Raw genomic sequence first — 115343 nt, 5'->3', positions numbered from 1 at the left:
CTTAGGAGCAAATTTGTTTCTCTTTAATAATATAATCGAAAATAGGAAAAAATTCAATAGAAAAATAAAATTAAGAAAAAAGTATTGACAGAAATAAAAAAGCTACTCATAATCTAAAATATAAACAGAAACAAATATGTTTCTGAAATGGAAAGGAGGAAAGTACGATGGAGAAATTATTTCTTACTTCAAATGAAGTTGCCGATTTACTAAATATATCGCAGCAACAAGCCTATAAAATCATACGAGATATGAATAAGCAGCTTGCTGAAAACGGCTTTCTTGTCCTTAGGGGAAGAATCAATAAGAAATATTTTATGGAACAAATCTACAAGGCGAAGGAGGGAGACTAATGCCTGCATATAAGGACGAAAAAAGCGGGAAATGGTTCGCATCATTCTATTACAAGGATTGGGACGGACAGAGCAGAAAAAAGCTGAAAAGGGGTTTTGAAACGAAGAAAGAGGCAATTACTTATGAGAGGAATTTTACAGTCAAGATGTCCGGTTCACTCAATATGCTATTTGTAGACTATTTTGAACTCTATAAGGCTGATGTCATAGGAACAATAAGGTTAAATACTTGGATGACTAAAGAACATATGATAAGAACAAAGATTTTACCGTTTTTTAGCGGTATGAAAATGAGTGAAATTAAGCCTGTTGTAGTAAAGAAGTGGCATAATGTACTCTTAAACATTGAAAATGCGGAAGGAGAAGCCTATAAGCCAACCTATCTTAAATCCATTCACGCACAGCTTAGTTGTATGTTCAACCATGCAGTCAAGTATTATGGATTAAGGAAAAATCCGTGCAAAGTAACAGGGCGAATAGGAAAGCAAAGAAGCGATGAGGAAGTGGAATTTTGGACAAAAGAGGAATACCTACAGTTTATAGAAGCTGTTAAGGATAAGGATATTTCATTTTATGCTTTTGAAATTCTATATTGGACAGGTATTCGATTAGGTGAACTTAGAGCATTAACAAAAGCTGATTTTGACTTTGATAAAAAGACAATGAGGATAAGTAAATCAGCACAGAGAATTAACGGAGAAGAAGTTATTACCGATCCGAAAACACCGAAAAGCAAAAGAACAATTATGCTTCCGGATTTTTTAATAAGAGAACTTAAAGACTATTTCTTGAAGATTGAATATTTTTCGGAAGATGAACAAATCTTTCCAAAATGCAAAACATATTTCAACAAGGAAATGGAGAGAGGAATTAAAAAGTCGAAAGTCAGGAAAATCAAGCTTCATGCACTGAGGCACAGCCATATATCGCTGCTTATAGAAATGGGGTTTACACCTGTTGATATTGCAGCACGAACAGGACATGAGAGCATAAATGTGTTGATGGATTACAGTCATATGTTTCCAAATAAACAGTTGGATATGGCGAATAGGTTGGATAAGGAGGGAGAATACAGTGAAAGCACCGAAATTTCCAAGCTATGATGAAGCGGTTAATCGCAAGTCAAAAAAAGGCAAGACGCTGATGACGAAGGAGGAATGGGAAAAGCTTGAGGAAGAAAGAAAGCAAAAAGATAAAGATAAGCATGTAAAGTCTGATAAAAACCGAAAGCGACGGACAACAATAGTTTTCAGAACTACCGAAAAGGATCGAGAAATCATATTCAGTAAAATTGCACTATCAGGGTTAAACAGACAAGACTATATGACAGATGCAATATTGAATGCACCGATAAAGGTTGTTGCAACAAGGAATGTGATCGATCAATGTAAAAAGGAGCTGAAAAACATTTTAGCGGAGCTTCGGAGGATAAACGGTTATGAGAATATGGCTGAAAAGGACAAATATGTACTTGTGATGATTAGTCAAATTATTGAAGCGGCACTAAAAAAAAGCCTTTAGCCAAAAGACCAAAGGCAAGATGAAAGTACAACTTGGTATTTCATCCCTGACAAGATTATTTTATCAGGTTGTACTTCCGTTCTCAATAAAAATTATAGGAGGTTACCATGATAAACAAGGAGAACTATCTACAAAATATTCCACTTGAATTAAGGCAATATAAGCAATGGCTGTGGTTTAAGAGAATTGTAAGAGTAGACAAGTGGGGAAAAGAAAAAATTTCTAAAATACCCATCAGCCCAATCACATTAAAATCAGATGGTTGGAACGATAGAAAGCATTGGACGGATTTTGAAACAGCGGTTAAAAATTTAGAAAGTAGTGGCTCGGATGGATTGTCTTTTGCACTAAGCAAAGATGATCCATTTGTTTGTATTGACTTAGATCGGGTTGATGATAGCTTTGGAGATTTTCTAAATGACTTCAATGACCCCTATCGAGAAGTCTCACAATCCGGGAGAGGAGTTCATATCTTTGCTAAAGGTGTGATTGCAAAAAACTTCAATAATCAAATCGAAAAAGTGGAGATGTATCAGGAGAATAGGTGCATTGCGATGACAGGAAATATCCAAAGGTTTGGGAGTATGCCTGTCAGAACGGTAGAGCAAAAACAAAAAGAACTGGATAAATACTATAAATTATTTGCTCCGAAAGACAGTATCAAAGAAGCAATTAGAAAGTATCAAGTGATGGATGACCGGGTTCCGGATAGCAACAAAGTTATAGAAATAATGTGCAGACATAATGCTAGGGCAAAGGCTTTGTTTGAAGGTTCAAATACAAGTGGCGATCCAAGCAAAGATGATTTTGCACTTCTTCTTTTCCTAAACAGCTTTACGCACGGAAACGCAGAAATGATGAAAGAAATCTTCCTCAGATCTGCACTGAATCGAATGAGAGATAAAAGCAAAAGAAGGACAGAAGCGGGCTATCTTAGATATTTGGATGAAAGTATTAGAAAAGCATTGCAAGGAGGCAATCAAAGATATTGGGATTATAACTATCACAGAAAAAAAGGAGGATATTCGCTTGAATAACTGGCTTACATTTGATGATGAGAAGCTTAACGACTACTTGAATCGTGAGCTTGAAATCACGGAGAAAGGACAAGTCAAAAGTACAACCACCAATCTCATTACTGTGTTAGTAAATCCTTGTCTTTGTAAGAGCAGAGAGATTTTATTCGGTCATATATTTTTCGATACTTGCAGCATGACGATTCAGTTTTATGGATGGCTGAGAGGTGAAAAAAGTTCGGATTTAGAAATTCGAAAATGGAATGACCATATGACGAATATCCTCGGTGTTGAAATCGAGAGAGAGTTTGGCATCAAATACTCCAAAAGTCGTATGGAAGATGCAATCACTTTTGTTGCACATAAAAGAACCATAAATTTGCCTGCAATGTATATGAAATCCTTGACTTATGATGGTAAGGAACATATTTCAAAATTGCTTTCAAAATATCTTGGAGCAGAAGAAAACGAGCTGAATTCCTGGATAATGAAACATATCTTGGTCGGAATGGTAAAACGGGTATTTCATCCGGGATGTAAGTTTGATGAACTAATGGTTTTGACAGGTTGTCAAGGTGTGGGAAAGACATCCTTTATTGAAAAGCTGGCGCTGTTCCCCGAATGGTATTGTTCGCTTAATAACATCAAAGGCAAGGATGCAGTCAGCAATTTGGTGGGGAAAGTCGTAGTAGAACTGGAGGAATTTGTGGCACTTAGAAATGCAAAGAGTGCCGATGAAGCGAAGCTCTTTATTTCTGCAAGGACAAGCACAGTAAGACTTCCGTATGAGAGGTTTTCAAGAGATGTAAAACGAACTTGTATCTTGATTGCGACCACAAACGATGCGACATTCCTTGGGGATTTTTCGGGAGAGCGAAGATACTTGCCGGTCAAAGTGGATATGAAAAAAATACAGGTGCCGATCATGTATGATCCTGAAAAATTTCCTGTTTTGGAAACTATCACAAGAGAAGAACATGCGGAAATGGTAAGAAATGACTTTGAAGGGGCCATTGCAGAAGCTGTATATCTTTACGAAAACAAATTGCACGATTTCTATTTACCGAAAGAATTGAGAAATGATCTGAACCTTGTCATTCAAACGCATAAAAGTGAAAATAGACATGTCCAAAACTTCCTGGACTTTATGGAATGGAAAACGACAGAATCCGATACGCCGGATCTCCTTTGTTCCGCAGAATTTACAAGCAAGTACCCTGAAACGAATGAAAAAGTCTTTTCGGAACTGATGGCAAATGAGATGGCAGGAGAATGGATCTTAGAAGCAAATGTGAAGAGCAAGAAGGTAAGGATTGACGGAGTGGTTCGAGTCAGTAAAAAATTCTACAAAAGGACAATAACCACAGACTTTGTGGAAGTAGAAGCCTCGGAGATACCATTCTAAGAGTTTTGGAAAAGTCCGCTACCGCTACTTTGCTACCGACTTCAAAGGTAGTGAGGTAGTGGTAGCGATAACTTTCAAACTTCTATAAAACGGAAATTGGGCAGAATGAGCGTTTTCCCTCTTGGCTACGGATGCTCTTATTCTTCTGTGATAGTCATAAGAGAATAGAGCTTATTTTCATAGAAAGAGTATGTTCAGAGAGATAGCAAGCATATACTTTTTGACCACAGTCCAAAAAGTAGGCTTGTAAGCTGGGAATTCAGCTTAACCAATTTTAGGGAGAACCCTAAGACCCCGAAAAAGAAAGGAGTGATGAAACATGTCAAAGAGCGTTAATCGTAAAAACAATTGCACCGTTCATTTTATGGTGAATGAAGAAGATATGAATGAGCTTAACCGAAGATTTGCATTGACCAATTTTAAGAGTAAGAGAGAGTTTTACCGAGACAGTATTTTCAAGAATAGAATCATCAGCATTGATATATCCGGTGAGTTTAGAAAAGAACTGAGGGAGCTTTCTTCTCTTATCAGTCGCAATTCAGCGAACCTAAATCAGATAGCAAAGGCATTAAACAGCACAGGAATTATCTACAAAGATGATATTGAGAGAATCAAGAAAGCCTTGCAAGGGGAGCTTCAATTTTTATCTGAATTTCGAGAAAAAGTTTCGGATTATATCATCAACGAGGTAATCAGCTGATGGCGGTTACGAAGATACATCCGATCAAGACTACGCTGAAAAAGGCGATAGACTATATCTGCAATGGCGATAAAACCGATCATGAAATCTATGTTACGACCCACCTTTGCAGTAGAGAAAATGCTCACAAAGAGTTTGAACTTACAAAGAAGCAATTTGGCTCAAGAACAAAGACCTTGGCTCATCATCTGATCCAATCCTTCGTGCCGGAAGAAGTGAGCTTTGAAGAAGCACATCAAGTGGGAATCGAACTTTGTGAAAAGATTTTAGGCGGGAAATATGAGTATGTTTTGGCAACGCATATCGATAAAGACCATATCCATAATCACATCATTTTTAATTCCATCGATGTTGATGAGGGGAAGGTTTATCATTCCTACTATGGCTCTTATATGAATATTCGAAATCAGAGCGACAAGCTTTGCAAGGAACATGGTTTATCTGTCATCGACCAGGAAACACAAAAGGAAATCAACGAAATTAAGCGAAGAAAATTTGTAAGTTGGCATGATTGGAATGAGGATAAAAAAGGTAGGAGCTACAAGTCGAGACTTCAATTTGATATTGACAGAAGTATAAAGCAGTCCGTCAACTGGCAAGACTTTCTATCTAAGATGGAAAGCTACGGATATGAGATAAAATTCGGTAAACACATTGCCTTTAGAAAGAAAGGTCAACAGAGATTTACCAGAGCTAAGATGATTGGCGACAATTATACCGAAGAACGGATTAAAGATAGGATTCTGAATAAAGAGAAAGAGCTTGGCAATATCATCGACATCAAGAACAGCGAAAAAGCAAAACAGAGCAGAGGATATGAGCGTTGGGCTACGAAACATAATATGACGACCGCTGCCGGTACGATGATAGCAATTCGGGATAAGGGCTTTCATTCGATGACGGAGTTAGAATCTGAGATTAAGAGATTACCATCCCGAGCGAATCAACTTAGGAAAGAGTTTAGAGATAAGGAATTTGAATTGAAGCGAATCAAGGAAATTACGAAACAACTTCAAATCTGCATCAATAAAAAAGCTCATTACGATGGATATAGGAAAAATCCGAATGATAAAATCTATATGATGATGAATAAGAAGGATGTAGAAGCTTACAAGGAAGCTTATTCGGAAGTTGAGATTTTTATAAAACAGTTTCCGCATCTAAAGAAAGAAATAATGGAAGGACTAAAACGAGGCGATGGAAAGACGATTTTTAAAAAACTAAATCAGCATTCTAAGAGTCTACACGACAAACAAAAAGAACTTGCAGAAGAACATGATAAGCTACAGGAGAAGCGTGGCGAACTTGAGCTACTTAAGACAAATATCGATCAGTATCTCGGACGAAAGGAAGAGCCTAAGAAAAGCATTCTCCAGCAGATAAAAAGAGAATCTGACAAAGGTCGGGAAATAAAATCACATTCTCGAACAAAGGATGTAGGACGGATTTTGCGGACATTCAAAATAAAAAAGAATGTGGAGGTAACAGACAATGGCAAAATCATTATTTGAGGAACTGGGCGGCAAATACGAAAGGCAAGGGGATTATTTGATACCGTGCTTAACTGTACCCGCCGAAGAAGAACAGGCAATAGGCATCTGGGGGCAACGGCATTTAGATTATCTAAAACAGTACCGTAAAGTTACATACACCAATCTTCTTACAAGCGGCAGGCTAAACGCCTACCTTGCCGACATCAACAGACAGGCACAGGAACGCTTTGAAAGGCTCATAGAGGGTATGAAACAGGCACAGGGCATAACGGAACAGCTAAAGGCAGAAAACGCCTTAGAATGGACAGGATGCCTCAATAACATAAGGGCTTGTGCGAGGGAGATTGTGGAAAAGGAAATTATTTTTGCATAAACAGATGATTAGTGGCAGGGGGAAATCCTGCCGCTTTTTCTGCTTTAGTTTGTCAGCTTGACAAATAAAGGGTTAAGGAATATAATTAGATTCAGTATTATACAAGGAGTTAATAAATATGCGGCAAGGTATTCTTAAATAAACTGTCAATTTGATAGTGGGAACAAAAAGTAGCAGTCCCGTTTCACTTTTAATATGGGGCTTAGTTTTTTGTACCCAGTTTAAGAATACTTTTATCATGTAATTTTATATGCCCGAAAACATATAAGTGTTTTGGGGCTATTGGAGTTATTTACCCAGTGATAGGAGTATTTATCACTGGGTATTTTTATGCCCTTTTTTGGGTGTTGATAGGAGGAAAATCACATGAAAATAATTAACTTAGGCATTCTGGCTCACGTTGACGCAGGAAAGACAACATTAACGGAAAGTTTATTGTATACCAGTGGTGCAATTGCAGAACTAGGGAGCGTAGATGAAGGCACAACAAGGACAGATACAATGAATTTGGAGCGTCAAAGGGGAATCACTATCCAGACAGCAGTGACATCTTTTCAGTGGGAGGATGTAAAAGTCAACATTATAGATACGCCAGGCCATATGGATTTTTTGGCGGAAGTATACCGTTCTTTATCCGTATTAGACGGAGCAGTATTATTAGTTTCTGCAAAGGATGGCATACAGGCACAGACCCGTATACTGTTTCATGCACTACAGATAATGAAGATTCCGACAATTTTTTTCATCAATAAAATTGACCAAGAGGGGATTGATTTGCCAATGGTATATCGGGAAATGAAAGCAAAGCTTTCTTCGGAAATTATAGTGAAGCAAAAGGTTGGGCAGCATCCCCATATAAATGTAACGGACAATGACGATATGGAACAGTGGGATGCGGTAATTATGGGAAACGATGAACTATTAGAGAAATATATGTCAGGGAAACCGTTTAAAATGTCAGAACTGGAACAGGAAGAAAACAGGAGATTCCAAAACGGAACGTTATTTCCCGTTTATCACGGAAGCGCTAAAAACAATCTGGGGATTCGGCAGCTTATAGAAGTAATTGCCAGTAAATTTTATTCATCAACGCCTGAAGGTCAATCTGAACTATGCGGGCAGGTTTTTAAGATTGAATATTCAGAGAAAAGGCGGCGTTTTGTTTATGTGCGTATATATAGCGGAACATTGCATTTGAGGGATGTTATTAGAATATCTGAAAAAGAGAAAATAAAAATCACAGAGATGTGTGTTCCGACAAACGGTGAATTATATTCATCCGATACAGCCTGCTCTGGTGATATTGTAATTTTACCAAATGATGTTTTGCAGCTAAACAGTATTTTGGGGAACGAAATACTGTTGCCGCAGAGAAAATTTATTGAAAATCCTCTCCCTATGCTCCAAACAACGATTGCAGTAAAGAAATCTGAACAGCGGGAAATATTGCTTGGGGCACTTACAGAAATTTCAGATGGCGACCCTCTTTTAAAATATTATGTGGATACTACAACGCATGAGATTATACTTTCTTTTTTGGGGAATGTGCAGATGGAAGTCATTTGTGCCATCCTTGAGGAAAAATATCATGTGGAGGCAGAAATAAAAGAGCCTACTGTTATATATATGGAAAGACCGCTTAGAAAAGCAGAATATACCATCCACATAGAAGTCCCGCCAAATCCTTTCTGGGCTTCTGTCGGGTTGTCCATAGAGCCGCTCCCTATTGGAAGCGGAGTGCAGTATGAAAGCAGAGTTTCACTTGGATATTTAAATCAATCGTTCCAAAATGCGGTTATGGAGGGGGTTCTTTATGGCTGCGAGCAGGGGCTGTATGGATGGAAAGTGACAGACTGTAAAATCTGTTTTGAATATGGATTGTATTATAGTCCTGTAAGTACCCCCGCAGACTTTCGGCTGCTTTCCCCTATCGTATTGGAGCAGGCTTTAAAAAAAGCAGGGACAGAACTATTAGAGCCATATCTCCACTTTGAAATTTATGCACCGCAGGAATATCTCTCACGGGCGTATCATGATGCTCCAAGGTATTGTGCAGATATTGTAAGTACTCAGATAAAGAATGACGAGGTCATTCTGAAAGGAGAAATCCCTGCTAGATGTATTCAAGAATACAGGAACGATTTAACTTATTTCACAAATGGGCAGGGAGTCTGCTTGACAGAGTTAAAAGGATACCAGCCAGCTATTGGTAAATTTATTTGCCAACCCCGCCGCCCGAATAGCCGTATAGATAAGGTTCGGCATATGTTCCACAAGTTAGCTTAACAGCTTGCAAAAGTCATATAAAATGAGATTTGAAAGGATTAGAGACTAATTATGATGAAATGCGAATGGATATTGTGTCCTGTTTGTGGGAGCAAAACCCGTAATAAAATTAGGAAGGACACTGTTTTGGAGAATTATCCCCTTTATTGTCCAAAATGCAGACAAGAAAGATTGATTAAAGTTGACAACTTGAAGATAACTGTCATCAAAGAGCCAGACGCTTAAGACGCAGAGCCGATGAAATTGTGGAACAATTCACGAATCATCGGCTCTTTTTGTTTCGTATTTGAAAGAACAAACTCACCAAATAAAAAAAACGATATTCGGGTGGGTTATTTTGTTATACCCTAAATTACCCTCTGAATTTGTTTTTAAATTTGGAGGGATTTTTTTATGTCCTTTTTTCGGGCAGTTATCTATCTGCTCATACGAAGCAAAATTTATCAATACATAGCATATCAGAGAACGGCAGGAAACCAGTTAAAAAAATTTCTGCCAGTGCAACGGTACTTCTCACCTTGAAAGTAGAAGTACAATCTCCATACAATAGAATTACTATTTCCTATAACCGTAAAGGTCACAGAGCCTTTGCGGTTTTTCTTTTGTCGATTTTTGTTGGAAAGTGCCGTAGGGCTGTTTCTGATATGCGGTGTCGTTCTCCGCCTCTCCATCTGGATTTTTTACATTTCAAAAATTCAGATGGGAGGTATTTATGGTGAAATATGCACCAAGAAAGGTATATATCAGAGAAAGTGGCGGCTATGTGGAATTATCCTACACGGAGTTCTGCCGTTGCAGGGAATCCGACCAGACCTATATGGACAAGCTGTTTATCCCCATTCAAGGCTGTCTGCTTGAAGTCGTGAGGGAGCAATACACAGACTTCTACCGTGACAAGGAACGGTGGCGTTATCTGCAAAAATTAGATACAAAGAATAGACTGCTATCTCTCGACGGATTTACGGACAGCGAGGGGAATCCTCTGGACTTTATCACTGATGAAGCGGTGGACATTGCAGAAACCGTTGTCAATGCGGTCATGGTGGACAGGCTGAAAGCCGCCCTGCCTTTGCTGTCGGATAGTGAACAGGAGCTGATACAGGCAATCTTTTTTGACGGACTTTCCGAGCGTGAAGTCGGGGCGAGGTTGGGCATAACCCAGAGCGTTGTAAACAAACGCAAAGCCAGAATCCTAATAAAACTAAGAAAGATAATAGAAAATTAAAATTTAAGGCGTTCAGCCCCCTTGTTTTTTCCTTTGGGAAGATGAGGGGGCTTTTCTCTGCCCTCTCAATCAATTCTGATTGGAGGAAGTAAGAATGGCATACAACCACGGACGGGAGGACAGGAAATGGCGTATCTGGAAAGAAGCGGAGGAAAAGCTGCTGCGTGAGTGCGGCGTTGATGAAGCGACCATTGAGCAGATACGCATGGCGGACAGGGCAGACTTCAATTCCAACAGGCGGTTTTACCGATGGACGAATGACGTTGCGGAATATCTTGAGGACATGGCAGGCAGGGAGCGGCAGGCGGAAGTGGGTACGGTTGCGGAGTTACTGGAAGAGATTGAGAGCGAAAATCTCTATCAAGTATTAGTCACGGTGGACGGGCGTACCTTGAAAATCGTCCTGCTGAAAATGCAGGGGTATTCCACAAAGGAGATTGCCCCGCTTGTGCATTTGACGACTGGTGCCATCTATGCGAGGTTAGACCATCTGCGGAAGAAGCTGCGGAAAATTTTATAGCTTCTAAAACAGCCTGCCATCCTGCGGGCTACTGGGTGAGGGATGGAAATCCCCTCACTCATTTTTTGCAGGAGGACAACAGGATGGCATACAGGGTTAAGGCATACACGCTTCGGGAGGAATCCACGGAAAGCGGCACAAGGTATTTTATCAGCTTTAAGGACGGGCAGGGCAAATCCCACGAGTTGGAAGTGTCGGAACAGTTCTTTATGGAGTTTCGGCAGATGGAGCGCAGGAACAGGAATCTTTTCTAATGGGACGAGCGGCACAGGGAGTTTAACGAGGTATGGGACGAAACCCTTTACAGACGGGCGTTGCGTGTGCCTAAGAGCCTTGATGAACGCATGGTTGAGGAAGAACGGAATGAAACGCTCTATAAGGCGGTTGGGAGCCTTCCAGAGATACAAAGGCGGCGTTTCCTGCTCTACTACGAGTATGAGTTCAATTTTTACCAAATCGCCGCTATGGAGCATTGCACCGCTTCGGCAATACAGAAATCTGTTGCGATTGCAAAGGAGAAAGTAAAGGCGGAAATTGAAGAAATATCTCCAACCGTGACCGACACCGCCCGAAAAAGAAATCTGTTTTTTATTTGTGTGGGATTGGCGGCATTACATACTCTCACTTTTTTCCGTGGGAGTAAATCTATTTTTAAGGAGGTCAACGCCTATGTGCAACGAAAACAAAGACACCGCCCGAAAGGAGGAAAGCCATGCAGAAGTTACAGACAGTCAACGCCGAAACGCTCCTTTATGAACCGCTTGAGAAACCATCCTTTGTGGTGGACAGCCTTATCCCGACAGGCTTATCGCTGTTCTGCGGCTCACAGAAGATAGGCAAAAGCTGGCTCATGCTGAAGCTATGCTTATGCGTGTCGCAGGGAATCCCTTTATGGGATATGCCGACAATGGAGGGCGATGTGCTTTACCTCTGCCTTGAGGACACGTTCTGCCGCATACAGGACAGGTTATTTCGTTTGACGGACGAAGCAAGCGGGCGGCTCCACTTTGCCGTGGCAAGCTGCAAGCTGTCAGACGGTCTTATCGTGCAGCTTGAAGATTATCTGAAAGATTACCCAGACAGCAGGCTCATTGTCATTGATACCTTGCAGAAAGTCCGTACAGCTTCAAAAGACAATGCCTATGCAAGCGACTATGGGGACATCTCCCTCATCAAAGACTTTGCCGACAGGCACTCTCTGGCGGTCATTGTCGTACACCACATCCGAAAGCAGAATGACAGCGACGTGTTCAACAAGGTGTCTGGGACGACAGGATTAACGGGGAGTGCGGACGCTACCTTTGTTCTGGAAAAGGAGAAACGTGCGTCTGACACCGCCAAGCTGTATGTGACGGGCAGGGACACGCCTTATCAGGAATACACGCTGCGTTTCCGTGATTGCCGTTGGGAGCTTGTGGAGCGGAAAACGCAGGAGCAGCTTGCGAAAGAAACGATACCAGATGTCCTTTTTCGGTTGGTGGATTTTATGAGGGATAAGGAAGAATGGATAGGCACGGCAACGGAACTGATACCGCCGATTTTGCAGATGGTGGACGAGGGGAAAATCGCCCTCACGCCTGCGGTGGAACTGTCCTTCTTGAAGAAAGACGAGCAGGAAAACCTCTTTGCCACGATGGAGAGCGAAGAAGCAACGCCCTCACTCTCACAGGCACAGCGGATGAAACAGTTAAGCCAGAGCGGGCGGCTTGACATGGATACGATATTTGCGATTATGACGGAGGAAAAGGGCAACCAGAAAGAAACCTTGAAAATCAACACAAGCAAGCTGAAAAAATACTTTCCGAAGAACACAACGCCGAAGCAGATGGAGGAAACCATCATCAAACTTTTGGAGCGTGAGTTGCAGAGGAAACGCAACCGTGACAGCCGCTAATCTTCTTTTTTCGGGAAGTAAATACAGAGAGTTGAGGTATGGAGAATGAGAGAAATCCAGTATGAAATCGTAAAGGAAATCGCAGTATTGTCTACGGGCGACAGTGGCTACACAAAGGAAATCAATCTCATTTCATGGAATGGGAAAGAGCCGAAGTATGACATCCGCAGCTTTTCCCCGAACCGTGAAAAGTGCGGCAAGGGAATCACGCTGAACGCTGATGAAGCGGCGGCACTCCTTAAAGCATTACAGAAAGAATTAAACAGCGAGGATTAATGGTATCTGATTGGCAGGGCGGGGACATTTCCAAACTCTTCCCTGCCCTGTCTGGAAAGGAAGATTTAAGTATGGGCGAGGATAAGAAAGCAGATAAAAAGAGAAAGCGTATCGTGCCAAAAGCACCAGTGCAGATGATAATCAGCCGTGAATATGTCGGCACACAGACCGTTACAGAAGCGTTTGTCCCGATTATCTCCGAGGATATTCGGAAGAAGATTGCCGAGGGCGACACCTTCGACAATGAGGGGCTGTCCGCTTAGAATGTATGCAATGGGACATGAAAACAGATAGGACAGATACGGAGGTTTTACAGTATGGCAGGAATCAAAGAAGAAAAGAAAATCTATTTAGTCGGCATTTATTGCCGCTTATCTAAAGACGATGGTACGGATAACGAGAGTGCGAGCATTGCGACACAGAAATCCATCCTCACGGATTATGTGAAAAAGCAGGGATGGCACATAGCAAAAACGTATGTGGACGATGGTTATTCTGGTACAAATTTCCAAAGACCAAGTTTCCAGAATATGATAAAAGACATTGAAAGCGGTCTGATAAACTGCGTGATTACGAAAGATTTATCCCGTCTGGGGAGAAACTATCTTGATTGTGGGTTATATCTGGAAGTTTTCTTCCCAGAGCATAACGTGAGGTATATAGCGGTCAATGACGGCGTAGATACCTTGAATAAATCTGCTATGGACATCACGCCTTTCCGCAACATTTTAAACGAAATGTATGCCGCTGACATATCTGTTAAGATAAAATCGGCATATCGGGCGAGGTTTCAACAGGGGAAATTCATGGGAACTACCGCCCCTTATGGCTATATCAAAGACCCTGCCGACCACAACCATCTGCTGATAGATGATAAAGTGGCACATGTTGTAAAAGAGATATTCGACCTTGCATTAAAAGGGAATGGAGTTGCCAAAATTTGCAGACATCTTAATAAACAGCATATCCTACGCCCTGCCGCTTATGCGGCGGAGCGTGGCGAAACAGGCTTTGAACGTCATTTTGAGGGGAACGAGGACAAACGCTATATTTGGAGTGGGAACAGCGTGAGGAGCATTTTAAGAAGCCCGATATATGCGGGAAATCTTGTAGGCTACAAACGGATTGCCGCCAATATGAAAAGCAAGAAACGCCCCTCTAAGCTGCCCGAAGAATGGGAAGTGATACCCAATACCCATGAGGGAATAGTCACGCAGGAGGAATTTGATATTGTCCAACAGCTTATTACAAGTCGTAGGCTTCCACAGAACAAGGGAGGATTTGTAAATATTTTTGCAGGCGTTATCAAGTGTGTGGACTGCGGATGTGCTCTGCGGGCAATGAACGTACACAGGAGGAAACGCCCAGAGATTATCGACTGTGTACAGTATTCATGTAATAATTATGCAAGAAACGGAAGAAGCGAGTGTAGTGCCCACAATATAGAAGCAAGGGATTTATTCAATGCCGTTCTTGCCGACATCAACTGTTTTGCGGATATGGCAGTGAATGATGAAAAGGCGGTCAGGGCCATAGAAAAGCGGCTCACGGAAACAGACCAGAGCAGGGCGAAAGCATTAGAGAAAGAACGTAAGAAGCTGAACAAACGCCTTGCGGAACTGGACAGGCTGTTTTCCTCTCTCTACGAGGATAAGGTCATGGAGCGTATTACCGAGCGGAATTTTGAGATGATGTCGGGGAAATACCAGAAAGAGCAGCTTGAAATTGAAGCAAGGCTGAAAGAGGTGACGGAAACTCTTAATGAAAGCTACGAGAAATCACGGGGAATCCGTGACTTCCTCGCCCTTATCCGAAATTATCAAGGCTTAAAAGAACTGGATGCAACAGTTATAAACGCACTCATAGACAAGATACTTGTTTCGGAGCGTGAGAAGATGGCAGACGGAACAGTGAAGCAGGAAATCAAGATTTACTATAAATTCATCGGCTTTGTCGATGAATTACATATCATACCTACAAAACGGTGGGCAGCAATGCCCGCTAAAAATTGTACGGTGTGCGGCGTTGAATATGTCCCGGGCTCTGGTGCATCAAGGTATTGTCCTGCTTGTGCCAAGAAGATACGGAGGGAGAAATCAAACGAGAGCAAACGCAGGAGCAGAGAACAGAAAAGGATAGCATGTATGAACTGTCCGCAAAAAATGACCGACTTGATATGGAACGATAGGGGTAATGCACATGGTGAATGAAAATTTGTCATGTGCATTTGCTTTTTGGCGAAGTTTCGTGAGATGATTTACAAGGTATGAGGGCGTGATTTATGATTTTTTCCTGTGGTACTTCAATGACAAGTACCGCAGGAGCATTTACAACTTCGACTATAAATTTGATGAGAACATAAAATGTGAAACTCCTCATGTTACGGAAGAAGAAATCACCGTTGTTTTTATCTCGGTAATGAATATCCTCATTACCGAGAAAGATGAAATCATAGAAAACATTCAGCTTATACAGCAGACAGTTATTGATGTCATAACCTTTAAGGAAGAACACGACAAACTTCGTAGCGAGATGAAAAGTGTGGTGGAAGTGATCCAAGGCTGTGTTGTGTAGAATGTGAGAATCGTATAGATTAAGAGGATTATCCGAAATGTTATGATGACTTGGAGGAACGATACAAAAGGGTCAAATCAGGGTACGATGCATAGTGGAAGATATTGAGAAAAAGTGGGCTCATTGTAAAAAGCTGGGCATTTTCATTGACATCCTCAAAAATACGGAGAGTCTATCACAGAATTCGATGCTGGGATGTGGGGCAGCATGGACGTCTATATCATTATAGATAAGGACAAAAACATGATCGTCACATTCAAGAATGGAGTGGGAGGGGAATTATAGGGATTTCGATAGAAAAAAACAAATTATAATAGATAGTTTATACAACTCTGTTGAAAATAACATTATTCATTTTACTTGTGTAAAAAATATTGACATAAAAAGCATGATATTCTAATTGCAAGAAAGGTGGTGTAAGAATGATAGATTTCTATTATCAATTAAGACAAAGGATGGTTGATGCAATGCAAGCGTCCTTAAAACAAATAAGACAAGTGTTAGGATTTGGTGTGCAGGAATTCGGAGATTTAATTGGGTTGACAAGGCAAACGATAAATAATCTTGAAACGCAAAAGAATAAGATGAGCTCAATTCAATATATTGCTGTTTGTGCAGTAATTGATAATTGCGTAAAAGACAAGCCGGAATTATTACCAATTCTTTCAACTATATTGTGTTCAAATGAAGATGAGAGTACAATCAATGTATTTGAAACGATTGAAAATGGCTCGCTTCTAAAAAAATTATAGTATCACTCTTGATACTGATATGATACTAAATAATTCAAAAACTACCAAAAATGGGTATAAAAACAACTATAAATAGGAGCTAAAGAAATACTGATATAGGAAAAGAGAAACAAATTAGATATGGTAATTATCGAGATGGAATAAAATTATTAAATAAATTAAATATATTATCTATAGAATTATAAACTAAAGACAGGAATACTATATCTGTGAGGATCAGGATAATGAGGTAATTAAGAATCCTAAGTCCTAGACTATTCTGTTTTAGAAAGATATAGAGGTATTAAAAGGTTCTTTTCGCTAAGTATTTACGATAAAAAAGGAAGTATGAAGTCTTTTGGTTTTGATATGGATGTAGCTAAGATGTTATTTTAGAATATCCGGAGAGTACCTGCCTTGATAGTCGATAGATAACTTTTTGAATCAGATTGCCGAGTTTATCTTTCATAATAGCATGATGAAAGTTCTCTATACTCCCATTATCTCCTTTCACGGATTTGTGACGTGTTATTAAGATATTTATGGATTTTAATATACAGATGGGCGGTTGAAAGGCTATAGAACAGATTATATTAAATATGGTAGTGTAAGGCGGACAATATAGTATATGGGAGGAATAACTGATGGCTAACATTTTTTTATCGCATAGCAGCAAAGATAAAGAGCGATATGTAAGAATTGTTGCAGAAAAATTGGAAAAAGAATTCGATGAGCATAGTATTCATTATGATGAGCATACATCCGAAGCGGGAATAAAAACACTAGAAGAAATCAAAAAAAGTTTGAATAAAACTGATTTGTTTGTGATTTTCTTGTCTAGAGCTTCATTGAATTCGGAATGGGTTCAAAAGGAATTATTCTTAGCTAGAGAAAGCCATATCATAAAACGTATTTATCCAATAGTAATTGATGTAAATTTAGATTGTAAGGATGAAGAAATTCCAGATTGGCTTAAGGAATATAATTTAAGGTATATATCTAAACCGTCCAAAGCTGTTCAGTTAATTAGAAAAAGATTAATTGAGATTACTTGGGAACAGACACCGGAAATGGTTTACAGAGATGAAGTTTTTGTTGGAAGAAATACTCAGATTCAAGATTTTGAAGAACGGAAGTATGATTATGACAAAGATACGGTAGTTGCATATTTTGCTTCGGGCATAATTCAAATTGGCCGGAAAAGCTTTCTTAAGCATTGTTTTGCAAAGGCCAATATCATAGATGGACAAACGTGCCCATCAAAAATTAATGTTGGAATGTATGATGGTATTGAAAACCTTATTGTACTTTTAAGAGATTTAGGATTTAGCGATGAAATTGATATTTCAAATTTTATGAATCAATCTATAGATGAGAAAATAGAAGCATTGTCAAAAATCTTAGATTCTATATCTGATAATAAAGAAGTTGTCCTGATTGAGGATAAGGGGTGTATTGTAACGCACGAAGGAATTGTTTGCGAATGGTTTATTGAAGCACTTAAAAAGATGCAAAAAAAGACAAGGACTGTACTTGGTGTGGCATCAAAATTCAACATAAAATTACCCGTAACTTGTGATGAATTGTATATAATTAAGATATCGCCAATGGATAAAACAGAATCTGCAGGTCTTTTGCAAAAGTTTCTTGAACAAAAAGGAGTGAGTTTAAATAGAGAAGATTTTAAGAATTATGTAAATTTAATGAATGGATTTCCTACACAGGTTAAGTTTGCTGCTTCTCTCATACAACAATATGGTGCAGAAAAAACATATGATTATGCCTCTGAAATAAAGAACTATGATTCTGAAATAATACTTCAATTAATGAAACCGTATGAAGATAATGAAGAATATAAGGAATTTATTACGCTCTTAGTGGAGCTGGATATGGTTACATACCGAACAATTCAAAGTATAGTAAAGGATGATGATTTTGTTTCAAATATAATAAATAAGCTATATGTCGATGGTATTATTGAGTTTTATGGAGTGAACAGGGAATATATTAAAATTGCATATGCAGTGCATGAATATATTACAAGAGCAGGCTATAAATTGGGAGTAAAGTATAAAAAAGCTTTAAATTACTACATTACTAACTTTTTAGATAAATATGAATATGCTGAGCTGGATATGCCTGATTATCTATTTAAAATTAAAGAGCAGGTTAAGCGGGGAGTGTATAATAGTGCGTATATGCTTCCGTCACAGTATTTAAAAACGATGGTTGAGTTGTATGAAAAAGATAGGGATTATGCGAGAGTAATAGAATTTGCCGATACAATCTTAAAAGGCTGCAAAAATATTGAAGATAAACTTGTATTTGAAATCAGGTTCTTTTTATGCATGTCATTAGCACAAAAACGAGATAAAAGATTTTTGAAAGAAGTGCAAGAAATAGATGGAGCAGATCATCATTTTCTTCTAGGATTTTATTATCGAAGACAGGGACAGTATGAAAAAGCTCTTGAAAAAATAGAGCAGAGTCTTAAATTAAGAAAGAATTTTTCAAAAGCAAAAAGGGAAAAGGTGCAATTACTGATTAATCTTGAGCAGTATGATGAGGCGATTATACTAGCAAGAGAAAATTATACGAATGATAGAAAAAATATATATCATGCGCATGCATACTTATTGTGTATATTAAAAAGCGGAAGCAATTCAGATAGTAAAGATATGATAGACGAAATACTTTTAAGCATGTCTAAGTCGTTAACTGATTTGGGAAAAGAATTATATTCTAGATGCAAAGCATTGGTTTCTATGTATTGTGAAAGAGATATTGATATGGCATTGGCGCTAATAGATACAGCAATAACGGAGAGTAATCACAAAATTTACGCAATCCAAGATAGATTCGATATATGTGAAAAAGCTCATGATATTGGCGAAATGAAAAAAACTATAGGAATGCTTGAGTCAACAGACATGCGAGATACTTATGTAAAAGAGCGTGCAAAGATTAGATTTCAAATTTTGTTAGCTGCATACGAGGGGGATAAAACAAGTGTAGACACACTGTTAAATAGCCTACAAGATAATAACATACGTTTAAACTCAAGTGTATTATCAAAAAAGGTAGATGCAATATTAAAGCCTTAAAAAGCATTGAAAATTATCTGTGATAGTGGTATGTGTGTATGAATAAGTATAGCTGGAGGGAGTAGTTCATGGACAGTACGAAATAATTAAAAAGCATATAATTAATTCGTACTAGAAGTTCTAAAGTGTAGAAAATAACGATTTGAGAATTTCGGGTAATTGTGTTGAAATAGGGTGAATTTCTTGGTAAATAGTCCCAAATAGAGGTAAATATCTATTTTAAGAGAATGTAGAATATTTTTTGTAAACTAAATGGCTTAAAAATGGGTATCTTTAAGATAAATGCTAGACTATTTATGATAACCTCCACTTTATAAACTTCGTAGATTTAATTATACAATGTAGCTGCAAAACAAAAACAGGAATTATCGCATACAAAGGGGGAGTCATCAGATGAATCATAACACAATTTATGTAGGAATGGACGTTCATAAGGAAAGTTTTTCAATTTATGTATACATTCATAAAATATGCTCTTGGCAGTTCTAGAAGAAGACGGTATACCGAGTTCATGTGCAGAGTCGGAACAAGAGACTCAAGTTCCGGGAACAGGATGTTTACAAGCCTAGATACTGAAGTTTTCAGTTTCGCACGTTCTTTGACAAGCTCAAAACGATAACGAGTTAATGACTTCAGCTCCTCGCTGTGGTAGGATGTATCTGTATAGGGCTTGAGTGTCTTATCAGTCACAAGCATTTCAGCAATGGAGCGGGCATCAACTTTATCCATTTTCGTCTTTCTAAGGCTTTGACTTTTTCTGTAAAGATTTGTATGTAATGGATTGATGACAAAGGTGTGGTAGCCATGGTCAAGAAGTGATCCCAGAATGTTGTAGGAATAGTGACCGGTAGCCTCGAGCCCTATTTTATTTGAGATTTGTCCCTTGAGACTGACTCAATCTTGTGGAATAATTCTCCATAGCCATCGCTATTGTTCCGTATCGTAAAGACTTGGAAAAGTTCTTCGGTATCTGGGCCAAGTATACAACAGTCATGCTTATCCTTAGCAACATCAATTCCAACGTAAATCATTTAGTAAATCCTCCTGTAATAAGTGTTTGATGCTGTTATCGACCCACAGGGCTCTTTGCTGATTGTATCCTCGTTCTACATAAACCTTCATGCGGTATCTAACTGATTAACAATGTAACAAAGATGCTGTGGTTGGAGCCTTACAAAAACCGTCGCGCGGTAGGAGATAGGAACCAATCCACAGCATCAGATAACAATAGTAGCTGATTACCAAGAACAGGTAAAGAACAGCTACAACTTAATAGTACAAGGAGGTCGAATAAATATGAAAAGAATTTTTATTAGCTTTGCAATTGAAGATGAACGGTTAAGAGATTTATTAAAAGGACAAGCGAAAAATGAAAATAGCCCCTTTGAATTTGTGGATATGTCAGTTAAAAAACCATGGGATTCACAGTGGAAAACAAATTGTAGGACAAGAATAAAAGGCTGTGATGGTGTGATATCAATAGTCACAAAGAACACAAAAAATGCAGATGGACAAATTTGGGAAATGAAGTGTGCAAAAGATGAAAATATTCCAATAGTTGGAATATACGGAAATGATAGTCACTCTGGAGTTACCATTCCAAGTGAATGCGGATATATTAGACTGATGGACTGGACATGGCCAAATATTTCAAAGTGGATTGATAATATATAACGAAAGAGAGGTTTTAGGATGAGTAGAAAAGCACTTGTTGTTGGTATTGATGATTATCCGGGTTGCCCTTTAAATGGATGTGTAAATGATGCGGAAGAAATAAAAAACTTACTTGAAACAAACGGAGATGGCTCTCCGAATTTTGAAGTTAAGTTTGCTCCAAATATACAGACAAAGGATGAACTTTTGGATCTGCTAAATGCTCTTTTTTGTGAAGGTGATTCTGATATCTCATTGTTTTACTTTTCAGGTCATGGAACAGATGAAGTTACGGGGAAGATAGTTACACCTGATTTTAAAGTCAGAGATATGGGAGTATCAATGTTGGATATCTTGGCTTTATTAAAACAGTCAAAAAGTAAAAACAAAGTTGTTATATTGGATTGCTGTTTTTCTGGCAAATTTGGAGAGTTGGGAGTCATTTCATCAAATGAAACAGTATTAGGCGAAGGTGTGACAATTATGACTGCCAGTAGTAGAGATCAATACGCTGTAGAAGATGGAATTACTGGCCATGGAGTATTTACTGAATTGTTAATTCAGGGATTGTTGGGTGGAGCCGCTGATGTTGGCGGAAATATCACACCAGCAAGTTTATATTCGTTTGTTGATCAATCGTTGGGAGCATGGGAACAACGACCTCTTTTTAAAACAAATATATCCAGATTTCTTCCAATTAGAAAAATAAAACCTAAAGTTCCTATTGAAGTTTTAAGGAAGTTAAGTGATTATTTTCAAAATCCTGATAGTGAATATCCTTTAGATCCATCTTTTGAATTTACTAATAATCCGGAGTATCAAATTGAAATTAAAGAACCATATGCAAAAGATGTAAATATTACTAAGTTTAAAGAACTACAACTATATGAGAGTGTTGGTTTGATTGAACCAGTCGATGAGGAACATATGTATTTTGCAGCAATGAATAGTAAGTCATGTAGGTTGACTCCTTTAGGATTGCATTATTGGAAATTGTCAAAAGATAAAAGATTTTAGGGGATATATATATGATTTTAACAAATGAATTTTTAAGCAGAGAATCTGTAAAAAGAGATATTAGTAATGCATCGGAAACAAGGATTTTAAATGAAAATTATGCAGTTTTTTCCCAAAAAGAATCATATGACTTGTTTATATCGCATAGTTTTTTTGATAAAAAACTGATATTAACTCTAATTGATTTATTTAATAATGCAGATTATTCAGTTTATGTAGATTGGATAAATGATAAAACTTTAGATAGAAATAATGTATCTCCTAAAACGGCTAAAGTTATTAAAAATAGGATATCTGATTGTAAAGGCTTATCTTATATCGCTACTGGAAATATCACTAATTCAAAATGGTGTCCATGGGAGTTGGGATTAGCAGATGGTATGCTAAATGGAAGATCATGTATATTACCAGTAATGGAAGAAACGGTTACATTTAAAGGTCTCGAATATTTAGGGCTTTATCCATTCATAGAATATGAAAAGGTAAGAAATAAAAATATTTATGAGTTTTGGGTTATAGATCAAGGCGATAGTAGTAGATATGTATCTCTGAGGAACTGGTTAAATGGAGCTACATTAGAAAGACATTAAAAATAATAAGGAGATGGTTATCTATCTCTCCATCTCCTTACCTATGTAAATTCCATAGTTCTTTCGTATTTGATAAAGCTCGTTCATAATGGATTTTGTAGAAGAATACTCTTTCATTAGAACGTAAATAGTAAATAAGCTGTCATCTTTTTTCTCTCCACAAAAATTAAGATAATCGTGAAAAGTGTGAAAAGTTGAATGCACTTTTTCCACTTTACAAACTTTTTCCACTTTGCACACTATCTCGGGGAGGAATTCAAGATGAACACAAAACTTGCTACAAGCAGGATGCGAACAGGGCAATGGGCTGATATTATTAAAGATTGTAAGTAGAGTGGTCTAAAAGAAGATGAATATTGTGCCCTGATTATTCCGGCGTTTGAGAGCCACTGAATCCGATACGCAGAGCCATCAAATCCGAGTGGCGGAGCCATGCTGAGTATTCCGTACGGTTTTACACCGCCTGTCCGGTCACGAAAACCATCGATTCCGGTATGATGGAAACCGCCATTCCGGAAACTCAGAACCAGTGATTCCAGAGCTGGAATCCGGCATTTCGTCTCGTGAATCTCCTACCTTATAATGAATCCATGCGCTTTTACAGCGTAAATTCATTATAGGAGGTCACTATCATGACTAAGTACCGTGAGATTATCCGGCTATCACAACCTGATCTGAAATTGAGTCAGCAGAAGATTGTATTTAGCTGTGGTGTCTCAAAGAAAACTGTTAACAAAGTCTTTAAGTCCGCCAGCGTGAAAGATATCTCATGGCCGTTTCCAGCGTCTTATACGGACGCTTTTCTTGAAGGACTCCTGTTCCCAGAAAGGAGGGAACAGGTTGATGCCTCTAAGAGGTGCATGCCGAATTATGAGTATGTTCGTAAGGAATTGCTCAAAAACGGTGTAAACAAGAAGCTACTTTGGACTGAATATCTGGAGGAATGACGCCTTTATGGTGAAAATCCTCTCATGTACTCTCAGTTCTGCTATTACATCCAACAGGATGAACAGAAACGTCGCACTACCATGCATATAAGCCACAAGCCCGGTGAGCAGATAGAGGTCGACTGGATTGGGAATTCGGCAGCAATCATTGACCCGGATACCGGCGAAATCACACCTGTATTCATCTTTGTCTGCGTGCTTATGTACAGCCATTATCCTTATGTTGAAGCATTCCTTGACGAGAAACAGGGTTCGTGGATAACTGCACATATACATGTGTACGACTGTTTCGGCGGTGTCACGCGAATCCTAGTACCTGATAACTGCAAGACCGTCGTCATATACAACAAAAACTGGAATGATCAGCGGATTAATGCTGTGTACCAAGAGATGGCCGAGCATTATAATACGGCAATCATCCCGGCAAGGATTCGTTCACCCAAGGATAAACCCAATGTTGAGGGTATTGTGGGCAACATATCCACATGGATAACCGTAGCACTCAGGAACGAGCAGTTCTTTTCCCTACCGGAATTAAACGCTGCTATCAAGAAGAAACTGGAAGAATTCAGCCGGTATGAAATCTTCCGCGACGAAGAACTGCCATTACTGGCCAAACTTCCTGCTGTCCCGTATGAACTGGCGGATTGGAGAATTGCCCCAACAAGTAGAAAATCGCATAGGTGCTACCTATGCGATTTTCTACTTGCGAAGTAGCGAAAAAGAGTGTAAAAGCTTCAAAAAATGGTAAAGTACCATCAAAAATTCAACCATTATCACAAATGATAGAGCAAATATTCTTTACTAAAACAAATATCGCGAGCGCATAATTATTTATCGAAAAACGATTCTCTTATAAGCGATTTTATAGTATTATTTTTTACGATGCGAAAACTACGCAATGTAGTGCCAGAGAGGTGAAAAACAATGGCTGTTTCCTACAAGAAATTATTTAAGATACTAATTGACAAAGACATGATGAAAAAGGATTTTCGAAAGCTCACAGGAATTAGTGCTGCTACCGTAAGTAAGCTAGCTAATGGTGAGAATGTCACAATGGATGTGATTGAAAGAATTTGTGTTAACATGCACTGTAACGTAGAAGATATATTGGAAATCATCCCAGATCCTATTCCAGATGATAATAAGGATCAAACAGAAGAACAAAAAGGAGAGTGATAGGTGTGGAAAGAAAATCTTACAGCGCAGGAGCCGTGAAGATGTCTTTCTGGTTCATGGAGTTTCGCAAGGTGGTGAGTCTCCTAGCAGAAGGGAAATCTTTAGATGAGATTAAAGAATTAAACAAGGAACAGAATATATTTGGTGCACCGACAACTCTTCGAAGTGAACAGATTTATAGCACAGTAGCAGGAAGAGTTCGTACATTGGATGAAAGCTTTTGCTCGGTATTTTTAGAGAGCGATGTGGCTTCGCAGAAGTTATTTGCTCTTGTTGCGGCAATGGCGTATGACACATTGTTCTTTGATTTTGTATATGAAGTTGTTCGAGAAAAAATGATCATTGGAAGCAATTCTTTTGCTGATAGTGATATCCGCATTTTTTTCAAAGATAAACAGCTTCAGGACGAAAAAGTTGCTAAATGGACGGATGCAACATTGAATCGTTTGGGACGTTGTTATAAGACGATGCTTTTCGAAGCAGGTCTAACGGATAAGGGCAAGGACGAAAGAAAAATATTGAAACCAATTCTTGATCCGGTGATGCAGCGCTGGCTTGAAGATCATGATATGGAAGCGTGCGTCAGTGCACTGATAGGAGTGAGATAATGGCAGACTTAGCGGCACGACTTGATGAGATGGAGATAGAAATTAAAAAGCCAAAGTTTCGACAAAGTAGTGGAAGAGCAAATGAAGTAAATTACTGGGTATTTGATTATCCGCCGGAAAAAGAAATGGAAGTGCGTGATCGAATCAAATATCTGAAAAATAAAAATAAGAATAGTTCAGATGATTTCGAACTGGTTGTGTTCGATCTTTATGACATTATCATTGATTTCTTGGAAAAGAAGAATTACATGGAGAAATGCTTTGATTTCGAGAAGAAAAAAGGACTGGAACGAATTACAAAAGCGGTAAGTAATTCTATGAAGTTTAATGACGATGACAGCATCATCATGCAGTATATAAAAGATAATACTCCAGATAATGCAATCGTATTTTTAACTGGAATTGGAAAGTGCTATCCAATTCTACGATCACATAAAGTACTGAATAATTTACATCAGGCTTTTGTGAAGACACCGGTGGTCATGTTCTTTCCGGGAACATATAACGAACAGGAACTGATTCTCTTTAATGAGATTAAAGACGATAACTACTACAGAGCGTTTAAGCTCGTGAAGTAAAAATCAAAGATTTTTACTCGCGGCAGTCGCCAGATGCTAAAGCAAGATTCGTATCTGGCTCGTTGCTACCGCGGAAATAGGAGGAACGAAAAATGCAAATCAAAGATATGTTTGCCAAGAAGATTGATCGTGAGATTCAGGGAGTCATCATTGTTGGTCAGGGGGAAGAAACGAATGTGGCACAGGAGCTGGAAGAGTACGTTGTCACAAGAGAATTGCAGAAGCATTTTGCTGATTTCTTCTCCTCATATAAAAAAGGAATTAATGGAAATACAGCTAAGATGGGTGTCTGGATTTCCGGTTTCTTTGGAAGTGGTAAATCTCATTTCCTAAAGATTTTATCTTACCTTTTGGATAACAAGCAGGTCGGAGATAAGAGAGCACTGGATTATTTTATTGATGATAAAAAGATTATTGATCCTATGGTTCTTGCTGACATGAAACTTGCGGCAGAAACACCTGCAGATGTCGTACTTTTTAATATCGATTCCAAGAGTGAATCCAATGGAAAGCAGAACAAGGATGCTATTGTTAATGTATTCCTGAAAGTGTTCAATGAGATGCAGGGATTCTGTGGTTCCATGCCTCACGTTGCTGACTTGGAAAGAAGACTCGCAGAAGCGGGAATATTTGATGAGTTCAAAGCTGCTTTTGAAGATGAATATGGTGATCCTTGGGAAGAGTCTCGTCAGGATTTTGACTTTATTCAGGACAGTGTAGTTGACGCACTTGTGTCTATAGACTTCATGAGTGAAGTAGTTGCGAGAAACTGGTGTGAGAAGGCAATGGCGCCTTACACAATCAGCATTGAAGATTTTGCAAAGAGAGTAAAAGCTTACATCGACAGACAGGGAAAGAATCGTCATGTTGTTTTCCTTGTAGATGAGATTGGCCAGTATATTGGTGATGATTCAAAGTTGATGCTGAACCTGCAGACGGTGACAGAAGAACTTGGAAAAGAATGTATGGGTAAAGCTTGGGTGATTGTTACATCCCAGCAGGATATTGACTCCATCACAAAAGTAAAGGGAAATGACTTCTCTAAGATTCAGGGACGTTTTGATACACGTCTTTCTTTGTCATCTGCAAACGTAGATGCAGTTATCAAAAAGAGAATTTTGGATAAGACAGAAACCGCAGCTCAGGCTCTTCGTCTTCTTTATGAACAGAAGGCTACTATTATTAAAAATTTGATTGTATTTAATGATGGCGTAGAGAAGAAGTTGTATGCAAACGAAAATGATTTTGCAGAAGTGTATCCATTTGTTCCATACCAGTTTAACTTACTAGCGAGTGTTCTGACATCGATTCGTACGCATGGAGCATCCGGTAAGCATCTATCGGAAGGTGAACGTTCCATGCTAGCTCTTTTCAAAGAGTCTGCAGCAAAGCTAAAGAATTGTGAGATGGGAGTGATTGTACCGTTCCATCGTTTCTATGATGCTTTGGAGAACTTTCTGGATCACAGCCACAAGGGTGTTATCAGTAAGGCGTATGAGAATAGCTATATTAATCCGGATAATAAGGAAGAAGATGTATTTGCTATCAATGTTTTAAAGACCTTGTTCATGATCAAGTATGTTCTTGAGATTGAATCCAATATCGATAACATCACCAGTCTGATGATTGAAAATATTGAAGATGACCGTATCGAACTGAAGGATAGAGTAGAAGAAGCTCTTAAGGTTTTGATGCGCCAGATGTTGGTACAGAAGAACGGCAATCTCTATGTCTTCCTGACAGATGAGGAACAGGAGATCAATAATGAAATTGAAAAAGAAAACGTGGAGATGCCGGAGGTTATTACAAAGATTGCTGAGATGATCTTTGAGGATATCTTTACCGATAAGAAGTATCGTTACCCTGCATTCAATGGCAGATATTCCTTTTCCTTCAATCAGGTGGTCGATGACCGTCCTTACAAATCAAATCAGAACTTTGATATCGGACTTCGTATCCTGACACCTTGGTATGACGGTGGAATGGATGATGCTACACTTCGAATGATGTCGGGTCAGGGAAAGGAAGTATTGCTTGTCCTTCCGAATGATGACGAGTTCCTGACAGAGATGCGTGTGTACTTAAAAATCGAACGTTTCCTTCGTAAGAATACTTCCACACAGCTTGCAAAATATGAAACTATTAAGGAAGCAAAGCGTGTGGAGATGAGAGAGCGCAATGCCAATGCAAAGCTTTATCTTACAGAGGGACTTAAGGAAGCAACCATCTATGTAAATGGTGATGTCGCCCGCGTTGCTGCAAAGGATGTCACATCCAGAATCAATGAAGCTATCGGACGTTTGGTTCAGACGGTTTATCATAAACTGTCTTATATCGATACTGCCATGGGTGAAGCAGAAATCAGAAAGATGATGCTCACAACCAATCAGCTTTCGCTACAGTTAGAAGGTGGCACAGAAGCAAATGCACATGCGTTGGATGATGTGCAGGGTTATATTGCGATGAATTCGCATAACCATATGAAGACCTCGATGAAGTCGGTTAAGGACCGATTCATGAAGGCTCCATACGGTTTCGTGGAAGATGACATAGACTGGCTTGTTGCACGTCTCTTTAAGAGAGGAGATCTTGCATTTACAGTTAATGGTGCGTCTGTAAATCTAAACAATAAGTCTGAAGAAGAAATTATAGGATATATCACAAAGAAAGCCTTTGTTGAAAAGCTTCTCATGGAAGAACGCGTTCGTGTCAGTGAGAAGGATAAGAAAGCTGTTCGTGATGTTATGAAAGAAGTATTCCATACCACTGTATCGGCAGAGGATGAAGATACCATCATGAAGACTTTCCAGAGATATGCATCCAACATGGTAAATGAGATGGATAAGCTGGAAGTCTATTATAAGCAATACGATTATCCGGGAAAGAAGGTCTTGGATAGCGGAAAACGATTGATGCAGTCTGTGGTTCAGATCACTAGTGCCCTGGAGTTTTTTAGTTATGTGTCAAAGATGCGAGAATCCTTCCTTGATCTGGCAGAGGATTATGAGCCAGTAAAAGCATTCTTCAATGGAGAACAGCAGACAATTTTTATGCGCGCTCTGGATATGCTTGCCATTTATGATGACAGCAAAACTTATATCGTGGATGCGGATATAGAAGCAGTTGTTGCGAAGATGCGTGGGATTGTAAAACAAGATAAGCCTTATAAGAATATTCCTCAGCTTCCGGAACTTCGTGAGCAGTTCATGAACGCTTATACAAAGGTACTGGAAGCTGAAGAAGCACCGGTACTGGATTCTATAGATCAGTCCAGACAGCGTGTGTTGGAAGTTTTGAATACAAAGGAATATGCAGATCAGAAGAAGGAACACTATCAAAATCAGTTCGTTGAGATTCGCCAGGGTGCAGAGCACTGCAACAATGTATCGTCTCTCAGAAGCTTTGCAGATAAAGCTGAAGCATTGAAGATTCGTCTCATGAATGAGATGGACTTGTTGGATCGCCAAATTGCTGAAAGAAAACAGGCAGAGGAGATTCGTAGAATCGAAGAAGAGGCGAAAAAGCAGGGCGCTGATGTGACAGATACGGAAGTGGCTCACAAGGTCGCTGAACAGAAAGCGCAGTTTAAGGTACACAAGACAAAGAATGTTTCTATTAAGAAGATGACAGGTACTTCTTCTTGGAGACTGGAAAATACACAGGATGTAGATAGATACATTGAAGAACTGAGAAAGACTCTCGTAGCTCAACTTGATGAGGATACGATTGTTAATATTGAGTTCTAATTACGAGATAAAGGAGAGAGCAAAGGCATGAATAAATCATCCATCAAAAACTTTGCGATCTGGGCTAGAAATAAGCTCATTGCAGATATCAGTTACCGTGCAGGATTGATAGGTATTACGGCAGATGGTATTAAAAATGCTCTGCCTCAGTCCATAGGTACAACTGAATTTTATGATATTGGAACCGCAGAACCTTATTCCATCAGTGGAGATGCGGTGAAGCAGAGAAGAAAACTGGTAGAGGTGATCCGACAAAAGGAAAAGGATACCGACTATCAGACTGCTTATAAATATATCATTGAAGAGGTTGCCTATACCTGGTTCAACCGCCTGATTGCGATCCGTTTCATGGAAGTAAATGATTATCTTCCTTCCCACATGCGTGTTCTTTCTTCGGATACAGGGAAATTGGAACCGGATATTGTCACAAATCCTTTTGATGCTGAGTTGGATTTTACAGGAGACGAAGAGCATATCATCATGCAGTTGAAAAATGATAATCAGCTGGATGATCTTTTCCGTATGCTTTTCATCAAGCAGTGTAATTCGCTAAATGCGTTGTTGCCGGCGCTGTTTGAAAAGACACAGGATTATACAGAAATACTTCTGAATCTCTCAGTTATTGATCAGGAAGGTGTTGTCTACAAGCTTGTTCACGATATTGACGAGGATGACTTCAATATTGAAAAAGGTGGCCAGGTGGAGATCATCGGTTGGCTTTACCAGTACTACAACACGGAACCGAAAGCCGCTGCCTTTGCCAAAAACGGCAAGATTACCAAAGAGGAAATCCCTGCCGTAACTCAGCTGTTCACCCCGAACTGGATTGTTCGCTACATGGTGGAGAACAGCTTGGGGCGCCTGTGGTTGGAAGGACACCCGGACTGCGGCCTGAAAGAAAACTGGAAATACTATCTGGAAGAGGCAGAGCAGGAGCCGGAAGTGCAGAAGAAGCTTGCGGAGATTAGACGGGAATATTCTGTCCTTAACCCGGAAGATATCAAGATGATCGACCTATGTATGGGTTCTGGCCATATCCTCGTATACGCCTTTGATGTGTTGATGCAGATTTACGAGAGTGCAGGTTACAGCCAGCGTGATGCTACAAAGAGCATACTGGAACACAATATCTACGGTCTAGATATTGACGACCGCGCCTATCAGCTGGCGTACTTCGCCGTGATGATGAAGGCGCGGCAGTACAACCGCCGTATCTTAAACGGTGAGAACAGCTGCCATGTCTATACCATTCAGGAGAGCAACGGCATCAATCGTGCGCACCTAAAATTTTTCGGTGCGGAGATGGATGATATCGAGAAGAACGCCGCCAAGATGCAGCTGGAAGGCTTGCTGGACAACTTTACTGATGCCAAGGAATACGGCTCCATCCTGAATGTGGAGAGCTACAACTGGGATTTGTTGCGCCGATTTGTGGCAGCGGAAGATACTGCCGGTCAGATCAGTATGGATAGCGTTGGCGTAGAAGATACCGCCGAACAGCTGAACCGGCTCATTGATATTGGCGAGATGATGGCGCGGAAGTATTGGATAACTGTTACGAATCCGCCGTATGCCCGAATCAGCAATCTGAGCGCAAAGGTCAACAATTTTGTAAAGAAGAATTATCCGGACAGCAAAGCTGATTTGTTTGCTGTGTTTATTGAGCGTTGCCGTCAGATGACTGCTGACAATGGCTATCAGGCAATGATTACCCAGCATAGTTGGATGTTCCTGTCCAGCTTTGAAAAGTTGCGGGAAAAGATGATGCTCACCGAAACCGTCAACATGGCACATCTCGGCGCAAGAGCCTTTGAAGAAATTGGCGGCGAAGTGGTGCAGACTACCGCTTTTGTACGTTGCGCAAACCATATTGACGGCTACAAAGGCACCTATTGCCGTCTGATTGATCCGACCTCTCAACAAGGGAAAGAAGATATGTTCCTTGCGGGGAAGAATCGCTATGTAGCCATCCAGTCTAACTTTGCCAAAATTCCGAGCAGCCCGGTGGCATATTGGGTGTCCAGAGAACTGTTTGATTGTTTTGATGGAAAAACTATTTCTCAAATTGGAACATTGGCACAGGGGTTAATCACAGGAGATGTCAATCGATTCACGCGGTTTTGGTATGAAGTCAATATTCAATCTTTTATTGGCTCTGCAACTAAAACATCTGATGTTATTGAACTTAAAAGAAAGTGGGTCCCATATAATAAGGGCGGTGCATATCGAAAATGGCGTGGAAATGATGAATATATTGTTAACTGGGCAAATGACGGATTTGAAATTAAGCATTTTGTAGACGATGAAGGAAAACTAAGATCTCGTCCCCAGGGCGTAGATCACTATTTCAAGGAAGTAATTACATGGTCCAAAATTACCAGCGCAAAAATATCTTTTCGATTCAAACCGCATGGGCAAATATCATCAGAAGCCGGAATGACCATAATTGTCCCTCAGAAATATGAAGCCTATATTCTCTCGTTCTGTAACTCATGTGTTGCTGAGAGTATATTAAAAATAGTGTCTCCAACTCTTAATTGTGAACTTGGAGATATTGGATGTCTGCCTGTACATATTGTGGATGACCAATTACCTCAAATTGATAAATGTGTATTAGGCTGTGAAACCATTTCTAAGAGCGATTGGGATTCCTATGAAACCTCGTTGGATTTCAAGCGGAACCCGCTGGTTTAGGAGGCAAGTATGGCTGACGTAGTTATCTTTAATAACAGTCAAATAACACAAATAAGTCATTTGCTTGGTGATCGTGTGATGACAGGAAGTGAGATTTCTCGTGTACTTACCCGTCTTGCTGTCCCTGATAACAGTGGCGAGTCTACAAAGTGGCGCAGATTGGAGTATACTTTTACTGCTTGTCAGGATAAGGATCATTCAGGAAATGTGATCTTGCGTTTTATTAAAGAAGTATTGGATCCCGTAAACTATGTCCAACGGCAGGATGAATTTGAGGATTACCGCTCCGAGCTTAATGGCATCCTTACTTTTAGTGGAATACAGTATCGGGACGATGGAGAGTTTGAAAAGGTGTCAGTGGCAAAGACTATAAGCGATGCTCAAAAAAGGGTGCAGAGAATTCTGCCCAAACTGCGTCAACGAGGTGTCCATAGCCGTGTAATTCAATACTGCAATGAGGAACTTCTGAAAGAAAATTATTTTCATGCAGTCCTCGAAGCAACGAAAAGTCTTACGGAGCAAATAAGGCAAATGACAAACCTCGAAGAGGACGGCTCTTCTTTATTTGAAAAGACATTTTCAACGTCCTCGCCCTATTTGATATTGAATAATCTTCAAACTGCAAGTGAGAAGAATCAGCAAAATGGGTTTTGCATGATGTTGAAAGGAATAAACAGTATGGTACGGAATGTCACTGCTCACACTCCAAAAATCAATTGGATTATAGATGAAGATGAAGCAGTAGACATACTAATGATGATCTCTTTCTTGCATAAGAACTTGGATAATTGCCAAGTTGTGAGAAGAGAACCATGAAATTATAGATTTCATTTTGTGTATAACTTGTGACCTATTCAGCAAGGTATTTACTGAACGGGTGGAGGAATAATTGATATGGGGAAACTAATTTCTAATAAATATGCAGCGTGGAAGCAGGAATGCGAAGACCGCTTCCAGCAGCTCAAAGCCAATGAAGAAGAACTCAACCGTATCTTCATCGACATTTACGGTTTGCAGAACGAGCTAACACCGGAGGTGGCGGATAAGGACGTCACCGTGCATCGTGTGTTTGACAGTAAGGAAAATATGCCGGAGTCTATGAAGGGTAGCAACTATGTCCGCACCATGCGTGACGAGATCGTCTCCCTCATCTCCTATGCAGTTGGCTGTATGTTTGGCCGATACTCGCTGGATGTGGAAGGATTGGCCTATGCAGGCGGTGAGTGGGATAGTAGCAAATATCAGAGCTTTATCCCTGATGCCGACAATGTCATCCCCATCACGGATGAAGAATATCTGGACGATGATATCGTATCGCGCCTGTGTGACTGGCTGAAGGTGGTGTATGGTGCTGATACGCTGGAAGCAAACTTCGATTATATCGCAAAAGCCCTTGGCAATAAGGGCAGCACCAGCCGGGAGATCATCCGCAACTACTTTTTGAACGATTTCTTTAAGGATCACTGCCAGACCTATTCTGTCACCGGCTCCGGCAAACGTCCGATCTACTGGCTGTTTGATAGTGGCAAGCAGAATGGCTTCAAGGCACTGGTCTATCTGCACCACTACACGCCAGATACTATCGGTAACCTGCGTGTAGACTATCTTCATAAGATGCAGCGTATCTATGAGAGTGAAATCAACCGTATGCAGGATATGATTGATCATAGTACAAATTCTCGTGAAGTAGCAGCCGCTACCAAGCGAAAAGAAAAACTCCAAAAGCAGTTAAAAGAATGCCGTGAATATGATGAGAAGATTGGACACTTAGCACTGAGCCGTATCGAATTGGATCTGGATGATGGAGTGAAGAAAAACTATCGAAAAGTCCAGACAGCAAGTGATGGCAAGTTCTACGAGGTCCTTGCAGATTCTAATAATATCATGGCAAAGGAAAAATAAGACGGAGAGGAGGCAGAGTAATGACGATTGAAGAAATTTTACATGGTGAGAACCAATATGTAGAGTTTAAGGAAACGAGACCAGAAGCAAAAAAGTACATGAAGACGATAGTTGCCTTTGCCAATGGTAAGGGCGGGCGTCTTGTGTTTGGCGTAGAAGATGAAACCAGAAAAATCATTGGCGTACCGGAAGAAAAACTATTTTCAGAAATCGATGCCATTACAAATGCCATCTCTGACATGTGTAAACCGATGATAGTTCCGGATATTTATCCACAGACCTTTGAAGGGAAGACAGTTATCGTTATAGAAATCATCGCAGGGAAGAAGAGACCATATTACCTAACAGCAGATGGATTGACAAATGGCGTATATATTCGCGTTGCGGGTACGACAAGACACGCGGATCAGGACACCACAAGAGAGCTGTATTATGACTCGGAGGGAAGATCTTATGACACCATGATGGTTCCGGAAGAGGATATCACAGAAGATGAAATTGCGGATCTATGCAAGCAGATGGAAAAAGTTGCGATATCAAATTGTATATCAGAATCACAAAGAAGAAAAGTGAAGAAGCTTAGCAAGAATAATCTGTTAAACTGGGGAATTATCTCCGAGGATGGAAGAGGACGGATCAAACCAACCAATGCATATAACTATCTATTAGGGAAGGATGTGTTTCACTCTGTTATACAGTGTGGTGTATTTAAGGGAACTTCAAGGGCGATATTCCTGGATAAGAAAGAATATACTGGTCCTCTTTGGCAGCAGGTAGAAGATGCACATCAGTTTGTATTAAGAAATATAAGACTTGGAGCAAAAATTAAAGGAGTTTATCGTCAGGATATCTTTGAATTACCGCCAGATAGTATTCGAGAGTTGATCGTGAATGCAGTAATGAACTACAGTTTCTTACAATCATCGAATGTACAGATCAACCTGTTTGATGATCGCCTGGAAATCACGACGCCTGGCGGTTTAATGCCTGGCGTAACAATTTCTAAGATGAAAGAAGGATATTCTCAAATCCGGAATAAGGCGTTGGCATCTGCATTTTCTTACATGAAATTGATTGAAGGATGGGGAACTGGAATTCCTCGCCTTTTTGAGGAGATGAGAAAATACGGATTGCAGGAGCCAGAGTTTATTGACTGGGAAGATGCCCTTCGTATCAATTTATATCGTAGTTCAACCGATTTATTAGTCACAGCTGCGACTGATAAAGAAACGAATGCGCCCCAAACTGGCGGTAATACTACCCAAGCTACCCAAGATACTACCCAAGCTACCCAAGACACAGCCCAAGCTCTCAAGAATACTACCCAAGCTACCCAAGACACAGCCCAAGCTCTCAAGAATACTACCCAAGATAGGGGAGAAGAGTCTAATCTTACGAAAGAGGATATTTCAATATTACGCATTTTAGAGGAACACCCTAAATTTACACAGAGAGAAATCGCTGACATTCTTCATTGGAAGCTGGACCGAGTGAAATATTACACTACGAAATTAAAGAAAAATCATCTAATTGAACGAATCGGAACCAGTCAAAAAGGATGTTGGAAGATTCTGGTCGAGGATAAGATATGGCAGAATTGAATTTAAAACAGATTATTGATCGTCTGAATGAAGAGCTTACCGGGGATACTAGAAAACTTGTGTTTTGGTATGATGATAAAGGCGAATTTGCTGAGGACATGCAGAATGTAGAACTTGAAAATGCCAAGGTATACTTTCTGCAGCCAGACAATCAGTTTTATACAAAATATTTTTTAGAGCGAGTAGACCTCACAACGAATTACTTGATCTATGCTCCTTTTCCTAAACCGGATGTAAAGGATAACCATCTGGAAGATACGATGCTGTATTCCAAGAGATTCTTTGCGGATCGAGCTTCGTTGCTCTCAGTGGATCTTGGTATTGATGAGAAGTATAAACCGATCATCGAAAAGCATATAAAGTTTTTTTCCAATAAAGAGCGTACACAGAGATTCTATGACTTGGAAATCGAGAACTTCAATGAGGAGAATATCCTCATTGGGCTTCTCAGCAGTATTTGCAAGACGAGAACCTGCTCATTTGAAGAGGTTATTCGTGTGATTCTTACAGATGGAGAGCTTCAGGATAATAAGTTCCTTATCGAGATTCAGAAGTATGATCTACTGGATGCCTTTTGGAAACTGTGTGAACAGCATTTTGGATATATCGATGTGAAGCCAACATTGGAGCGCTTTGTCGTTACATTATTTGTGACATATACAGCGAAGTATATATCGTCAGAGCTGCCGAAGGCATGGAAGTCGTTTGTGTCGTATAAATCCGGTAATGTTATTGCTTTCATGGATAATCTGATGAACAGCGTATTGTATCGAGAGAAATATGATGAGCTTTCAGACTTTGTTGCGACTGGATTAGGTGCGGTAAATACATTCAAGGATTATCTTCCGGAAGAATTGCTGAATTGTGATACATTCCTGTGTATCGATCAGATTTTGGTAAAGTGGATTGTAGATCGTTTGTTGGCAGAAGACACAGGGGCAAAGTTGGATGGTTCATTCATTCCTGAGATTGCAGCAAAACGAGAGAAGATGCATTTTGGGGCAAGAATCGGACGTACATACAGATTACTTACAAGTGCCTATTATCTTGTGGTAACAGGAACGTTTAACTGTCCAGATGGATTTGCAGCTATTCTTGCCCAGTATCGGGCGGAAGACTATAAGATTGACCAGGAATATCGTAACTTCTATTATGAGTATGACCAGCTTGAAGATACTGCGGCATTTGAAAGAATTCGTGATCTTGTGGAGAATATCTATACCAACGAGTATTTGGATAAGCTGCTTCCAAAGTGGAATGCAGGATTGCAGGAAGAGGATTCTCTGACAAAGTTGCCTGTGCAGATTGATTTCTATGCCCGTAATATTCGTAATGTGAGAGAACGTACAGTGGTTATTATCTCTGATGCAATGCGTTATGAAGTAGGACAGGAATTATTCCGGCTATTGTCTGATGATCCGAAGTGCACAGCTAAACTTGAAACACAGCTCAGTGTGCTTCCATCCTATACAAGACTTGGAATGGCGGCTCTTTTGCCACATAAGCAAATCACGATGACGGATTATTATCAAGTACTGGTGGATGATGTACTCTGTGATAACTTGGCAGGAAGACAGAACGTTCTGCAGAAGTATTTACCGAATAGTATCTGTGTGCAGTTTGATGATATTAAAGGATTGAAGAAGAATGAACTTCGTGACATCTTTACTGGAAAGCAGGCAATCTATGTTTATCACAATCAGATTGATGCAAGGGGAGATAAGGCCAATACAGAAGATGAAGTTTTCGTTGCTTGCAAAGAAGCCGTCGCAGAAATTATTGATCTGATACGCCGTATATCCACAAATGCTAATACGTATCACTTTATTGTAACAGCGGATCATGGATTCATCTATAAGAGAGACAAGCTTACTGAGAGTGATAAGATTGGTGGCATAAACGATAAGAAAGCATTTGTAAACCGCAGATTCATTGTTGCACCGGAAGCTGTTCAAGAGGACGGCATTGCACATATGAGCATGGGAATTGTGCTACGAAATCAAGATATGAAAATGGTATCGTTCCCTATTAGTAGCAACGTATTTAAGGTTGCAGGTGGCGGACAGAACTTCGTACATGGAGGCTCTTCCCCACAGGAAATGCTTGTACCGCTAGTAGAAGTGAAGATGGAACGTGGACACATGGAGACAAAGAATGCAGAGATTGCCCTTGTTAGCATGGTTCAGAAGATTACAAATAAAATTACAATGATGGATTTCATTCAGTCAGAACCTGTCAGCGATACAGTTAAGGTTACAACATATAAGATTTTCTTTATCTCTGAGGATAATGAAAAGATTTCCAATGAAAATAGCTATATTGCAGATAGTAGAGAGCCAAATGCACAGAAGAGAATCTTTAGAATGAAGTTCCAGTTTAAGGATAAGAAATATGACAAGGACAAGCAGTATTTCCTTGTCGTTTATGATGAAAATACCGGATTAGAAAGCTTCCGTCATCCAATTATTATGGATTTGGCATTTGCTGATGATTTCGGATTCGGGTTCTAAATACCGAGTGCAAGCGAGTAGGAAGAAAGCTTGTTTTCTTTGTACGAGCGACGAGGTGGATTAGCAACAAAGTCGCTAATATATAATTGAGTGGAGGCGGTACGAATGCCGGATTTTATGGAGAACAGCGATACTCATGCTGTAATTAAAGAAAAATTGCGTCGGAATTTTGACGGTAAGATTGTCCGTAAAGATCTGACAAAAAAGATTAAAGAGGGGGCAAATGTCCCGGTATATGTCCTGGAATTCTTGCTGGGACAGTACTGTAGCTCTGATGATCCGGATGTTATCGAAGAAGGCGTAAACAGTGTAAAACACATACTTTCCGATAACTTCGTCCGTCCTGATGAAGCACAGAAGATTTTGTCTGTACTTCGAAAGAAGGGTAGTCATACCGTCATTGACATGATTACCGTTCGATTGGATATTAAAAAGGATTGTTACTTTGCAGAGTTTTCCAATCTCGGATTAAGCAATATTCCAATTTCAGATGATTATCCGGAAAAGTTTGATCGTCTTCTCTGCGGTGGCATCTGGTGTATTGTGCAGCTGGACTATGAGATGGAGGGAGATTCTAATTTCGGCATTGTAGATTCTGATAGATATGAAATGAAATCCCAACAGAAAAAGCAGAAGGATATCTCACCCATCAGCATTCGCAAGTTGACACCAATTCAGATGCCTCACATTGATATCAATGAACTGAAAGAAGGACGTAAGGCATTTACTAAGGATGAGTGGATTGATGTGATGCTCCGTTCCATCGGTATGGAGCCGGATACATTGTCTAATCGTGAAAAGTGGTTGCTTCTGACTAGAATGATTCCTTTGGTTGAAAATAACTTCAATCTATGTGAGTTAGGACCGAGAAGTACCGGTAAATCACACTTATACAAGGAAATTTCACCGAACAGTATTCTGGTTTCTGGTGGTCAGACTACGGTTGCCAATCTTTTTTATAACATGGGCAGAAAGTCCGTTGGACTTGTCGGGCTATGGGACTGCGTTGCTTTCGATGAGGTGGCCGGCATCCGTTTCAAGGATAAAGACGGGATCCAGATCATGAAGGATTACATGGCATCTGGCTCTTTTGCACGTGGAAAAGAAGAAAAAGCTGCTAGTGCATCTATGGTATTTGTGGGTAACATCAATCAGAGCGTTGATGTTCTATTAAAAACATCCAGTCTATTCGATCCATTCCCATCTGAAATGGGAACAGATACTGCCTTTTTAGATCGTATGCATTGCTACATTCCGGGATGGGAGATACCTAAGTTACGTCCGGAGCATTTTACAGATGACTATGGTTTTATCTCCGATTATCTTGCGGAGTTTATTCGTGAACTTCGAAAAGAGCAGTATGGAGATGCATTGGACAAATATTTCCGTCTTGGAAAGAACTTGAATCAGAGAGATACCATTGCTGTTAGAAAAATGGTTGGTGGATATGTAAAGATACTTTATCCGGATGGCAATTTTACAAAAGATGATCTGGAAGAAATTCTCAAGATTGCATTAGAGATGCGCCGTCGCGTCAAAGAACAGCTTAAGAAATTAGGTGGTATGGAATTCTATGATGTCAATTTTTCATACATAGATAATGAAAGCTTTGAGGAACATTATGTTTCTGTACCGGAGCAGAGCGGTGGAAAGTTGATTCCGGATGGAATCTGTAATCCGGGGCAGGTCTATACCGTCTCACAAGGTAAATCTGGAATGATTGGCGTGTTCCGTCTTGAGAGCCAGATGCTTCCTGGCAACGGAAAGTTTGAGAGAACTGGAATTGGAACAGATAGAGATGCAAAGGAGGCTTCCAATACTGCATTCAACTATTTGAAGGCCAATGGAAGCAGAATTAGTGGATCAATCAGTACAACAACAAAAGACTATATCGTGAATTATCAGGATCTGCAGGGAATTGGAATGACCGGAAAGCTAGCACTTCCTACATTGATTGCGTTGTGTTCTATTGCACTGGGAAGACCGACTGTGGGAAATCTGCTTGTATTGGGTGATATTAGTATTAGCGGTACTCTGATTAAAGTCGATGAGCTTGCAAATGTACTACAGGTTTGTCTGGATAGTGGGGCGAAGAGAGTGCTGATTCCGAGCACGTCATTCGTGGACTTTGCAACTGTTCCACCGGGACTGATGAGTGCATTCCAGCTGATTCCTTATCAGAGTGCAGAGGATGCGGTGTTTAAAGCACTGGGGGTAGAGTAAGTTTAAGGAGGATTTGAATGTCAGAGAAATATTTTGCATCTTTTTATAAGTGTGCATTACAAGTTAATCCGTATTGTTATGCAGAATATAGAGGTGAGAATACTATGTCTGAAGATGATTATAATGCATCAATTCTTAAAAAATGCAGAACCAATCATATCAATGTAGTTGGTCTTGCAAATCATGGAAATGTAGATGATTCTGAAAAACTACGTAAGAAACTCGCTGATAACGGAATAGTCGTATTTCCTGGGTTTGAAATAATGTCGGCGGAAAAAATTCATATGGTTTGCCTGTTTCCAGAGACATGTACAGCATCCGAACTTAATAGATATTTGGGTTCTATGGGCTTGGGAATGGCAATTAAAGGTAATGAAACAAGTATAAAAACTTGTCTAGATATTGCGGATATGGTTAAGCAGGCAGGTGGCTTTTGGTATGCAGCACATATTACTAGCGATAATGGGATTTTAAAACTTGGAAAGTTAAATCCGGTTTGGCAGAGTGACAGATTGGTTGCAGCTCAAATTTCTGATTCAAAGGAAAATGTGGATCCAAAATATAAAAATATTATACGGAATACAGATCCACAATATAAAAGAGAAAAGCCTCCTGCATATATTAATGCGTGTGATATAGATAAGCCTGATGACCTAGATAAAGAATCCGCAACAACTTTGATTAAAATGTCCAAACCGACATTTTCAAATTTTGTAATTGCATTTAAGGATCCTGATTCAAGAATTAGGTTGAATTCGGAACTTGAAAAGGGCTATCAGAGTTCAATCTGTGCTCTTAATGTATTTGGTGGATACCTAGATGGATTGGAAATTTGTTTCTCAGATAATTTAAATGCTGTGATTGGCGGTAGAGGAACTGGAAAGTCAACAATCATAAATTTAATAAGATATTCATTAGATTTATTGCCAAAGGATAAAACAAGAAAAAAAGAGTTTGATGAGATGCTGGAGAATAATTTGGGTGCTTCGGCGAGAGTTGAACTTTCTATACGATCAAATAGTAGGTTTGGTGAGTCCTTTAAGGTAATTCGACGCTATAAAGGAAATCCTACAATTGAAGATGTGAATGGAAAAGTATCTAATTTGACTATTAGAGATATACTGCCAGGAATAGAAATATACGGGCAAAATGAAATTATGGATGTGGTTAGGTCTCCTGAGCATATTACTCAAATTGTTCGAAGACTGTTCTATGAAGAAAATTCGTTAGAACAAAAGATTGAAGAAGCATATTTAGCATTACAGAATAATAGTAAAGCTTTAGATGCATTGGAGTTGCAATTGGTCAATGACGAGCAGGAAACAGTAGATTTACCTGCGTTAAAAGAGCGTTTCGAATATTATAAGGCAGCTGGCCTTGATGACAAGTTGACGTTAATAACTCGACTTACAAATGAAGAGTCTGAATTTGATGCGGTTAACAAAAAGATCCCTAGTCAAATGAAGAAATTGTCAGAAATCTGTTTCTCGATTGAAGGACAATTGAAAAACACAGTTTTGTTGGAGTTTGTTAGTGCGTATAATGAACGGATTAAACAGATAAATGATCTACAAGACAGATTATTGACCTGGGCTACTGAGCAATACGAGAAAATTAGAAAGACCTGGGAAGTATCTCGTGATGAAAAGGATGATGAGATCAGAAAATCCTTGTCAATGATCAGTGGAATTCAAGATAAGTCAGGCACTGAGATTGTAGAAGACTATACCACTCTTTTGAAGAAGATAAATGGTGCTGAGCCTATACAGCATCAGATTGAGCAAAGGAAAAAAGAAATTGAGAGATTAAAGCAGGAGCGAAAAACTCTTATTGAAGCTTGCCAAAAATGTTGGGATGAATATGCTGCTTTATTAAATAAACAACTAAAAAGATTGAACAAAAAGAAATTGAGTGGAGTAGTAGAAATAGATGTGAGATATCGTCAGCAAAAGGATAACTTGCTGAACCGCTTAAAGGTCATTGATGGAGTAGGAGACAAAGCAGTTACAGGTATTACACAATATGATGGATTGGATGTATTTGTTTTCGCAGAGGATGTACGTTCAGGTTTAGAAACGCTTAAAAGTAAATACTCGTTGACGGCAGGAGTATCTGAAAAAATAGTGCAAGGATTAACAGAAAAGGATCTTAGAGAAATAGAAGAACTGAGACTTGAAGATTTATTTATTGTAAAACTGTTTGTAAATGGAAGATTTAAGGAAATGGGAAATCTTTCGAAAGGACAACAGTGTACAGCCATTCTCCATATTTTATTACTTGAAAATAAAGATTCATTGATTGTTGATCAACCAGAGGATAATCTTGATAATTCGTTTATAACAGATACTTTAGTGACGGCTATTCGAGACAATAAGATTCATCGTCAATACATTTTTGCAACACATAACGCAAATATTCCAGTATTTGGTGATGCAGAATTGATTGTAGCAATGGATGAGACTGAAGGCCATGGACATATTTGTGATGGAGGCATTGGATCAGTCGATTCACAAACAGTTAAGAAACATGTAGTACGTATTCTTGAAGGTGGAGAAGCTGCATTTAAGATGAGAGAAGAAAAATATGGAATATAAGAATATACCAAATTGGCAGGTGATGATATGAAAGGCTCAGAAACTAAGCTGATTAAATATATGGAGGGCGCGGACAAGCGCTCCGTCATCCTTGTATATCAGCGTAATTACGATTGGAAAATAGAAAATTGTAAACAGCTATTTGATGACCTGATTAAAATCATGCGTAAAACTTGTCATTGTTGATAATAATGAAATACAGAGCATGATTTATACATTTAGATACAAGCAGGTAATGGTAGATAGTGACTTTGCAGAACTATATAAAGTTACTACCGGTAATTTAAATTAAGCGATGAAAGAAATTTAAATGGAAGGATTATAATGAATGAAGAACAGTACTTATCGAGAATAAGTCAACTTGAAAATGAAATTGAATATTTGCATGGACTTCTCGATAATGCTGGAATTTCATACAAACGGAGGGCAAAGGAATTAGAGGATTTGTCTCCGGATAGGAACCTGGCTTTTGAAGAGAATCAAGGAGCCCGTATTCTTCCCGTTACCATTACGAAGCAGCATATTCAGTATTACTATCATTTGTTTAAGGGTAGAAATGATGTGTATAGTAAGCGCTCTGGAAAGGTTAACAAGAAAACCGGAAAGCATGGATATTATACGCAATGCTGGAATTTCTGGAAAGATGGGATATGTCCTAAGAAGAATCATTCTCAGTTTAATTGCGGAGAATGTCAGAATCAGAAGTATAAAGAACTGACTGGTCAAGTGCTGTATGAGCACTTGATTGGGGCTAGGGAAGATGCCTCGGATGTGATTGGATTATATCCGATGTTTCCGGATGAAACTGTCAATTTTCTCGTGTTTGATTTTGACTGTCATGATGACAAAATCGGTGGAGATGATGGTGCTAACCTTGAGTCGGATTGGATGACAGAGGTTAACGCTTTCAGAAAAATCTGTGAAATCAATGAAGTTCCGGTTTTAGTTGAACGCTCCCGCTCAGGGAAAGGCGCCCATGTATGGATATTTTTTGAAAAGCCGATACTGGCAAGTGTTGCACGTCGATTTGGCACGGCACTTCTAAGCAAAGGCGCTGAGTCTGTTAATATGAAAAACTTTAAGTATTATGATAGAATGCTTCCGGCTCAGGACCATATACCGCTTAATACAAAAACGGGAAAGCCGGGACTTGGTAATCTTGTTGCACTGCCATTACAAGGGCAGGCCTTGAAGCTTGGAAATAGCGTATTTATAGATGAAAACTGGAATGTTTATCCAAATCAATGGGAATGCTTAAAAGAGGTGAAAAAGCTTTCTCTTGAAACAGTAGAAGAAAGAATAAAAGAATGGTCTGCAGAAGGAATCCTAGGTGTTCTTAGTAACGAGTTTGAAGCGGATACGGAGAGGACAAACGATACTAAGCCTTGGGAAAAGACTAAACATTCTTTGCATAAAGAGGACGTCTCCTCTGTAGTTGAGATTGTAATTGCTGACAAGGTTTACATAGGTACAAAAGACATGAAGCCTCGAATGCAGAATGCATTACGGCGGATGGCGGCTTTTAGTAATCCGGATTTTTATAAAAAGGCCGCAATGGGATTATCAACCAAAGGCATACCGCGAATAGTTTTTTGTGGTTATGATGAAGCAGGCTATATTTGTATTCCGAGGGCACTGCTTGATTCTGTGATTGACAGATTCAACGAAGTTGGTATTTCTTTTACACTGACAGATAACAGGTGTAGCGGAACGCCTTTAGATGTTTCATTCAATGGTACGCTATATGAAGAGCAGATGAGAGCTGCAAAGGCCATTTTGGAACACGATAATGGTATTCTCGCTGCAACCACTTCTTTTGGGAAGACGGTGGTAGGTGCATATATGATCGCACAAAGAAAAACCAATACCCTTATCCTGGTACATAATACGGAAATACAGAAGAATTGGATAGAAGATTTAAACAAGTTCTTGGATGTAAATGCTGAATTACCGGAATATAAGACGAAAACAGGAAGAATTAAAAAGAGAAAGAACATCATTGGAAAGCTACATGCAGGTCATAATTCGATGACCGATATTATCGACGTTGCCATATTCTCTTCTCTGGGTAAAGGAGATGAAATTGATCCGATCATTGAACAATACGGAATGGTGATTATGGATGAGTGTCACCATGGGGCGGCGCAAACGGTTGAGGATGTTATAGGATCGGCAAAAGCAAAGTATGTTTATGGATTAACGGCTACACCAAAACGCGAGGACGGTCTGGAAAAGAAAGTTTTTATGCAGTTTGGGCCTATAAGATTTCGTTATACGGCAAAGGAAAGAGCAGAAAAACAAGGTATCGACCATTTTGTTTACCCAAGATTTACAAGGCTCGTAAGTGCTTCTCATCTTAAGGTTAACGAAGCGAACAGAGCAGTTATTGAATGCGAATCCAGAAATGAACAGATTATTGCTGATGTAGAGAACTGTATTCAAAACGGTAGAACACCGCTTGTTTTGACAAAGTATAAGGAGCATGCGGAGCTTTTGTATCAGAGACTGCAGGGGAAGGCAGATCATGTTTATCTTCTACAGGGAGGGGGCAGTAGAAAAACCAAGGACGAGATGAGAATTCAAATGAGATCGATTCCGGATGCGGAGTCTATCGTCCTTGTTGCTATCGATAAATATATTGGCGAAGGCTTTAATTTCCCCCGTCTTGATACAATGATGCTTACTATGCCTGCAGCCGCAGAAGGAAATATTGAGCAGTTTGCCGGGCGTTTACATCGAGACTACGAAACAAAGAAAGAAGTAATCATATACGATTATGTGGATTCTCATATACGTGTGCTGGAGAAGATGTATCATAAGCGCCTAAGGACGTACAAGAAAATCGGATATGAAATTTGCAATAATATTATTGTCGAAAAACAGAATGCCAATACTATTTTTGATATAGATAGCTATGAAAAAGTATATGAAAAAGATTTACTGGAGGCCAATAAAGAAATTATTATATCCAGTCCCGGATTAAATCACGCCAAGGTCGATGTTTTCGTAAAGCATATAAAACAGAGACAGGAAGATGGAGTTAAGCTTACGGTGATAACCCTTAATCCGGAGGAGTATCCGGAAGAAAAGATTGAGGATACAAAAAGACTTGTAGAGATACTTAAAAATTGTGGTGTCAAGATTAAGCTTCAGGAGCATTTGCATGAACATTTTGCGATCATAGACGAAGAGATAGTATGGTATGGAAGTATGAATTTTCTATCACGAGCGAAAGTTGATGACAATCTAATGCGTGTAAAAAGTAAAGATGTAGCGCAAGAGTTGTTGGAAAGAAGCTTTGGATAAGAAATATGCGAAGCTTCAATGCTACGCTCCAATTTAGGACGCACTGCGTCCTGAATTAAGACGGACTCATTATCGATACCTAATGATAATTCCTGATGAAAAAGCTCTTGAGTTTTGCATGGAAGCGAAGAATTAAAGAATTATAGAACTATATGGAAACGATATCATATAGTAGAAAAATGTCAATTGTTGTGAAAATCAGGAATTTAGAGCTTGATTGATTATCTATAGTTTAAGAAAATTTATTCACTTGACAATATAGGATAAAAACTATATTATTTTATTAGGAGTTTGGAATGAAGTTTGAAGTAGAATTTTATGAGACAAAAAATGGGATTCAACCGGCGAGGGAATTTATTCTTTCACAGGAGAAAAAATTTATTGCTAAAACCCTTGACATGATTCAGCTTTTACAAGACAACGGATACCAATTACGTGAACCTTATTCAAAAGCTCTAGAGGATGGTATTTTTGAATTGCGAATAAAATTGGGAAATAATATTTCAAGGATTATGTATTTCTTTTATGTAGATCAACATATCATTCTTACAAATGCATTCATTAAAAAGACACAAAAAACTCCTCGAAATGAAATTGAGAAAGCGAAAAAATATCGAGCAGATTATATGGATAGAAAGGAATCATACAATGAGTAGAAAGTTTGATGATTTTCTTCAGGAACAACTTCAGGATCCTGAAATTCGAAAAGAATATGAAGCTCTTCAACCGGAACATACAGTTATTCAGGCTATGATTGATGCCAGAAAGAAATCCGGAATGACACAAAAAGAGCTTGCAGAGATAACCGGTATTGCACAAGGAGATATTAGCAAACTGGAACGTGGTAGTGCCAATCCCTCTATTAGAACGCTTCAGCGCTTGGCAAAAGGAATGGGAATGATTCTTAAGATTGAATTTACTCCGGAGCAGGTATCGGTAGTGAAATAGTTTTCGGATCATATGAAAGACAGAAATTTTCTTGGAATAGACAGTTTGAATGTTGCAAGAAATTTCTGTCTTTACTTTTATTTTCAATTGTTATCTAATGTTTATCAATGAGATCAACTTCAGTTGAAGATATAAGATATTATTCTATTTGTTGCATAAGCAACAAAATCATTTTCTTTTTAAATGATAATTAGAATATACTAACAAGAAACATAGTATACCCATCAGACTAATATCGTAAAACTGAGCTGATTCTACTCGGCAAGTAAAAATCAAATTTAACTCATAGAATGTCAGAAGAAATCAGTGGAATTGGAAGGAGAAGAAAATGGATAAGATTTTGGATTTGGATAAAAGTGTTGCATCCCTTGTAAAGGAGTATCCGGAAGTTGCCGACATCATGGCTGATTTAGGATTCACGGAAATTAAGAATCCTGCCATGCTGGCTTCAGTAGGTCGGATTATGAACCTGAAGAAGGGTTCTCAGATGAAGAAGATTCCTATGGAGCAGATTGTTCGTGCATTCCGGGAAAAGGGATTTGAGATTACGGATTGCGGGAAGCCCTTTCCTGCTGAATCAGCTGATTCAGCTGAGGCAGCCAAGATAGCTAAGGCTGCCGATTCAGCTGAGGAAGCCAAGATAGCTAAGGCAACTGATTCAGCGGAGGCGACTAAAGCCCCGGAAGATCGTGCAGAAGCCTTGCGTTCTCTTTTGGATCGTCTGTCCGAGGGGGAGGATCTGGAGTCTGTGCGTGCAGATTTTGTTCGGGATTTTAAGGATGTAGATCCCGCGGAAATTATGAAGGCGGAGCAGGGACTTATGGAGTCCGGCATGCCTCTTTCGAAAGTACAGAAGCTTTGTGATGTGCATTCTGCTCTCTTCCATGGAGATACCCGGGAGGAGAAGATTGCCAATGCGGAAAGAGCCGTACAGGCTTCTTTAAAGAATCAGGCAGGGAAAGAGGAGAAAAATTACATCAATAAAAGCTTAGAGGCGGATGCCTTGATTCAGATTCCCGGACATCCTCTTGCAACATTTACCAAGGAAAATCAGGCTCTTGGGAAGTATTTGGAGAGCACGAAGGCAAGATGGGAAAGCTTGGTAGAAAGCCTTTCCGGAAAAGTCGGTGGAAAAAATAAAGCAGAAAAAGTAGAAAAATCAGAAGAAGTAAAATGCGCACAAGGATCAGAGGGAATACAAGGAGCGCCGGATTGGGAAGCTTTGCTGTCTGCATTTTCAGAGGAGCTTGCAAAACTCCGTTCCTTTACTGTGCATTATGCGAAGAAGGGAGACCTTCTCTATCCCCTTTTAAAGGTGAAATACGACATTTCCGGTCCTTCTCAAGTCATGTGGACAGTGGATGACGAGATTCGAGATACTCTGGGAGAACTGAAAAGGGAGCTTAGCGAGAAGAGCAATGGCGTGAGAGCGCTCAAGAACACCGGAGAAGATTTGGATGATGAGGAAGAAGAGTACAGTAGAAGCAAAGCGGAGATTGCGGAAAGCATCCTAAATAGCTTTTTCTTAAAGAATTATCTTGCTGTACGGAACCGTATGGAGGAGATGATTTATAAGGAGGAAAATATTCTCTTCCCCATGTGCGCCCTGCAGTTTCAAAAAGAGGAGTGGATACAGATTTACTTCGATTCCAAAGACTATGAAGCTTGTTTTTCCGTTGAAAATGAAACTTGGAAGGAAGCGGAAGAAAACGGAAATACTCCGGAAAAATGGAGGGCAGTCGAAGCTGCAGGAGAATCGGAAAGAGAAAAATCCGGGAAAGAAGCTTCTGAAGAACATTTCGGAGATTTTCACAATGCTGCACTTCCTCAGGAAGCAGGAAAAATGCTAGAAGACCTGCTTCGCAGGGTAGAATCCTTGGAAGGGAAATCCGGAAATAGAGAAGAGTCCCCTTCTGCAAGCGATGGAGAAATCATCATGCCTGGTGGACATTTAAAGAAAAATGAGCTGATCGCCATGTTAAATACCCTTCCGGTGGAGATTACCTTTGTGGATAAGGACAATATTAACCGTTTCTTTAATGAAGGGACAAAGGTCTTTAAACGCCCGCAAATGGCCATTGACCGAGAAGTATTTTCCTGCCATCCTCCCAAAGTGGAACCGATGGTGCGTATGATTATCGGAAACTTCCGGGATGGAAAGGAAGATGAAGTACCTATCTGGATGGAGAAAGGCGGAAAGCCCTTCCTGGTGCGCTATATGGCTGTTCGGGACAAGGAGCAGAACTATGTGGGAACCCTGGAAGCGGTAACGGATATGACAGAGGTAAAAGAACATTTCCGTCAGTATTTTAAGAGCCATCCGGAGGAACTGTAAAAAATGAGACTGTAAAAAATCAAAAATACTCAATTATTTTGATTTTTTTCTCCTCATTAAGAGGACAAGAATAGGTGAAATGTCTGCGCGGAAACGTGCAGGCATTTTTTCTATTTTATCGATTTTTTTAGCTGTGTCTGTTTTTATTCTCCCTGATTTGGCTGGAGCAATAGCCTTGCGTGCCACAGGATTGATTTGTATACTGTCATAAGATTAAAAAGGAAGAAGTTCCATGGGTGGATTAAAAAATGTGAAGTATGAATTACAGGTGATTAAGAAAGCATACAGAACCGGTTGGTAAAGTTGTTAAGTGCTGTAAAATGACCCTCGCCATATTTTTTGGAGGATGAAAATGGTATTTGAAGAAAAATCTATGAAAGATAAGCTTGGTAGGACTATCGTATTCAGAAACGCGAGACCGGAAGATTCGGAGGATCTGATCCAATATTTAAAGATAACGAGTGCCGAGACGCCTTATCTCGTCAGAGAGCCGGAAGAAATCACCATAACAAAGACAAAAGAAGAACAGTTTATTCGGGACAAGATAGATGCAGATCGTGAGCTTATGCTTCTTGCGTTTATGGATGGAAAGCATATCGGGAACTGTTCTCTTATGAGCATTGCTCTGTACAAGAGATACAGTCATAGGTGCGAAGTCGCCATAGCTTTATACAAAGAATACTGCGGATGCGGGATTGGAAAAGTGATGCTGCAGATTGTTCTCGATCTTGCAAAAAATGTCGGATACGAGCAGGCGGAGCTGGAAGTGATGGCAGAGAACAAAGATGCCATTCATTTGTATGAAAAACTGGGATTTGAGAAGTATGGTGCCTTTCCGGATAATATGAAGTTTGCGGACGGGTCTTACATGGATGCATACTGGATGATGAAGAAGCTGTAATGATTTCCATGTTCCCTTGAATAGTCATTTCTAAGGAAAAAAATATAGCTTTCCATCCTCCATTTTTTCGTCTGTAATTCACCGTCCTTTATTTTACAGTTTTATATTGTAAAGAAACACACTTGAAATCCCATTATTAAAAATCCGGAAATTCTACATCCTCACTTTTTACAAGCTTTGCTTTTCCGTCCTTATCTTTTCCGATGTAAAGGAGCTCATAGTTTGCTTTGGCGTCTTTTCCCTTTGACTTCTTGGCGGTGAAAATCACGTCTTCTTCGGGCTTCCCTTCCTGGCTGTGTTTACCGATATAGGCTAGGGGAATATAGGATACATTTTCGTTATCCTTTACGGCCTCATTAAAGGCATTTTGGATTGCCGGAATATTTTCCGGGAGATAGGAGCCGGTATTGTCAATGTAATCTTCTCCCTCCTCTCTGGATTCTTCGGTGGGGAAGAGGATGGCGCTTCCCATAACCTCGGACTTTCCGGAAAGGTCTTGATAAATCTGTAAAAGTACAAAGGAGACATTTTCCTGATAATCCGTCCAAGTACTCTTACATAGGTAAAGGTAGTTTGTGCCGGAAACAACTTGGGTGCCCAGCAGGGCTATGGGCTCATAATGGGTATAGTTATAGCCATTTGGAAATGCCGCTTCGAAGGCATTCATGGCATCCGGGTTATCCTTCAGAGAGAAACTTACGAGATTCGTGTTATAAGCCCCCACGAGTGGTGAATTGGACTTGTTTTCAGCCTGTTCTTTTTCTCCTTCTTTTGCTGACTCGGATTCAGTAGACTTTGGATTACTGTTTTCTTTTTCTGTTTCTTCGGAATCAGCATTCAGGCTTTCTTTCTCTGCTTCACCGGAATTTACGGAACTGCTTTCCTTTGCAGTTTCCGTGGGACTCACTGTGCTGCTTTCCTTAGCAGTTTTGTTTGCGCAGGCGGTAATGGATAGAGCGGATAATGCTGCGATGACCAGTGTATGCTTTAAAAGATTCTTTTTCATTTTCTCTCCCTCTTGTACTTTTTTATCTTTCTTTCTTTTTCTTCTGTATTATAAATCGAAAAAGGGAAAGAGCTTCTTACAAAACATTACAAAACAGAGTCAATCTTAAATACGATGCAATCGAAAAGCAATTTTATCGATTTTTTTCAACCGTAAATTCAACCGTAAAATTTTGCGATTGAATTTACAGCTGTTTTCAATTGCTAATTTTTAATCCGGAAGGAGTCTGTATAACTTTATTTATTGATTCAATGATATCTGTAAAGCGAAAGCTAAACTATATATTCCTATCATTCAGTTTTGTTTATCATTTTGAGGGAGTAAGGTATTAGTATCTGCATTTGGATTCAAGACTTCCAAGATAGTTTGAGCATAAATGCGGACAGAAAAATCATTTGGATGATTGATACAATTACCGGTTAATTCTAAATAATTCTTTCCGTGTGCAATTAGTTCTTGAAATACAGAATGTACAGGTGCAACACAAACTCCATCAATATTATCGGAAATCTTATATAAAGCTTTTTGTTGATCTAGTAGCTGATTGTTTTGAAAACTCAAGATATCCGGATTAGGAATCATTGGTGAGACAAGTATAAATTCACAGTCCGGATTTTTCTTACGCACGATTTGAATAATTGACATAATTGTATCTTGATAATCGTCCGCGTGCTCCTGCATGCTATTCATTCCAAAACCAAGAATAAGCAGATCAGGCTTATGTGGATTTACAAGTTCTTCGGTATGCTGTAGTCCCCATTGCATATTAGCGCCTCCGGCTGAGCAATTTGTTTTGAGTATATTGCTTTTAGGGTAGCAATTTTGTAATTCATTTGTAACCAGTTCTGCCCATGATGGTTGATAGGGAGCATGCCAGATTGAAGCATGATATTTTTCAATTGTTACCATATCAATAACATGTTCGTTACAACCACTTGACTCCCAGCCGGCAGTAATGCTATCGCCATAGAAAACAAGTTGAAAGTCTCCACCTGCACAGAGCTTTTTTACGCTTTTAGGAAGCTGCTCTAATCTACTTTCCGGTTTAAAACCATTCCAAGCAGTTTTATGAGTATAAGTTACAAGCACTTGCCACTGGTAAATATCTGATACAACATCAATGTATTCTTTTTCACCGGGGAGCCGGACCCAAGCAGTTTCTGATATACCGGTAAATGGCTTGCAATAAATTTTTCTATCTATAAATGGAATTTGTGATGTCTCTGTTCTTAGTATAGTTTTTCCTATGACAACATAGTCCTGATTTGCTTCGTAATATACGCTACCATCAAAAGAGGTAACGGACAAAATCTTATCTGGAAAATAGAGTAGAGACCCACCAATTGGTTGGTTTTTTACATTAGTGGAGAAACATATAGGTTCTTGATAGACAAATGTACCATTCCAAATTCGTTGTAAAATTCCCATAATAAAAAATTCCTCCTGTATAGATTGATATTTCTATCATAACTGACTTCAACAAGAAGAAAACTGTACTTTTTTGAAGACTTTTCTCTTATTATCATCTTATTATACATAGTTTTAAATATTTCAATTTCCGGGAGATAAATTAAAAAATATTTCGACAAATATCCAAAAGAAGAATAGACTTCATGAAAATTAAAAGCAGTAATATTCTAAAACAAGTTTGTTGGTGATTAATATATTTAACTTATATCATGTATAAAGTTTAAATTCTCTAGTTGTTTCAGAAAGTAATATATAATTATATATAATATTTAAGATGGGCTGAAAGGTGGATATAGTATATGAAGGTTTTCCACAGTTTTACCTCAAAGATTCTTGCTATTATGCTCATATTATTGTTATTTTTTTGTGCAGTTAATACGTTTGCCTGGTATAGAAGTTTTACCCGAGAGGCGATTGAAACTGCCCAAACTCATTTAGATTCGCTTATAGAAACATTAAATGAGACTTTCGATGAAAACCTTCGTGAAATTGACTACACAACTGCATTTATTTCTAATAAGGTTCATTCTTCTCAGAATAACTGTATTGTTCAGTTCCTTACTGCGCAGGAAGCCAATGTACGGTTTTTATCATTCCAGCAAGCGCGTAACTATCTCTTTAATCGATGTAATTTCAAAGCATACATTAGTGGTATTTCAATTTATGGTTTTGATGGACGAGTTTGTACTTATGGAATTACTACACCTTATGATGAAGTTTCTCAAACCGAGTGGTTTTCTCAGATACAAAGTGGAAAAGAGGATGTAATCTATCTGGCCCCGCATGCATATACAAGTAAGCGCCCCTCCCCTCATAGTAGTTATGTTTTTTCTATTGTCCGTCCGGTGTTCAATAACGGTACAATTATTGGGGTAATTAAAGCGGATGTAAAAAGTAGCCTTTTAGAAACCATTTTTGATATTCAAGAAATGCAAGGTTATGTATTGTATGTATTCGATCAGGATACGGGAGAAGCTATCTATGTACCTAAGAAATCGGATAATTTAATATTAGATCACTTTCAAGCTTCTATTCCTCACGGGCATGGAAGCTATACAGATAAAATTGGAGATGTAGATTGCTTGGTTGTTTATACGACTTCAAGGACAACACCTTGGCAAATAGTAGGAGTTGTTAGTCAAAATACGGTTATATCAGGCTTTTTGCAAGTACGTAATCGTATGCTTTTACTTGTTACTATATGTACAGTACTTTTTGCAGCCATTGCATTTGTCTTGTCATACTATATGACAAAAGATTTACGAAAGTTGACAAAAGCAGTGGAGAAAATTAGTGACGAAACACTGGAACTTGAAGTTAGAATTAGTAAAAAGGATGAGGTTGGGAAACTTTATCAGCGTATCAGTGCAATGCTTGTACGCCTACGAACTTTAATTGTGAATATTCGCAAAGCAGAAGAGGAAAAACGAACATCTGAAATATCAATGCTTTCTATGCAAATAAATCCACACTTTCTTTATAATACTTTGCATACCATTAAAGTGCTTTCTATTATGCAAGGTGTTGAAAATATTCAAACTGTTACAGATGCACTTTCTCGTATGATACACCTTAACTTGGATATACGAAAACTAATAAGCGTTGCTGAAGAAGAAAATTATTTACTGGATTACCTGCAAATCCAGAAATATCGTTATGCGGGTAAATTTTCATATAGAATTTCGATTGAAGACGAAGCAAAAAATCGTTTTGTGCCAAAACTTCTTGTGCAACCTATTGTTGAAAATGCTTTACAGTATGGAATTGCAAAGTCTAAAAAGCTTGGAATCTTGCAGGTTCTCATATTTTTAGAACAAGAAAAATTGCATATTTTAGTGAGAAATAGTGGACCTGGATTTCCGCCTGAGTTACTTAATAATCAGAAATACTGTGGGGGAATTTCCAAGCATATTGGACTTCAAAATATTACTCGGCGACTGCAGCTACTTTTCGGTGATGAAGCAGATATTCGAATTTTATCGGGTGAACAGTTACTGACATCGGTAGAATTGATTTTGCCGGAACTATTGGAAAGGGAGGTTAATCTTGATGCGAATATTAATTGTGGATGATGATTTTCTTGTAAGATCCAATCTCAAGCGGTTAATTGAAACATCTTCAATGTGTAGAAAACGGGGTTTTTCTATAGTGGGTGAAGCAACTGATGGTGAGCAGGCTGTACAATTAATATTATCTTTAAGACCTGATCTTGTGATTTCTGATATTCGTATGCCTAATATGGATGGACTTGAACTACAGGAAGCTATCCTAGAAAAATACCCGAATATTTTACTGGTAATGTTAAGCGGATATGATGAGTTGGATTATGTACGGAAAGCATTAAAAAATGGAGCTGTTGATTATATTCTAAAGCATGAATTAAATACATCGGTATTGGAACAAATGTTAAGCTCAGTAGAGAAGCAAATGCAAAGAACCCATGTGCTTGAAGACAATTCTGTTGATAGCCAGATGGCTCTAAAGCGTAATTTTATGATGAAGCTGATATCCGGCGGGTTTCGTAGTGAAGAGGAAATTGCATCACATGTAGAAGTCCTGGAATTAAAACTGGGACTTAGAAATATATCAGTGATTCTTATGCAGGTTGAGCCACGGAAATGTAATATGATCGCTTCATATTTACTGGAGAATTCAATCTTAAATATAGTTGATGAAGTTTTACAAGATTATCATTCAGGAATTTGCTGTCATGTCTCTGATGATAAATATGTATTTTTAATTTGTTATGATGGAATAAATAGTAGCTTGATGAGGCTCGAAAAATGTCATGAAGTATTTGCCCGAATCCGCACTTGTCTACAAAGTTATTTGAATCTATCTGTAGAGTTTTATATGGGGCAAACGGTAACAACTGCGGTACAGGTTCCTAATTCTTATTTATCTGCAGAACAAAAGTATGACAGTCGTTTTTTTTCGGATACGGTATCTTTAGAAGAGACATCTCAACCCTTTGATATTTTTTCCGTATTTGATGCCACACGTGAAAAACAACTGGTGGCATCTATACGTCAGAATTATTCTGTACAGACTCAGGAAATTTTGAAAGAAGTCTTTGAAGAGCTTTCCAGAATGCGTCCGACATCTGATATGTTTAAGAATTTTATGCTGGATTTGCTCAGTATACTTAGCCGTGCGTGGATTGAACGAGGAATAGATCTTTCAAAATTTTATCAGTCGGAAGAACCACAAAGAGTATTTAATAGCTTTAGAAATTTGAATATGGCGTTAAAATGGTTCAAGAATTTAAATGATCTTGCATTTGAGGGCGCAGATAAGAAGAAATGTCCGGATTCACCATATGTTGAACAAGCAATTGGGTTAATCCGAAGGCATTACGCGGAAGACATTTCACAAACCTATGTCGCAGAATTAATTGGCATTAGCGCGGCTTATCTAAGCCGTTTATTTCGTGAAGATCTTGATACCGGCTTCGCAGATTATCTTTGTTCCTATAGAATTGAAAAGGCAAAAGAGCTACTGAATACTGGAGGATACAGCAATAAAGATGTGTCAAGATTGAGTGGATTTCACGACGACGCCTATTTCGCAAGAGCCTTTAAAAGATGCACTGGAATGACACCGAAATTATATCGAAAAACGCAGAAACAGGTATAAACAGAAGTTATAATTTGACTTTGCATCATAAAAGACTCTTGCAACATTAATTATTGTATTAAAAAGTACAGTTATTTCAAAAAAGAATCCAATTTTTAAAAAATTTCTCCGAATATAATAAATTCATAAGAGAAAAGCTGTCAAATAGCTAAAAAGGAGGAATACCATGAGAAAAATTCTTGCATTACTGTTGACACTCGTCATGTTTATGTCGTTAATTGCTTGTGGTGTAAAACAAGAAAAAAACACCTCGCAGGAAAGCACTGTAATGAATGAAGGAAATAACGAAAAAACATCACACTCGGAAGAACTTGCTGAGATTCCTACAGTTACAATGTTGACATTTACAGACTGGTATAAGTCAGGTTGGGAAGCGTTAAGTGCTTATATTGATGAACATGCGGAAGAACTTGGCTTCCGTCTAAAGATTGACATCATTGCAGGAGGCGGTGAAGGTGAAGAACTCGTTCGTGCAAAATTTGCAACGGGAGATTTACCTGATTTACTTCAGACCTACGGTCCAAAGTGGTTGGACCATAATGCGGGTGTTCTTGATCATATTGTTCCGCTTCAGAATGTGGATATATCAGAGTACAGTCAGGACCAATTAAAAGAAGGCCACTATATCTACAACGATCAACTTTATGCTGTACCAATGGATTCCACTTCCTTGGTTGGAATTTTCTACAACAAGGATGTTTTTGCAGCTGCCGGTATCAATACCGTTCCAACAAATTGGGAAGAATTCCTTGACTGTTGCGAAAAGCTTAAGGTCATTGGAGTAACACCGTTATATTATTCCGGTGCAGATACGTGGACGCTACAATGTATAACACACTTTGGATTTAATGAAGACGTTGAAAAAAGTGGTTTAAGTTATACTGATTTTTGGGATGAAATGAATACCAATAAACGCCATTATTCTGAAGCAATCAATTTTAAGAATGCTATTATTATGTCCAAAGAGATGATTGATAAAGGCTATGTAAACAGTAGTTTTCTTTCGGATACCTATGATATGGCACAGACTGCACTTGCTGAGGGAACTGCAGCTATGTATTGTAATGGTACTTGGGTTTACGATGAGATAGCGGGAAAATATCCCCAAGCTGCTAATAAGATAGGATCATTTATACTTCCTTTGTACAAGAAAAATTATACTTGTTCATCAATGCCCGGATCAATAGTAATGACAACATCCTGTAAGGATCAGGTACTTGGCGAAAAAGTTTTAAATTTTCTAGCTTCTTCTGAGGCACAGCAGATTTATGCTACTGCACAGCCTGGTATTTATCTCAATAAGAAGGTAAGCTGTGAGCTACCCGAGGCGTATCAGACTCTTTATGATGAAATGCTAAAAGGAAATAGTATGGAAGTATGGCAGAACGGTAATGTTTATCATTATGGGGATTATCATATTCATTTGCAAGATTATCTTGCCGGAGGCATGGATATTAATCAAGTTATAGAGTTGTTGGATAGTGATACTGCCGATAATGCGAAAGCTGCTAATGATTTAAACTGGAAATAATTATTTATAGTTGTTGAATATATATGAATAAATGGAGTGCATGCACTCCATTTATTCATATACTCAAAAAGGAGACGTTCACTTGAAACAAAAAAATTTAAGTAGACATAAAATAAAAAGTCCTTATCCCTATTCGCTAGTAATACCTGCATTTCTTGCCTATACGATTCTATATGTGATTCCGGCAGCATCGGGATTCTTACTATCGTTTTTTAATATTAAAACATTCAAGATTTCTACTTTTATATTTGCCGGGATTGAAAACTATGCAACAGTTTTACGTAACCCCTATTTCAGTGTTGCAATCAAAAATACATTACTTTTTGCTGTTTTTACTACACTCGGTAAGCTTGCATTAGGTATGTCGTTGGCACTTTTAGTTAATAATCGTTTTCGTGGCGTAAATTATATGAGGACAGTATTTTTTTTGCCTGCTGTACTGAATAATGTCGCTGTTGGATTAGTCTTTCGCTCTATGATGCATCCGATTGGACTCATCAATCGAACATTGACAGGAATTGGACTTGAAACGTTTACACAAAATTGGCTGACTAATCCGAAAATTGCTATTTTCTCATGTGCGTTTGTAGAAATTTGGAAATGGACCGGCTATACGATGGTGATTCTTCTTGCAGGACTCCAAGCAATTGATTCAACATACTATGAGGCTGCGGAATTGGATGGCGCCAATCGCCAGCAAAAGTTTTATTTCATAACATTACCCCTTATTATGCCGTCCTTTAATAATGCAGTTGTAATCAGTATAGTTGGCGGGCTAAAAGTATTTGATATTGTTCAGTCTTTGACAAATGGAGGGCCCGGAAATGCAACGTCTGTGTTTGGGACCTTAATATACTCCTCATTTAGTAGCGGAAATTATGGAAGAGGATGTGCGGCAAGTATGATTTTGACAATCTTTGTATTATTAATTGCGTTACCAACCAACCGCTTCTTATCTGGGAAGGAGGTTGAGTTATGAAAAAATACAGTGATATGTTTCGCTCAGCTTTAGGTCTTATATTAAGTCTATTTATGCTTGTGCCTTTTATAATGATTATTTTAAATTCATTTAAGACAAAAAAGGAGTCAGCAGAGCTTGGATTGGAATTTCCGAAACAATGGAACTTCCGGGAAAACTATAGTGTTGTCATGTCAAGTGGTATCCTACATGCTTTCCGCAACAGCTGTTTTGTTACTTGTCTTTCCGTACTTCTGATAATTTTAGTTTCTGCAATTGCTGCCTTTATATTGCAACGAAGGGGAACAAAATTAAGCAAGAAGCTCATAACATTTTTCGTCATAGGTTTAATAGTACCGGGACAGATTATCCCAACCTATATGCTTTGTAGTTTTTTGCATTTAAAAACATTTTTCGGTGCAGCAGCGGTTTTGACAGCAGCCAATATACCTCTAGGCATTTTTTTATATATTGGAGCTCTAAAAAGTATAAGCCGAGATATCGATGAAGCTGCGATATTAGATGGCTGTGATTCTTTATCCTTATTTTTTTTCGTGATATTTCCGCTACTTAAACCTATGACTGTAACTTTGTTTATATTAACATTTATGAATATATGGAACGATTTTGGGACGACAATTTATTTTTTAAATACATCAGAAAATTATACATTGCCACTTACCATCTATAATTTTTTTAGCACTCATAGTTCTGATTGGAACTTAGTTTTTACTGACGTGGTTCTCGTTTCACTTCCTATCGTAATATTATATTTTAGTGCACAAAAGCAGATTATGTCAGGTATGACATCCGGTGCAGTAAAGGGGTGATTTAATGAGAATACAATCTATGGAACCTTTGGAATCCTTTTCCTGCGCTGAAAACTGCCGTAACTTCCGTACACGGTGTGCAGATGCGCAAAGTGCATGGCCATCAGGACTTGTTCAATCGTCATATTGGCGTATTTTGGCTGATGGGATAGAACTTACAGTCTATGACACACCAGTTACACATAACGGCCCTCAGAGCTTTGTCGTAATCCCATTTTCTGCCTTAGAAATAAAAGCTATCTCTTTTTCACCCTTATGGAATGCGGAAATTCTACCTGAATCACTACATATTAATCCTTTGCTTGAGAACAATACAATTATATTTTCAGTTCCGGAAATAAATAATGTTCTTATAGAGACGAACGGTGGCACGATGCATCCTTTGGCAATTTTTAGAGCTGATGATCCGAGCAAAGCTCCGGATCCGGAAGATGAAAGTGTTTTGTTTTTTGAGCCGGGAATTCATCATATTCGCACATTAGAATTGAAAAGTGGACAGACTCTCTATCTTTCGCCCGGGGCACTTATCGTTCCGGAGCAACCGGATAAATTGGATACTATTTTGGAAGAGAGAGATTGGGCAGGAAAAACGAATTATCAGGATTTTATTTTTTCTAATGGACAAAAGAACATTCATGTTTTTGGTGCCGGTATGGTAGATTTGACATCACTAAATTGGCATGCACGTCGCAGTATGGTATTTACTAGTTGCGAAAATATATCTATTTCTGATGTTATTTTCATCGGTGCAGCTCATTGGACACTTCCATTTTTTGGATGCAAAAATATTTATGTCGATAAAGTTCGAATGATAGCTTACCGTGAAAACAGTGATGGAATCGATTTGGTTGATACGCAGTATGCGGTAGTTAAAAACTGCTTTCTTCGCACAGGTGACGATGCAGTAAGCCTAAAAAGTATGGCGTGCACTTCACAGCTGGAAACACATGACATTTTAGTTCAGCGTTGTATAGTATGGAACGATAAGGTTCGAGCCTTTGGTGTATCGGGAGAATCTCGTTCAAATATCTATAATGCAGTATTTGAAGATTGTGATGTAGTACAAAGTATGGCAGACTGGACAGTCGAGGTAGGGGCTTTAGCAATCTATATCTGTGATGCTGCGGAGGTACATCATATTACCTTTCGAGATATACGTATACGTCAAGAAAGCAATTATGCTATTTGTTGCATGATTACGCTTGATAAATGGTCAAAAGATAGAAAAGCAGGACAAATACATGATATTACTTTTGATCGGATTTCAATGCCGGAAAATTATTTAATTTACCTTTCTGGTTATTCAAAAATAAATTGTATTAAAAAGATATATTTTGACAATATTTTTACATTACCCGATTTAGTAAGGCAAACGAGAAGCAATATCTATAGACATTTAGATCAAGCTACCTATGTTAAATTGCACGAAATTAATGGGGAGGTAATTTAATGAAAAGTTTTTTCAAATTATTGTTAACTACAATATTATCTGCTTTCTGCATTTCCTTTGTGGCTGAAGCAGCTATAGTTATAAATGATTATACCATGCCGAAAGATCTACCTGAAAAATACAAGTCATCTTTGTTTTCTGTGCTTGTAGAGGGGGAAGTTATAGACACTTATAAAGTTGGATTAAATGCATGGAATAATGAAGTTGCCTGTTGTGAATTTTCATCTGTGGATTCTGTAGGCATTACTGTAACTACAAATTTTTCATTTTCTTCTGCAAGAATTCTTCCAAGAGATGCAGATATTCAATGTATAATAAATGGAAATCATCTAACATTTACTATGCCTTTTCCTCAAAATGTAACAATAGTTTTTGATGAAGATTTTCATGGAAATACGCTTCATATTTTTGCGCAGCAGCAAAAGAATAATACAATTAAAAAAAATGACGATAATATAATTTATTTTGGACCAGGATATTATGACTATTCATCTCTGCCTCCACTTCAGATTGAAAGTGGAAAGATATTGTATTTGGATGCTGGCGCAGTCCTGCGAGGTAGGGTACTTATTTCGGATGCAACTGATGTTAAAATTTGTGGACATGGAATAATTCTTGACGATTTTACAACAAGTGATGAATATGATAGCGTTGCCTTAACATTAAAAAATAGCAATCATGTTACCATACAAGATATTACCATATTGAGAAATGCAGCCTCGTGGAGTGCATTTATGTGGAAATGCGGAAATATATCTGTTAATAATGTAAAAATAATTAATCCCAAATATGCGTGCTCAGATGGATTTGATATTGGTAATAGTCATAATGTGACGTTCAACCATATGTTTATTCGCTCTTGTGATGATAGTATAGCAATAAAAGGAACAGGGAATTATGGTTATAATGTTGCCGAAAATCCTGCAATTACTCAAGCGAATTATGCAATATCAGTTTATAATACACAGGTTTGGTGTGATACAAATAATGCACTAGGGATTGGAGCAGAAACAGTTGCTGCTTATTATGATAATATTCAATTTAAAAATATAGATATACTTTATAATTATGATGATCTTACATATCCAGACCAGTTTAAAGAGAGGTCTGCACTTAACATTTGCGCACTAAATGCAACGAATATTTCTAATATAACTTATGAAGATATTCGTTTAGAGAAAGGTAAGCAGTTAATTTCTGTTACGATGCCCAATGACTTTTGGTTTGGTAGCATGAAAGGTAACTGGAATTGGAATGGTAGTTTCTCAAGAATAACTTATCGTAATATTGTATCATATTCAGATGGAAGCAACGTGATTCAACTTTTCGGTAGAGATTCAAGACATACGGTTTCGGATATATTATTTGATAATATTAAAGTTAACGGAAGCATAATTGATTTAGATAGTCCACTTTTTAAGACGAATAAATATACTAAAAGAGTTCGTTTTTGTAGAAATGGAATTATAACCCAGGAAAAAAATGGACCATTCGGAGCTAATGTTCATAATGCAGCACTTGAGTTTTCGGAAGGATATCAAGGGAGGAATCAATGGTTTTATCGCACGTGGACTAATGGAATTGGCAATGAAAATATGATCTGGAATAGTGACGGCAGTTATCATTGGCGTGGAAGTCATAATTATGATGCAATTTGGATGTACAATAATACATTATATATACATCCCGATACAGATCAATCTATGCTTGAATGGGAAGCTCCTTATGCAGGCACAGTTCAAATTGATGGAAATGTAAGAAAATATAGTACACTTGGTGGCGATGGAGTTACGGTAAGCATATGGAAGAATAACACCTTGGTATGGCCTCAAGATGGTTGGCGTACAATCCCTTATAATGATAATGTCGGTTTATCTTATGATTTTGCATTCGATGTTAGCCGTGGAGATATACTCTCGTTTCGCGTTGATGAAGGAGGGGATAATGCTTATGACACAACAATTTGGGACGCAAACATTGTTTACAATTCCTACAGATCTTATTAGAATTCGAGATCCATTTATAGTGGCGGATCATACATCCATGCTATACTATTTGTTCGGTACAACGGATAAGGACCCTTGGAATGGAAAAGGAGAAGGATTTCAAGTATATCGAAGTAGAGATTTAAAGTTATGGGCTGAACCTGAATTTGTTTTTTACCCACCAAAAGGGTTTTGGGGGGTAAAAAATTTTTGGGCCCCGGAGATTCATTACTATCGAAATGCATGGTATTTAATTGCAAGCTTTTATGCAGATGGAAAACATCGCGGTGTACAGATATTTAAATCCACAGCAGTTACAGGTCCATATAGTCCAATTTCATCAGGACCGGTTACGCCTGAGGATTGGGATTGTTTGGATGGAACACTTTTTATTGAAGAAAACAGTCCGTGGCTTGTTTTTTCTCATGAATGGACACAAATTCAAGATGGAGCGATTTGTGCAATAAGACTGTCAGATGATTTATCAACTGCAATTGGAGAACCTTTCACTCTATTTCATGCTACGGATGCCCCATGGAGTGTTGCGGATACAGGAGATGTAATTATTACAAGCGGTAAAAATTATGTAACAGATGGTCCATTTTTGTTTCATGATAAGGGTAGGCTAAAAATGCTTTGGTCAAGTTTTGCAAAATGTGGATATGCTATAGAGATTGCTGAGAGTATGAACGGCAAATTAGAGGGACCTTGGAAACATCAAAATCAACCGGAATTTTCTTTTGGTGGACACGGGATGATTTTTGAAACATTCAGTGGAGAAAGATACCTTGCACTTCACGCTCCCAATATAGCTGGAAAGGAACGATTAACTCTAGTTGCACTTATTTAAAACCGTAGTAATAGATAAAAAAGAAGCTTTACTTTCTAAAGAAAAATGGGTTTTTATGTTTTAGCTTTTGTAAAGCATGGATATTTATTCTGATTTTGAAAATATTTACTATTTTTTTTTAGCCGTAAATTCAACCGTGAAAATTTGCGATTGAATTTGCGGCAGTTTTCCATTACTGTTTTATATTGAATCAAAATTATTAGTGCCATTTTAAAGAAGGAAAAATCACATGTGGTCCGATAACAGCATTTTTTATCAAATCTATCCCTTAGGCTTTTGCGGCGCTCCGAAGGAAAATGACGGGGTGTTTGTTCCGAGAATCAGGAAAGTTACAGAGTGGATTCCCCATCTTAAACGTCTTCATGTGGATGCCGTTTATTTTTCGCCCGTCTTTGAGTCGGACCGGCATGGCTATGATACGAGAGATTATCGAAAGATAGACTGTCGTCTGGGAAGCAATGCAGATTTTTCCGAAGTTTGTAAGATTCTCAAGGAAAATGGGATCCGAATTGTTCTGGACGGTGTTTTTAACCATGTGGGACGAGGCTTTTGGGCTTTTCAAGACGTGCTCGAAAAGCGTTGGGATTCGGAATACAAGGACTGGTTCTACATTCATTTTGATGGAAATTCCTGCTACAATGACGGCTTCTCCTACGAGGGCTGGGAAGGGCATTTTGAGCTTGTAAAGCTGAATCTCGATAATCCAAAGGTGAAAGAGTATCTTTTTTCCTGCATAAAGGCTTGGATGGAAGAGTTTCAGATTGACGGTTTGCGGCTGGATGTGGCTTATTGTTTAAATGAAAACTTCATGCGGGAGCTTCGGCATTTTTGTGACTCGATAAAGCCGGATTTCCTGCTCCTCGGAGAAATTCTTTTTGGGGACTATAAAAGGATTGTCAATGATGCTATGCTTCATAGCTGCACGAATTATGAGTGCTATAAAGGGCTGTATTCCAGCTTTAATGATTTGAATCTCTTTGAAATTAACTATGCGCTGAATCGGCAATTTGGAAAGGATAATCCTATTTACAGGGGAATGCACTTGCTTACCTTTGCGGAGAACCACGATGTGACGAGGGTGGCAAGTATCTTAAAGGACAAACGACATTTGCCCCTCTTATGCACCATGCTCTTTACCATGCCGGGGATTCCCTGTATCTACTATTGCGGTGAGTGGGGGATTAGCGGAGTTAAGGAAAATGGCAGTGATGATGCCCTTCGTCCTGCGCTTTCGGAGCCGCTGTGGAACGAACTCACCGATTTAATTTCCTCTCTTGCGAAGCTTCATAAAGAACATAAAGCTTTGGTTTATGGAGACTACAAAAGTATAGTACTGACCAATAGACAGCTCGTTTTCCAAAGAGAGTTTGAGAGAGAGCGGATATGGGTGAGCCTTAATGCGGATGAACAGGCGTATCAGGCGCAGTTTCACGGTATGGGAAATTGCGAAGTTACGGACTTACTAAGTGGGGAAACACTCTTCCTTAATGATTCTTTTACCCTTCCGCCTTTTAGTTTCTTCATGTGGAAACAATCATAATTGCTGAAACGATCAAAAAATAGGACGGAAACGGAGAAGGAGTGAGGATAAAGTGAGAGTGATTTTTACGGATATGGACGGCACATTGCTGAATGCAGAGCATCGTATTTCGGAACGGACGGAGCGGGCTTTAAAAAAATGGACAGAGGAAGGCAATCATTTGGTGCTGAGTTCTTCCAGAGGGGTTTCCGGCATTATGCCGGTTATAGAGAGATATCATCTTGATGCGGCAGTCATTGCTCTTGGCGGAGCCGTAATTTTAGACCATTCGAGAAAGCTGATTTATGAGAGAGGGATGTCTCGTGAGGAAATGCAGGAAGTCGTTCAATTTGCAGAGGCAAATTTTCCGGATGCAACTTGGAATGTCTATACAGCAAGCCATTGGATTGTCGAAGACTTGACTGATCCCCGGGTAGTAAAGGAAGCATCGATTGTGGAAGTGGAGCCGACAGGAACAGATCTTTCCGTTCTTCACGAAGCGGTGCAAATTGGAAAAGTGCTTCTGATTTGTGCTTCTGATCAAATTGACAGTATAGAAAATGCCTTAAAAGAACAGTTTCCAAAGTTGAATATCTGTAAGTCGGCAAAGACAATGCTTGAAGTCAATGCCTGTGGAACTTCGAAAGGGCAGGCAGCTGAGGTTTACTGCAAGGAAAATCATTTCGAATTGAAAGAGGCCATTGCTTTTGGGGATAATTTTAACGACCTGTCTATGCTTAAGACGGTGGGGATTCCGATTCTGATGGGAAACGCTCCGGAGGAGCTGAAGAAGCAGTTTACAAGATTAACATCGGATAATAACCATGACGGACTGGCCGAGGCGTTGGAGAAAATTCTATGAAAAAATTACTTTTAACGGCATTTACTCCCTTTGACGGGGAGAGAATCAATCCTGCCTTAGAGGCGGTGAAGCTTGTTAAGGATAAGATAGGGAAGCTTAAGATTGTAAAGCTTGAAGTACCGACGGTATTTGGAAAATCTATTGAAACGGTGAGAGAAGCGATAGAGCGGGAGAAACCGGACTTTGTTCTTTCTATCGGACAGGCGGGCGGAAGAGCCGAGATTACACCGGAAAGAGTTGCAATCAATCTTAATGATGCAAGGATTCCGGATAATGAAGGGAATCAGCCGATTGACGAGCCGATTTTCCCCGATGGGGAAAATGCGTACTTTTCCACACTTCCGGTGAAAGCCATGGTGGAGGCAATCAGGAAGGAAGGACTGCCTTCTTCTTTATCGAACTCGGCCGGTACTTATGTTTGCAATCATCTGATGTACGAGGTTTTATATTATCTTGATAAAAACTACAGTTTGAAAAAGAAAAGCTTTACGCAGCGGGATACGTCAAGTCTTTTATTTTCCGAAGAAGAAAGAAGTTCTGTCGTTAAAGCCGGTTTTATTCATGTTCCTTATATTCCGGAGCAAGTAAAAGATAAAAAAGAGATGCCGGCTCTTCCACTTTCGGATATCGTAAGAGGGCTGGAAGCGGCTATTCTAGCTGTGGAAGAAAATGAGCTGGACTTGAAAAAAGCCTTTGGAAGCGAGTGTTAAATGGAAAGAGATGTCGAATAAGTATGATTTTCCATCGGAATAAATACAAGCAAATCTTCCACACTAATGATAAGATACTACAAAATGATTGAAGGATTGAAAAACGAAATAGCAAGAATGATTTGATTAAGACGGAGAAAGAAAATGCAGAATCCTGATCTAAGAGATCAAAAAGAAATGCAGAATATCGATGAACTGGAGACAGTGCTTTATGCCGGAAATCTCTTGCTGAGCAGTGGAGCGGAGATTTACAGAGCCGAGGAGACGATGTCTCGCATTGCGGAATCCATGAACATCAAGGATTTGGATGCTTATGTGACAAACCGCGGAATCTTTGCCAGCGGAAATGTGCCCGGGAAGGGAATTGAAACCCGGATTATGAGTGTTCCTGATAAAGAACTGAACATTGATAAAATCGAAGCCGTAAATGAACTGTCTCGGGAAGTTTGCAGGAATTGTACGGACCTTGGCTATCTTCGCACTGCTTTGCAAAAAATTGCAGATGTGGGAGAGCAAAAAGTCTCGGAACGGATTCTATCCTATTTTCTCGGGGCTGGATGCTTTAGCTATGCCATCGGAACTTCCTTCCGGGATTCGCTTTGCGCCGCCATTATCGGAAGTTTGGTCGGTTTCTATATGATTTGGTCAAAATACAGAATTAAATCCAGAGTACTGATTACCATCATTGCCAGTGTATTAACGGCACTTCTCAGCAATTTATTTGTAGCAGTCGGGCTGGGGTCACAGCTTTCTTTTATTATTATCGGAGCTATGATGGATTTGGTCCCGGGAGTAGCCTTTGTGAACTCCGTGCGGGAATTCAGCCAGAATAACTTTGCAACGGGGCAGACTTTACTCACTAGCGCCCTGCTTAGCTGTGTTTCCATGGCTTCCGGTGTTGCTTTAGTGGAGCTGATGGTGTCAGGAACGATTATGACGCCGAGTGTGATTTATGATATTCCGGAAATATCCTATACGGTTCTTCTTATTCGGAGTCTTGCGGCAGGCCTCGGCACCATTGCCTTTGCCCTGATGTTTCGTGTAAGAAGGCGGCATTTTGTGGATTGTGGAGTGATGGGAACCATTACTTGGCTTATGTATATGCTTTGTATCAGAACCTGGAACAATGAAGCCGTTGCGGTTTTTGTTAGCGGCTTTTCCGCAGTTTTGGCTTCCAGAGTACTTGCGGTACTCAGAAGATGTCCGGCTACGGTATTTTTGATGACCAGTTTGATTCCTCTTCTTCCCGGAATCAGCTTATACAGATCCATCTATTATCTCTTAATGGGAAGTGCACAGATTTCCATGCATTTTGGTAAACTCTGCTTCTTAACGGCTTTTACCATAGCGGTATCCATTGCCATTGTGCAGCAGATTCCGAGGAATTGGACAGTTCCAACAGGTATTTTCCGGAAAAGAAAGGAAGGAAAATTGCCTTCATAGAGGAAAAATATGGAAAATCATTGAAGGGCGGGAGAAAATATTTTAAAACACTGCATGACTGCAGCGTGTCTCCTCAGTGATAATAAATCGTATTAGGCCACCACTTTAGCCAAAACTCCGTAACTGACAATCGACATAATTGCTCCGGCTAGAAGAATTCCCAAAAGAATCGCTATGCCGGATTTTTTTCGATTCATTTTCAGGAGACTGGCGACCATAGCCCCGGTCCAGGCGCCTGTTCCCGGGAGCGGAATGCCCACAAAAAGAGTAAGTCCCCAAAAATCATATTTTTCAATTTTCTCTTTGTTGTTTTCCACTTTTTTTTCGAAACCAGTTGGCGAGAGGCTTTGTATAGGAAAACTTTTCTAAAAAAACGACGAGTTTGGAAAAGAAAAAAAGAACAAACGGAATTGGCAGGATATTCCCGACGATAGAAAGACAGAGTGCTTGTATATAAGGAAGCTTCAAAAGGGACGCGGCAATCAAGCCTCCGCGAAGTTCAATTACAGGCAGCATAGAGAGAATAAAAACGATACTTTCTCTTGAAAGATAGCCTCTTAATTCTTGTGTAAAAAATGTAATAAAACTTTCCATGTTTCTGATTCTCCCTTGCTTGAATGCCTATATAACTTATGTTAGAATCTAACGATGATGCGGTTTTCGTAAACGATTACTGGAGTTTATAGGATAGGGATGTGAGAGTCAAGATGCTTTCACAGATTGTTCATATAAAAACGGGTTAGCTAAGTTTTATTAAAGGAGCGCTATGATAGACTTTGAAAAAGAAATTCAAAGATTTAAACCGAGTTTGGATGTCGATCAGCTGGAAGATGCCATTTTAAAGGTGGATTTGACTGATATGAATGATTTGATGACGCAGCTTATTGAAGACGCCATGAAGAAGGGAAATACCCAATGAAATATGACGTCACCTTAGAAAGAATTGCCAATTGTTATTATAATCTGGGATTGGAACGAGCAAGGCTAAGGGATTTGAGCGGCGCGGCGGAATTGCTGAAGAAGGCACTCCATTATGATAAATATCAAAAAGAAGCCAGGAATTTGTTAGGGCTTATTTTCTTTGAAATGGGTGAGGTTGCAGATGCGCTTGTGCAATGGGTCATCAGCATGAACCTTTTGCCGGAGGACAATATTGCGGATTATTACTTGGATGAGATTCAGCGTAAACCGGCAATTCTCCGCATTTGTTCCGACAATGTAAAGCGTTACAATCAGGCTTTGGATTATGCACAGCATAACAATGCGGATCTTGCGGTTTTCCAGTTGAATCAGGTTATTGCGGACAGCCCCAATTATGTTAAAGCGCATATTCTTCTGGCTCTTCTTTATATGAAGAGAAATGACTGGGTAAAGGCGGGGAAAAGTCTTTATTTGGTATTAAAGATTGACCGGAATAATCCGAATGCTCTGGTGCTTATGGATATTGTGAAGAAGAACACCGGAAGAGCGGAAATCGAACAAAATAGGCTGAAAAATGTATTTTCGCATAGAAAGATGATGGATGATGACGTCATGATGCCGCAGGAGATTAAACAACTTTCTCCATGGTCCGTTTCCCTGCTTTTGCTATTGGGTGCCGTGATTGCCTTGTTTGTATATTATCTTCTTATGTTGCCGGCCGGAATCCGCACTGCCAATGCCAAAAACAATCAGGTCCTGATTACGTATACGGAGAAACTTGATGCGGCGAATCAGAAACTGAGCAATTTGGAAGAAGAAAATAAAAAAATGCAGCAGAGCTATGATGAAGCAAAGGCAAATCTGGATCGTTACGAGAATCAAAATGCTTCCTTTATGGCACAGTATCAAAGCTTGGTTAATATCAATAATGCACTGTCTACGGGGGATATTTTGACAGCTGCCGAGGCTTATACGAAGCTGGATCAAAGTACGATTACGGATGAAAGCTTACAGAACATGCTTTCTTCCGTGAAATCGCAGATGGAGGGAAATGTTTACCTTCGTTTGCAGGAAATGGGAACCGCGGCATGGAATTCCGGAAGGACGGATGAAGCTTTGCAGTATTATACCTGGAGTGTGAAGATCAGACGAGAAGCGGAGAACCTCTTCCTCTTGGCTAGGTTACAACAGACTGTAGGCAATACTGCAGAGGCCAATCAAAACTTTGACGCAGTAGTCGGAGAGTTTCCGAGCTCCCCCTATGCTGAGCGTGCTCGAAACGCAAGAGGGTATTAATGTTAAAGAAAAGCAAGATCATTGCCATGACGAAACTGGCAATTTATGAAAAACATAAAGGCGAAGAAGCCTTGGAAATCACGAAGTATTATAGGGAAGACTATATTTCCAATCGGATTTTACAAGGAGTTATTCGTTATACAGCTATTTTCATTCTCTTGCTTTTCATGTATTTGTTGATGCAGGGCGAGGAACTGCTCTATAAAATGAGCTTTGTTTTTCTTGTCGGTCTGGGAAGAAAGATTGTGATTCTCTATTTAATGGGATTAACCTTCTTTGTTGCGGTTTTTCTTCTTTTCTCCTATTTTACCTATGAAAAGGCTTTGGAAGAAAGACAGAAAGTGGAACAGGGTCTGGAGGAAATCCTTTCTTTGAGCCAGGGTTCTAAAGAACCGAAGAGACCGGGAGAAAAGGAAAAAGCCGGAGGAAATGCGGTACAGTATGCGCGAAAGGAAGTACAGGATATCGTCCTGCAGATGAAAAGAGAGGGCGAAAAATTGGACTTTACACCGCTTTACAGCAGGGATAGAGAAGGAAAAGAAAGCGCAGGAAAGAAAACGTCTCTTTCCGGAAATACCGTTACAAAAAAGAAGCCCGTGGAAAAGGCTTTGAATAAAAAAAGCGGAGATTGGCTGGATGCAGCGGATGATTGGTTGGATGAGTAGGGAGAGTACATGGAAACATTAAGGCAGTATCGGGAAAATTTACAAAAAATCTATGGGAAAAATGATTATTGGATGGTTCCGATTTTTCGTTCTCTTTTTTCTATGACATTTCTCTTCTTTCTCAGCCGGTATCTGCAGATGACGGGGAAACTCGGAAATCCTATGGTGATTCTCAGCTTGGGATTACTTTCCTTTTTTCTGCCGTTTTCCTTCGTCCCCTGTCTTAGCGGAATATTTCTGCTGTATTATTTTTATACGCAGTCGATTCTTTTACTGGGAGTCGGTGCACTGTTTTTTGTCTTTATATTTATTATACAGAGCAGTGTAAGAGGGAAATATGCGATTCTTATTGCAGCAATGCCGTTGTGCTTTTTCTTTAGAATTCCCTATTTTCTGCCCTTACTGATGGGGCTTACTATGGGTTTAAGTGCTGTTATTTCTCTGGATCTTGGCATTCTCGTTTATTATTTTCTGCGCTATATCCGGGAATATAAGGATAAATTCAGTACCGGTGGGGATTTGGTGGAACAGCTTGATGCTTTTTCCGGGAATTTAGCTCCTTTTATCAAAAACAAGGAACTCTTTTTGGTGCTTTTACTTTTTACATTGGCAGCTTTAGCCATTTTTGTGATTCGAAATTTCAGTTTCAACTATTCTTTTGAAACGGCGCTGGCAATCGGTCTGTGTCTGGAATCGACGGCATTTATCCTTTATCCGGCAGTGGGGATGAAGATGAATTTAACGGGAGAGTTGCTTTCCTTCCTCTTATCCGCAGTTTTATCGATAGTAGCTTTGTTTTTTTGGCATGATGCGGATTATCGGGGGACGGAATTTGTGCAGTTTGAAGATGATGCCTATTACTATCATGTTAAGGCGGTTCCGAAGAAAAAAGCTTAGTCATTCTTGGTATGTGTAGAAGGGAGTAAAAAGTGAATCTGATTACAAAAATGCGAGGATGGGTCAGTTTATTACCCTCCTTCAGTTTTACAGGGCTTCTGGAAATCGCGATTCTTTCGGCTCTAATTTATATTATCCTTCTCTGGATTAAAAATACCAAGGCTTGGCAACTATTAAAAGGAATTTTAATCATTATTCTCTTTACCGCCTTTGCCGTTTTCTTCCATTTAACAACCATAGTATGGCTGATTGAGAGATTGTCCACGGCTGCAATCATTGCAATCGTGATTATTTTCCAACCGGAACTTCGTAAGGCGCTGGAGCAGCTCGGTTCGAAAAATTTGATTAGTCAGTTTCGGGCGGGAGAAAGAAAAGCTTATACCCATATCAATCAGGAACTGATAGCAGCTTGCAGTGTTATGTCGGAAAATAAAACCGGTGCATTGATTGTCTTGGAGCAGATGCAAAGTCTGGAGGAGATAGAAAAGACCGGAATCTATGTTGACGGAATTGTTACGGCGGCTTTACTGATTAATATTTTTGAAAAAAATACGCCCCTGCATGATGGCGCGGTAGTGATTTCCAATGGGAGAATTTCTTCCGCAACCTGCTATCTGCCTCTATCCGATGCCGAGATTTCCAAGGCTTACGGTACAAGGCACAGGGCGGCACTGGGAATCTCCGAAAACTCCGATTCCATTACCCTGGTGGTTTCCGAGGAGACGGGAAGAATCTCCGTTGCGGTAGAGGGAAAATTACATCGTGTGAAGGATGCGGAGGGGCTTTTAAAATATCTTCCGAAAGAGGAAGACGGCGAAGAAAAGAAGTCTTTCTTGACGCAGCTTTTTGCCATAGGAAGAAAGAAGGAAGAGGAATGAAGTATTTCAAAAATAATTTATCCTTAAAATTGTTTAGTATAGGTCTGGCTCTCTTACTATGGCTGATTGTCTTTAATGTTTCCAATCCGGAGCAAAAGGGAAGCCGAACCGTGGAACTGAATATTTTAAATCAGGATGCATTTTCCGCGGACAACAAGACTTGGGAGATTGACAGGAATACGGTTACGGTCAGTTATACCGTACGAAGCAATATGGCATCCTCCGTACAGGCTTCCGACTTTAATGCGTATATTGATTTAAAGGATTACTCCATAACCGGGGCTGTTCCGGTTTATGTGGAATTGAAAAATTCGGAAAACAGCAGTGTGATTCAGGATATTGTTGCGAAACCTTCCGTTGTTCGGGTTTCCGTAGAAGATTTACAAATTAAAAAATTTACTTTGACAACAAACAGAAGAGGAAAAGAAAAGGATGGATATGTGGTTTCGTCCATTCATACTGAACCGGAGACCATCTATGCTACCGGGCCGGAGTCTTCCATCGGAAGAATTTCCTCTATCGGGATTTTGATCAATGTAGACGGTTTAAGCGAAAATACCAGCGGAAAAGAAAAGGCGGTTTTCTATGATGCGAATGGGAAGACCATTGATTCTTTAGAAAATGTAACTTTGTCCCAGTCGGAAATAGACTACACAATCGTTGTCAATAAGAAAAAGAATTTAAAAATTACATCTTCGACGACCGGCAATCCGCAGAGCGGATATTCTTTGTCCGGAATTGAAATATCTCCTTCCACGGTCTCCGTTTCGGGAAATGAGAGCTTGTTGGAGTCCGTTACCGCGATCAGTCTTCCTGCAGTCGATGTCGCTTCTGCAAATACGGATGTAAAAAAGGAAATTTCCATAGTGGATTATCTTCCAAAGGGAATTTCTCTTGCAGAACCGAACAGTACGGTTACTGTTACGGCAAAGATTCAGAAAAACGAGGAGACAACGAAAGAAAGCACGGTGAAGGAAGAAAGCGAGAGCACGACGGAAGAATCCAAGACGGAAACTACGGCGGAGAGCAGTACAGAGGAAACGAAGGAAAGTAAAGAAACAAAAGAAAGTAAGGAAAGTAAGGAAGGGAAAGAAAGTAAGGAAGGCAAATCAAGCGAAGAGAAGCAGACAAAGGATGCGGAAAAGGAATGAAAACAGTAAAAGTATTGAGTGTCTACAGTGTCGTCTACTTTTTGGCCTTCGTCGTAAAGACACGGGGGTTGTCCCTTCTTTCCTCCTTTTTGTTCCTCTTTCTTGCCGTATTTTTGTACTGTGTTGAAAAAAAAGAGGAAAAAAACAGTCTCCCACTTTGCGGTTTGTTTGCGCTGGGATTATTGGGGGGCGAGGGAATTGCCGTCTTGCAGCTGAGCAGGCTTTCGCTACCTTGGTCTAACACGATGTGGCTCAGTTTATATTTGGCGTATTTCTGTTTTTATTTGGCTTATCATCTCTTTCCGTACATTGTCTCGTTTCCGGAAAAACGGGAGAGAGAAAGAAGTGCCGGGCAGGATGCAAAGTTCCTGAAACGTTGCATCCTTTTTTTACTGGGAATTTCTTACCTGTCTTTTTCGATAGAAGCGATTTCCTTGGGCTACATTCCGCTTTTTACGGAAAATACACCGCATGCCTATTCTTACTTTCATTTAAAAGGCTTACATTACTTTACTACTCTTTTCGTTCTCGTTCCCATGCTTCTTCCCTGTCTGCATAAACTGGAAAAAAAGATTGGCTTATTTAGCTATATCAGCTTTTTTCTGTCCCTTCTTCTGCCTATTCTTCTGGTTTCACGCTACCAACTTATTTTTTCTATTTTACTGTTTCTATTTTCTCTTTTTTTGGAAGGATATCGTCCGAAGTGGAGGAAGGTAGCTGTTCTCTTTTTCTTTTTAGGCGTTTGTTATGTTGTATTGACCATTGAGCGTGCTCATTCCGTGTCGTATCTCCTGGATATTTTTGAAATGAAGAATCGGAATATTCCGATTGTTTTGGTTCAGCCGTATATGTACGTGGCCAATAACTTTGAGAATTTGAATTTACTGACGATAAATCTGGCTGCGCATTCCAACGGCTTTAAAATGGCCTATCCGTTTCTTACCTTATCGGGCCTGAAGTTTTTTATAGAGTTTCCGCTTGCATACCCGCTTTATTTAACGAAGGAAGAACTGAGTACTTTAACGATATTGTATGATGCCTACTATGATTTTGGACTTCTTGGCGTGGTTCTGTTTTCTGCGGTATTGGGAGGAATGGGGGAAATTCTTTATGCCCTGCAATCCGTAAAAAAGAATCCCTTTCTTAGCGGGATTGTAGCGCAATTTTCTTTCTACCTTCTCTTTTCCTTTTTTACAACCTGGTTTTCCAATGCTTCGAGTATTTTTTATTTTGGGGTCAGTATTTTCTTTGCGATTCTATGGCAAAGGAAGGAAGAGAAGAGGACAAAGCAGGGAAAGGAGAAGAAATGAAAAAAATACTTTTGCTAAGCTACAGGATTTGTTTTCCGATTGCAATCACGGCCATTTTTCTGATTTTGCTTCCTCGTGTGCTTCTGTTTTTCCTTCCGTTTACTTTAGGAGCGGTTCTTGCTTTACTTTCGGAGCCTCTGATTCGACTTGGAAGAAAAGTGTTTCCTTTTTTGAAAAAGGATCAGCTTTCTGTTTTAGTGATTTTGCTTCTGTTTTTGCTTTTCGCTACCTTGCTCTATCTATTGATTTTACTCGGCCTTCCTTTTGTGACGAAGAAAATGGCAGGCTTTCCCGAGTATCTTCTTTCGATAAAGGAAATGAGTTTGGAAACGCTGGAAACTTTGCGAAACTTCCTTCCGGAAAGTTTTCGGGGCGTTTTTTTGGATCTGCCGAATAAAATGGAGAGTTTCGGAAAGAATCTTTTAAAAAATTGGTCTTCTCCCGCACTACGGCTTTCCCTGCACTTTGTCAGCGGCCTGCCGGAACTTCTGCTGTATTTTGTCTTAACCATTCTTTCGGCACTGTCTTTTGTAAAGGATGGAGGGAAAATAGTTGAAGGACTCAAGGCTTTGGTTCCACACAGTTTTAGGCATTATGGAGAGCTCCTGCGGGAAGATGGAAAAAAGATTTTAAAGGGATATATTCTTGCACAGTTCGAAATTATGTTTTGTGTATTTCTTCTTTTGGCTCTGGGATTCAGTTTTTTGAAAGTTCCCTATGGGATTTTTCTGGCTTTTTTAACTGCATTTTTGGATGCGCTGCCGGTTTTTGGTGTGGGCTTTATCATGTGGCCCTGGATGTTGATGCTTCTGTTGCAGGGACGTTTTGTGCTCTTTCTGGCTCTACTGGTTCTGTATATTCTAAGTCAGATGATCCGGCAGTTTTTACAACCTAAAATTATCGGAGAAGCAATCGGGCTTCCTCCTATTTTGGCTCTATTGTTTTTGTTTCTGGGATATAAATTTTACAGTTTGTCGGGAATGGTCCTGGCTTTGCCTGTCGGGATGTTGTTGCTTCGTTTTTATCATTATGGAGCATATGACGGTCTGTTTCAGTCCGCTAAAGAGCTGAGAGAAGTCTTGCTGGAATATCTGTAAGGAGAGAAAGGAAAGGCATGCTTAGAGAGAGTCAAAAAATACCGGAAGAATTTTTAGACAGAATGCGGAAGCTTTTTCCGGAGGAAGAGGAGTGGGAACGTTTTCTTGCCTCCCTTTCGGAAAAACCCAAAAGAGGACTTCGCCTGAATTTACAAAAATTGAAAAAAGCGGAAAAAGCGGGTTTTTCTTTTGAAAAATGGAAAGAGGCATGGAAGCTCAAAGCTCTTTTTCCGAAAAAAGAGGAAATGGATTTTCCGGAAGGAGAAGAAATCGATTTTTCGGAGAACAGAGAATATCTTGTTTGCGAAGAGGAATCAGGATGCCGGGCGGAAATCGGAAGAGATCCCTATCATGAAGGCGGCCTATACTATATTCAGGATCCCTCCGCCATGGAGGTGGTTTCCGGAATGCATATTCGTCCGTTTGACCGTTGTCTCGATCTATGCGCAGCACCGGGGGGAAAGAGTCTTCATATGGCAGACCGTTTGGATGGACATAGGGGCGGTTTTCTGCTTTCCAATGAGTATGTGGGAGAGCGAGCAAGAATTCTGTCCCAAAATGCGGAGAGGATGGGCTATGCCAATCTTTGCGTGGTAAATGAAAGGCCTCAAAATTTAGCGGAAAAATATCCGGGATTTTTTTCCAGAATTCTGGTGGATGCCCCCTGTTCCGGGGAAGGAATGTTTCGAAAAAGTGAAGAGGCTATAACGGATTGGTCACCGGATTTGGTTGAAAAATGTGTTTTAAGGCAAAAAGAAATTTTGAAGGAAGCTTTTCTCATGCTTAGGGAAGGGGGAGAGCTGGCCTATTCAACCTGTACTTTTGAAGAGGCCGAAAACGAAGGGATCCGCAAGTGGATTTTGGAGGAGAATTTGGATTATCAATTCCTGGGAGAGAAGCGACTTTATTTTCATCATGCAAAGGGTGAAGGACAGTACTATGCTTATTTTAAAAAGGCAGGGCAGGATTTAGAAGAGAAGAAGCAGAGAACGGAATATTCCATTTTGAAAAAGAATAAGTCGATTTTTTTGTATCCCGCTTTTTTAAGTGTTTTTCAAGATTTAAAGCTGTTCCGTTTAGGAATCCGCATTTTCGAAGAGGGAAAGAACGGATGGGAATACAGTCACGGACTGAGCCATGCATTGAATTTGGAAGAAATACTACCTATCGTGGAAGAGCAAAGGTTGGAGAAAAAATACAAGCTTCTTTACGGGATTTATCTCACTAGAGAGGATAAACGGATAGAGGACTATCTTTACGGAAATGAAATTCCGATTGCCGAAGAAGAACTGCAAGTTCTATTGCCCGGAAAAATGGCGGAGAAATCAGGAATGGGGATTTTGTACTGTGACGGAATTCCTCTTGGCTTCGGATACTATCGAAACGGAAGGCTTCGAAATTATTATCCCAAGGGTTTGCGATACAGAAAATAAAAATCAAGCAGATACGTTAAGTATTTAACAGTCTATATCAATATATTTACATAGAAGGCTTAAAATCGTCTTAAAATCCCTTGAACTCAATATCCCTATCGTTTACAATACCAAAGAATATGACTTGATTCATATATAGAAATGGAGGAGACTTATGGATTCTAAGGCAAGAAGCCGTATAGAGGCATTGCTGGACGCACAAAGCTTTGTGGAAATCGGCGCTTTGGTAAAAAGTAGAAGTACCGACTTTTTACAGGGTGCTGAAAAAGCGGCATCGGATGGTGTTATCTGCGGCTATGGAAGCATTTCCGGAAAGCCGGTATACATTTATGCGCAAAACAGAGATGTGCTGTCCGGTTCAGTTGGGGAAATGCATGGCAGAAAGATTGCTCATCTTTATGACATGGCAATGAAAATGGGAGCTCCGGTGGTGGAACTTTTGGATTCCAGCGGAATTCGTTTGGAAGAGGCTACAGATGCACTATATGCCCTCTCCAAGCTTTACAAGAAAAAAGCGCAGGCAAAGGGCCTGATTCCATTATATTCTGTACTCTACGGACAGGCAGGCGGCGGAATGGCGCTTCTTGCTTCTCTTTCAGACTTTTGCTTTATGGAGAATCAGGAAGGAAGACTCTTTATCAATGCTCCTGATGCGGTAAAGGGAAATAAAGATGCATCTTTTTCTGAAGGAAAAGCACAGGAAGAGGCCGGAAATGTTGATTTTTCCGGAACGGAAGAAGAAATTGTGAAAGAGCTCAAGAAGGCATTTACCTTCCTCCCCGCCAACAATGAAGATGCAGCCTACAATGAGGATGTGGAAGACAATTTAAACCGTGCTGTGGATGGATTCTTCGATTTAAAGGGTAGAGAAGCTTTGACGATTCTTTCCGATGAAGGAGAAATTTTTGAGGTAAAGAGAGCTTACGGAGAAGAGGCGGTTACCGCATTTATCCGTTTAAACGGTCAGACAGTGGGCGGAATTGCCACAAACGGGGGAGCTTTGCATTGGAAGGATATTGCGAAAATGAACCGCTTCATCCGTTTCTGTAATACGTACTCGCTTCCGATTCTTACACTCTGTGATACCACAGGCTTTGAGAATTGCCTTTGCAATGAAAAGCATTTGGGAACAGAGATGGCTGAGCTTTTGTCCGCTTACGGTAATGCTTCCGTGCCAATGGTCACGGTGGTAAAGAAGGCTGTAGGCTCCGCAGGGGCTTGCCTTGGAAGCAAGGGTGTCGGTGCGGATCTTGTTTTTGCGTATCCCGAATCGGAGATTACCGTTATGGAGCCGGGGCTTGCTGCAAATATTTTGTACCCGGATGAGTCCTTGGAAGAAAGAGAAGCCAAGGCAAAGCGCTATTTGGAAGAAAAAGCTTCTGCAGAGAGTGCTGCGGCTCGCGGTTATATTGACGCTCTTATTTTCCCGGAAGAAACAAGACAAAGAGTTATCTCTGCTTTGGACATGCTCTACGGGAAAGCTGACTTTGATTTTCATAAAAAGTTCGGAAGCATTTAAATGGAGGAAGTATGAAGAAAATAAAGCGAATCTTTATTCTCCTTTCCGTTCTTCTCTTCTCCGCTTTTCTTCTGTCCTGTTCTAAAAAAGAAGAGGAAAGTACTTCGGTATCTGCCGAAGAAGCATCAGGACTGGAAGGGGTCATTACCAATTATTTCCAGCAGATTGAAGCGCAGGATGATGAGCAGTTGGAAGAAAGCATCAACAGTGCCTATAAGGCCAAGGAAGAATTATTTTACAATGCTCTGTCCAATTATAAGAATGCTAAGAAGGATTTAGGAGAATTTCAAGAAATTGAAAAAGTAGATGTAAAAAAAGAGGGTGATACCTATGTGGTTGACCTTCATGCCAAATATGCCAAGCGTGAATTGATTTTTCATGCCGCTTTACATGATGACTATTCCGGGTTTAGCGAACTGAGCTTCAATCCCGTCTACAGTCTTTCCGAAAAGCTTTTTGCCGCTTTCCAGAATATGATTGTCGGTATGGGAACCGTATTTGCGGTTTTAATCTTCATTGCTTGGATTATCAGTTTATTTGCGCATTTACACAGATGGGAAGTCCGACAGGCGGAAAAAAAGAAGGAAAGAGATGGAAAGAGCAGTTCGGTAGCGTCTTCTCCTGCTGTGGTTAGCCCGGAGAAGCCTGCAGTTCCTGTTTTGGAAAAAGAAGAGGGGATTTCCGAAGAGCTTCTGTCCGTCATTCTGATGGCGGCGGTAAAGGCATACGAAGAGGATTTTGCAAAGAAGAATCCCTACAGTGATGCACGTACTCTGGAAAATGGTTTGTTTGTGCGCTCGATTAAAAGAAGGAAGTAGAGGTTAAAAATGAAAGAATATACAATTACTGTAAATGGTGTGGCATATGATGTGACGGTGGATGAAAAGGGTAATGGAGGTGCTTCCGCAGCTCCTGCTGTGGCTCCTGTAGCGAAAGCCGCTGCACCCGCTGCAACCCCTGCGCCGGCACAGAAGGCATCTCAAGCGGGAAATATTTCCGTTACGGCTCCCATGCCCGGAAAAATTCTCTCTATTAAAGTTAAAGAAGGGGACAGTGTTCACAGCGGAGATGTACTTCTGGTACTGGAAGCCATGAAGATGGAAAATGACATCGTTGCACCGAAGGACGGTACCGTAGTCAGCATTAATACCAAGGTTGGAGACAGCGTGGAGTCCGCTCAAGTACTTATTGGCCTGCAGGGTTAAGCAGTTAGGAGGATATGAGATGAATATAGTAGAGACCTTTTTAAATCTACTAGAACAAACCGCATTCTTCAGCTTAAGCTACGGGAACTACTTGATGATTTGCGTTGCCTTGATTTTTTTATACTTAGGGATTGCAAAAGGCTTCGAGCCGCTTCTTATGGTTCCCATTGCTTTCGGAATGCTTTTAGTAAATATCTATCCGGACATTATGCTCAGTCCGGAAAAATCAATAAACGGTACAGGGGGATTGCTTTGGTATTTCTTCCGTTTGGATGAGTGGACGATTTTTCCTTCTCTGATTTTCCTCGGTGTAGGGGCACAGACGGATTTCTCCCCTCTTATTGCAAACCCGATCAGCTTTCTTCTCGGAGCGGCTGCACAGTTCGGAATTTATGCGGCATACTTCTTTGCCATTTTTATGGGCTTTAACGGCGCCGCTGCCGCTGCAATCTCCATTATCGGAGGTGCGGACGGCCCGACTTCCATTTTCCTCTGCAATAAGCTCGGTCAAACGGCCTTACTTGGTCCGATTGCCGTTGCGGCATATAGCTATATGTCTTTGGTGCCGATTATTCAGCCGCCTATTATGCGTGCTTTAACAACGAAAGAAGAAAGAATGTGCAGGATGGAACAGCTTCGCCCGGTTTCCAAGCTGGAAAGGATTCTCTTCCCTATCGTTGTAACTGTTGTGGTTTGCCTTTTACTGCCGACTACGGCTCCTCTTGTGGGAATGCTGATGCTCGGAAACCTTTTTAAGGAGTCCGGAGTAGTGAGACAGTTAACCGAAACGGCAGCGAATGCTATGATGTATATCGTAGTTATCTTACTGGGAACCTCTGTTGGAGCCACCACTTCTGCGGAAGCTTTCCTGAATTTGGATACCTTGAAAATTGTACTTCTCGGTCTGATTGCCTTTGCTTTCGGTACAGCCGCCGGTGTTTTACTTGGAAAAGTGATGTATTACTTGTCCGGCAAGAAGATCAATCCGTTAATCGGTTCCGCCGGCGTTTCCGCCGTGCCTATGGCAGCCAGAGTTTCACAAAAGGTGGGAGCGGAGTCCGACCCGACCAACTTCCTGCTTATGCATGCCATGGGACCAAATGTAGCGGGAGTAATCGGAACCGCCGTTGCGGCAGGCATGTTTATGGCTGTTTTTGGGGTAAAATAAGAAAGGGGAATTTATGGCTAAAGTTAAAATCACGGAAACGGTGCTCAGAGATGCGCATCAGTCCTTAATTGCCACCAGAATGCCCAGTGAGCTGATGGAGCCGATACTGGATCAGATGGATGAAGTAGGATATCACGCTGTAGAGTGCTGGGGAGGAGCAACCTTTGACGCTTGCCTCCGTTTTTTAAAGGAAGATCCATGGGAACGTCTCAGAATGTTTAAGAGACACTTTAAAAATACAAAGCTGCAGATGCTTTTCAGAGGACAGAATATCTTAGGCTACAACCACTATGCCGATGATGTGGTCGAGTATTTCGTAGAGAAATCTATTGCAAACGGCATTGATATTATTCGTATCTTTGACTGTTTAAATGATATTCGGAATTTGGAAACGGCGGTAAAGGCTTGTAATAAAGAGGGTGGACATGCGCAGATTGCCCTTTGCTATACTTTGGGAGATGCCTATACCTTGGAGTATTGGGAAAATCTCGCCCGAGAGGTGGAAAACCTCGGCGCCGATTCTCTTTGCATTAAAGATATGGCGGGCTTACTTCTTCCGAAGCAGGCCACAGAATTGGTGGAGGCCTTAAAGAAGGGAACCAAGCTGCCGATTGAAATGCATACACACTATACCACCGGAATGGCTTCCATGACCTATTTAAAGGCAATTGAGGCAGGGGCCGATATCATTGACACGGCATCAACTCCTTTCGCCATGGGAACTTCCCAGCCGTCCACGGACGTTATGGTTGCCGCTTTACAGGGAACGGAATATGATACCGGATTGGATCTTGATAAGCTGATTGCGATTTCCAATTATTTTCAGCCGTACAGAGAGGAGTGCATTAAGTCAGGGCTTCTTTCCACAAAGGTTCTCGGCGTAGATGTCAAGGCTCTGAAGTACCAGGTACCGGGCGGAATGCTCTCGAACCTCATTTCTCAGCTTCATCAGGCCGGAAAGGATGATAAGTTGCAGGAAGTGCTGGAAGAAGTACCAAGAGTGAGAAAGGACTTCGGAGAGCCTCCTCTTGTTACGCCATCCTCCCAGATTGTGGGAACCCAGGCGGTAATGAATGTCATTGCCGGAGAGCGCTACAAAATGGTGCCGAAGGAGTCTTACAAGCTTGTAGCCGGAGAATTCGGAAAAACGGTAAAGCCGATGAATCCGGAAGTGGTAGAGAAGATTCTAAAGGGAGAGAAGCAGATGACGGATCGTCCCGCAGATCATATTGCACCGCAGCTTAAGAAGTTTGAAGAAGAGGCCAAGGAGTGGACAAGACAGCCGGAAGACGTTCTGTCCTATGCACTTTTCCCGCAGGTAGCCAAAGACTTCTTCGAATATAGAAATGCACAAAGTACAGGCGTGGCTTTAAGTGCCGCGGACAAAGCAAATAAGGCTTATCCGGTATAATAAAATTTTCTTTTAGTTTAATCAAAACCACCCGTTTGACGGGTGGTTTTTGTTATGGCTAATGTCCATTCATGAAAGCCAGCGCCTTTAGACGCCGGCCCGATAACAGGGGGTTATAGCCCCCGAGCAAATCACCCGTTTGACGGGGGTATGTTTTTAAATCTTTACTTTTATCTGAATTCTTCCAATATGCATTGACTGAAGGTGGCAAAAAAATTAAACTGATTCAGAATTATGTCGATAAATAAGATAAGGTATTTTTTATATAGTTTTCGTTCATTCATGGATTAGGAGAGTTTATGCACAGGAAGCATTTCGGAGCAGTATTTTTAAGCGTCTTTTGTCTTATGACGCAGTTTACTGCTGTAGCCGCGGAAAGAGCGGCTTTAATAAAAGGAAGCATTGTTAATATAAGGTCGGAAGCAAATGTAAACAGTAAAAAAGTTGCAAATCTTTTTTCCAATACCAATGTAACGGTAGGGGATTCGGTAAAAAACAGCAATGGAGAATCGTGGTATCCCGTTACATTTTCTTCCGGAAAGGGCTATGTTCGTTCCGACTTTATTAAATTTCCGGTACAGTATCAGCGAAATGAACAGTTTGAAAACGATTTGAATCAGCAGGGCTTCCCGGAAGGCTATAAGGAGGGACTCAGGAGTCTCCATGCTGAATTTCCCAATTGGCGTTTTCAAGGCTTTAAAACCAATCTGAATTGGAATGATGTATTAGACGGGGAAATGGAAGGCACCGGCAGTCTGGTAGATAAAAATGCCATTTCTTCCTGGAAATCTACGGATGCCGGAAAATATGACTGGAATACAGGTACATGGCCGGGATTTGACGGACCGACTTGGGTTGGTGCATCCAGAGCGTTGACGGCTTATTACATGGATCCTCGAAACTTTTTTGATGAGTCGTATATTTTCCAATTTTTACTCCACAACTATAATCCCGAGGAGCAGACCAAGGAAGGGCTGAACTCCATTCTGAAAGGGAGCTTTATGGAAGGCGGGGCAAGCCCAGCATCAACACAAAGTACGACGCAGGGGTCCGAGACAAGCTCGGATGCTGTGGTTGCCGATACCGTGTCATTCGATGAAAATGTTATTGTATCCGCAGGGGGACCGGGAGAGTTTCTTTCGGGAAATGAGAGTACTAGTGCCGAAGCTTCCGGGACAAGTTCCGGAAACGTTTCGGGGATTGACTACAGTGCTATAATCATGAAGGCTGCCGAGGCTTCAAAACAAAACCCCTATGTTCTTGCTGCTATGATTTTGCAGGAGCAGGGAAAGGGAAGCAGCGGTTCCATTTCCGGAGCGAGCGGTTTATATAATTATTTTAATGTGGGCGCCTATGCAGCAAACGGAATGGGAGCGGTAGAAAGAGGAATCTGGTATGCCGGACAAAGCGGTTCCTACGGTAGACCTTGGAACAGTCCGGAGAAGTCCATCCTGGGCGGCGCACAGTTTTTTTCGGAAAATTATATGAATGCCGGACAAAATACTTTATATTTAAAGAAGTGGAATGTGCAGGGAAGTAATCTGTATAAGCACCAGTATATGACCAATGTACAGGGAGCTGCGGAAGAAGGAGCGAAACTTTCCAAGGCCTATTCATCCGATATGAAGCAAAAGGCGCTCACTTTTTCCATTCCCATTTATGAGAATATGCCAAATGAGAAGGCTGCCATTCCGACCGGAACGGGTAGCCCGAATAATCGTCTGTCTTCTCTTAGTGTGTCGGGATATACTTTAAGTCCGGCTTTTTCCGGAGATAAGCAGGCTTATACGGTAACTTTGGCAAACGGAACAAAATCTCTTACCGTGAATGCTTCGGCAATTGACGGAAAAGCGGAGATCAGCGGTGCAGGTTATCAGAGTTTGGACGGAAAAGACAGCATAAACGTTTCCGTAAGAGCGGAAAACGGATTGGAAAGAGTTTATACGATAAAGATAAACTATGGAAATGTGTCTTCTTCGGGAGGCAGTGGAAGTGAAAGCGGTGTAGAGATAGTTGAAGTCGGAAAGGGACCTTTAAACTAAAAGGGAGATATTAGTATGATGATTAAAGTAAAGTACATAGTATTCAGTCTACTTTTCGGGATGCTGTTTTCTTTTACCGTTTTAGCGTCGGACGGGCAGCTCAGCTTCTCCGATCCGACAGCCAATGTTGGGGATACCATCAGCTTGAATATGAAGGTACGCAGTGATACGCCTCTTTCCAGAGCGGATATCACACTTCGTTATGACAGTAATGTCTTGCAGTTTATTTCCGGTACGGATACGGATGGCGGTGCAGGTACGATTCGTGTTCACGGGTCCGGTACGCAAGGAGAAAACAATGCCTTAGTCTATACCATTCAGTTTAAAGCCTTAACTGCAGGTGTTTCCTCTGTAAGCGTGGAAAAGCAGGAGGTTTATTCTCAAGACGAATCACTGCTGAATTTGACCCATGTCGGCTCATCCAAGGTAAGTGTAAACGGTGCTTCTTCCACGGAAAGCAGTGCTGAGGAAAGTACGGCTTCTTCCGAAGAAAGTACGGAAGCGGACAAAGAAACGGTGAATGAAGGGGTTAAGCTTACTGCAAAAGATAAGAGCATTACCATTATGAATCCCGGTTCGGACGTCCAGATTCCCGCAGGTTTTTTGGAGAGCACCATTGATGTAGACGGGCATCAGGTGAAGGGATGGGTATGGAAGGCGGAATCCGAGCATCAATACATTATTCTTTATGGAATGAATGATGCCGGAGACTTGAGTTTCTATCGCTATGATTTAAAAGAAAAGACCATTCAACGGTATTTTCAGGATCCTTTGGAAGCGGAGCAGAAGAAGAATGCGGAGAATTATCCGGGACTTTTAGGAAAATATGATACCTTGGTCGGTAAATATAATATTCAATTCATTCTTTCCAGTGTGTTTGGCTTTACTACCTTGTTATTTATTGTTTTGTCTGCTTTCCTATGGCAAGAAAGAAATCGACTGAAAAGAATTATCAGTTTCCAAAAGGAGGGAATCCACGGGAGAGAGCTTCGCCCCAATGTAGAGGACATTTCCATGGAAGAGCTTTCCTTTGATGAAAATAAGGAAGAAGATGAATTGGATCATACCAAAATGGTTTCCGTTGTACATAAGGCGATTCCTGAAAATGATTTGGAGGATGAAGACCTCGGTGCAACCAGAAGCATTTCCATTAAAGATGAAGATTTGAAAAGAAGGAATGAAAAGAAAGCGAAACATGAAGATAAGCCGGAAGATGCAGATGATCCGGAATTGGAAATAGAAGACCTGTAGAAAATTGAGAGAGAGGCTGAGGCCTTTCTCTTTTTTCTAAGTAGTCTGCGGATAGGCGAAAGTACCTGTTGTATAATAAATTTAACTGGAGTAGGGTTTTCCCCTCTTGTTCACATAATATTCAAATATAACACGTATGATTGTTGCGTTATGTTGTATAATGATTCGCATGGAATAAAGGGGAAGTTTTTCTCCTATAAAAAAGAACCGGAAGGTTCATAAAGAGTATAAAGGATTAGGGTGAAAAGATGAATCAGTTTACTATACAGGCACAAAGAGCACTTCAGCTGGCTATAGAGGTTGCTGAAGAATGCCATCATCAATATATCGGTACGGAGCATATTTTACTGGGGCTTGTACGGGAAGGCACAGCGGTTGCCGGAAAAGTGTTGAAAGCCAACGCTATTTCGGAAGATAAAATCATGGAAATGATTGCAAAGTTTATCAGTACGGACGGTAAGCTTTCCGTTGCGGACCCCAGCGGTTATACGCCTTCCGCGAAACGAGTTTTAGAACAGGCCATGCAAGAATCCAGAGATAGCGGTTCCCGACTGGTGGGAACGGAGCATCTTCTTCTGGCAATATTGAAAGACGGAAACTGTGTGGCATCCAGGATTATTTCCACCTTGGGTGCCTCAACGCAGAAGATTTATTCACAATTGAACACCGCAATGGGAAGAGATCAGTTTGTTGAGGATAAGGGCGAAAAGGATAGAAGCGGAAGAGTTTCTCAGACGCCGACCCTGGATCAGTTCTCCAGAGACTTGACAGCTTTGGCAAGAGAGGGAAAGCTGGATCCTGTAGTGGGAAGAGAACGGGAAATTATGCGTATGATTCAGATTCTTTCCAGGCGTACCAAGAATAACCCCTGTCTTGTTGGGGAGCCGGGAGTAGGAAAAACGGCTGTGGTAGAAGGTTTGGCCAATCGTATTGTGGCGAAGGATGTACCGGAGATAATCGAGAAAAAGCGTCTTCTTACTTTGGATCTCTCCGCAATGGTGGCCGGTTCCAAGTATAGAGGAGAATTTGAAGAGAGGATTAAGAGAGTAATCAGCGAGGCAAGAAACGACGGAGAGGTTCTTCTTTTTATCGATGAAATTCATACGATTATCGGTGCAGGCGGTGCAGAAGGAGCCCTGGATGCGGCGAACATTTTAAAGCCTGCCCTTGCACGCGGAGAATTACAGATTATCGGTGCGACCACTCTTGAGGAGTATCGGAAGCATATTGAGAAGGATGCGGCACTCGAAAGGAGATTCCAACCGATAACGATTGATGAGCCGTCCGAAGAGGAAAGTATTGCGATTTTAAGAGGAATTAAAGAGAAGTACGAGGAGCATCATAAGGTAAGTATAGACGATGCGGCGATTTTAGCGGCTGTAAAGCTGAGTTCCCGCTACATTAATGATCGTTACCTTCCGGATAAGGCTATAGATTTGATTGATGAGGCTTCTTCGAAGCTCCGTATTACCCATAGCGGTGAGCCGAAAGGAATCAAGCGTTTGAGAGAACAGCTTATGGAGCTGGAAATAGAGAAGGAGGACTGCATTCGGAAGGAAGATTTCGAAGCGGCTTCTTTAATAAAGAAAAAACAGGAACAAAAGAAAAAAAGGCTGGATAAAGAACTGGAAGAATGGAAGAAGGAGCGGGAAGAAAACAAGCTCCATGTCACTGAAACGGATATCGCGAACATTGTATCGGATTGGACCAGAATTCCTGCCAAGAAGTTAAGTGAATCGGAAAGCGAGAAGCTGAAGAATCTTGAAAATCTTCTGCATACCCGTGTGATCGGACAAAATGAGGCGGTTCATGCGGTTGCACAAGCCATTAAGCGAGGTAGAGTGGGACTGAAGGATCCGAAACGTCCCATCGGCTCTTTTATGTTTTTAGGACCTACAGGAGTAGGAAAAACGGAGCTTTCCAAAGCCTTGGCAGAGACGGTATTCGGTTCCGAGCAGAATTTAATTCGTGTAGATATGTCCGAGTATATGGAGAAGTACAGTGTTTCCAAGATGATTGGTTCTCCCCCCGGCTATGTTGGTTACGATGAAGGCGGACAGCTTTCTGAAAAGGTTAGAAGAAATCCCTATTCCGTGATTCTGTTTGATGAAATTGAAAAAGCACATCCGGATGTTTTGAATATTCTTCTTCAAGTCTTGGATGACGGGCATATTACGGATTCACAGGGGCGAAAGGTTTCTTTCAAAAATACTATTATCATCATGACCTCCAATGTAGGAGCCGAACAGATTATCAGTCCGAAAAAACTGGGCTTTGATTCTCCTGCTGATCAGGGAGACAAGGATTATAAGTACATGAGAACGAAGGTTCTGGAAGAGTTGAAGCATCTCTTTAAGCCGGAGTTCCTGAATCGTGTAGATGAAATTATTGTTTTCCGTCCAATCAGTAAGGAAGATATGTCTCAGATTTTAGAGATTTTATTAAAGAATCTTTATGCCCGGGCGAAGGGAGAGATGAATCTGGGAATCAGTCTGGACAAGAAGGCCAAGTCCTTCCTTATAGAGAAGGGTTATGATCCGAAATTCGGGGCACGTCCGTTAAAGAGAACCATTCAGACCGAAGTGGAAGATCTTTTATCGGAGGCAATTTTGGACGGGAACGTTCTTCCCGGAGAGAAGGTCAATCTTCGTGTGGATAAAAGTGGAGAAGCTTTACGTACCAGTGTTCGAAAAGAAAAGGTTTAACAATGGCAAAAAGTCTGAGTCGTTTTTTTTGTAAAGAGTGCGGATATGAAACCATTAAATGGTTAGGACAGTGCCCCTCCTGTAAACGATGGAATACTATGGTAGAGGCTCCGAAAGAGCTTCCGGAAAAGAATAGGGCATTTTCCAGAAACACCACCGGTGCAAGGGCAGAGATGAAGCAACTAAAGGACATTGTTCTTCTTGAGGAAGACAGGCTTTCAACCGGTTATGCTGAGTTGGATAGAGTTTTGGGGGGCGGGATTGTAACCGGCTCCCTTCTTCTCTTGGGAGGAGATCCCGGAATCGGGAAGTCGACCATTTTTCTTTCCATCTGTTTGAATCTTGGAAAACAGGGGAAAAAGGTGCTTTATGTATCCGGAGAGGAGTCCTTAAAGCAAATTAAGCTTCGGGCAGAAAGAATGCAAAAAGCGGAGGGAGAAATCTATTTCCTATCCGAAACCAATTTAAAACACATTGCGGAGAGTGTGGAGGATTTGGAACCGGATTTTTTGGTTGTCGATTCGATTCAGACGATGTTTTTGGAGGAGGTCTCCGCATCACCCGGTTCGGTAAGTCAGGTTCGAGATTGTACAGCGGCATTGCTTAGGATTGCAAAGGAAAAAGGAATTGCAATCGGTATTATCGGACATGTAACGAAAGACGGCAATGTTGCCGGTCCCAAAATTCTGGAGCATATGGTAGATGCGGTATTGTATTTTGAAGGAGAAAAGAATACCCAATTGCGAATTCTTTACGGTCAAAAAAACAGATTCGGTTCTACGAATGAGATAGCTGTATTTACAATGGAAGCAAGCGGATTGGAGGAAGTAAGGAACCCTTCCGAGTTTCTTTTGTCGGGAAGAGCAGTTTCCTCTGCCGGTTCCGTGGTTTCTTCCGCAGTGGAGGGAACAAGACCTCTCCTTATGGAAATACAGGGCTTACTGGTACCTACCGCCTTTGGCATCCCGAGAAGAACCGCAAACGGGATGGACTATAATCGTCTCACTATGCTTTTAGCCGTTGTAGAGAGGAATTTAGGAATAGAATGTTCCCGGTTTGATGCCTATATCAATATTACAGGAGGAATGCGGATTTCCGAGCCTGCGGTTGACCTGGCCGTTATACTGGCTCTTTTATCCAGCTATCGTAATATTCCGATTGCCGAAGATATTATGGTTTTCGGCGAAGTTGGCCTTTCCGGTGAGGTTCGTGCGGTAAGTCAAAGCAGACAGAGAGTGGAAGAAGCAAAACGACTGGGATTTAAACGAATCGTTTTACCTTCCTATCATTTACAAAAGGACAATTATAATGTGCAGGGAGTGCAACTGATTCCGGTAAAAAACATTCGTGAAGCGTTGACAATCTTTAAAAGCTAGAGTAGAATAACAACGTTGTTTTGCACCGAAGGGGATTAGTTCAAGGGTAGAGCAACGGTCTCCAAAACCGCCGATGGGGGTTCGAATCCCTCATCCCCTGTTATAAAGAAACCCTAGGAAGATAGCCAAGAACGGCTTGAATCCTAGGGTTTTTGCTGTTTTATGAGCCGGAAACAAGATAATGGAAATCCGTCACCGGACAAGGACTTTCCAAAAGTCATTACTGATGTTAAAATGAAGGAAATTTTTTTGGGAGGAAAGTCATGAAAATAGATTTGAAAGAAGATGGCAAACGGCTAATAGGGGTTATTGCAGGCGGTCTTCTTATGGCTTTGAATTTGAAAACCTTTGTCTCTGCAGGCGGGCTTCTTCCCGGTGGGGCAAATGGCCTTACCGTTTTAGTTCAAAGGATAGCCCTAAGCTATTTTAATATTTCCATTCCCTTTTCTCTTGTCAATATCACAATCAATTTAATTCCTATCTATATAGGCTTTCGTTATGTGGGGAAAAAGTTTACTTTTTTCTCTTTAATTATGCTTTTGGTTACCGGTTTCTTTACGGACTATTTGCAGCTTGGACCGATTACTTCCGATAAGCTCTTGATTTCCATATTTGGCGGAATCATGAATGCTGTAGCAATTACTCTTTGTCTTTGGGTGGATGCCACTTCGGGAGGAACGGATTTTATTGCCATTTATCTTTCGGAACGGAAAGGAGTGGATACCTGGAATCTGATTTTTTATTTTAACGCTACAATTTTATTGGTTAACGGCTACCTTTTCGGTTGGGATAAAGCCTTGTATTCCATTATTTTTCAGTATGTATCTACACAAACCTTATCCGCTTTATACAGAAACTATCAGAAGTTAACCTTTTTTATTATTACGGATTATCCTCATGAAATTGCAGCGGGTATCCATGAGGTTTGTCATCATGGAGCCTCTATTTTGAAAGCGGAAGGGGCTTATGCGCATCAAGAAAAGAGTATGGTATACTCCGTGATTTCTTCTATGGATGCCAGAAAAGTAAAGATGAAAATAAAAGAAATAGATCCCAAGGCCTTTATCAATACCGTTCATTCCAAGGATATAATGGGACGTTTCTATATGAAACCGAAGGATTAGAACGCCGGATTCTCAGGATTTTTGCAAAAACCGGAGTTTATCCGGCAGTCACTTCATTGTAGAAAAATTGGAAATGCTCTGAGAGGCATTTTGTTCAGCATAAATAAGAGGAGGATTATGGGAAAGTATCAGAATATACTTTTGGATTTAGACGGAACGATTTTGGACTCCGGTCCCGGAATCAAGAAGTCTGTGCAGTATGCCTTGGATCATTTTTCTCTGTACCATCAACCGGAGGAAAAGCTGAGACGTTTTATAGGACCGGCTCTAACGGATTCCTTTATGAGGGTATACGGTTTCAGTACGGAACAGGCTGAGGAGGCTCTTTCCTATTATCGTGAGTTTTATCCGACCAATGGGATATTCGATGCTTCTCTTTATCCCGGAATGGAAGAGTGCATAAAAACTCTGGCAGAACATGGGAAGAAGGTGATTTTACTTACAGCAAAACCGATTTTTTTTGCCGCACAAATCACCAAACATTTCCGGATTTCCGATTATTTTTTTCTGGAAATCGGAACGGAGCTGACGGAGCGGGATTCCAGTAAGGTGCATCTTATAGAGAAGGCTTTACGTGACGGGAATCTAAAAAAGGAAGAATGTCTTATGGTTGGAGACACAAAATATGATATTGATGCTGCAAAAGAGGTGGGAATAGATTCGGTTGCCGCATTGTATGGCTATGGTTCTCCGGAAGAAATTGCAAATGCAAATTATAGCATTCAAAAACCCTTGGATTTGCGTTCTCTTGTTTAAGAGGAAGGCAAAGTAAAGAGTTTTCAAGATGTTATAAGATAAGGTTTCACAAAAGAAAGGGGTTCTTATTATGAAAAAAAGGATGGCATTGGTACTACTTTCTACTGCGGTTATGCTCGGCATGGCCGCATGCGGTGGGAAAAAGCCCGAGAAAGAAACAACACAGGCCGTTACAACGGACGTGACAACGGAAAAGGCTGAAGCAACGACGGAAAAAGCGGAAGAGAGTTCGGAAGAGACGAAGACGGAGACGGAGTCGGCATTGAAAGTCATCAGTCTTAAGGGACCAACCAGTATCGGTCTTGTACATCTTATGGACAAAGCGGAAAAGGATAATTTGCCCTATAGCTTCCAGATTGAGGCAAGTCCGGATGCGCTTCTTCCCGAATTTGTTTCCGGAAAGGCGGATATTGCGACGGTTCCCGCAAACATGGCGGCTGTTTTATATCAGAAACTTAATAAAGATTTATATGTTTTAAATATCAATACCTTGGGCGTTCTTTATGGTGTAAGCGGAAACGTGGAAGTGAAAGCATTTTCCGACTTGGAGGGAAAGACCTATTTCAGTACCGGGCAGGGGGCCAGTCCCGAATATCTGATGAATACTTTGTTAAAGAAAAATTCCATTCATGCAAATGCCGAATTTTACACGGATGTGACGGAAATTGCGGCAAAATTAAAGGAAAATCCGGAAGCTGTTGCTATTTTGCCGGAGCCCTTTGCGACTGCCACACTGTTACAGAATTCCGCTTTAGAGAGAAAGTTCTCCTTGACGGAAGAGTGGAATAAGATTTTCCCCGGAACAGAGCTTCCGACTGCGGTAACGATTGTTAAGAAGTCCTTCTATGAAGAAAATAAAGATCAGGTAGAGGCTTTCTTAAAGGAAGAGCAGGAAAGTATTGAAGCAGTTGAGAAAGATACGGATAGTACAGCGGCTTTGATGGTGAAGTACGGCATTTTAGAGAAGGAAGAGCTTGCCAAGAAAGCCATTCCGAATTGCAATGTCCATTTTATTGACGGAGAGAATATGAAGAAAGACTTGGAACAGTACTTTACTGCGCTTTTTGCAGAAGATCCGAAGTCTGTCGGCGGTGCTTTACCCGAGGCGGATTTCTATTTTACACATTAATTCGTTCATGCAAAAGAGGCTGCAGAAACTAATTATTTTGTGTTTTTGGCTGCTGATTTGGGAATTGTTTACGAGACTGGTAAACAATTCCTTTATTTTAGTGGGACCTCTCGAAACAGTAAGGCATATTGTCATTCTCATGGGAAGAGCGTCTTTTACGGGGATTTTGTATTTCAGTTCCGTCCGAATTCTTTCCGCTTATTTTTTGGCGTTTCTTTTAGCCTTGGTTTTCGCATTCATTGCCTATCGTTACCCTTTTTTCGAGAGTTTGATTCAAGCTCCACTGTTTCTGCTGAGAAGCCTTCCCGTGGCAAGCTTTGTTATTATTTTATTGTTCTTTCTGGGGAGAGGAAGCTTGTCTTTTTTTATCAGCTTCTGGATGTCCTTTCCCGTGTTCTACTTTAATTTTCTGGAAGGATTAAAGACTCTGGATCGATCTACCCTTGAAATGGCAAAGCTCTTTCGCTTTTCTCTGTGGAATCGTTTTCGCTATATATTTATCCCGGGAATTTATCCGCAGATTTTGAGCAGTGCAAAGCTTGCAATGGGGCTTTCATGGAAGAGCGGTATCGCGGCGGAGCTGATCGGACAGGTGCGACAAAGTATCGGCTATCAATTAATGGATGCAAAAGTCAGCTTGGAAATGGGAGATGTCTTTGCTTGGAGCATTATCATGATTGTTCTTTCCAAATTTTTTGAATGGTTCGTTCTTTTTCTTCTCAAAAAAATCTTCTCGAAAGGCAGTGTGTAATGGTACTTAGTATAGAAAAAGGGACAAAGGCATATGGAAATCAAGTTCTGTTTCAGGATTTTTCTTGTGAACTCGATTTTATGAAGCATCCGATTTATCGTATTACCGGGGATTCCGGAAAGGGAAAAACCAGCTTGCTGCGCATTCTCTCTTCCCTGGATACTTTGGACAGCGGTACATTTTCTATTGTGATGGGAGAAGCTGCAAGGGGAGGAAACAGCTTGCGTGCCTCCTGGATGTTTCAGGAGAACCGGCTTTTGGAAAATCTTTCGGCACTGGAAAATCTTTCTTTTATTCCTTCCGGGTATACTACATCCGAAATTGCATATTTTTTTGAAGATTTACTTTCCGGTGAAAATAAAGAGAAAAGAGTTTCCGAGTTTTCCGGAGGAATGAAAAGACGACTTGCTTTTTTGAGAGCTATGATAGCCGACTTTGAGATTTTGTTTTTGGATGAACCCTTTACGGGAATAGATGAGGAAAATCGGCTTAAAATGGAGTATTTTTTTCTGGAACATATTGGGAAAAGACCCATGATTTTTGCCAGTCATGAAGAGCCTCTCCTTTGGAAAAATTATGGCAGAATCGAACTGTAGCATAATCAGTATAGTGTAATACTTTGGGAAGAGAGCGTTGATCACTTTCTTTATTCCCGAAAGGTTATATCTGCCATAATCAGAAAATTCTTGACATAGAAAAAGGGCTATGGGATAATCAGACATATTTTTTAGGAGGAGCAAGCAAATGAATGTAATGGTTACACTCACAGTCATTATTATTCTCGTGGGCATTATTGTCTTAGACAGTAGTGATTGTTTGCGTAACGCCTCATTTGAAAGATAAAGACAGTTAGAGAGCCTTTAGCCTTACAGCGTTACGCTGTAAGGCTTTTTCAATGAGAAAGGGAGTTGGGGAATGAAATTAAAAGGAGCAAGAATCTTAATTGAAGAACTCATTCGGCAGGGGGTAGATACCGTTTTCGGCTATCCGGGCGGTGCGGTTTTAAACATTTATGATGAGTTGTATCAATGCAGAGACCGTATTCACCATGTTTTGACGGCGCATGAACAGGGGGCTGCCCATGCAGCTGACGGATATGCGAGAGCAAGCGGAAAAGTCGGGGTAGTGATAGCAACGTCAGGACCCGGTGCTACAAACCTCGTTACCGGCATTGCCAACGCCTATCTGGATTCCGTACCCTTGGTTGCCATTACCGGGAATGTTGCTACGGAAGCTTTAGGAAGAGACAGTTTTCAGGAAGTGGATATTGTATCCATTACCCAGCCTGTTGTGAAGCATAACTTTATGGTCAAGGATGTTTCTGAACTGGAACAGACCATTAAAGAGGCGTTCCTGATTGCCAATTCGGGAAGAAAGGGACCGGTCCTCATTGATATTCCGAAGGATGTACAGGTTAATGAGTGTGAGTACGGAGTTGCGGTACTTCCCAAGATGCCGGAGAAGGCGGAATTGCCCTATGATGAAGAGGGTGTTATAAAGCTTCTGAATAGTGCCAAGAAACCCTTTATTTATGCCGGAGGAGGCGTTATTGCCTGTGGAGGAGAAGACTATCTTCGTGCCTTTGCAGAAAAGTTAAATGCACCGGTAGCTGTCAGTATGATGGGACGCACTGCATTTCCGGACTCTCATCCTTTAAGTCTTGGTTTAGTGGGAATGCATGGCAGCTACCAGGCGGCCAAGGTACAATCGGAATGTGACCTAATGCTCGCAGTCGGTGTTCGTTTTTCCGATAGAGCGACAGGAAATCTGTCCGCTTATACGAAAAATTGCAAAATCATTCATGTAGATATTGATAAGGCAGAACTTGGAAAGAATCTTTCTCCTGATTTTTCAGTACAGGCGGATGTAAAAAAATGGATGAAATCGGTCCTTCCGAAACTGAAGGAAAGAAAGAATCCGGAGTGGTGGAAGGAAATTGAAAGCTATAAGAAAGTCACCGGTTTCGAAAAAGACGCTTTTCGCCCAAAGAATATTCTGGAAACGGTTCGTCGCTTCGCGAAGGATGAAACGGTTGTGGCAACGGATGTGGGACAGCATCAGATGTGGACAGCACAGTATTATCGCTTTGAAAAGCCCGGAACTTTCTTGACTTCCGGCGGACTCGGAACGATGGGATACGGCATGGGTGCCGCAATCGGTGCCTGCTTTGCCAAGAATAAAGAGGAAACAGTGCTGATTACCTCGGACGGTTCCTTTTCCATGAACTGCAATGAACTTTGTACGACAGTAAAGGAAGGGCTTCCGATTACCATAGTTCTTTTAAATAACCAGGTACTCGGTATGGTTCGGCAGTGGCAAACCGCTTTTTTCGGAGAACGGTATTCCGCTACAATCCTTGACAGAGGAACAGACTTTGTAAAGCTTATTGAAGCTTACGGCGGTAAAGGATTTTCCATCCATAAGCTTTCCGAACTGGAGAAAGCTTTAGAGGAAAGAAAGAATATTGCAGGACCGGTCCTTCTTGACTGTCATATTGATAAAGACGAGAAAGTTTTACCGATGATTCCACCCGGAAAGTCAGTGGCGGAAATTATCTTATAAGGAGAAAGCATGAAGAAATTTACCATTGATCTCTTTGTCAACAATCGTTTCGGCGTACTAAATCGTATCACCGGTTTGTATTGTAAGAGAGGCTATAATATAGAATCCATTCAGGCAGGACCGACTGAAATTCCGGGTTGCACCAAGATTGAAATTGTTTCCACCGGAGACGAGTATATGCGGATGCAGGTCATTTCCCAGCTGGAAAAGCTTTACGACGTAAGAAAGGTAGAGCTGAAGTCTGTAACGGATTTGGACTAAGTCTGAAAAGCGGCTGTTTTCAGAGGCATAATCACATAGCGTGTGAAGTTGTAATTGCTCTGCGATTGGACATGATTTAATGAGCTAAGCCCATGGGCTTTGCGATAGAGTGGGAGCGGATTGCTCCTTAGGGACCAAGGAAGAGTAGCAGGAACGGCATTTTTCGGAAGTTATTTGTTTTGGAAAAATGACTTTCTGATCTTTTCCGCCAGAATAAGAAAGGGAGAATAAAAATGGCTGTAATGTACTATGAAAAGGATTGTGATCAGAGTCTTTTAAAAGGGAAGAAGGTAGCGGTAATCGGATATGGGTCGCAGGGACATGCCCATGCCTTGAATTTACGGGATAGCGGCGTAGATGTGGTAATCGGTCTGTATGAGGGTTCAAAATCCGCTGCGAAAGCAAAAGAAGACGGTTTTACCGTATTAAATACCGCTGAAGCAACAAAACAGGCGGACATCATCATGATTTTGGTGAATGATGAGAAACAGGCTAAGCTCTATAAGGAAGAAATTGCCGGAAACCTCTCTAAAGGAAAGACCCTGGCTTTTGCACACGGCTTTAACATCCACTACCATGCTATCGTTCCTCCAACAGATGTGAATGTTATCATGGTTGCTCCGAAGGGGCCCGGACACACCGTTCGTTCCCAGTATGTGGACGGAAAGGGAGTACCTTGCCTTGTGGCTTGCGAGCAGGATCCGTCCGGTAATTCCATGGACATTGCCAAGGCTTATGCTGCAGCAATCGGCGGAGCAAGAGGCGGTATCTTGGAGACGACCTTCAGAGAGGAGACGGAAACCGATCTTTTTGGTGAGCAGGCAGTGCTTTGCGGCGGTGTATGTGCTCTTATGGAAGCAGGATTCAATACTCTCGTAGAAGCCGGTTATAAGCCCGAAAATGCCTATTTTGAGTGTGTGCATGAGATGAAGCTGATTGTGGATTTAATCTTCAATGCAGGCTTTGAAGGTATGCGTTATTCTATTTCCGATACTGCCGAGTACGGTGATTATACCGCAGGCCCGAAGATCATCGGAGATGAAGTGAAGGCTGCGATGAAGAAGATTCTTTCCGATATCCAGGACGGAAGCTTTGCAAAGGATTGGATTCTGGAAAATCAGGCCGGAAGACCCCACTTCCTTGCTATGAGAGAAGCAAAACTGAACAACCTTGTTTCCGAGACAGGAAGAGACCTTCGTAATAAGATGGGATGGAAGCAGGTTCAGGATTTGGATCAGGCAAGATAAGTAGAGGAAAATACTCATAAATTGAAAATGCGAGATAAGCAGGAAGAAGGGAAAAATGGAACTTACGCTGGACAGAGTTTACCAGGCGGCTCATGTGTTAAAGCCGGTGATCAATAGAACGGATCTAGTTCATGCGACAAGAATTGAGGCAGATTGTGACTTGTATTTAAAGACGGAAAATCTGCAAAATACCGGTTCTTTTAAAATTCGAGGTGCATATTTTAAAATATCCACACTCTCGGAGGAGGATAAGAAAAAGGGTGTTGTAGCCTGTTCGGCAGGAAATCATGCCCAGGGAGTAGCACTTGCCGCTACAAAAGCCGGAACAAAGTCGACCATTTTCCTTCCTGCCATTGCTCCTATTTCCAAGGTGGAAGCGACCAGAAATTACGGGGCGGAAGTGCGCATGATTGACGGAGTTTATGATGATGCCTATAACGCTGCGGTAGAATACCAGAAGGAAAGCGGTGCAGTTTTTATTCATCCTTTTAATGATATCGATGTCATGGCAGGACAAGGTACGATCGGAATGGAGATTATGGAACAGCTGGAGGATGCGGACGCGGTAGTGGTTCCGGTCGGTGGCGGCGGACTCATTTCCGGCGTTTCCTTTGTGGTTAAGAAATTAAACCCGAAGTGTAAGGTTTACGGTGTGCAGGCGCAAGGAGCCGCATCTATGGTGCAGGCTGTAGCGGATAAGAAGCTGGAAAGTCTGGAAGAGGTGCATACCTTTGCGGACGGTATTGCCGTGAAATCTCCCGGAAACTTAAGCTACGAGATGGTAAGAGAGTACGTAGATGAACTGGTTACCGTCAGTGACGACGAAATTGCCGCAGCGATTTTGACACTTATGGAGAAGCAGAAGATTGTTTCGGAGGGAGCCGGTGCAGTTTCCGTTGCGGCGGTTCTCTTCAACAAGCTTCCGCTTAAAGGGAAAAAGGTGGTTTGTATCATTTCCGGCGGCAATATTGATGTAAATATTCTTTCCCGCGTTATCAGTCGAGGACTTTTAAAGACCGGCAGGAAAGCATCTCTGACGCTTTCTCTTTTGGATAAACCGGGGCAATTGGAAGAAGTTTCCCGTATTATTGCGGAACTTGGTGCCAATGTGACGAAGGTCGATCATAATATGAATGTGGAGGATTCGGACATCAACGGATGTTATCTGACTTTACGGATAGAAACACGGAATTTTGCCCATATTGAGGAAATTAAAAAACGTTTTAGAGAAGAAGGGTTCTCCCTGGTATAGAGGAGGTAAGATGACAGGTGCGAATGCGATTGTAAAATGTTTGGAGCTGGAGAAGGTTAGCTATGTTTTCGGTTATCCCGGCGTAGCGATTTGTCCTTTTTTCGATAGCCTGGAAAGTAGTGAAATCAACAGTGTTTTAGTCCGCTCTGAACAAAATGCGGCACATGAAGCAAGCGGTTATGCCAGAATTAGCGGGAAACCCGGTGTGTGCGCCGTAACGTCGGGACCGGGAGCAACCAATGTGATTACCGGAATTGCAACGGCCTTTGCGGACAGCATTCCGCTTGTTGTCATTACCGGTCAGGTGGAAAGCAGACTTTTAGGCTCTGATGTTTTTCAGGAAGCGGATATCTGCGGCGCCTGTGAATCTTTTGTAAAGTATAGCTACACCTTAAGAAATGCGGAAGAAATTCCAAGAGTCTTTAAAGAAGCTTTTCACATTGCCATGACCGGTCGAAAAGGTCCGGTTTTAATCGATATTCCTATCGATGTGCAGAAGGCGAGCCTTCGGAAGTTTCAGTATCCCGATGAGCTGAAAATGAGAACCTATAAACCGACTGTACAGGGGAATCCCGTACAAATCAAAAGAATGTTTCAGCGCCTTCAAAATGTGAAAAGGCCGATTCTTTGTGTCGGTGGAGGGGTTCTGTTAGCAAATGTTGCAAAAAAGGTAAGGGACTTTTCGCATAGATTCAATATTCCGGTAGTAAGTACCATGATGGGACTGGGTACCATGCAGGACCTTGATCCGTTATATTTCGGCATGGTGGGCAATAACGGAAGATCCTATGGCAATAAGGCCATGAATAAGGCGGAGCTCATTATTATGATGGGGGCAAGAGTTGCAGATCGATCAATCAGCCAACCTGATTTGATTACGGAAAATAAGACTTTGATTCATATTGATGTGGATCCTGCCGAGATTGGAAAGAACGCCGGTCCGGAAATTCCGCTTGTCGGAGATTTATCCAGCGTTCTGGATAGTCTTCTTGCAGTGAAAGAAGAACTATCTTATACGGAATGGATAGAAGAATTAAACGGCTTTAAAGAAGAGGCGGAGCTTCTAGTAGAAAAGAAGAAAAAAGAAGAGTTGCATTCTCCTTTAGTCAATCCGCATTATTTTCTAAGAGAATTGAATTTGGCACTGAAGGACAATGCAATCTATGTGGCAGATGTAGGGCAGAACCAGCTTTGGTCCTGCAAGCATTATAAGATGAAGGAAGGTCGATTTTTAACTTCCGGCGGCATGGGAACAATGGGATATTCTCTTCCGGCGGCTATTGGTGCCTATTTTGCAGTGCAAGAAAAATGCAATACCGGAAAGGAAGAGGCCGGGAGAGAGGTTCTGGCGGTTATGGGAGACGGAGCCTTTCAGATGAGTCTGATGGAACTTGCCACTATGCGCCAATATGGCGCTCGAGTTAAACTGATTGTCTTTCACAATGGTGTGCTCGGTCTGGTTAGACAGTATCAGCGAACAGCTTATAAAGACCATTTTTCCATGATTGACCTTACAGGAAATCCGGATTTATCTCTGCTTTCCGGCGCATATGGACTTTCTTATATCTCGATTTCGAACAATTTAGCTGTTCCAGAACGGATTCGGGAATTCTTGGGAAAAGAAGAAAATGGAATTCTGGAAGTCTTTGTGGATGCGAATGAGGTGGCCTAATGAAAAGAATTTACTCTGTTTTGGTAGAAAACCGTTCAGGTGTTCTGGCTAAGGTTGCCGGATTATTTTGGAGACGATGCTTTAATATTGATTCTTTAACCGTAGGTGAAACGGAAGATAGTGCGGTTTCCAATATGGTTATCGTTTCCAGCGGAGAAGAGAGAACTCTGGAACAGGTTGAGAAACAGCTGAATAAAAAGCTGGATATTATTAAGGTGAGAACATTTACGGAAAATCAGGGACTTTGCAGGGAACTGCTTATGGTAAAGCTGCGTTATAAGCGGGATAACCGAAAGGATATCATGGAGAACTGCCAAATTATGGGAGCAAAGATTTCGGATCTCAGCAAAAGCCAGATGATTATCGAAATGTGTGATACACCGGAGCGAATCAATATGTTTTTGGATACCTTGAAAACGGTCAGCATTTTAGAATGTGCAAGAACCGGAACTTTGGCAATGCTGAAGATTGCGGAAGGGGAGAATAAGTAATTAACAATAGAAAAGCTTGTTTTTCAAGAGTTATTTTGGCATAATATACCAAGAATTATTGTCTTTACCAGATAAGGAGAGGAATATGAAAGTTGTTTCTACAAGCAATGCACCGGCTGCTATCGGACCTTATTCTCAGGGATTTGTGGTAGGAAATCTACTTATTACCTCCGGACAAATTCCGGTAAATCCCGAGAACGGAGAAATCCCCGGTGATATTACATCACAGGCAGAGCAGAGCTGCAAGAACGTGAAGGCGATTTTGGAAGCGGGTGGAAGCGATATTACAAAGGTTGTCAAGACCACTTGCTTTTTAGCGGATATGGCTGATTTTGCTACATTTAACGGTGTTTATGAGAAGTATTTTACTTCCAAGCCGGCTCGTTCCTGCGTAGCGGTAAAGACTCTTCCAAAGAACGTACTTTGTGAGATAGAGGCGATTGCAGAAATATAAATGAAGTTCTATACCTATAATTATTTATTAAGCAGAATTGAGGTAACTAACTGGGTACAAATTGTACTGATCGTTTTAGCTACCTCTGTCTTGCTGTTCGGAGTTTTTAAATATTATAAAGAAAAAAACAAAGCAAATACAGAGAGCTTGCTCTGATTGCTTTGTTTTTGGTGCTTATTTTAGTCGGAATCAGGATTAACGAGGCACAGGAACATAAGGCTGTGGATGACGGATATGGAACAGCGCTTAGACTGATAGAAGAGTTATCGGAAACCTTGGCTATTCCGAAAGAGGAGATTGTCATTAATACACAGGCTGCCCGGGACGGTGCAATCATCCGAGTTCCGGAGAATCATTTCTTTAGAGTTATTTATGCGGATGGGAAGATTCTTTTGGAGAATATGGAAATTTATAATCCCCAAATTGAAATAATAGATGCGGAGTCAACATCATGATTTTATCTTATGTGAATATTGCTATTAAGCTGGCCTTAGGTCTGATTAGTTTAATTATCGTAATCAATATTACCGGAAAAGGAAATTTGGCGCCTTCATCTGCTATTGATGCGGTACAGAATTATGTTTTAGGTGGAATTATAGGTGGTGTAATTTACAATAGCAGTATTGGAATATTACAGTACCTTATTATTTTATTAATCTGGATCTGTTTGGTATTAAGCATGAGATGGTTGAAGACAAACAGTTCTTTCTTTAAGGTAGCGATTGACGGAAAACCGGTAGTTCTGATTTCCAGAGGGAAATTGGATACGGAAGCCTGCAGAACAGCAGGACTTACCGCACATGAAGTTATGTTTAAATTAAGAAGTAATGGAATTTATAGCATTAAAACTGTGAAACAGGCAGTGCTCGAACAAAACGGGCAGTTGATTATTGTTCAGTCCGGAGAAGAGAATCCGCGTTTTCCGCTTATTACTGACGGAACTATTCAATTACAAGCGTTGGACAGCATCGATAAGACAGAAGATTGGCTCATGGAAAAGCTGAAGGAACAGGATGTGGAGAACATTTCGGATGTTTTTCTTGCTGAATATGAAAATGGCAAATTGAATTTGGTGAAATACTAGGCAGGAGGAGAAGGATGAAGTGTAAGTTTTGTGGGACGGAAGTAGATGAGAAGCAGAGGTTCTGTCCGAATTGCGGCTTATTATTGGATGTAAGCTTCACCCCTTTTTCTGTGTCAGATTTGCAGAAAAAAGAAAAAGGCACGGAGGAGCCGGAGTTTCTTCGTCAAGCCATAGAATATCAGGAAGAATTGGAACAAGAGGAAAAAGTCGAAGTTACCAGTCATTCTGAGGAGGGATTGTCTACCTCAGAGGATGAAATGGAACGAGAAGAAAATGCAGTTTTAGAGGAAGATATTGAGGAAGATATTGTAGAAATTCAAGCTGTTGAGGCGTCAAACCTGATGAGGCAAGTTCATGAAGAGGAGCAATCGGAAGTAAGTGATACCGAAGAAGAGCAAACTCTTGAGAACAGCCTTGATTCGGATGCTGAGAAGAATTCGCAAATAGAGGATGAAGAATCCGATACAGAAGAAAACGAAGCGGAAACAGCAGAAGAAAAGGAAGAGGCGATAGAAGAGACTGAAGCTGCAGAGGAAACTGAAGATATCAAAGATGCAGTAGAAGAAACGGAAAATACTGAAGATACTGAAGATACTGAAGATACTGAAGATACTGAAGATACTGAAGATACTGAAGATATAGAAGAAACTGAAAAAACTGAAGAAATAGAATTAACAGAAGCTACAGAAGAAGATGCGGATGAAGCTACAGAAGAAGATGCGGATGAAGCAGAAGAGAAATCTGTAGAAGCGAATGATGAAGCTTTTGAAGGAAAGATGGAGGAAGAAATACCGGAAGAAGGGAAAGAATCGAACCAAGAGGAAGAAGATTCCGATGCTCTAATTTATAAAATTCAAGATAAGCAGGAAGAAAAAGAATTTTTTGGAGAAATTCCGGATGATCCCGATGATTTTCGTGAGAATTCCACCATTCCGCCGACATCCATGAAAGAATTGAAGGCAAGCATGCCCAGCAAGAAAATTGTTGCGGCAACGGTTGCTGTGGCAGTTTTGGGATTTGCGGGAATTAATTACTTAAATTCCACAAAAGTTCGATATGATTCGTTTCTAAAAAAAGGGGAAAATCTGCTACAGGCAAAACAATACAGCGAGGCCGCTGAAAGCTTGGAGAAGGATAAAGAAAGTTTTCAGGTGGATGAGAGATATTATTTACTGCTTTCCGATGCCTTGTCTAAGGAGGGGAAACATGAAGAAGCGGTTGCTTGCCTGATGGAAGGAGCAAAGCGTTTTCCGGAAAATGAAGAGATTCAGAAAAGCTTGAAAGCCATGGATCCGAAAGTGAGCAGTAATATTACGGAAGACTTATACCACGACAGTTTGGAAATCAACTTGGAAAGCAGCTCTAATAAAATTCTTTACAGCTTATCCGGCGGTAAGGATGAGATTCTGCAGGAAGAGTATACCGGACCGATTTCCATCAGCAGAAACGGTAAATATTCACTTATGGCATATGCCGTGGCTTCTGACGGGGCAAAGGGAGAATTGTATATTAAAGAATTCACGGTTGACCTGGATAAAGAGAAGTATCACCTTTCTTCATTTGTGGATTCGGAAAAGGGTAAGGAATATATAGATGAAAATGGGGATAAAGCAATCGGCTGGACCTTGATTGACGGATCATACTATTATTTCGATGAACAAGGCATTATGCAGACCGGATTCCTTGAGCTGGACGGAGAAAAATACTATTTGGACGAGAATGGTAAGATGCATACGGGACGTCTGGATTTAGACGGTAAGAGCTATTATTTTGATGAGCAAGGTCATATGATTCGCGATGCATGGATTGAAAATCGTTACTATGTAGACGAAAACGGTGAAATGCTGAAAAATCAACAGAATGGTGAAGGTGTGTATTTTGATGAGAACGGAAATCGTTCATTTAATGCGGAAAGCCTCTATAAGGAGCATCCGGATAGTATCTTGGCCATTGTGAGTAAAGACAGAAAAACGGACGGAAATCATTACCTCTTTTCTGCCAAAGTCTACTATCATAAGAAGAATGGACGCCCCAGCGGAGAGGTGGCCTATGAAACGGAAATTGTGCTTTCTAAGTCAGCACTTATGCGTTATCTGGATGAAAATTTACCGATTATTACGGCGAAAGATGCTGTTTCTTTCCTGCCGAATCTTTATTTGCAGGAAATTGTACAGAACAAGGATGGTGTGATTACAAGCTTTAGCTTTGTTTTGGGAGAAAGGCATTCATAAGATGGTAAACAAAGAGCTGTTGCTTCCCTTTTTGCTGATTTCTTTTCTATTCATCGTTGTCTTAACCATTGTTTTATATAAAATCATGTGGATGAGACTGGATGCCATGATTAAGAAAAATAAAGAAGACGAAGAACGAACGGGTAAAAGTGTTCTTGAGCAAAAAACGGAAGAGAAGGAATGAGAAAAACCGTGACTAAAGATGTTTCAAGAGATTCTTTAGTTACGGTTTTTTGTCATTCTTAAGTAGTTTCGAGGCAAAGCCCGAGACATCTTGTTATACCGGGATTATGGGACAAAATGGCTTGATGAAATCTCTTATGAACGGAACGTGATTGATCCGTCATCCGTCATTTCGTCAATAATAGCCAAGCTGTATACATCATATCCGGCTTCCCTAAGTTCTTTTCCGCCGGACTGGAATCCCTTTTCGACAGCGATGCCGATACCGGCAATCTTGGCATCCGCCTGATTGCAGATGTCAATTAGGCCGCGCATGGCCTTTCCGACCGCCAAAAAATCATCTATCAATAAAACGGTATCGTCTTCAGATAAGAACTTTTTGGCAAGAGTAACGGTAAAGTCCTTTCCGTAGGTGAAAGAATGCACTGTAGAAGTATAAAGTTCTCCATCTAAGTTTTTGCTTTTTGCTTTTTTGGCAAAAACAACCGGAACCTTAAAGTGCTGTGCTGCCAGGCAAGCCAGTGCAATTCCGGAAGCTTCAATTGTCAGAATTCTGGTAATCCCCTTATTTTTGAATTTTTCATAGAACTCATTTCCCAGCTGTTCTAAGAGAGAAATATCCAACTGATGATTTAAGAAGCTGTCTACCTTCAGAATATTTCCGGGGCGTACCTGTCCGTCTTCTTTGATTCGCTCTTCCAATAACTTCATTTTCCTGGCCATCCTTTCAAAAAGCACTTGTTTACAGCAGATAAGTATAGTAAAACCTTAACGAAGTATCGAATATAGGACAGAAGCTATCCCATTTAACGATACAAAAGCAACTTTGTACTTTTTTAGTCTTATACTAAAAAAATAATTTTAAAAAGTTTTCTTTATCCTAAAGCAAAATAAGGAAAAAAGAAAGAGTTAAACGAGTCGAAAAGAAAAATATCTTTGTTTTATTGAAAAAAGGAGTTAACAATGGAAAAAATACATTTGCCGGGAGGCTATGACGCGGTCTTGGAGGAATTTGCAAAGCGCAACAATGTGGAATGTAACACAGCATTTTTAAATCTTATGGACTTTATTCAACTGAAGGACTTTTCTTTTTCGAAAGTAAATATTTTGATTGAAGATCCGGATGCATACTTGGAGGACGGCAAAAATATCGAAGAAGAGGAGCTGCTTTTAGCCTTTATGGAAAGCTTCGGCGAAAATACGGTCGGAGCAACGGTTCGTGGCTACTATAAACGTGAAAATCGGTATCTGACTTTAGAATTGGAATATGAAGATGCTTTATCTTGCTGGGAAATTCTAAGTATGTTTCAAAGAAAAATACCTTCTATGGAACTCAATGAAGATGTTTTATACCTGTTCTATGTAAAGGATATAGAAAGGGAGCATTACAGCCCGGAAAATTTTCCATACATTGCCGCGCTGGATGAGGAAGAAGAGGCTTATACCAAGGCGGGTTACTTTGATTCCATCTATGTAGAAGACGAGGAAGAAGAGTAGGGAGAGATTTATAGGTTCTCCCTACAATACCTTCTTATTCCACTAACCTGATAAAGAGATCCGACACAGAGGAGGAGTGCTTTTCCCTCCTCATTTCTTAAATTTTCAAAATTCCACTGCAGACCGTCTTCCAAGCTTTTCGCGAGGTGGATTTCTCCGTCAAATTCCTTTTCCCATAGTTCCTTAAGGGCGCAAGCGTCCATCCCTCTGACAGAATCGACTTGGAAGAAGGTAAAACTTAAACTGTTATTCTTTAGTATACGAAGCATCTCCGTATAGTTTTTATCTTGCATAACAGAGAAGAAAACTCTTTTTTTATACTTTGGAAAAAGCATTTCCACGGAACGGACAACTGCAGTGATTGCCTGAGGATTGTGTGCTCCATCCAGTACAATAAGCGGATTTTTTTTCAGTACTTCAAAGCGACCTTTCCATTCCGTTGTATACAGCCCTAGTTTAACGGCATCTTCAGGAATGCGAAGCCCAATACTTTTCAAATAATCAATCGCCTCACAAATGACCATGGCATTATCCAACTGATAGTCGCCTAAGAGTGACAAGGCATATTCTCTTCTATCTTTGTATGTAAAATATTGATAACCGTTATCCAAATAAAAAGGGTAGGAATGCAGAAAACGACTGTTTGTCAAGATAAGCTTGGAATTCTTTTCTTTGGCAATTTTTCGAATCACCTGCATCACTTCATCCGACTGTTGCATTAAGACAGTAGGGGTTCCATCCAGGATGATTCCGCCCTTTTCCTGAGCTATTTCGGAAAGGCTGTTTCCGAGAATGGCCGTATGTTCCAAGCCGATATGGCAAATAATACTGAGTAGCTTCTTGTCAATCACGTTGGTACCGTCCAGGCGACCGCCAAGACCCACTTCTAAAATCAAAAAATCAACATTTTGCTCTTTAAAATAAAGAAAAGCAAGAGCAGTCAGCAAATCAAACTCGTTCGGCATAGAAGGCAAAAGAGGAAGTTCTTTCCGGATCAAGTTACTCATACGAAGATAATCGGCATCGCTGATTTGTACACCGTCTATCGTAAAGCGTTCATTCATGCTCTCCAGGTGCGGAGAAGTGTGAAGACCGGTTTTGTATCCCGCGAGCGTCAATATATTCTGCAAACTCACAGCTACCGAGCCTTTCCCGTTACTACCTGCAATATGAATTATACGAAGTGTTTTTTCGGGATTACCGAGACGCTGTAAAAGTACTCTTAGCGGTTGTAAATCGCTTCTTTCCGGAATCGGATCCGTACTACCGCACAGTGCCTTTCTGCTTTCTTCTCGTGTCATGATGTAAACTCCTGCATCGGAAATCTTTTTTCTAAGACAAAAATCATAAAGTGAATGGTTAAAAATTGCATGGTTCCATTGATTCCTACCTGAACCAATCGGCTGAGCATAATGGGGAGCAGTGTAGAACCGGTATTGATGGAAATCCACAAACTGTTCAATAAGAGACTACAGATAAGCTGTGTGAGTACAACCGCAAAAAATATTTGCAATCTGCCTTTTCCGTGCTTGAAAATCAGACCGAAAATCAAAGCGGAGAGAGCCAGGGAAAAAGTGTAACCCGGAAAATAAGGATAAGAAGAGAGAAAAAGACTTCCCAGAACGTCGGATAAAGATGCAACAAGAATGCCTTCTACTGTACCGAAGTAAAGAATGGCGAAGAGCATTGGCACGAATCCGAAGCCGATACGAATATTCCAGGCATTGATAGAAAACATTCTGGTCAGAATAATCTGTAAGGCAATGAGCATGGACAAGCTGATTAACTTTTTGGTTTTCCAATTCTTGACAGTCATAAATTTCTCCCTCCCGGGGCATAGTTTAATCTGAAAGCATAGTAGCGTAGGGAAAGTCTTTTGTAAAGGACTAGCCGTTTTATTTGGGATAAAATAACTTTGTATAAAACGGAGTATTCTCTTTTTTGTATAAAAGGGAGTAATCTCTTTTTTCTCTTGTAAAAATGGAAGATTGCGAATAAACTAAACCAGTTTAATCAGGAGGAAATCAGTATGAAATTGATTCGAGAAGTTTTATGGATTATTTTTTTCACCTTTGTCGGTGAAATCTTAAATGCGTCTTTGCCCTTGCCGGTTCCTGCCGGTGTATACGGGCTTATTCTAATGCTTATCTTCCTCATGAGAGGAATCATTCGTCTGGACGAGGTTGAGCAGGCAGGAAATTTTTTATTGGAAACCATGAGCATTATGTTTTTGCCTGCGGCAGTAGGAACCATGACCGTCAGTAAGCTTTTACTACCCGTCCTCTTTCCGTATATGGTGATTATTCTTTTTTCCACTTTTTTGGTCATGGCTGTTACCGGTCTTTCGGCAGAATTTATATTACGGAAAACCGAGTCTAAAGAAGATTGGGAAAAAGAAGAATCGGAGGAAAAGAAATGAGTCAATTGATAAGCAGTGCGGATCACTTCGGATTTGTACTCAGTATTTTTATTTTCTTGCTGGCGGTGCAGATTAAGCTTCGCTTTAAGCTGGAACTGTTGAATCCGCTTTTGGTCTCCACAATCATTATTATTGCAATCCTGCTTACTTTCAAGATTCCATACGACTCTTATTTGGAGGGAGCTGATATTTTGAATTATTTTCTGACTCCTGCGACGGTATGCCTCGCTATTCCTCTGTATAAGCAGTTTTCTTTATTGAAAAATAATTTCAAAGCCGTTTTTTGTGCGGTTCTCCTGGGAACAATCAGTTCCCTGGGAAGCATCCTTTTGATGGGATTCTTTTTTAAACTTCCCGCAGAACATATCGCAACACTTTTACCTAAATCCATCACAACGGCGATTGGCTTAGGGATTTCCGAATCTATTTCGGGATATGTCAATTTAACGGTTGCCTCCATTGTTCTCACGGGGATTATAGGAGGGATTCTTTCCGATTTTGTCTTTAAAATACTGCCGATACATCATCCTATAGCAAGGGGATTGGCTTTGGGAACCAGTGCCCATGCCATCGGAACGGCTAAGGCTCTGGAAATGGGAGAAATTGAAGGTGCCATGTCTTCCTTGTCCATCGTACTTGCCGGTATTTTTACGGTTATTCTCGTTCCGATAGTCTATGAAATATTCTTATAATTCTTAACGAGTATCGTGCGCGTAGCGTGCGATATCTCGTTTGTAAGAAAAAAGTAGCGGATTTTCTTTTTCGTTTTGTTAAACTACGAAAAAGAAAAGAGGTTATTATGCGAAAAAAATATTGTAAACCGGTTTATATTTTATGTGCAGCTTTGCTTTTTTCCACTCCCGTATTTGCAGACGGTCCGGATTTGGACGATACGGAAATTGTATCTTCCGGTCCGGGAATGATGATAGGAAGTAAGGAACAGGAGGAAGCATTCAGTGGAAATGTTTCAGCTGAAACGGTTCCTTTATTACAGGGTTATGGATTTTCGGATTATAGAGTATACGGATACAATGAAATGTACGACGATCTTATGGCTTTACAGAAAAATTATCCGTCTATGCACTTGGATTCTTTGGGAAAAACGATAGACGGAAGAGAACTCTATCATGTTATTGTCGGAAATCCGTCTGCGCCTAAAAAAATACTCGTGCATGGCAGCATTCATTCCAGAGAGTATATCGTGACAAAAGTGGTTATGAGGGAGATTGCCTCTTTGCTAGAGATGGAAAAAAAGGAAAGCGGTTATCAAGGAAACTCCATAAAACATTTACTGCAGAACACTTGCATTCATTTTGTCCCTATGCTTAACCCGGATGGTGTTTCTCTGGTACAAAACGGGTTAAACGGGATAGGTTCGGAGGAACTCAGAAAATCCGTTCTGGAAATGGCCCAAAAAGAGCATGCGACTCATTTATCTTCCTATTTCCGTCTTTGGAAAAACAATTTAAGAGGTGTGAACCTGAACAAGAATTTTGATGTGAATTGGGAACAAACCGTGGATAAGAAAGGCTATCCTTCTAAAGATGAGTATAAGGGAAGTTCTGCAGAATCCGAGGCGGAATCCAAGGCTTTGGCTGATTTACAACGAAAGGAAAATTTTTCCGCAACAATCAGCTATCATACGCAGGGAGAAGTTATTTACTGGTATTTTGGAGAAGGCTCCTATGTAGAAGAAGCTAAAAAACTGGCTGAAATCATAAAGAAAAATTCCAACTATAGAATGGTGAATTCCTACCGTGAAAATTATGCAGGGGGATTTAAAGACTATATGGAAAGAAAGTTTAATGTGCCATCCGTGACCGTGGAATGCGGAAGCGGAACCAGTCCCGTATCGGAAGAACAGATTGACAAGATTTGGGCAGGACAAAGGGGCGTGTTGCCGGATCTCCTTTTGGAGTACAAGGATTCCTGATAGGTTTTATAAATTGAAAGAGTCGTGGATTTGGTATTTTTGTCCGGACAGAGCGAAATATTGTATGGACAGAGCGAAATATTGTATGGACAGAGCAAAATATCTCCTTGCTAGAAATGAATAGATAATTTATTCTTCTTTGTGGTATAATACCTTGATTAAAAGATAAGTTGCCTTATTGGCTGATTTTAAACTGAGGCAGTCAGTATTAGAAACCAGGAGGAAAAGATGGCTGAGGAGAATCGTTCTGTTACGGAAGAGAATAAGAATACAGAGCCGGAGTCCAAGAATTTTATTGAGAACTTTATTGATGAGGACTTGAAAGAAGGAAGGGTAAAGGAAATCAAAACCCGTTTCCCCCCTGAGCCTAACGGCTATTTGCATATTGGGCATGCAAAGTCCATTTTATTAAACTACGGTATCGCAAAGGAGTATAACGGTACTTTTAATTTGCGTTTCGATGATACAAATCCGGTTAAAGAAAAGACGGAGTTTGTGGAAAGCATTCGAAAAGATGTGGAATGGTTGGGGGCTGATTTTGAAAACAGAATGTTTTTTGCGTCCGACTATTTTCCTATCATGTATGAAAAGGCTGTTTTTTTGATTCAGAAAGGAAAGGCTTTCGTAGATGATTTAACGGCTGAGGAGATTCGTGAATATCGCGGAGACTATAATACGCCGGGTAAGGAGAGTCCTTATCGTAATCGCAGCATTGAAGAAAATCTTCGATTATTTACTGAGATGAAAGAAGGGAAGTATCAGGACGGAGAGAAGACGCTTCGTGCAAAGATTGATATGGCAAGTCCCAACATCAATATGCGTGATCCTATTCTTTATCGCGTTTCCCATATGAGCCATCATAATACGGGGGATGAGTGGTGTATTTATCCCATGTATGATTTTGCGCATCCCATAGAGGATGCGGTGGAGGGAATCAGCCATTCACTTTGTACACTGGAGTTTGAAGATCATAGACCGCTTTATGACTGGGTGGTAAAGGAGTGTGAGTTTCCTTATCCGCCGAGACAGATTGAGTTTGCAAAGCTTTATCTTACCAATGTGGTGACAGGAAAGCGATATATTAAGAAACTTGTAGAGGATCAGGTCGTAGACGGTTGGGATGATCCCAGACTGGTTACCATTGCGGCACTGAGAAGACGAGGCTATACGAAAGAAAGTTTGGCGCAGTTTGTGAAGCTTTCCGGGATTTCGAAGGCACAATCTTCCAGTGATTATTCCCTTTTAGAGTATTGTATCCGTGAGGATTTGAAGCTTAAGAAACCGCGTTATATGGCGATTCTTGATCCAATTAAGCTAATCATTGACAATTATGAGGGTGAGGGAGAAGTGCTCAGTATTCCCAACAATTTGGAAAATGAAGCGCTTGGAGAGAGAGAGGTACATTTTTCGAAGGAGCTTTATATTGAGCGGGATGACTTTATGCCGGATCCCCCAAAGAAGTATAAAAGGCTGACCATGGAGAATGAAGTTCGTCTGATGGGAGCATATTTTGTGAAGGCTGTTTCTTATGAATGTGATGAAGAAGGAAATGTCACAGTCGTGCACTGTACTTATGATCCGGCTACCAAGTCCGGTTCCGGCTTTACGGAGAGAAAAGCAAAAGGAACGATTCATTGGGTAGATGCAAAGACAGCCTTTACTGCGGAAGTTAGACTTTATGAGCAGTTGATTGATGAGGAAAAAGGAAAGTTGAATGAAGACGGCAGCCTTAATTTTAATCCGAATTCTCTTACGGTAAAAGACTGCTACCTGGAGAAGATTTTGGAATCGGCTGAGCCGCTCGAAAGCTTCCAGTTCGTTCGAAACGGTTATTTCTGTGTGGATTGTAAGGATTCTACGGAAGGACACCCCATTTTCAACAGAATTGTTTCTTTGAAATCCAGTTTTAAAATGAATTAAAGAGGATGATGTGAAGGGATAAGGAGGAAATTTATGGCTAAGAAATTCGGTTCATTTGTGTTTTTGGCTGCGTTAACCGGTGCGGTTGCCGGTATAGTATCCTACCTCTACAAATATCGGAAGTTTTCCGAGGCAGTGGATCAGGATTTTACCGATGTTATGGATTCCGCTATGGAAGTGAAGGATTCTGCGAAGCGTTCTTATACTATTTTAAAGGATTCTCGAACAAAGGAGGATTTTAAGTCGGTCGCAAAGGATCTTGGATATGCGGCAAAAAATCTGGCTATTGATACGAAAAACCTTGCAGTAGATGCGGGAAAAGATGCTTATAAAGCAGTTAAGGAAGCTTGGGATAAGAAAAAGACGGTATTTTCCGATGATGAAGATGCAGTAGATTCAGAAGACGTCGATGTCGAGTTTTTCTATGAGAATCAGGATGACAGTACTGAGGAGAATAACTCTGAATGCGTGAAAACAGCTGAAAGGAAGCAGAGTGAAGAACAGGGTGAAAACGGCGGCCTTATTGTAACGGAAGAAGTGTAGTATGGAGAAGATTGCCAGTTTTACAGTGGATCATATTCATCTTCTCCCTGGAGTTTACGTATCCAGAAAGGATAAGGTTGGAGAGGAGACAGTTACAAGCTTCGATTTGCGATTTACCAGACCGAATGTAGAGCCTGCGATGGAAAATGCTCCCATGCATGCGATAGAGCATCTTGCGGCGACTTTCTTAAGAAATGATACGGAGTGGAAGGAGAGAATCCTGTACTTTGGACCAATGGGCTGTCGTACCGGCTTCTACCTTCTTTTAAAAGGAGATTTGGAAAGTCGAGACATTCAGGAACTTTTGCTATCCTGTTTTTCGTTTATTTCCGATTTTGAGGGAGAAATTCCCGGTGCTACAGAGCACGACTGCGGAAATTTTCGAGATATGAATCTTCCGGTCGCAAAATGGTGGAGTAAAAAATATTGTCAGGATGTATTGCAACATCTCTCCTA

The 115343-nt window shown here is 40.4% G+C and carries 98 protein-coding genes, 1 tRNA gene and 5 pseudogenes (1 of these 104 only partly in view); 95 read left to right on the top strand and 9 right to left on the bottom strand.

Features of this window, described 5'->3' with window-relative positions:
• The first annotated feature begins 167 nt into the window (after positions 1-167).
• The 20 genes and pseudogenes from HMPREF9624_RS02870 (at position 168) to HMPREF9624_RS02780 (ending at position 19471) form a co-directional block, all read left to right on the top strand.
• A complete protein-coding gene (locus HMPREF9624_RS02870; protein ID WP_009536456.1) occupies positions 168-353 on the top strand; it encodes a transcriptional regulator in 186 nt (61 codons plus the stop codon).
• Positions 353-1456 (top strand): site-specific integrase, encoded by a 1104-nt coding sequence (locus tag HMPREF9624_RS02865; protein ID WP_009536455.1) that lies wholly within the window; start codon positions 353-355, stop codon positions 1454-1456. Before HMPREF9624_RS02870 ends, HMPREF9624_RS02865 begins: the two co-directional genes overlap by 1 nt.
• 40 nt (positions 1457-1496) lie before the next feature.
• Positions 1497-1874, top strand: a complete 378-nt coding sequence (locus HMPREF9624_RS02860) for a plasmid mobilization protein (protein WP_242822610.1) — start codon at positions 1497-1499, stop codon at positions 1872-1874.
• 107 nt (positions 1875-1981) lie between these two features.
• Complete coding sequence (locus tag HMPREF9624_RS02855; protein ID WP_009536453.1) at positions 1982-2911, top strand: DNA primase; 930 nt, start codon at positions 1982-1984, stop codon at positions 2909-2911.
• The gene (locus HMPREF9624_RS02850) at positions 2904-4295 is read left to right on the top strand and encodes a VapE domain-containing protein (protein WP_009536452.1); all 1392 of its coding nucleotides are present in this window, start codon (positions 2904-2906) and stop codon (positions 4293-4295) included. The genes HMPREF9624_RS02855 and HMPREF9624_RS02850 overlap by 8 nt, the downstream gene beginning before the upstream one ends.
• Before the next feature lie 319 nt (positions 4296-4614).
• Positions 4615-4995, top strand: a complete 381-nt coding sequence (mobC, locus tag HMPREF9624_RS02845; protein ID WP_009536451.1) for a plasmid mobilization relaxosome protein MobC — start codon at positions 4615-4617, stop codon at positions 4993-4995.
• The gene (locus tag HMPREF9624_RS02840; protein ID WP_009536450.1) at positions 4995-6506 is read left to right on the top strand and encodes a relaxase/mobilization nuclease domain-containing protein; all 1512 of its coding nucleotides are present in this window, start codon (positions 4995-4997) and stop codon (positions 6504-6506) included. Before mobC ends, HMPREF9624_RS02840 begins: the two co-directional genes overlap by 1 nt.
• On the top strand, positions 6487-6861 hold the full coding sequence (locus tag HMPREF9624_RS02835; protein WP_001129922.1) for a TnpV protein: 375 nt from the start codon (positions 6487-6489) through the stop codon (positions 6859-6861). Before HMPREF9624_RS02840 ends, HMPREF9624_RS02835 begins: the two co-directional genes overlap by 20 nt.
• Positions 6862-7227: 366 nt before the next feature.
• The gene (gene tet(O), locus HMPREF9624_RS02830) at positions 7228-9147 is read left to right on the top strand and encodes a tetracycline resistance ribosomal protection protein Tet(O) (RefSeq protein WP_000691758.1); all 1920 of its coding nucleotides are present in this window, start codon (positions 7228-7230) and stop codon (positions 9145-9147) included.
• A 51-nt stretch (positions 9148-9198) separates the two neighbouring features.
• Entirely contained in the window at positions 9199-9372 is a 174-nt protein-coding gene (locus HMPREF9624_RS11490) for a cysteine-rich KTR domain-containing protein (protein ID WP_002779755.1), read from the top strand.
• 490 nt (positions 9373-9862) lie between these two features.
• Positions 9863-10372, top strand: coding sequence for a sigma-70 family RNA polymerase sigma factor (locus tag HMPREF9624_RS02825; protein WP_105116765.1), 510 nt, complete (start codon positions 9863-9865; stop codon positions 10370-10372).
• A 94-nt stretch (positions 10373-10466) separates the two neighbouring features.
• Positions 10467-10892, top strand: a complete 426-nt coding sequence (locus HMPREF9624_RS02820) for an RNA polymerase sigma factor (RefSeq protein WP_000323895.1) — start codon at positions 10467-10469, stop codon at positions 10890-10892.
• A gap of 83 nt (positions 10893-10975) precedes the next feature.
• Positions 10976-11450 (top strand): annotated as a pseudogene (locus tag HMPREF9624_RS11725) (RNA polymerase sigma factor).
• A gap of 154 nt (positions 11451-11604) precedes the next feature.
• Positions 11605-12786, top strand: coding sequence for an AAA family ATPase (locus tag HMPREF9624_RS02810; RefSeq protein WP_009536449.1), 1182 nt, complete (start codon positions 11605-11607; stop codon positions 12784-12786).
• A 45-nt stretch (positions 12787-12831) separates the two neighbouring features.
• Positions 12832-13062, top strand: a complete 231-nt coding sequence (locus tag HMPREF9624_RS02805) for a YdbC family protein (RefSeq protein ID WP_001206986.1) — start codon at positions 12832-12834, stop codon at positions 13060-13062.
• A 71-nt stretch (positions 13063-13133) separates the two neighbouring features.
• A complete protein-coding gene (locus HMPREF9624_RS02800) occupies positions 13134-13325 on the top strand; it encodes a hypothetical protein (RefSeq protein WP_001820669.1) in 192 nt (63 codons plus the stop codon).
• A gap of 54 nt (positions 13326-13379) precedes the next feature.
• Positions 13380-15272 carry a recombinase family protein gene (locus tag HMPREF9624_RS02795; protein WP_009536448.1) on the top strand — a complete coding sequence of 631 codons (1893 nt, stop codon included), beginning with the start codon at positions 13380-13382 and terminating at the stop codon, positions 15270-15272.
• A gap of 64 nt (positions 15273-15336) precedes the next feature.
• On the top strand, positions 15337-15636 hold the full coding sequence (locus HMPREF9624_RS02790) for a hypothetical protein (RefSeq protein ID WP_009536447.1): 300 nt from the start codon (positions 15337-15339) through the stop codon (positions 15634-15636).
• Between the two features lie 422 nt (positions 15637-16058).
• Positions 16059-16388, top strand: coding sequence for a helix-turn-helix transcriptional regulator (locus tag HMPREF9624_RS11375; RefSeq protein WP_009536446.1), 330 nt, complete (start codon positions 16059-16061; stop codon positions 16386-16388).
• Between the two features lie 623 nt (positions 16389-17011).
• Positions 17012-19471 carry a TIR domain-containing protein gene (locus HMPREF9624_RS02780; protein WP_009536445.1) on the top strand — a complete coding sequence of 820 codons (2460 nt, stop codon included), beginning with the start codon at positions 17012-17014 and terminating at the stop codon, positions 19469-19471.
• A gap of 471 nt (positions 19472-19942) precedes the next feature.
• Here the strand turns inward: HMPREF9624_RS02780 and HMPREF9624_RS12255 are convergent.
• A pseudogene (locus HMPREF9624_RS12255) lies at positions 19943-20502 on the bottom strand (IS110 family transposase); the annotation flags it as partial.
• 265 nt (positions 20503-20767) lie between these two features.
• Between HMPREF9624_RS12255 and HMPREF9624_RS02770 the strand changes: the two are divergent.
• Genes HMPREF9624_RS02770 through HMPREF9624_RS02760 form a run of 3 tightly spaced genes read left to right on the top strand, consistent with a single transcriptional unit; the run spans position 20768 to position 22731 of the window.
• Positions 20768-21145 carry a TIR domain-containing protein gene (locus HMPREF9624_RS02770; protein WP_009536442.1) on the top strand — a complete coding sequence of 126 codons (378 nt, stop codon included), beginning with the start codon at positions 20768-20770 and terminating at the stop codon, positions 21143-21145.
• An 18-nt stretch (positions 21146-21163) separates the two neighbouring features.
• Positions 21164-22141, top strand: a complete 978-nt coding sequence (locus tag HMPREF9624_RS02765; protein WP_009536441.1) for a caspase family protein — start codon at positions 21164-21166, stop codon at positions 22139-22141.
• Positions 22142-22152: 11 nt separating this feature from the next.
• Positions 22153-22731 carry a hypothetical protein gene (locus HMPREF9624_RS02760; RefSeq protein WP_009536440.1) on the top strand — a complete coding sequence of 193 codons (579 nt, stop codon included), beginning with the start codon at positions 22153-22155 and terminating at the stop codon, positions 22729-22731.
• Positions 22732-22752: 21 nt separating this feature from the next.
• On the opposite strand, the pseudogene HMPREF9624_RS12250 reads toward HMPREF9624_RS02760, so the two are convergent.
• Positions 22753-22851, bottom strand: a pseudogene (locus tag HMPREF9624_RS12250) (relaxase); the annotation flags it as partial.
• 512 nt (positions 22852-23363) lie between these two features.
• Between HMPREF9624_RS12250 and HMPREF9624_RS12360 the strand changes: the two are divergent.
• The 18 genes and pseudogenes from HMPREF9624_RS12360 (at position 23364) to HMPREF9624_RS02670 (ending at position 50803) form a co-directional block, all read left to right on the top strand.
• Entirely contained in the window at positions 23364-23678 is a 315-nt protein-coding gene (locus HMPREF9624_RS12360; protein WP_009536439.1) for a hypothetical protein, read from the top strand.
• Between the two features lie 24 nt (positions 23679-23702).
• Positions 23703-24395 (top strand): IS21 family transposase, encoded by a 693-nt coding sequence (istA, locus tag HMPREF9624_RS11930; RefSeq protein WP_009536438.1) that lies wholly within the window; start codon positions 23703-23705, stop codon positions 24393-24395.
• Between the two features lie 210 nt (positions 24396-24605).
• Positions 24606-24857 carry a helix-turn-helix domain-containing protein gene (locus tag HMPREF9624_RS02745; RefSeq protein ID WP_009536437.1) on the top strand — a complete coding sequence of 84 codons (252 nt, stop codon included), beginning with the start codon at positions 24606-24608 and terminating at the stop codon, positions 24855-24857.
• 5 nt (positions 24858-24862) lie between these two features.
• Positions 24863-25465, top strand: a complete 603-nt coding sequence (locus HMPREF9624_RS02740; RefSeq protein ID WP_009536436.1) for a DUF1819 family protein — start codon at positions 24863-24865, stop codon at positions 25463-25465.
• Positions 25465-26043, top strand: coding sequence for a DUF1788 domain-containing protein (locus HMPREF9624_RS02735; RefSeq protein WP_009536435.1), 579 nt, complete (start codon positions 25465-25467; stop codon positions 26041-26043). Before HMPREF9624_RS02740 ends, HMPREF9624_RS02735 begins: the two co-directional genes overlap by 1 nt.
• A 92-nt stretch (positions 26044-26135) precedes the next feature.
• On the top strand, positions 26136-29789 hold the full coding sequence (brxC, locus tag HMPREF9624_RS02730; protein WP_009536434.1) for a BREX system P-loop protein BrxC: 3654 nt from the start codon (positions 26136-26138) through the stop codon (positions 29787-29789).
• Between the two features lie 27 nt (positions 29790-29816).
• Positions 29817-32483 carry a BREX-1 system adenine-specific DNA-methyltransferase PglX gene (pglX, locus tag HMPREF9624_RS02725; protein ID WP_009536433.1) on the top strand — a complete coding sequence of 889 codons (2667 nt, stop codon included), beginning with the start codon at positions 29817-29819 and terminating at the stop codon, positions 32481-32483.
• Positions 32484-32492: 9 nt separating this feature from the next.
• Positions 32493-33299, top strand: a complete 807-nt coding sequence (locus HMPREF9624_RS02720) for a TIGR02391 family protein (protein ID WP_009536432.1) — start codon at positions 32493-32495, stop codon at positions 33297-33299.
• A gap of 123 nt (positions 33300-33422) precedes the next feature.
• Positions 33423-34385 (top strand): annotated as a pseudogene (locus HMPREF9624_RS02715) (hypothetical protein); the annotation flags it as partial.
• A gap of 20 nt (positions 34386-34405) precedes the next feature.
• Entirely contained in the window at positions 34406-35986 is a 1581-nt protein-coding gene (locus HMPREF9624_RS02710) for an RNA-binding domain-containing protein (protein ID WP_009536430.1), read from the top strand.
• Entirely contained in the window at positions 35974-38496 is a 2523-nt protein-coding gene (gene pglZ / locus HMPREF9624_RS02705) for a BREX-1 system phosphatase PglZ type A (RefSeq protein ID WP_009536429.1), read from the top strand. The genes HMPREF9624_RS02710 and pglZ overlap by 13 nt, the downstream gene beginning before the upstream one ends.
• Before the next feature lie 105 nt (positions 38497-38601).
• Complete coding sequence (gene brxL / locus HMPREF9624_RS02700) at positions 38602-40719, top strand: protease Lon-related BREX system protein BrxL (RefSeq protein WP_009536428.1); 2118 nt, start codon at positions 38602-38604, stop codon at positions 40717-40719.
• 17 nt (positions 40720-40736) lie between these two features.
• A complete protein-coding gene (locus tag HMPREF9624_RS02695) occupies positions 40737-43313 on the top strand; it encodes a TrlF family AAA-like ATPase (protein WP_009536427.1) in 2577 nt (858 codons plus the stop codon).
• Between the two features lie 324 nt (positions 43314-43637).
• Positions 43638-46619, top strand: a complete 2982-nt coding sequence (locus HMPREF9624_RS02690; protein WP_009536425.1) for a TOTE conflict system archaeo-eukaryotic primase domain-containing protein — start codon at positions 43638-43640, stop codon at positions 46617-46619.
• Positions 46620-46915: 296 nt separating this feature from the next.
• On the top strand, positions 46916-47275 hold the full coding sequence (locus tag HMPREF9624_RS02685) for a type II toxin-antitoxin system RelE/ParE family toxin (RefSeq protein ID WP_009536424.1): 360 nt from the start codon (positions 46916-46918) through the stop codon (positions 47273-47275).
• Complete coding sequence (locus tag HMPREF9624_RS02680; RefSeq protein ID WP_009534416.1) at positions 47268-47567, top strand: helix-turn-helix domain-containing protein; 300 nt, start codon at positions 47268-47270, stop codon at positions 47565-47567. The genes HMPREF9624_RS02685 and HMPREF9624_RS02680 overlap by 8 nt, the downstream gene beginning before the upstream one ends.
• Positions 47568-47895: 328 nt before the next feature.
• Positions 47896-49902, top strand: coding sequence for a DUF438 domain-containing protein (locus HMPREF9624_RS02675; protein WP_009536423.1), 2007 nt, complete (start codon positions 47896-47898; stop codon positions 49900-49902).
• Between the two features lie 352 nt (positions 49903-50254).
• Positions 50255-50803, top strand: coding sequence for a GNAT family N-acetyltransferase (locus HMPREF9624_RS02670; RefSeq protein ID WP_009536422.1), 549 nt, complete (start codon positions 50255-50257; stop codon positions 50801-50803).
• A gap of 136 nt (positions 50804-50939) precedes the next feature.
• Here HMPREF9624_RS02670 and HMPREF9624_RS02665 read toward each other — a convergent pair whose 3' ends face one another.
• Together HMPREF9624_RS02665 and HMPREF9624_RS02660 are read right to left on the bottom strand one after the other, a co-directional pair.
• Entirely contained in the window at positions 50940-51809 is an 870-nt protein-coding gene (locus tag HMPREF9624_RS02665; protein WP_009536421.1) for a hypothetical protein, read from the bottom strand.
• A gap of 294 nt (positions 51810-52103) precedes the next feature.
• The gene (locus tag HMPREF9624_RS02660) at positions 52104-53237 is read right to left on the bottom strand and encodes an SGNH/GDSL hydrolase family protein (protein WP_009536420.1); all 1134 of its coding nucleotides are present in this window, start codon (positions 53235-53237) and stop codon (positions 52104-52106) included.
• A gap of 341 nt (positions 53238-53578) precedes the next feature.
• On the opposite strand from HMPREF9624_RS02660, the gene HMPREF9624_RS02655 reads away from it, so the two are divergent.
• From HMPREF9624_RS02655 to HMPREF9624_RS02600, 12 genes are all read left to right on the top strand, one after another.
• Positions 53579-55351, top strand: a complete 1773-nt coding sequence (locus tag HMPREF9624_RS02655; RefSeq protein WP_009536419.1) for a cache domain-containing sensor histidine kinase — start codon at positions 53579-53581, stop codon at positions 55349-55351.
• On the top strand, positions 55329-56915 hold the full coding sequence (locus HMPREF9624_RS02650) for a response regulator transcription factor (protein ID WP_009536418.1): 1587 nt from the start codon (positions 55329-55331) through the stop codon (positions 56913-56915). Before HMPREF9624_RS02655 ends, HMPREF9624_RS02650 begins: the two co-directional genes overlap by 23 nt.
• Positions 56916-57081: 166 nt before the next feature.
• Positions 57082-58446 (top strand): ABC transporter substrate-binding protein, encoded by a 1365-nt coding sequence (locus HMPREF9624_RS02645; RefSeq protein WP_009536417.1) that lies wholly within the window; start codon positions 57082-57084, stop codon positions 58444-58446.
• 82 nt (positions 58447-58528) lie between these two features.
• Positions 58529-59425: a carbohydrate ABC transporter permease gene (locus HMPREF9624_RS02640; protein WP_009536416.1), complete on the top strand. Its 897-nt coding sequence runs from the start codon at positions 58529-58531 to the stop codon at positions 59423-59425.
• Entirely contained in the window at positions 59422-60234 is an 813-nt protein-coding gene (locus HMPREF9624_RS02635) for a carbohydrate ABC transporter permease (protein ID WP_009536415.1), read from the top strand. The genes HMPREF9624_RS02640 and HMPREF9624_RS02635 overlap by 4 nt, the downstream gene beginning before the upstream one ends.
• A 4-nt stretch (positions 60235-60238) precedes the next feature.
• On the top strand, positions 60239-61684 hold the full coding sequence (locus HMPREF9624_RS02630) for a glycosyl hydrolase family 28 protein (RefSeq protein WP_036594558.1): 1446 nt from the start codon (positions 60239-60241) through the stop codon (positions 61682-61684).
• A complete protein-coding gene (locus tag HMPREF9624_RS02625) occupies positions 61684-63690 on the top strand; it encodes a glycosyl hydrolase family 28 protein (protein WP_009536413.1) in 2007 nt (668 codons plus the stop codon). Before HMPREF9624_RS02630 ends, HMPREF9624_RS02625 begins: the two co-directional genes overlap by 1 nt.
• Positions 63629-64519 (top strand): glycoside hydrolase family 43 protein, encoded by an 891-nt coding sequence (locus HMPREF9624_RS02620; RefSeq protein WP_009536412.1) that lies wholly within the window; start codon positions 63629-63631, stop codon positions 64517-64519. The genes HMPREF9624_RS02625 and HMPREF9624_RS02620 overlap by 62 nt, the downstream gene beginning before the upstream one ends.
• Positions 64520-64748: 229 nt before the next feature.
• Complete coding sequence (locus tag HMPREF9624_RS02615) at positions 64749-66059, top strand: alpha-amylase family glycosyl hydrolase (protein WP_009536411.1); 1311 nt, start codon at positions 64749-64751, stop codon at positions 66057-66059.
• Between the two features lie 52 nt (positions 66060-66111).
• Entirely contained in the window at positions 66112-66900 is a 789-nt protein-coding gene (locus HMPREF9624_RS02610; RefSeq protein ID WP_009536410.1) for a Cof-type HAD-IIB family hydrolase, read from the top strand.
• On the top strand, positions 66897-67610 hold the full coding sequence (locus tag HMPREF9624_RS02605; RefSeq protein ID WP_009536409.1) for a pyroglutamyl-peptidase I: 714 nt from the start codon (positions 66897-66899) through the stop codon (positions 67608-67610). The genes HMPREF9624_RS02610 and HMPREF9624_RS02605 overlap by 4 nt, the downstream gene beginning before the upstream one ends.
• 144 nt (positions 67611-67754) lie before the next feature.
• Positions 67755-69053, top strand: coding sequence for a threonine/serine exporter family protein (locus HMPREF9624_RS02600; RefSeq protein ID WP_009536408.1), 1299 nt, complete (start codon positions 67755-67757; stop codon positions 69051-69053).
• A gap of 92 nt (positions 69054-69145) precedes the next feature.
• Here HMPREF9624_RS02600 and HMPREF9624_RS12080 read toward each other — a convergent pair whose 3' ends face one another.
• Positions 69146-69370 carry a COG2426 family protein gene (locus tag HMPREF9624_RS12080; protein WP_278208823.1) on the bottom strand — a complete coding sequence of 75 codons (225 nt, stop codon included), beginning with the start codon at positions 69368-69370 and terminating at the stop codon, positions 69146-69148.
• Positions 69345-69569 carry a small multi-drug export protein gene (locus HMPREF9624_RS12240; protein WP_278208900.1) on the bottom strand — a complete coding sequence of 75 codons (225 nt, stop codon included), beginning with the start codon at positions 69567-69569 and terminating at the stop codon, positions 69345-69347. Before HMPREF9624_RS12240 ends, HMPREF9624_RS12080 begins: the two co-directional genes overlap by 26 nt.
• Positions 69570-69819: 250 nt before the next feature.
• On the opposite strand from HMPREF9624_RS12240, the gene HMPREF9624_RS11850 reads away from it, so the two are divergent.
• From HMPREF9624_RS11850 to HMPREF9624_RS02425, 35 genes and pseudogenes are all read left to right on the top strand, one after another.
• A complete protein-coding gene (locus tag HMPREF9624_RS11850) occupies positions 69820-69972 on the top strand; it encodes a hypothetical protein (RefSeq protein WP_009427745.1) in 153 nt (50 codons plus the stop codon).
• A complete protein-coding gene (locus tag HMPREF9624_RS02590) occupies positions 69969-71270 on the top strand; it encodes a tetratricopeptide repeat protein (protein ID WP_009536406.1) in 1302 nt (433 codons plus the stop codon). The genes HMPREF9624_RS11850 and HMPREF9624_RS02590 overlap by 4 nt, the downstream gene beginning before the upstream one ends.
• Positions 71270-71935, top strand: a complete 666-nt coding sequence (locus HMPREF9624_RS02585) for a hypothetical protein (protein WP_009536405.1) — start codon at positions 71270-71272, stop codon at positions 71933-71935. The genes HMPREF9624_RS02590 and HMPREF9624_RS02585 overlap by 1 nt, the downstream gene beginning before the upstream one ends.
• A 9-nt stretch (positions 71936-71944) precedes the next feature.
• Positions 71945-72832 (top strand): hypothetical protein, encoded by an 888-nt coding sequence (locus tag HMPREF9624_RS02580; RefSeq protein ID WP_009536404.1) that lies wholly within the window; start codon positions 71945-71947, stop codon positions 72830-72832.
• Positions 72833-72864: 32 nt separating this feature from the next.
• Positions 72865-73710, top strand: coding sequence for a diadenylate cyclase CdaA (gene cdaA / locus HMPREF9624_RS02575; protein ID WP_009428492.1), 846 nt, complete (start codon positions 72865-72867; stop codon positions 73708-73710).
• Positions 73707-74861, top strand: coding sequence for a CdaR family protein (locus HMPREF9624_RS02570; RefSeq protein WP_009536403.1), 1155 nt, complete (start codon positions 73707-73709; stop codon positions 74859-74861). The genes cdaA and HMPREF9624_RS02570 overlap by 4 nt, the downstream gene beginning before the upstream one ends.
• On the top strand, positions 74858-76171 hold the full coding sequence (locus tag HMPREF9624_RS02565; protein ID WP_009536402.1) for an O-antigen polymerase: 1314 nt from the start codon (positions 74858-74860) through the stop codon (positions 76169-76171). Before HMPREF9624_RS02570 ends, HMPREF9624_RS02565 begins: the two co-directional genes overlap by 4 nt.
• Positions 76168-77268, top strand: a complete 1101-nt coding sequence (locus HMPREF9624_RS02560) for an AI-2E family transporter (protein WP_009536401.1) — start codon at positions 76168-76170, stop codon at positions 77266-77268. The genes HMPREF9624_RS02565 and HMPREF9624_RS02560 overlap by 4 nt, the downstream gene beginning before the upstream one ends.
• Before the next feature lie 17 nt (positions 77269-77285).
• Positions 77286-78701, top strand: a complete 1416-nt coding sequence (locus HMPREF9624_RS02555; protein WP_009536400.1) for a methyltransferase RsmF C-terminal domain-like protein — start codon at positions 77286-77288, stop codon at positions 78699-78701.
• A gap of 154 nt (positions 78702-78855) precedes the next feature.
• Complete coding sequence (locus tag HMPREF9624_RS02550) at positions 78856-80220, top strand: carboxyl transferase domain-containing protein (protein WP_009536399.1); 1365 nt, start codon at positions 78856-78858, stop codon at positions 80218-80220.
• An 11-nt stretch (positions 80221-80231) separates the two neighbouring features.
• Positions 80232-81038, top strand: coding sequence for an OadG family protein (locus tag HMPREF9624_RS02545; protein WP_009536398.1), 807 nt, complete (start codon positions 80232-80234; stop codon positions 81036-81038).
• A gap of 9 nt (positions 81039-81047) precedes the next feature.
• Positions 81048-81425, top strand: a complete 378-nt coding sequence (locus HMPREF9624_RS02540) for a biotin/lipoyl-containing protein (protein ID WP_009536397.1) — start codon at positions 81048-81050, stop codon at positions 81423-81425.
• A gap of 19 nt (positions 81426-81444) precedes the next feature.
• Positions 81445-82593, top strand: coding sequence for a sodium ion-translocating decarboxylase subunit beta (locus tag HMPREF9624_RS02535; RefSeq protein WP_009428501.1), 1149 nt, complete (start codon positions 81445-81447; stop codon positions 82591-82593).
• Positions 82594-82606: 13 nt separating this feature from the next.
• Positions 82607-84004, top strand: a complete 1398-nt coding sequence (locus HMPREF9624_RS02530) for an oxaloacetate decarboxylase subunit alpha (RefSeq protein WP_009429238.1) — start codon at positions 82607-82609, stop codon at positions 84002-84004.
• A 299-nt stretch (positions 84005-84303) separates the two neighbouring features.
• Positions 84304-86046 carry an SH3 domain-containing protein gene (locus HMPREF9624_RS02525; protein WP_009536396.1) on the top strand — a complete coding sequence of 581 codons (1743 nt, stop codon included), beginning with the start codon at positions 84304-84306 and terminating at the stop codon, positions 86044-86046.
• A gap of 15 nt (positions 86047-86061) precedes the next feature.
• A complete protein-coding gene (locus HMPREF9624_RS02520; protein ID WP_009536395.1) occupies positions 86062-87297 on the top strand; it encodes a cohesin domain-containing protein in 1236 nt (411 codons plus the stop codon).
• A gap of 248 nt (positions 87298-87545) precedes the next feature.
• Complete coding sequence (locus tag HMPREF9624_RS02515) at positions 87546-90002, top strand: ATP-dependent Clp protease ATP-binding subunit (RefSeq protein WP_009536394.1); 2457 nt, start codon at positions 87546-87548, stop codon at positions 90000-90002.
• 2 nt (positions 90003-90004) lie between these two features.
• A complete protein-coding gene (gene radA / locus HMPREF9624_RS02510) occupies positions 90005-91378 on the top strand; it encodes a DNA repair protein RadA (protein WP_009536393.1) in 1374 nt (457 codons plus the stop codon).
• Between the two features lie 29 nt (positions 91379-91407).
• Positions 91408-91478: transfer RNA gene (locus HMPREF9624_RS02505), tRNA-Trp, on the top strand.
• A gap of 163 nt (positions 91479-91641) precedes the next feature.
• Positions 91642-92502 carry a YitT family protein gene (locus HMPREF9624_RS02500; RefSeq protein WP_009536392.1) on the top strand — a complete coding sequence of 287 codons (861 nt, stop codon included), beginning with the start codon at positions 91642-91644 and terminating at the stop codon, positions 92500-92502.
• Between the two features lie 117 nt (positions 92503-92619).
• Positions 92620-93258, top strand: coding sequence for an HAD hydrolase-like protein (locus HMPREF9624_RS02495; RefSeq protein WP_009536391.1), 639 nt, complete (start codon positions 92620-92622; stop codon positions 93256-93258).
• Between the two features lie 70 nt (positions 93259-93328).
• A complete protein-coding gene (locus HMPREF9624_RS02490; protein WP_009536390.1) occupies positions 93329-94387 on the top strand; it encodes an ABC transporter substrate-binding protein in 1059 nt (352 codons plus the stop codon).
• Between the two features lie 37 nt (positions 94388-94424).
• Complete coding sequence (locus tag HMPREF9624_RS02485) at positions 94425-95138, top strand: ABC transporter permease (protein ID WP_242822608.1); 714 nt, start codon at positions 94425-94427, stop codon at positions 95136-95138.
• Positions 95138-95734 (top strand): ABC transporter ATP-binding protein, encoded by a 597-nt coding sequence (locus HMPREF9624_RS02480; protein WP_009536388.1) that lies wholly within the window; start codon positions 95138-95140, stop codon positions 95732-95734. The genes HMPREF9624_RS02485 and HMPREF9624_RS02480 overlap by 1 nt, the downstream gene beginning before the upstream one ends.
• Positions 95735-96053: 319 nt before the next feature.
• On the top strand, positions 96054-97700 hold the full coding sequence (gene ilvB / locus HMPREF9624_RS02475; RefSeq protein WP_009536386.1) for a biosynthetic-type acetolactate synthase large subunit: 1647 nt from the start codon (positions 96054-96056) through the stop codon (positions 97698-97700).
• 9 nt (positions 97701-97709) lie between these two features.
• Positions 97710-97961 carry an acetolactate synthase small subunit gene (ilvN, locus tag HMPREF9624_RS02470; RefSeq protein WP_009536385.1) on the top strand — a complete coding sequence of 84 codons (252 nt, stop codon included), beginning with the start codon at positions 97710-97712 and terminating at the stop codon, positions 97959-97961.
• A 233-nt stretch (positions 97962-98194) separates the two neighbouring features.
• The gene (gene ilvC, locus HMPREF9624_RS02465) at positions 98195-99208 is read left to right on the top strand and encodes a ketol-acid reductoisomerase (RefSeq protein WP_009536384.1); all 1014 of its coding nucleotides are present in this window, start codon (positions 98195-98197) and stop codon (positions 99206-99208) included.
• A gap of 55 nt (positions 99209-99263) precedes the next feature.
• On the top strand, positions 99264-100460 hold the full coding sequence (ilvA, locus tag HMPREF9624_RS02460) for a threonine ammonia-lyase (RefSeq protein ID WP_009429659.1): 1197 nt from the start codon (positions 99264-99266) through the stop codon (positions 100458-100460).
• A 10-nt stretch (positions 100461-100470) separates the two neighbouring features.
• Complete coding sequence (gene ilvB, locus HMPREF9624_RS02455; protein WP_009536383.1) at positions 100471-102132, top strand: biosynthetic-type acetolactate synthase large subunit; 1662 nt, start codon at positions 100471-100473, stop codon at positions 102130-102132.
• Positions 102132-102623 carry an acetolactate synthase small subunit gene (ilvN, locus tag HMPREF9624_RS02450; protein WP_009428242.1) on the top strand — a complete coding sequence of 164 codons (492 nt, stop codon included), beginning with the start codon at positions 102132-102134 and terminating at the stop codon, positions 102621-102623. The genes ilvB (HMPREF9624_RS02455) and ilvN (HMPREF9624_RS02450) overlap by 1 nt, the downstream gene beginning before the upstream one ends.
• An 85-nt stretch (positions 102624-102708) precedes the next feature.
• Positions 102709-103077 (top strand): RidA family protein, encoded by a 369-nt coding sequence (locus HMPREF9624_RS02445; RefSeq protein ID WP_009429138.1) that lies wholly within the window; start codon positions 102709-102711, stop codon positions 103075-103077.
• Positions 103078-103532, top strand: a pseudogene (locus HMPREF9624_RS12355) (DUF3290 family protein).
• The gene (locus tag HMPREF9624_RS02435) at positions 103529-104161 is read left to right on the top strand and encodes a DUF421 domain-containing protein (protein WP_009536381.1); all 633 of its coding nucleotides are present in this window, start codon (positions 103529-103531) and stop codon (positions 104159-104161) included. The pseudogene HMPREF9624_RS12355 and the gene HMPREF9624_RS02435 overlap by 4 nt, the downstream one beginning before the upstream one ends.
• A gap of 14 nt (positions 104162-104175) precedes the next feature.
• Positions 104176-106392: a cell wall-binding protein gene (locus HMPREF9624_RS02430; RefSeq protein WP_009536380.1), complete on the top strand. Its 2217-nt coding sequence runs from the start codon at positions 104176-104178 to the stop codon at positions 106390-106392.
• A gap of 1 nt (position 106393) precedes the next feature.
• Complete coding sequence (locus HMPREF9624_RS02425) at positions 106394-106576, top strand: hypothetical protein (protein ID WP_009536379.1); 183 nt, start codon at positions 106394-106396, stop codon at positions 106574-106576.
• Between the two features lie 134 nt (positions 106577-106710).
• Here the strand turns inward: HMPREF9624_RS02425 and HMPREF9624_RS02420 are convergent, their stop codons facing one another.
• Positions 106711-107286 (bottom strand): xanthine phosphoribosyltransferase, encoded by a 576-nt coding sequence (locus HMPREF9624_RS02420; RefSeq protein WP_009536378.1) that lies wholly within the window; start codon positions 107284-107286, stop codon positions 106711-106713.
• A 252-nt stretch (positions 107287-107538) separates the two neighbouring features.
• Between HMPREF9624_RS02420 and HMPREF9624_RS02415 the strand changes: the two genes are divergently transcribed.
• A complete protein-coding gene (locus tag HMPREF9624_RS02415) occupies positions 107539-108072 on the top strand; it encodes a hypothetical protein (protein ID WP_009536377.1) in 534 nt (177 codons plus the stop codon).
• Positions 108073-108080: 8 nt separating this feature from the next.
• Here HMPREF9624_RS02415 and HMPREF9624_RS02410 read toward each other — a convergent pair whose 3' ends face one another.
• Positions 108081-109373 (bottom strand): bifunctional folylpolyglutamate synthase/dihydrofolate synthase, encoded by a 1293-nt coding sequence (locus tag HMPREF9624_RS02410; RefSeq protein WP_009536376.1) that lies wholly within the window; start codon positions 109371-109373, stop codon positions 108081-108083.
• Positions 109370-109888, bottom strand: coding sequence for a folate family ECF transporter S component (locus tag HMPREF9624_RS02405; protein ID WP_009536375.1), 519 nt, complete (start codon positions 109886-109888; stop codon positions 109370-109372). The genes HMPREF9624_RS02410 and HMPREF9624_RS02405 overlap by 4 nt, the downstream gene beginning before the upstream one ends.
• A gap of 213 nt (positions 109889-110101) precedes the next feature.
• Here HMPREF9624_RS02405 and HMPREF9624_RS02400 point away from each other — a divergent pair, with 213 nt between their 5' ends.
• The 6 genes from HMPREF9624_RS02400 to HMPREF9624_RS02375 all read left to right on the top strand — a co-directional run.
• Entirely contained in the window at positions 110102-110491 is a 390-nt protein-coding gene (locus tag HMPREF9624_RS02400) for a CidA/LrgA family protein (RefSeq protein WP_009536374.1), read from the top strand.
• Complete coding sequence (locus HMPREF9624_RS02395; RefSeq protein ID WP_009536373.1) at positions 110488-111183, top strand: LrgB family protein; 696 nt, start codon at positions 110488-110490, stop codon at positions 111181-111183. The genes HMPREF9624_RS02400 and HMPREF9624_RS02395 overlap by 4 nt, the downstream gene beginning before the upstream one ends.
• Before the next feature lie 107 nt (positions 111184-111290).
• Positions 111291-112424: a M14 family zinc carboxypeptidase gene (locus HMPREF9624_RS02390; protein WP_009536372.1), complete on the top strand. Its 1134-nt coding sequence runs from the start codon at positions 111291-111293 to the stop codon at positions 112422-112424.
• Between the two features lie 228 nt (positions 112425-112652).
• Positions 112653-114344: a glutamine--tRNA ligase/YqeY domain fusion protein gene (locus HMPREF9624_RS02385; RefSeq protein WP_009429923.1), complete on the top strand. Its 1692-nt coding sequence runs from the start codon at positions 112653-112655 to the stop codon at positions 114342-114344.
• A gap of 33 nt (positions 114345-114377) precedes the next feature.
• Positions 114378-114887 (top strand): hypothetical protein, encoded by a 510-nt coding sequence (locus HMPREF9624_RS02380; RefSeq protein WP_009536371.1) that lies wholly within the window; start codon positions 114378-114380, stop codon positions 114885-114887.
• Between the two features lies 1 nt (position 114888).
• Positions 114889-115343, top strand: partial view of an S-ribosylhomocysteine lyase gene (locus HMPREF9624_RS02375; protein WP_009536370.1) — the 5' portion only. Its footprint extends 25 nt past the window's final position; the window shows 455 of its 480 coding nt (coding positions 1-455); it begins with the start codon at positions 114889-114891; the stop codon falls past the right edge of the window.

The sequence above is a fragment of the Oribacterium asaccharolyticum ACB7 genome (genome assembly GCF_000238075.1).
Lineage (GTDB): Bacteria > Bacillota > Clostridia > Lachnospirales > Lachnospiraceae > Oribacterium > Oribacterium asaccharolyticum.
The sequence above is the reverse complement of the archived record's forward strand: the minus strand, read 5'-3'. Positions and strand labels throughout refer to the sequence as shown.

Bases quoted from the DNA above. Each gene is read 5' to 3' on its own strand.
- HMPREF9624_RS02870 (WP_009536456.1), top strand. From the start codon at position 168: ATGGAGAAATTATTTCTTACTTCAAATGAAGTTGCCGATTTACTAAAT.
- HMPREF9624_RS02865 (WP_009536455.1), top strand. From the start codon at position 353: ATGCCTGCATATAAGGACGAAAAAAGCGGGAAATGGTTCGCATCATTC.
- HMPREF9624_RS02860 (WP_242822610.1), top strand. From the start codon at position 1,497: ATGACGAAGGAGGAATGGGAAAAGCTTGAGGAAGAAAGAAAGCAAAAA.
- HMPREF9624_RS02855 (WP_009536453.1), top strand. From the start codon at position 1,982: ATGATAAACAAGGAGAACTATCTACAAAATATTCCACTTGAATTAAGG.
- mobC (WP_009536451.1), top strand. From the start codon at position 4,615: ATGTCAAAGAGCGTTAATCGTAAAAACAATTGCACCGTTCATTTTATG.
- HMPREF9624_RS02840 (WP_009536450.1), top strand. From the start codon at position 4,995: ATGGCGGTTACGAAGATACATCCGATCAAGACTACGCTGAAAAAGGCG.
- HMPREF9624_RS02835 (WP_001129922.1), top strand. From the start codon at position 6,487: ATGGCAAAATCATTATTTGAGGAACTGGGCGGCAAATACGAAAGGCAA.
- HMPREF9624_RS11490 (WP_002779755.1), top strand. From the start codon at position 9,199: ATGATGAAATGCGAATGGATATTGTGTCCTGTTTGTGGGAGCAAAACC.
- HMPREF9624_RS02820 (WP_000323895.1), top strand. From the start codon at position 10,467: ATGGCATACAACCACGGACGGGAGGACAGGAAATGGCGTATCTGGAAA.
- HMPREF9624_RS02810 (WP_009536449.1), top strand. From the start codon at position 11,605: ATGCAGAAGTTACAGACAGTCAACGCCGAAACGCTCCTTTATGAACCG.
- HMPREF9624_RS02805 (WP_001206986.1), top strand. From the start codon at position 12,832: ATGAGAGAAATCCAGTATGAAATCGTAAAGGAAATCGCAGTATTGTCT.
- HMPREF9624_RS02800 (WP_001820669.1), top strand. From the start codon at position 13,134: ATGGGCGAGGATAAGAAAGCAGATAAAAAGAGAAAGCGTATCGTGCCA.
- HMPREF9624_RS02795 (WP_009536448.1), top strand. From the start codon at position 13,380: ATGGCAGGAATCAAAGAAGAAAAGAAAATCTATTTAGTCGGCATTTAT.
- HMPREF9624_RS11375 (WP_009536446.1), top strand. From the start codon at position 16,059: ATGATAGATTTCTATTATCAATTAAGACAAAGGATGGTTGATGCAATG.
- HMPREF9624_RS02780 (WP_009536445.1), top strand. From the start codon at position 17,012: ATGGCTAACATTTTTTTATCGCATAGCAGCAAAGATAAAGAGCGATAT.
- HMPREF9624_RS02770 (WP_009536442.1), top strand. From the start codon at position 20,768: ATGAAAAGAATTTTTATTAGCTTTGCAATTGAAGATGAACGGTTAAGA.
- HMPREF9624_RS02765 (WP_009536441.1), top strand. From the start codon at position 21,164: ATGAGTAGAAAAGCACTTGTTGTTGGTATTGATGATTATCCGGGTTGC.
- HMPREF9624_RS02760 (WP_009536440.1), top strand. From the start codon at position 22,153: ATGATTTTAACAAATGAATTTTTAAGCAGAGAATCTGTAAAAAGAGAT.
- HMPREF9624_RS12360 (WP_009536439.1), top strand. From the start codon at position 23,364: ATGACTAAGTACCGTGAGATTATCCGGCTATCACAACCTGATCTGAAA.
- istA (WP_009536438.1), top strand. From the start codon at position 23,703: ATGTACTCTCAGTTCTGCTATTACATCCAACAGGATGAACAGAAACGT.
- HMPREF9624_RS02745 (WP_009536437.1), top strand. From the start codon at position 24,606: ATGGCTGTTTCCTACAAGAAATTATTTAAGATACTAATTGACAAAGAC.
- HMPREF9624_RS02735 (WP_009536435.1), top strand. From the start codon at position 25,465: ATGGCAGACTTAGCGGCACGACTTGATGAGATGGAGATAGAAATTAAA.
- brxC (WP_009536434.1), top strand. From the start codon at position 26,136: ATGCAAATCAAAGATATGTTTGCCAAGAAGATTGATCGTGAGATTCAG.
- pglX (WP_009536433.1), top strand. From the start codon at position 29,817: ATGAATAAATCATCCATCAAAAACTTTGCGATCTGGGCTAGAAATAAG.
- HMPREF9624_RS02720 (WP_009536432.1), top strand. From the start codon at position 32,493: ATGGCTGACGTAGTTATCTTTAATAACAGTCAAATAACACAAATAAGT.
- HMPREF9624_RS02710 (WP_009536430.1), top strand. From the start codon at position 34,406: ATGACGATTGAAGAAATTTTACATGGTGAGAACCAATATGTAGAGTTT.
- pglZ (WP_009536429.1), top strand. From the start codon at position 35,974: ATGGCAGAATTGAATTTAAAACAGATTATTGATCGTCTGAATGAAGAG.
- brxL (WP_009536428.1), top strand. From the start codon at position 38,602: ATGCCGGATTTTATGGAGAACAGCGATACTCATGCTGTAATTAAAGAA.
- HMPREF9624_RS02695 (WP_009536427.1), top strand. From the start codon at position 40,737: ATGTCAGAGAAATATTTTGCATCTTTTTATAAGTGTGCATTACAAGTT.
- HMPREF9624_RS02690 (WP_009536425.1), top strand. From the start codon at position 43,638: ATGAATGAAGAACAGTACTTATCGAGAATAAGTCAACTTGAAAATGAA.
- HMPREF9624_RS02685 (WP_009536424.1), top strand. From the start codon at position 46,916: ATGAAGTTTGAAGTAGAATTTTATGAGACAAAAAATGGGATTCAACCG.
- HMPREF9624_RS02680 (WP_009534416.1), top strand. From the start codon at position 47,268: ATGAGTAGAAAGTTTGATGATTTTCTTCAGGAACAACTTCAGGATCCT.
- HMPREF9624_RS02675 (WP_009536423.1), top strand. From the start codon at position 47,896: ATGGATAAGATTTTGGATTTGGATAAAAGTGTTGCATCCCTTGTAAAG.
- HMPREF9624_RS02670 (WP_009536422.1), top strand. From the start codon at position 50,255: ATGGTATTTGAAGAAAAATCTATGAAAGATAAGCTTGGTAGGACTATC.
- HMPREF9624_RS02665 (WP_009536421.1), bottom strand. From the start codon at position 51,809: ATGAAAAAGAATCTTTTAAAGCATACACTGGTCATCGCAGCATTATCC.
- HMPREF9624_RS02660 (WP_009536420.1), bottom strand. From the start codon at position 53,237: ATGGGAATTTTACAACGAATTTGGAATGGTACATTTGTCTATCAAGAA.
- HMPREF9624_RS02655 (WP_009536419.1), top strand. From the start codon at position 53,579: ATGAAGGTTTTCCACAGTTTTACCTCAAAGATTCTTGCTATTATGCTC.
- HMPREF9624_RS02650 (WP_009536418.1), top strand. From the start codon at position 55,329: ATGCGAATATTAATTGTGGATGATGATTTTCTTGTAAGATCCAATCTC.
- HMPREF9624_RS02645 (WP_009536417.1), top strand. From the start codon at position 57,082: ATGAGAAAAATTCTTGCATTACTGTTGACACTCGTCATGTTTATGTCG.
- HMPREF9624_RS02635 (WP_009536415.1), top strand. From the start codon at position 59,422: ATGAAAAAATACAGTGATATGTTTCGCTCAGCTTTAGGTCTTATATTA.
- HMPREF9624_RS02630 (WP_036594558.1), top strand. From the start codon at position 60,239: ATGAGAATACAATCTATGGAACCTTTGGAATCCTTTTCCTGCGCTGAA.
- HMPREF9624_RS02625 (WP_009536413.1), top strand. From the start codon at position 61,684: ATGAAAAGTTTTTTCAAATTATTGTTAACTACAATATTATCTGCTTTC.
- HMPREF9624_RS02620 (WP_009536412.1), top strand. From the start codon at position 63,629: ATGCTTATGACACAACAATTTGGGACGCAAACATTGTTTACAATTCCT.
- HMPREF9624_RS02615 (WP_009536411.1), top strand. From the start codon at position 64,749: ATGTGGTCCGATAACAGCATTTTTTATCAAATCTATCCCTTAGGCTTT.
- HMPREF9624_RS02605 (WP_009536409.1), top strand. From the start codon at position 66,897: ATGAAAAAATTACTTTTAACGGCATTTACTCCCTTTGACGGGGAGAGA.
- HMPREF9624_RS02600 (WP_009536408.1), top strand. From the start codon at position 67,755: ATGCAGAATCCTGATCTAAGAGATCAAAAAGAAATGCAGAATATCGAT.
- HMPREF9624_RS12240 (WP_278208900.1), bottom strand. From the start codon at position 69,569: ATGCTGCCTGTAATTGAACTTCGCGGAGGCTTGATTGCCGCGTCCCTT.
- HMPREF9624_RS11850 (WP_009427745.1), top strand. From the start codon at position 69,820: ATGATAGACTTTGAAAAAGAAATTCAAAGATTTAAACCGAGTTTGGAT.
- HMPREF9624_RS02590 (WP_009536406.1), top strand. From the start codon at position 69,969: ATGAAATATGACGTCACCTTAGAAAGAATTGCCAATTGTTATTATAAT.
- HMPREF9624_RS02585 (WP_009536405.1), top strand. From the start codon at position 71,270: ATGTTAAAGAAAAGCAAGATCATTGCCATGACGAAACTGGCAATTTAT.
- HMPREF9624_RS02580 (WP_009536404.1), top strand. From the start codon at position 71,945: ATGGAAACATTAAGGCAGTATCGGGAAAATTTACAAAAAATCTATGGG.
- HMPREF9624_RS02570 (WP_009536403.1), top strand. From the start codon at position 73,707: ATGAAGTATTTCAAAAATAATTTATCCTTAAAATTGTTTAGTATAGGT.
- HMPREF9624_RS02565 (WP_009536402.1), top strand. From the start codon at position 74,858: ATGAAAACAGTAAAAGTATTGAGTGTCTACAGTGTCGTCTACTTTTTG.
- HMPREF9624_RS02560 (WP_009536401.1), top strand. From the start codon at position 76,168: ATGAAAAAAATACTTTTGCTAAGCTACAGGATTTGTTTTCCGATTGCA.
- HMPREF9624_RS02555 (WP_009536400.1), top strand. From the start codon at position 77,286: ATGCTTAGAGAGAGTCAAAAAATACCGGAAGAATTTTTAGACAGAATG.
- HMPREF9624_RS02550 (WP_009536399.1), top strand. From the start codon at position 78,856: ATGGATTCTAAGGCAAGAAGCCGTATAGAGGCATTGCTGGACGCACAA.
- HMPREF9624_RS02545 (WP_009536398.1), top strand. From the start codon at position 80,232: ATGAAGAAAATAAAGCGAATCTTTATTCTCCTTTCCGTTCTTCTCTTC.
- HMPREF9624_RS02540 (WP_009536397.1), top strand. From the start codon at position 81,048: ATGAAAGAATATACAATTACTGTAAATGGTGTGGCATATGATGTGACG.
- HMPREF9624_RS02535 (WP_009428501.1), top strand. From the start codon at position 81,445: ATGAATATAGTAGAGACCTTTTTAAATCTACTAGAACAAACCGCATTC.
- HMPREF9624_RS02530 (WP_009429238.1), top strand. From the start codon at position 82,607: ATGGCTAAAGTTAAAATCACGGAAACGGTGCTCAGAGATGCGCATCAG.
- HMPREF9624_RS02525 (WP_009536396.1), top strand. From the start codon at position 84,304: ATGCACAGGAAGCATTTCGGAGCAGTATTTTTAAGCGTCTTTTGTCTT.
- HMPREF9624_RS02520 (WP_009536395.1), top strand. From the start codon at position 86,062: ATGATGATTAAAGTAAAGTACATAGTATTCAGTCTACTTTTCGGGATG.
- HMPREF9624_RS02515 (WP_009536394.1), top strand. From the start codon at position 87,546: ATGAATCAGTTTACTATACAGGCACAAAGAGCACTTCAGCTGGCTATA.
- radA (WP_009536393.1), top strand. From the start codon at position 90,005: ATGGCAAAAAGTCTGAGTCGTTTTTTTTGTAAAGAGTGCGGATATGAA.
- HMPREF9624_RS02500 (WP_009536392.1), top strand. From the start codon at position 91,642: ATGAAAATAGATTTGAAAGAAGATGGCAAACGGCTAATAGGGGTTATT.
- HMPREF9624_RS02495 (WP_009536391.1), top strand. From the start codon at position 92,620: ATGGGAAAGTATCAGAATATACTTTTGGATTTAGACGGAACGATTTTG.
- HMPREF9624_RS02490 (WP_009536390.1), top strand. From the start codon at position 93,329: ATGAAAAAAAGGATGGCATTGGTACTACTTTCTACTGCGGTTATGCTC.
- HMPREF9624_RS02480 (WP_009536388.1), top strand. From the start codon at position 95,138: ATGGTACTTAGTATAGAAAAAGGGACAAAGGCATATGGAAATCAAGTT.
- ilvB (WP_009536386.1), top strand. From the start codon at position 96,054: ATGAAATTAAAAGGAGCAAGAATCTTAATTGAAGAACTCATTCGGCAG.
- ilvN (WP_009536385.1), top strand. From the start codon at position 97,710: ATGAAGAAATTTACCATTGATCTCTTTGTCAACAATCGTTTCGGCGTA.
- ilvC (WP_009536384.1), top strand. From the start codon at position 98,195: ATGGCTGTAATGTACTATGAAAAGGATTGTGATCAGAGTCTTTTAAAA.
- ilvA (WP_009429659.1), top strand. From the start codon at position 99,264: ATGGAACTTACGCTGGACAGAGTTTACCAGGCGGCTCATGTGTTAAAG.
- ilvB (WP_009536383.1), top strand. From the start codon at position 100,471: ATGACAGGTGCGAATGCGATTGTAAAATGTTTGGAGCTGGAGAAGGTT.
- ilvN (WP_009428242.1), top strand. From the start codon at position 102,132: ATGAAAAGAATTTACTCTGTTTTGGTAGAAAACCGTTCAGGTGTTCTG.
- HMPREF9624_RS02445 (WP_009429138.1), top strand. From the start codon at position 102,709: ATGAAAGTTGTTTCTACAAGCAATGCACCGGCTGCTATCGGACCTTAT.
- HMPREF9624_RS02435 (WP_009536381.1), top strand. From the start codon at position 103,529: ATGATTTTATCTTATGTGAATATTGCTATTAAGCTGGCCTTAGGTCTG.
- HMPREF9624_RS02430 (WP_009536380.1), top strand. From the start codon at position 104,176: ATGAAGTGTAAGTTTTGTGGGACGGAAGTAGATGAGAAGCAGAGGTTC.
- HMPREF9624_RS02425 (WP_009536379.1), top strand. From the start codon at position 106,394: ATGGTAAACAAAGAGCTGTTGCTTCCCTTTTTGCTGATTTCTTTTCTA.
- HMPREF9624_RS02420 (WP_009536378.1), bottom strand. From the start codon at position 107,286: ATGAAGTTATTGGAAGAGCGAATCAAAGAAGACGGACAGGTACGCCCC.
- HMPREF9624_RS02415 (WP_009536377.1), top strand. From the start codon at position 107,539: ATGGAAAAAATACATTTGCCGGGAGGCTATGACGCGGTCTTGGAGGAA.
- HMPREF9624_RS02410 (WP_009536376.1), bottom strand. From the start codon at position 109,373: ATGACACGAGAAGAAAGCAGAAAGGCACTGTGCGGTAGTACGGATCCG.
- HMPREF9624_RS02405 (WP_009536375.1), bottom strand. From the start codon at position 109,888: ATGACTGTCAAGAATTGGAAAACCAAAAAGTTAATCAGCTTGTCCATG.
- HMPREF9624_RS02400 (WP_009536374.1), top strand. From the start codon at position 110,102: ATGAAATTGATTCGAGAAGTTTTATGGATTATTTTTTTCACCTTTGTC.
- HMPREF9624_RS02395 (WP_009536373.1), top strand. From the start codon at position 110,488: ATGAGTCAATTGATAAGCAGTGCGGATCACTTCGGATTTGTACTCAGT.
- HMPREF9624_RS02390 (WP_009536372.1), top strand. From the start codon at position 111,291: ATGCGAAAAAAATATTGTAAACCGGTTTATATTTTATGTGCAGCTTTG.
- HMPREF9624_RS02385 (WP_009429923.1), top strand. From the start codon at position 112,653: ATGGCTGAGGAGAATCGTTCTGTTACGGAAGAGAATAAGAATACAGAG.
- HMPREF9624_RS02380 (WP_009536371.1), top strand. From the start codon at position 114,378: ATGGCTAAGAAATTCGGTTCATTTGTGTTTTTGGCTGCGTTAACCGGT.